The following is a 115,343-nucleotide window of genomic DNA, read 5'->3' as shown; positions in this document are numbered from 1 at the left end:
GGGGGAAAAAGTGGTTTTTACAAGTGGGCCAGTTGCAGATGCGGTGAGGGCTAGCATATCTGTTCCTGGAGTGTTTGTACCAGAAAAAATAGATGGAAGATTATTAGTGGATGGTGGAGTCATTGATCGCATCCCAGTATCGGTTGTGAAAGAGTTAGGGGCCGATATTGTTATCGCTGTTGATGTATCTCCAATTAAGGTAAATGGCGATGTTACGTCCATTTATGACGTAATCATGCAAAGTATTGAAATTATGCAGCATGAGCTTGTAATGAATCGGCAAATTGCATCGGATTTAATGATGCGACCAGCTGTAGAGCAATTTAGTTCACGTGCTTTTACAAACATTGAAGACATTATTCGAGTTGGAGAAGTAGAAGCAGAAAAACATATTTCAAATATTTATTTATTAATTGAGCAGTGGAAGGAGAAACATAATGTTTAAGCGTTTTCGGTTTATATATGCAATCTTAATAGGGGTTATATTGGCGATGTTACTTGTTTACGTACGTTTACCGTATTATATAACAAAACCAGGAATGGCTGCCAAATTAGAGCCTTATGTTCAAGTTGAGGGTGGAACGAAAGAATCTGGTGATTTTATGCTTGTTACGGTTTCAATGGGACCAGCAAATGTGGTGAATTTAATAGCGGCACAGTTTAATAAATATACACATATTTCGAAAGCGGAAGAAATATTGCAAAAAGGTGAGAGTGATGAAGAATATCAATTTCGCCAAAATTATGCGATGAAAGATTCACAAAATGCAGCGATTTATAATGCATATAAACGTGCAAATCGCTCAGTATCTTTTGAAAATAAAGGTGTATTAGTTGCTGGTGTGGCAAAAGGAATGCCGTCAGAAGGAAAGCTTAAGCTTGGTGATGTTATTATAGCTGTTGACGGAAAAACATTTGAAAAGACGGAGCAATTTATTGAATATATGACAGGGAAAAAAGAAAATGATGCTGTAAGTATTGAGTACATGAGGAATGGAAAACAATTGAAAGAGAATTTAAATGTAAAGACGATTCCTAATGGGAATGGACGTGTCGGTATAGGTGTTTCTATCGTTACGGAAAGAGAATTAGTGGTCGATCCGAAAGTGAAAATTAATTCTCATGAAATTGGTGGACCATCCGCAGGTTTAATGTTCACATTAGAAATATATAATCAACTTGTGGAAGAAGACTTAACGAAAGGACATGAAATAGCTGGAACAGGTACAATTAATGAAAAAGGAGAAGTGGGCCCGATTGGTGGTATAAATCAAAAAGTGGTGGCTGCTAGCGATGCTGGGGCTGAAGTGTTCTTTGCGCCAAATGAAAAAGGTGCGGAGAAATCGAACTATAAAGATGCACTTGAGACTGCAAAGGATATTAAAACAAAAATGAAAATTGTACCAGTGGATACGCTGGATGATGCGTTAACATATTTAGAAAAGATGGATAAGGAAAAAACCTCTCTGAAATAGAGAGGTTTTTTATAGGAATTTTGTAGTTGTTTCATCATAGCGAATAGGATGGTGTGTTATATCCTGTTTTAATAGTTGTGTGCGTAACGGTTCGTGCATGATGGAGAAATATACAGAGTTTGCTTTTTTCTCTATATCTAAAGCGGCATGGTCGAATGTTTTTGTATGAGTAAGGATTGGAAGTTCGATTTTTTTCTTATTTTTTGAAAGGTAAGTTTGTCCTTTTTGTGACATGCCTAGCAGGCGAATATATGGTGCGTGTTGTTCTATATTTGCGCTACGTATATCCTCTTTTGTTGTGTTTGTTAAAATGTGTGTACAAGCTCTTTGTAATCTAGTCCATGTATAACGTTTTGTTTTTAATGCTTCCATGAATGAATAGAAGGAGGAACTGTTTTGTATTTTTGATAAAATACGATGCTCTAAACCTTCTTCTATTTCATATATATGTCGTAAGTCCCCTGGAGACATCGTCATGAGTCTATATTTAAAAAATGAAAAGTATTGTTCCCAATTATGTAATATCCCGTAGTTTTGTTTGTAATTTGCTAAAAGCGAAGTGGTTGCCTGTGGGAGAAAAGGTTCAATTGTTGTAAATGATCCTTCTTCGCTAAAGAGTTGTTTTCGGATGCTTGTCGCGCTTGCAATATGTTGGTCATTAAATGTTTCATCATGATAATGAGAGGCAAATCTTTTTATAGTTTGAGCTTGTATAGAGCTATTTTGTGACAGAATTGCTTTCATATATTGGAAGCCTAAAATATTATTTGGTTGTGACATATCTATGTTTTTTTCAGATGTTAAAATGTGTGAGAAAGCATCCGATGTTGCTTTTGCATAACTATTACCAGCGTCCATGAATTGTTTTACAAGGCAGTTAAAAGTCTCTTCTTCGTTTTTTTGTATGGAGATGGTATTATAAAAATTTTCGATTTGTCCATCCTCACTACCGAAACAAATTTCGGAAACACGTAGGGCATTTAAAATGGAAATAGCACCATTTGCGAAGGTTTCAGCCTTTTGTGTTGCAAAGACGTATGGAAGCTCTACAACAAGGTCTACGCCGTTTGCTAAGGCCATTTTAGTGCGATACCATTTGGAAATGAGTGCGGGCTCACCACGCTGTAAAAAAGGACCACTCATAACGGCAATTATTATATCGGATTGTGTTAACTTTTTTGTCTGTTGCACATGATAAAGATGACCGTTATGAAAAGGGTTATATTCAACAACAATACCACCAGCTTTTATGGTAATCTCTCCTTTCGATGTAGCATCTTTTTGAAAAACGTGATACTCTATATATTATTTACTATGATGACTTCATTATAGTGTAAAGAAAAAACATTGACAAATATAAAATGGCTAGCTATAATTTTGTTTGTTGCCTTGAGGTGATATGATATGAAATGGTCCATCCATCAATTGAATAAATTGAGAAATAAAGGATTGACATTGGATGAGATGGTAGATGTAAGTGAGCTAAAAGAGGTCGAGAAAGATATTCGTGAAATTAATCCTGTTCATGTAACGGGAAGAGTTGATTTTGGCTCCGGTAAGTTTACGTTTCATCTACATATAACTGGAAGCATGGTTTTACCATGTTCTCGCTCTTTAGTAGATGTGACATTACCATTTGACATTAAAACAACTGAGGTGTTCCAAACTTCACAAGAAGAATTTGAAACTGAAGCTGAAATTCATTCTTTAGAAGGAGAAGTACTTGACTTACTGCCCGTAATCAAGGAAAATATACTTTTGGAGATTCCAATGCAAATTTTCAGTGATGATGTTTCTGGTGGAGCACCGACGCAAGGTCAAGACTGGCAAGTGATTTCGGAAGAAGACAAAGAAAAGACTGTTGATCCAAGATTGGCAGGACTTGCAAAGTTTTTTGACAAATAATCGGAAGACTGGTTCAGGCCTTCATATGAAAATAACTATTTCTTTTAAGGAGGTGGGAAGAATGGCTGTACCTTTTAGAAGAACTTCTAAAACAGTAAAAAGAAAGCGTCGTACGCATTTCAAATTATCAGTACCTGGTATGGTAGAGTGCCCAAGCTGTGGTGAAGCGAAATTAGCTCACCGTGTATGTAAAGCATGCGGTACTTACAAAGGTAAAGAAGTAATCAGCAAGTAATTGCGGGAAAATAAACGCAGAAGATATCTTCTGCGTTTATTTTTTTTTGTCTTAATCTTTAGTTGTTGTATTCTATCTTTTCTAGTAACTGCATATGCTTAATAAAAAATGCATAGGGAGGACTAGAGAGATGGCGACAACAAGACAAGATGCTTGGACTGATGATGAAGATTTGCTTCTGGCAGAAGTAGTACTCCGGCATATTCGAGAAGGTGGAACACAACTTTCTGCCTTTAAGGAAGTGGGAAAAAATTTATCTCGTACACCAGCAGCATGTGGGTTTAGATGGAATTCTTACGTAAGAAAGCAATATAAAGAACGTATTGAGGAAGCAAAGCAACTTCGTAAAGTAGAACATTATGAAGTGAAAGAGACAAAGGTGTTAGAACCTACGTCAATTACGTTGAATGATGTTATTGATTTCTTGCAAAATTATAAAGATGAAAACTCTTTAACGGTGTTGCAACAACAAGTTGAATCATTACAAACAGAAAGAGAGCGCCTTCTGGAGCGATTATCAGTATATGAAGAAGAGTATAGAACATTACTTGATTATATCGATCAAAAAAGAAGTGTAATGGTAGCGGAAAGAAACAATGCTCGCTCGAATGAGAAGTTAGAGAAGCTTAAGAAATAAAAAACAGCTGTTATACAGCTGTTTTTTTATTTTTTAAGCCGATTCTTCGTTTGTAACCGCATTCAAATTTGTTTCTGGATGCCAAATATAAAAATCACCATCAGTTACTGATACGGGGTTGAAATTTAATTTATCCCAAAAACCAGCTGAATGAATACGTGCTATTGTTTTAATAGGAAATTGCATTTGTTTCGCATGATTTACAAGCATTTGCCCGAATCCTTGTTTTTGAAAAGTTGGTAATACTTCAAGTTTATAAAGTTCTAGGTAAGGACCTGTAATTTCGAATGGTTCTCCGCCGTTTCTTTTCATATATAGACTCATACGTGCGATTAGTGATCCACCATAATAAATGCCATAAAATGGAGATTCACTGTCGTTTTCAATAATGTTTGCTTGCAATTCTTCCAGCATAGATAGTTCCTGGGCTCCGCACCCTTTAAATTTTTTGAATTCATCTAACGTTTTATAATTGATGAGCAAGCGCTCAACTTTTGGGAATCCCATTACATCACATCCTTTTGTTATCTTGTTGAATGCAGAAAAGTAAAAATATTTACAATAATATTATAACTCATTTTTTTATTTTTATGAAGAAGATAGTATATTTCTTTTATTATTTTTTTGAGGATTTGCTAAACTAAGAGTATAAGTGTATTAATAGGCAGTATTATACATAGCGAAAAAAGAGAGTGTATTTGTTTGACAGAGGACAACGAAATTATAGGGCGTGCTCATGTACTTTAAAAAGATATAAAAAGGAGGGGAGGCAAGGGCGCTTAATGTGAATCCCTTGTGTGAAAATGAAAATTGGAATTGTCGGACCAGGTGCTATTGGTCTATTGTATACATTTTATTTACAAAAAAGTAACCAAGATGTTACGTTGTTTACAAGAACGGCTAAGCAGGCTGAAGAGTTGAATGAAACAGGTGTAACTTGTATTAGAGATGGAAGATGTGAAACAGTATATCCATCTGTTTTACCGATAGAAAGTATGGTAGCACAAAATTTAGATTATATATTTATTTCTGTGAAGCAATATCATATAGATGACGTACTACCGTTTGTGGAAGGGGCATCATCATTAATCTTTTTGCAAAACGGAATGTCGCATCTTCAAAAGATGCTGAAAATAGGGAGTGAAAATATAGCTGTTGGTATTGTAGAACATGGTGCGAAAAAAGAGGGAGGGCATATCGTTCATCATACTGGGATAGGGGTAACAAAATTTGGAGTGGTTTGTGGTCAATCTATACATTTCAAGAAAATATTCCGTTATTTTCCTGTTACTTATTTTCCAGTTCAAATAGAAACGGATTGGGAAGAGATTATGCACAAAAAATTAGTAGTAAATGTATGTATCAATCCATTGACAGCACTATTGGGAGTTAAGAATGGTGAATTAATCACGAATCGTTTTTTTTATCAAATGATGGAGCAAGTGTTTCAGGAGGTCGCATTTCTTATTAGAGGAGAAAAAGAAATGGTATGGCAAATGGTACGAAATGTGTGTGAAGGAACGTCTCGTAATACATCCTCTATGTTAGCGGATGTAAGAGCGAATAGACAGACGGAAATTAATGCGATTGTTGGATATGTATTAGAAGAAGCTAAGAAACAGCAACTACCAGTTCCGACACTTCAATTTTTGTTCGATGCAATAAAAGGTTTAGAAACAAGAGTATAAGTGTTATTCTTTGCTTTTACGTGAAACATTGACTACAATGTGGATTGGTGAGAGAACTGGATACGAAAGGAAGAATTATATGGAGATAAAAGAAATCTCTGTTCCGCAACAAGGTGTTGTAGCGGACTATATGAACGGTAAAAAAGAGATACAGTCATGTTTTGATTATATGTTAACAGAAGATGCTTTTAAACAACGTTTACATGATTTGCGTGAAAGGGAGTTTTTCCGCCAAGATTTAGTAGCGCATTTATTAGAATATAATACAAAATTACAAGCGGGAGAATCTACACTTCAAAATGTAAAAGCGCTTGGAGATGAAAATACATATGTTGTTATAGCTGGACAACAAGCAGGGTTATTAACTGGACCGCTTTATACAATTCATAAAGTTATTTCAATTTTACAGCTTGCAAAGGAAAAGGAAGAAAGTTTAGGAGTTAAAGTTGTCCCTGTCTTCTGGATTGCGGGTGAAGACCATGATATGGATGAGATTAACCATACTTTTGTAGCGAAAAATAAAAAGATGAAAAAAACTATTTTTTATGACCGTAATCCGAAAAAGGCGAGTGCTTCTGAGTCTGAACTTTCTGTTGAAGATTGTAGAAATTGGATTGAAGAGATTTTTAAAACATACCCAGAAACAAATTTTACAAAGGATGTATTAAAATTTGTTGATGATGCTTTGAAAAAATCGAATACGTATGTAGATTTCTTTGCTCATCTTATTACGAAAATCTTTGCTAATTCTGGTTTAATCCTTGTTGATTCACATCATCCTGAATTAAGAAAGTTAGAAATTCCATTTTTCAAGCGAATTATAAGTAAGTATAAAGAGGTACAAGAGGGGCTTCGTAATCAGCAAGAAGTAATTAAAGAACTAGGATACAAACCGATTATTGAAACGAAGTCTCATGCAGTGCATATATTCATGGAAATAGATAATGAACGAGTATTGCTTGAAGATCAACAAGGTAAGTTTGTTGGAAAGGATGGGGCGCATTCCTTTTCATACGAAGAGTTGATTGAAGAGATGGAGAGAAATCCGGCACGTTTTAGTAATAATGTTGTAACACGTCCTCTTATGCAAGAGTATGTATTTCCTACGCTCGCATTTATTGGAGGTCCAGGAGAATTAGCTTATTGGAGTGAATTACAACAAGTATTCCATACTGTCGGTTTTCAAATGCCACCTGTCGTTCCTCGTCTTACAATTACTTATGTGGAGAGAGATATAGCGACGGATTTATTTGATTTGCAATTGAGAGAAAGTGATCCGTTTTTAAATGATGTCGATAAATTGCGTGAAAACTGGTTGTCTAATCAAATAGAGGAACCGATTGATGATCATTTTGAAAAGGCGAAAAAAGAAATTGCCGATATTCATACATCTTTACAGCAATTTGTAAAGAAAATAGAGCCAGGGTTAGGTGCGTTTGCAGGGAAAAACGAATTGAAAATTAATGAACAAATTGAACTGCTGGAAAGAATGTTGAAAAGAAATGTTGAGAAAAAGTATGAGGTTCAGCTAAATAAATTCCGCCGTATACAATTCGCACTTCGTCCATTAGGTGCACCGCAAGAACGTGTGTGGAATGTATGTTATTATTTAAATCAGTTTGGTTTGGATTTCGTTGATCGTGTAATGGAAAACCCTTTTTCTTGGGACGGAAAACATCATGTTATAAAACTATAAAATCTTGCTCTTTGGAGCAGGATTTTATTTTTATTCCGTTGAATTTACTGTGAAGTGATTTTTTTCTGAATTATCAATCAAAAAGTGTTAAATATGGCAATTGTGTTGGATACTTAAATATATGACAAAATAGCACAAAATGTAAACGTATTATTCGCTTTTTCGACAGTTTTTTATTTAAATTCCCGCAAAAGATGATAAAATTTAGTATATAATAAAAGAAAATAGCGATTTGTATAGTATGTTGCCTTTGTTGGTAAGTTAAATGAGTCGTTCTTTCGTATTATTTCATTCTCTAAGCGTGAAATATGTGTTTAGAGGAAGGGATACATTCAACATAATTAATTGGAAAAAGAGTAGGTGCAACAATGTTTAAACACGTAACAGTGCTTTTAAAGGAAACAGTAGACGGCTTAGATATAAAGCCAGATGGTACATATGTAGATTGTACACTGGGGGGAGGAGGACATAGTTCTTATTTATTATCCCAATTAACTGAAGGTGGAAAATTAATAGCGTTTGATCAAGATGAGATAGCGATTCAAAACGCGAAAGAAAAGTTCTCTTCATACGGTGAACAGTTTATAACAGTAAAGAGTAACTTCCGTTATTTAGCTGAAAAACTGCAGGAAATAGGTATAACAGAAGTAGACGGTATTTTATTTGATTTAGGTGTTTCATCCCCACAATTAGATACACCAGAACGAGGCTTTAGTTATCATCATGATGCACCGCTAGATATGCGGATGGATCAAGATGCCCCATTAACAGCGTACGATGTTGTAAATAGCTGGTCATATGAACAACTTGTAAGGATTTTCTTCCAATACGGTGAAGAGAAATTTTCAAAACAAATTGCAAGAAAAATTGAAGCTTATCGTGAGAATAAAGCTATTGAAACGACAGGAGAATTAGTAGAGCTAATTAAAGAAGGTATTCCGGCTCCTGCTCGTAGAACGGGTGGGCATCCTGCTAAGCGAGTGTTTCAGGCAATTCGTATAGCTGTAAACGATGAATTAAAAGTATTTGAAGAAGCATTGGAATCTGCTATTGAGATGGTTAAGCCAGGTGGAAGGGTTAGTGTTATAACATTCCATTCATTAGAAGATCGTATTTGTAAAACAACGTTTAAGCGAAATAGTACAACGCCACAATTGCCTCCAGGATTACCGATTATTCCTGATGAATTTAAGCCGAAATTAAAGCTTATTACAAGAAAACCGATTTTACCTTCTGATATAGAGCTAGAAGAAAATAATCGTGCGCGTTCTGCGAAGTTGAGAATCGCTGAAAAACGATAAAAGGGAGAGAGAGGTATGACTAATTTAGCTGTAAAGTACAAACAACAAGCGCAAGAAGAGGTGCAAATTCAAACGCCCCCACAGCAGATGGCTAAGCCGAAGGTTAAAGCGAAAATTACAAGAATCGAAAAACTGTTGTATGTAGCGTTTATTGGCTTTTTATTGTATGCCTGTGTCGCGTTTATTGGAAATAAAGCAGGCCTTTATCAAGTTAATGTAGAAGCAGCGACGATAGAAGAAAAAATTGTACAGCAGCAAAAAGAAAATCAAGAATTACAAGCTGAAGTAGAGAAGTTAAGTCGCTATGAACGAATCGCTGAAGTTGCAAAAAAACATGGGCTAGAAATTAATGCGAATAATGTGAAAGGCCTCAAATAAGGCAATAGGTGTGAAGGAACGATGAAGAAGAATATGACTAAATTTCATACCAATAAGGGAGCAGGTTATTTTATGATATTTTTCCTCCTGCTCTTTTTGCTGTTATTAGCCCGATTTTTTTACATACAATCAACAGGAACCGTTCATAATCAGGATTTAGATGCACTTGCTAAACAAAAGCATAGTAAAAAAGGAGTTCTTGAAGCGAACCGAGGAACCATTTATGATCAAAACGGTCATGTGTTAGCGCAAGACGCAAACTCTTACAAAATGGTAGCTGCACTAAAAGGTGCTAACTCAGTTGAGAATAAAGAAGATACTGCAAAGAAAATTGCAGGAGTACTTGGAAAAGGCGAAGAGGATATTTTAGCTTCTTTAAACAAGGAAGGTAGAAGTCAAGTCGAATTTGGAACGTTAGGCAAGGATTTGACGAAAGAAAAGAAGGAACAAATAGAAGCGTTGAAGTTGCCGGGAATATCTTTTATTACAGAAAATGCAAGGGTGTATCCAAACGGTGATTTTGCATCTTACGTTATAGGTCATGCAAAACCAAATGAGAATGGAACCTCGGTAGGTCAATTTGGCATAGAGAAAAGCTTGGATAAATACTTAAGTGCTTCGAACGGAGAAGTAGCATATACAGGTGATCGTAAAGGTGTGTCCCTTGATGGGGGAAAAGTTAATGTAAAGGCACCTAAAAATGGAGATAATGCTTATTTAACAATTGATCAACGTGTCCAAAGTTATTTAGAAGACGCGATGAAAGCAGCAAGTAAGCAATATGAGCCAGAAAGTTTAATAGGGATTGTTGCAGATCCGAAAACTGGGAAAATATTAGCGATGTCTACTAAACCTAGTTATGACCCTAATGATCGCCAAATTAAATATTTCTTCAATGACGCGATTGCCAATGCATTTGAACCTGGATCAACAATGAAAATTTTTACGTTAGCGGCAGCTATTAATGAAGGTGTGTACAAAGGACAAGATTATTATCAATCCGGGACATATCAAGTCGGAAATAGGAAAATAAAAGATCATAATGGCGGTGCTGGTTGGGGCTCTATCACGTTTGATGAAGGGGTAGAGCGTTCTTCAAACGTAGCGTTTGCAATTTTAGGAGATCAAAAACTTGGTCCAGAACGTTTCCGAAAATATATTCATAGTTTTGGATTAGATGAAAAAACGAACATTGATTTATCAGGTGAAGGATCGAATACAATTTTATTTGATCAGCAAATACAACAAGTGACAACAGCTTTTGGACAAGGTTCCACTGTAACACCAATTCAGCTTGTACAAGCTGCAACGGCCATTGCAAATGATGGGAAAATGATGAAACCTTATGCAATTGATAAAATTGTAGATCCGATAACAGACAAAGTAAAATTAGAACATAAGCCAGAAGAAGTAGGAAAACCTGTTACAAAGGAAACAGCAGCGCAAGTAAGACAGTTATTAGAACGTGTTGTTACATCTCCGAAAGGTACAGGGACAGCTTATAAAATTGATGGATATTCAGTTGGTGGTAAAACAGGTACAGCGCAAATTCCGGATGGAAAAGGCGGCTATATGACAGGAAGACAGAATTATATATTCTCATTCTTAGGTATGGCACCAATGGACGATCCACAACTTGTCGTGTATGTAGCTGTTAAACAGCCGAAATTAAAAGATGATGAGAACGGCGCACAACCTTTAGCTGATATTTTTAAATATGTAACAAAAAATAGTTTAGAGTATTTAAAGATTAAGCCAAATGAAGTGAAAGATCCGAAAAAACATCTGAAAGAACAACAAACTACTGTTCCAGATGTAACTGGTAAAACGATGGCTGAAGCGGGGAAAGCGATTGATAAAGCAAAACTTCGTCCAATCGTACTAGGTGAAGGGAAAGTACAGCAACAAGTACCAAAAGCGACTGAACAAACATTAAAAGGCGACCGAGTCTTCTTGGTAGGAGATAAGCCTACAATGCCAAATATACAAGGATGGGCACTGCGTGATGTTATGAATTTAGCGAAGACATTACAGCTTAACTTGAAACCTTCTGGTACAGGATACGTAACAGAACAAAGTGTGGCGGAAGGAACATTATTACAACCTGGTACAGAATTAGGTGTCACACTCGTACCGCCACTCGAACCACAGCAAGAAGCAGAAAAGCCGTAATGGTAAAAGAGAATAAGTTCTAATTAAATAAGTACAAGCATATATTGGAACAAGCTAGGCGTAAGGGAGGCTTGTTCCGATATGCGTGTATCAAATGTAACAGTTAGAAAACGACTTATTTTTATACTTATATCAGGTATACTTATTTTCACTATTATCGATATTCGTCTTGGATATGTGCAATTTTTTCTTGGGAATATGTTAACGGATCGTGCGAAAGATTCATGGAGTCGTAATATTACTTTTGAACCCGAACGTGGGAAAATTTTAGACCGAAATGGTGTGGAACTTGCCACGAATAAAAGTGCTCCAACTGTCTTTGTTGTACCGAGGCAAATTGAAAAACCAGCAGAGACTGCAGAGAAGTTAGCTGCAGTATTAGGTGTGGAAAAAGATGAGATTTATAAAAGGATTACAAAAAAAGAATCGATTGTAAGGTTAGATAAAGGCGGAAGGAAAATATCACATGACAAAGCGAAAGAAGTACGAGGATTAAGTTTGAAGGGCGTGTATATCGCAGAGGATTCTATCCGGTACTATCCATTTGGAAACTTTTTATCACATGTATTAGGTTTTGCAGGTAGCGATAACCAAGGTCTTATGGGACTAGAAAAATATTATGATAAAGAGCTAAATGGGGACAAAGGTCATGTGCGTTTTTTTGCAGATGCGAAAGGACAAAGGATGCCTAATGTTGGTGATGATTTCAAAAAGCCAGAAGCTGGTTTAAATTTAGGATTAACAATCGATGCGCGTATTACAAGGATTATGGAAAGAGAAATGAATATTGCGGAGTCAACTTATAATCCTGACGGTATGATTGCGATTGCAATGAATCCTAAAAATGGTGAAATTTTAGGTATGTCTAGTCGACCGAGTTTTGACCCAGCGGATTTTCAAAGTGTCTCTCCAGAAGTGTATAACAGAAATCTACCTGTATGGAGTACGTATGAGCCTGGTTCAACATTTAAGATCATTACATTAGCTGCAGCATTGAATGAAAATTTAGTAGACTTAGAGAAGGATACGTTTTATGATGATGGAGCAGCTGAAGTAGGTGGAGCTAGATTGAAATGCTGGAAAGCAGGAGGTCATGGCAGTCAAACGTTTTTAGAAGTCGTTCAAAACTCATGTAACCCGGGATTTATTGAACTTGGTGATCGCCTTGGTAAAGACCGATTATTTAAATACATTCGTAATTTTGGTTTTGGGCAGAAGACTGGAATTGACTTGCAAGGTGAAGGCAGTGGGATTTTATTTAATTTAGATAAAGTTGGTCCAGTAGAGCAAGCAACAACTTCATTCGGCCAAGGGGTTTCTGTTACACCGATTCAACAAGTAGCAGCTGTAGCGGCGGCTGTAAATGGTGGAACATTGTATCAGCCGTATATAGCTAAGGAGTTTATTGATCCGAAAAATAATCAAGTTGTTAGTAAAAAGACACCTGTTGAGAAAAGAAAAGTTATTTCCAAGGAAACTTCAGAAAAAGTTCGTTATGCATTAGAGAATGTTGTAGCGAAAGGTTCTGGTAAAGGTGCTTATATTGATGGATATCGTGTAGGTGGAAAAACGGGTACTGCTCAAAAGGTGAAAGATGGTAAATATTTAGAGAATAATTATATAGTATCTTTTATCGGATTTGCTCCAGCGGATGATCCAGAGATTGTTGTGTATGTTGCTGTTGATAATCCAAAAGGGGTTACACAGTTTGGTGGAGTGGTAGCAGCTCCGATTGTCGGGAATATCCTTCGAGATGCGCTTCCTGTTATGGGAGTGAAACCGAGAAAAGAACAAGTTGAGAAAGAATATAAATGGGGCGATACACCAACTGTGGAAGTTCCGAATTTAATTGGAATGAAAAAGAAAGACTTACAAACACAACTCGTCGATTTGAAGCTTGATATAAGTGGAGATGGAGAGAAAGTAATTAAACAATCACCAGAAGCGGGAGCTAAAGTAAAAGAAGGCTCAAAAATTAGAATTTACTTCGGGAATTAAAGGTAACATAGTACGTTTTATGGTACAATTGGTGGAAGTGAGTTCTTTATAGAACAGTTACTTAATTTGAGACAGTAAGTGTCTCATTCATAAATAGGTCAGTAGCACTTACCTCCTTATATAGGAGGTAATGTGTTGCTTACTGAAAAAAGATAAATAAACAATGTAGAGAGGGTTTAGTGAAATGAAGTTGCATACACTTGTATCATGTTTGCATGATTTTCCAGTTGTTCCAAAAGAAAATCCAGAAATCACATCTATAGAAGCTGATTCACGTAAAGTGAAAGAAGGAAGCTTATTTGTATGTATGAAAGGATATACGGTTGATAGCCATGATTTTGCTAAGCAAGCAGCGGCACAAGGAGCGGCTGCTATTGTTGCGGAAAGACCAATTGATGTTGACGTTCCAGTTGTACTTGTGAAAAATACTTTTCGTTCGTTAGCGGTTTTAGCTGATTATTTTTATGGTCAACCGACACACAAGTTACATTTAATCGGAATTACAGGTACAAATGGAAAGACAACAACATCGCATATTATGGATGAGATTATGCGAGCACATGGTCATAAAACAGGGCTAATTGGAACGATTAATATGAAAATCGGTGATGAAACATTTGAGGTGAAAAATACAACACCAGATGCACTAACACTTCAACAGACGTTTTCAAAAATGGTTGAACAAGGTGTGGACAGCACGGTAATGGAAGTTTCGTCACATGCGTTAAATCTTGGTCGTGTACACGGATGTGATTACGATGTAGCGGTGTTTACGAATTTAACACAAGATCATTTAGACTATCATAAAACGATGGAAGAATATAAACATGCAAAAGGGTTACTATTTGCACAGCTTGGCAATAGTTATAATCATAATCGTGAAAAGTACGCTGTGCTGAATAGCGATGATAATGTAACAGAAGAGTATATGAGAAGTACTGCAGCAACAGTTGTAACATATGGTATTGATACAACAAGTGATATTATGGCAAAAAATATCGTTATGACGAGTGGCGGGACTACATTTACGCTTGTCACACCATATGAAAGTGTAAATGTTACGATGAAATTAATAGGTAAATTTAATGTATATAACGTACTTGCAGCAACAGCAGCAGGACTTGTTTCGGGTGTGAAATTAGAAACAATCATTGCTGTTATAAAGGATTTAGCTGGGGTTCCAGGACGTTTTGAAGTTGTTGATGGAGGGCAAAATTATACAGTTATTGTTGATTACGCACATACGCCAGATAGTTTAGAAAATGTATTAAAAACTGCAAAACAATTTGCAAAAGGTGATGTGTATTGTATCGTTGGTTGTGGTGGCGATAGGGACCGAACGAAGAGACCGATAATGGCAAGTGTTGCAACAAAATATGCAACTCATGCAATTTATACATCAGATAATCCAAGAAGTGAAGATCCAGCGGCTATTTTAGATGATATGGTACATGGTGCAAGCGGGAAAAATTATGAAATGATCATTGATAGAAAAGAAGCAATACACCATGCAATCGCTAAAGCGAAAGCAGATGATATCATTATTATTGCTGGTAAGGGGCATGAAACGTATCAAATTATTGGTAAAGAAGTTCATCATTTCGATGATCGTGAAGTTGCTAAAGAAGCAATTACAGGGCGTTTAAACAACGAAGAGTAACAACGTGAGAGGAGGACTACATGTGCTTGAGCAAGGTTTATTAGTAACGGCTGGGGTAGCATTCTTAATTTCTGTTGCCCTTTCGCCATTGTTTATTCCATTTTTAAGAAAATTAAAGTTCGGACAGAGTATTCGTGATGAGGGACCAAAGTCACATCAAAAAAAATCAGGGACACCGACAATGGGTGGTATCGTCATATACGTATCTATGATGGTAACTTCACTTATTATGGCGATTAAGTTTAATTATTTAGGTGCAGAGGTTTCGTTATTACTATTAGTGACGTTTGGTTACGGATTGATTGGATTTTTAGATGACTACATAAAGGTAGTTAAGAAGAGAAATCTTGGTTTAACATCAAAGCAAAAATTAGTAGGTCAGCTTGTTATTGCTATTGCATTCTTTTTAATTGGAAAAGGGCAAGCGTTCCACACATACATCATGATTCCGGGAACGGATGTTAAGTTTGAATTAGGTTGGGCGTATTTCGTACTTGTACTATTTATGCTTATTGGTGGATCAAATGCAGTTAACTTAACTGACGGTTTAGATGGTTTATTATCAGGAACAGCTGCTATTGCATTTGGAGCATTTAGTATTATTGCTGTGGCACAAGAGCAATTTGGAGTAGCGATATTCTGTATGGCAGTTGTAGGAGCTGTACTTGGATTTTTAGTATTCAATGCGAATCCAGCAAAAGTGTTTATGGGAGATACAGGTTCATTAGCTTTAGGTGGAGCCATTGCAGCTGTAGCGATTTTATTAAAACAAGAATTGCTACTTGTAATTATTGGCGGAGTATTCGTAATGGAAACTTTATCGGTTATCATTCAGGTCATTTCATTTAAAACAACAGGAAAACGTGTCTTTAAAATGAGTCCATTACACCATCACTATGAATTATGTGGTTGGTCAGAGTGGCGTGTTGTTGTGACGTTTTGGTCTGCAGGATTTTTATTAGCTGTGTTAGGAATTTATATCGGGGTGTGGATGTAATTGAAAACTGTAACTGAATTTCAAAATAAGAATATTCTTGTATTGGGCATTGCAAAAAGTGGTTATGCAGCAGCTACATTGTTACAAAAGTTAGGGGCAAATGTTATTGTAAATGACGGAAAGCCTTTAGCAGAGAATGTACTTGCTGCAGAATTACAAGCAAAAGGAATGGACGTTGTATGCGGTGGTCATCCTTTAGAATTATTAGAGAGAAATATTTCTCTTGTAGTAAAAAATCCAGGAATCCCGTATTCTAATCCAATATTAGTTGCTGCGAAAGAAAAGCAAATTCCGATTGTTACGGAAGTTGAATTAGCATATCGTATTTCAGAAGCACCATTTGTTGGGATTACGGGGTCTAACGGTAAAACGACGACGACAATGCTGACATTTGAAATGCTAAAAGAAGGACAAAAGCATCCTGTAATTGCAGGGAACATTGGAACTGTAGCGTGTGAAGTAGCACAGGATGCAAAAGAAAATGAAGTTGTAGTTACAGAACTTTCATCGTTTCAATTGATGGGAGTAGAATTGTTCCAACCTAAAATTGCTGCGTTTTTAAATTTATTTGAGGCCCACTTAGATTATCATGGGACGAAGAAAGAATATGGTTTAGCAAAAGCAAATATTTTTAAAAACCAAACAGAAAATGATTATAGTGTAATAAATGCGGATGATGCAGATGTGATGGCTTTGTCTGCGTATTCTAAAGGTCAAAAAATCCTGTTTTCGACAACGAAAGAAATTGAAGATGGTGCGTGTATAAAAGATAACGCTCTTTATTTCAAAGGTGAAAAAGTTATTGAAGTAAGCGATATCGTTTTACCTGGTCAACATAATCTAGAAAATATTTTAGCTGCGATGAGTATTGCGAAATTATTAGGTACTTCTAATGAAGCAATTACGGTCGTGTTAAAACGTTTTACGGGTGTAAAACATCGTTTAGAATATGTAACAACGATTAACAACCGTAAGTTTTATAATGATTCAAAAGCAACGAATATGTTAGCGACTGAGAAAGCACTATCTGCGTTTACACAACCGATTGTGTTACTAGCAGGTGGGCTTGATCGCGGAAATGAATTCGATGATTTAATTCCGTATTTCAAAAATGTAAAAGCGATTGTAACATTTGGACAAACAGCTCCTAAACTAGTAAGAGCGGCAGAAAAAGCGGGATTAGATATAATTGAAAGTGTCGATACTTTAGATGAAGCAGTGGTGAAAGCTTATGCTCATTCTAAAGATGGTGATGTCGTTCTTCTTTCTCCAGCGTGTGCAAGCTGGGATCAATTTAAAACATTTGAAGAAAGAGGAGACATTTTTATACAAGCTGTGCATAAACTTATATAAAGTAAATCAAAACATCAGTAGGCTAACACCTACTGATGTTTTGTTACATAGGGCAAAAGGTTCTGCCTAAAGAGGTGGTGTTTGTGGGTAATGAAGAAAACGCCTGATTTTATTCTCATCATCGTAACACTTTCATTGTTGACAATCGGAATGATTATGGTTTATAGTGCGAGTGCAGTTTGGGCCTCTTATAAAATGGGGGACTCATTCTTTTTTGCAAAAAGACAATTACTGTTTGCGGGTCTTGGTGTAGTAGCTATGTTTTTTATTATGAAAATTGATTATTGGGTGTGGCGTACGTATTCAAAAGTGATTTTGCTAGTTTGCTTCATTCTTCTTATTCTCGTTCTTATTCCTGGAGTAGGTCTTGTTCGAGGAGGAGCACGAAGTTGGATTGGAATCGGAGCATTTTCGATTCAGCCGTCAGAATTTATGAAGTTTGCGATGATTATTTTCTTGGCAAAGTTTTTAGCAGAACGGCAAAAATTGATTACATCTTTTAAACGTGGTTTATTACCGGCTCTTAGTTTTGTGTTTCTTGCTTTTGGGATGATTATGTTACAGCCAGACCTTGGGACAGGAACGGTAATGGTTGGGACATGTATCATTATGATATTCATTTCGGGAGCGAGAGTTTTTCACTTTGCAATGTTTGGTTTGATTGGTGTAGCAGGATTTGTAGGGTTAATTGCATCAGCACCGTATCGAATGAAACGCATTACATCATATTTAGATCCGTGGTCAGATCCGCTCGGGAGTGGATTTCAAATTATCCAATCATTACTTGCAATTGGACCTGGTGGATTATTTGGGCTTGGACTTGGACAAAGTAGACAAAAATTTCTTTATTTACCTGAACCACAAACTGACTTTATATTTGCGATCTTATCCGAGGAATTAGGTTTTATTGGTGGTTCATTTGTGTTATTATTATTTAGTCTATTATTATGGCGCGGGATTCGTATCGCATTAGGAGCGCCAGATTTATATGGTACGTTTTTAGCAGTAGGTATTGTGGCGATGATTGCGATTCAAGTAATGATTAATGTTGGTGTTGTAACAGGACTAATGCCTGTTACGGGTATTACCTTGCCGTTTTTAAGTTATGGTGGATCAAGTTTGACATTAATGTTAATGGCGGTAGGTGTATTATTAAATATAAGTCGCCATTCTCGCTACTAAACCCTGTTTATAAGACAGGGTTTTTCGTATGTGTGTAAAAATGCAATATGTATATAGAAATAAATATAATGGAAATAAGAAAAGAGAAGCGGAGGAGTTAGTAGTGCGTGTATTAGTGAGTGGTGGGGGTACTGGTGGTCATATTTATCCAGCTCTTGCTTTAATTAGAGAAATAAAAAAGTTAAATCCAGAAGCAAGATTTTTATATATTGGTACGGAAAATGGACTAGAGAGTACAATCGTTCCAAAAGCAGGTATACCATTTCAATCTATTGTTATAAGTGGATTTAAACGAAAAATATCATTAGATAATGTGAAAACAGTAATGCGTTTTCTAAAAGGTGTACAGGATAGTAAACGATATATTCGTCGTTTTAATCCGGATATCGTAATTGGAACGGGTGGATATGTATGTGGACCAGTTGTATACGCTGCAGCCAAATTAGGTATTCCAACTATTGTACATGAACAAAATAGTGTACCAGGTGTAACGAACAAGTTTTTAAGCCGTTATGTTGATAAAGTTGCTGTTTGTTTTGAAGCAGCTATAGAGCATTTTCCGGAGTCAAAAGTGGTAATGACAGGTAATCCACGAGCATCAGAGGTAATGGAACAAAATGGAATGAAGGGGAAACGTTCAGTTGGGCTTTCTCTTCCTAAAAAGTCTGTACTTATATTTGGTGGAAGTCGTGGGGCTAGACCGATTAACGATGCCTTCGTTGAAGCAATTGAACAGTTTGGGAACAAAAGCTACGAAATACTATATGTAACAGGTGAAGTACATTATGACAAAGTGATGGAAGCCGTGAAGCAAAAAGGGAACCCAAGCAATGTTATTATTAAGCCGTTCATTCATAATATGCCAGAGGTACTAACTGGTGTAGACCTTGTTGTTTCAAGGGCTGGGGCAACAACACTTGCAGAATTAACAGCGTTAGGAAAACCAAGTGTGTTAATACCGAGTCCGTATGTAACAAATAATCATCAGGAAAAGAATGCACGTTCAGTTGTTGATAAAGGAGCGGCAAAAATGTTACTTGAAAAAGATTTAACAGCTGAAACGCTTATTCGTGATATTGATGAGATTTTATTAGATGCACAAACATTACAAAATATGAAGCTAGCTGCTAAGCAACTAGGTATTCCAGATGCAGCAAATAAGCTGTATGAAGTAATGAATAAACTTGTAAAAAAATAAAGTGAGGCTTTAATCAGTGGGGAGTGATTCTCTCTCTCTTTGATTATTACCTTTCACTAATCGGATGTTTACTGGTATCCTCATTCCGCCTAATTTCTTTGTTATCACCTAATTTTGATTTAGGAGCTGTACTGCCCGTAAATAGAGGGATAACGTTAGGTGAACGCCCTGCATATTATTGTCATAAGGAGACTTAATATGGGGGAGATTGTCTATGGAACAATTAGTAAATGAGCTTATAGAAGCAGACGTTGGTCGTGTTTTGGCTAACGAGCCGTTAGCACGTTATACAACTATGAAAATAGGTGGCCCAGCGGATATTTTAATTGTGCCAAAGCATGTAGCCGGTATTGAAAAAACATTACAGTTAGTAAAGCAATACAAAACGAAGTGGACTGTAATTGGTCGCGGTTCAAACCTTCTTGTATCTGATCAAGGCATAGAAGGTGTTGTTATTCGTTTAGGAGAAGGATTAGATCACTTAGAGGTCGAAAAACATAAGGTAAGAGTTGGTAGTGGATATCCTCTTATTAAATTGTCAACTTTACTTAGTCGTCAAGGGTTAGCTGGATTGGAGTTTGCAAGCGGTATTCCAGGAAGTGTCGGTGGTGCAGTATATATGAATGCAGGTGCACATAAATCGGATATATCGAGTGTATTATCGAAGGCTCTCATTCTGTTTGAAGACGGTGCAATTGACTGGTTAACGAATAAAGAACTGGAGTTTTCTTATCGGGCATCTGTATTGCAAACGAAACGTCCTGGTATTGTTTTAGAGGCGGTGTTTCAATTACAGGCGGGGAAACGTGAAGAAATTGTACGTAGCATGCAAAATAATAAAGATTACCGCCGTGAAACGCAACCATGGAATCACCCGTGTGCAGGAAGTGTATTTCGGAATCCAATCCCACATTTTGCAGGAGATTTAGTAGAAAAAGCAGGGCTTCGTGGCTATAGGATTGGTGGAGCTCAAATTTCTGAAATGCATGGCAATTTTATTGTTAATACTGGGGGAGCTTCAGCGCAAGATGTATTGTCTTTAATTGAATTAATAAAACATACAATTAAGGATAAATTTGATGTAGATATGCACACAGAAGTAGAAATCATTGGAAGATAACGGTTATTCGTTCCGCTCATTATCATTTATGTTATAATAAGAAGATAAGAACGGCATGAGGAACATGCCGTTCTTTATGTTACATAGGGGGATCGTACATGAATAATAGTAAAGTGATTAAACTACAAGATCGTGTACCAAAATTGAAAAATCAAAAGAAAAAAAACAAAAAAAATGTTAATCATCGATTGATTTTATACATATCAATTTTATTTTTATTAGTGCTCTTTTTAATTTATTTTCGGTCTCCGCTTAGTAATATAAAAAAGATTAGTGTGTTTGGAAATCACTATATGACGGATGAACAAGTAATGAAGGATTCAGGCGTGACATATGATACAAGTTATTTCCGAGTGACAGCACATAAAGCTGAAGAAAACTTAACGAAGCGAAAAGAAATTAAAGCAGTAAATGTAAAAAAACGTTTTCCAAACAATATTGATATTCATATCGAAGAATATTTAACGATTGGTTATATAAATAAAGAGGGAAAATTACAACCGTTATTAGAGAATGGAAAAACGCTTGATGTACTACCTAATGGAAAACTTCCTGTTGCAGCACCGATTTTCGAACCTTTTAAAGAAGAGAAAATGAAGGAGTTAATCGCTGAACTAGAAAAATTAACACCAGCTATTTTAAAATCTATTTCGGAGATTCGCTATTCACCAACGAATGCGAATGAAGATCATCTTACTTTATATATGAATGAAGGTTATGAAGTGAGCACTACAATTCAAAATTTCGCAAAACGTATGGAAGCCTATCCGCTTATTTTAAAAACAATTGAGCCAGGTAAGAAGGTATTAATTGACTTAGAAGTAGGTGCATATACGAAAGAATTAGGTGCGGAAGAAAAAAAAGAATAGAATGGTAGTTTTCGTTACTTATAGCAGAAAAAACGAAACGAATGTTCTATTATGTGTATACGAATTTAGAAGAATGGTTCATTTGATGAAAAATATGTAAAAATTCTTAGATTCATACTAGTATTGGTACAAGTTTCACTTTTCTATGAGTACATCTTAGTGTAGACTTATACTTGGCGGTAAACTTTACACTCGAAATAGAATTATTTCAAGATAAGCAGTTATTCATAGTTTACTGCGATATTCTTAATTGAATGCTAAATAAAAATAAGAAAAATATAGGGTTAAAAAAGGGAAACGTATAAAGACGTTGAATATTTTTCTTATAAATAGTAAAGTTGCGATTGTTGTTCCATATATTGAGTTGTATGGTATAAATAAAGAAGGAGGTGCCAAAGAATGAACAGCAATGAAATATATGTTAGTCTTGACATCGGTACATCCAATGTTAAAGTCATCATTGGTGAAATGGTTAATGACAGCTTAAACATTATTGGTGTTGGAAATGTAAAATCAAATGGTTTAAAGAAGGGATCGATAGTTGATATAGACGAGACTGTTCGATCAATTAAAAAAGCAATTGAACAAGCTGAGCGCATGGTGGGAATCCACATTGAGCAAGTTGTAGTAGGTGTCAATGCAAACCAGGTACAGCTACTTCCTTGTCACGGAGTAGTCGCTGTTTCAAATGAAGATCGTGAAATCGGGAATGAAGATGTCTTACGCGTTCTAGATGCAGCACAAGTTGTGTCAATTGCTCCAGAACGTGAGTTTATTGATGTGGTACCTCGACAGTTCATCGTAGACGGTCTTGACGAGATTAACGATCCACGCGGGATGATCGGTGTAAGATTAGAAATGGAAGGTACACTTATTACAGGCTCGAGAACTTTACTACATAACCTACTTCGTTGTGTAGAAAAAGCAGGTCTTGAAATTGTTGATATTTGTCTTCAACCTTTAGCGGCTGCAACAGTTGCAATATCTTCAGATGAAAAAAATAGAGGAGTAGCCCTTGTTGATATGGGGGGAGGATCTACAACTTTATCTATTTTTAAAGATGGAGAGTTACAAGCGACAAGCGTATTACCATTAGGTGGAGACCATATAACGAAAGATATTGCGATTGGGTTGAAAACTTCAACAGAAAATGCAGATCAAATTAAGTTGAAATATGGACATGCTTTTTATGATACAGCATCTGAAGAAGAGATGTTTACGGTTCCTATTATGGGAAGTGATCAAACAGAACAATATTCTCAGTTGGAATTATCGGATATAATAGAGGCTCGTGTAGAGGAAATTTTAATGTTTGTTCAAGATGAAGTGCGTAAGTTAGGAGTAAAGCAAGTGGCTTCTGGTTATGTACTAACTGGCGGAATTGCTTCTATGCCAGGTGTTCTTGATCTTGCATATGATATTTTACATGAAAATGTTCGTGTAGCAACTCCTGATTATATTGGTGTGCGTGAGCCCCAATATACAAGTGGAGTTGGATTAATTAAACATTCTTATCAAAAAGCTAAATTACGTGGGAAAAATGTGCAGGAAAAGCAAGAGCATTTTGAACCAGTACCAGCACCAGCACCAACGCCGGTACAACAGCAACCCACGAAACAAAAAACTCGTAATCAAAACAATAATAATCAAAATGATGACCGCATGATGTCAAAAGTAAAACGTGTATTCCGTTATTTATGGGATTAAAATTGGACACGAAAAATGAGGTTCTAGGGGGATTTCGACATGTTAGAGTTTGATACTACTCAAGATCAATTAGCGAATATAAAAGTTATCGGTGTCGGCGGTGGCGGAAACAATGCTGTAAACCGTATGATTGAACACGGTGTACAAGGTGTAGACTTTATCGCTGTGAACACTGATGCACAAGCATTAAATCTATCAAAAGCTGAAACAAAAATGCAAATTGGTGGAAAATTAACGCGTGGACTTGGTGCAGGCGCAAACCCTGAAGTAGGGAAAAAAGCTGCAGAAGAAAGTAAAGAACAGATCCAAGAAGCACTTCGTGGTGCGGATATGGTCTTCGTAACTGCCGGTATGGGCGGTGGAACTGGAACTGGTGCAGCTCCAGTTGTTGCTCAAGTTGCAAAAGAATTAGGTGCTTTAACAGTAGGTGTTGTAACACGTCCATTTACTTTTGAAGGACGTAAGCGTGCGACGCAAGCAGCATCTGGTATTGCAGCATTTAAAGAAAATGTAGATACTCTTATTGTAATTCCAAACGATCGCTTATTAGAGATTGTTGATAAAAATACGCCAATGTTAGAAGCATTCCGTGAAGCTGATAACGTATTACGTCAAGGTGTTCAAGGTATTTCGGATTTAATTGCAACGCCAGGTTTAATTAACTTAGACTTTGCAGACGTAAAGACAATTATGTCTAATAGAGGTTCTGCTTTAATGGGTATTGGTTCTGGTAATGGGGAAAATCGTGCTGCAGAAGCTGCGAAAAAAGCGATTTCTAGCCCATTACTAGAAACATCTATTGATGGAGCTCAAGGTGTTATCATGAACATTACGGGTGGCGCTAACTTAAGCTTATATGAAGTACAAGAAGCGGCAGACATCGTAGCTTCAGCTTCAGATCCAGAAGTAAATATGATCTTCGGTTCTGTTATTAACGAAGGATTAAAAGATGATATCGTTGTAACTGTAATTGCAACTGGTTTTGATGATAGCATTGCAACTCAACCACCAAAACCAATTATTCGTCCGAATGCGAACCACACGCAACAACAGCAACAACCAGTAGCTCAACCTTCAAAACAGCGTGAAGTAAAACGTGAAATGAAGCGTGAAGAGCCAGTTGTACATGAGCGTCATTCAGATTCAGATGATATCGATATTCCAGCATTTTTACGTAACCGTCGTAGACGATAAAAAAAGGAGCTTTCATGCTCCTTTTTATTTTTTATGGAAAAGAGACCTGCTAAGCAGGTCTTTTTTTATTTCGTATATTTCAATATATTTTGTTTGTGAAAATAAGAGTATATCATTCTATGAATTTGTACTTTTATTTTTTACCGACAGATTATGTCTAGAAATCACAAAATAACAAAAAAACACCTCCGCAAATTGACACACTTTCCTATTGGATATGCATTATACTAGTCTCAACTTGAAAAAAGAGGTGAATTGTTTGGTTGTTTACGCCGACGTTGTTTGGTTGTTAAACGCCTGCATTGATTTTCTTTTGCTTTTATTAACAGCTACCGTGTTAAAAAAGAAAATCAAAAGATGGAGGCTTGTGTTAGGGGCATTTATAGGTTCAACTATTGTTATTTTTGCCTTTACTCCTTTTGCTTCTATGATGACACATCCAATTATGAAACTACTGTACTCGTTACTTATTGTGTATACAGCATTTGGGTTTACGACATTTAGAAATTATGCACAAACTGTTTTTACTTTTTACTTTGTAACCTTTATGGTTGGCGGAGGATTAATTGGAACTCATTTCTTTTTGCAAACGAATGAAATGGTAAATGGATTGGTTCAATCTCAGTCAATTTCTTACGGTGATCCAATTAGTTGGTTATTTGTTATTTTTGGTTTTCCAGTAATTTATTATTTTTCTAAAAAGCGTATTGAAAGCGTAGAGGTCACGAAAATACACTATGATCAAATTGTGAAAGTAAAAATTCAATTAGCCGAAGAAGAACTAGAACTCGCAGGTCTTATTGACAGTGGGAACCAACTTTATGACCCATTAACAAAAACACCTGTTATGATTATGCATGTTTCATCATTAGAACATTGCTTACCATCTTGGTTAACAGAACAAATTTATTCCAAAACAGAAATTCCTCAAATACCAGAAAATGATTCTGGTTGGGCGACCAAATTACGCTTAATTCCTTTCCGTGCAGTAGGAGTAGAGAGTCAATTTTTGTGGGCAATTAAGCCTGACAGTGTGCAAGTTGACCATGAAGGTAGTTCTATTGTTGTAAACAAAGTATTAATTGGATTAAATACACAACAGCTGTCTACTAATGGGGAGTATCAATGTATTGTGCATCCAAAAATGTTGATTTCGCAAAAAATGGTGATCGCTTAATAAATGAGAGGCGGGATAATATGATGAAATTAAAATTTTATTTAGTATACCTTTGGTATAAAGTATTGCTGAAATTAGGAATTAAGACCGATGAAATTTATTATATTGGTGGAAGTGAAGCGTTGCCACCACCGTTAACAAAAGAAGAAGAGGAAGTTCTTTTGAATAAATTGCCAAAAGGAGATCAGGCAGCAAGGTCATTACTTATTGAACGTAACTTAAGGCTCGTTGTATATATAGCAAGAAAGTTTGAAAATACAGGGATAAATATTGAAGATTTGATTAGTATAGGAACAATCGGCCTTATTAAAGCGGTGAATACATTTAATCCAGAAAAGAAAATAAAATTAGCAACATATGCATCGCGTTGTATAGAAAATGAAATTTTAATGCATTTACGTCGAAATAACAAAAATCGTTCGGAAGTTTCTTTTGATGAACCACTAAACATTGATTGGGATGGGAATGAACTGTTATTGTCTGACGTGTTAGGTACAGATGATGATATTATTACAAAAGATTTAGAAGCTACTGTAGATCGTCACCTTTTAATGAAAGCATTACACCAATTAAATGATCGTGAAAAACAAATTATGGAACTTCGGTTTGGGCTTGCTGGAGGAGAGGAAAAGACGCAAAAAGATGTGGCTGATATGCTTGGGATTTCACAGTCATACATTTCGCGTTTAGAAAAAAGAATTATAAAAAGATTACGAAAAGAATTTAATAAAATGGTGTAAAGAATAAGACCAGCCGTTATGTAGGCTGGTCTTATTCTATTTAGTTGTATTAGGAAAGATAATTTAAATAATAAATCGTGAAAAAACCACATGCATAAAATCCCCTTCAAAGGAAATACTTTACACTGTACAGCAACTCCCGATAGGAGGGAACACTTTGACGAGAAACAAAGTAGAAATTTGCGGTGTTGATACAGCTAAACTTCCAGTATTAAAAAATGAAGAGATGCGTAAATTATTTCGTGAAATGCAAAGTGGAGAGATAAGCGCAAGAGAAAAATTAGTGAATGGAAACTTACGTCTTGTACTGAGCGTCATCCAAAGATTTAATAACAGAGGAGAATATGTTGACGATTTATTTCAAGTTGGTTGCATCGGACTTATGAAATCAATTGATAATTTTGATTTAGGCCAAAATGTAAAATTTTCAACGTATGCTGTGCCGATGATTATTGGGGAAATACGCAGATATTTGCGTGATAATAATCCGATTCGCGTATCGCGCTCATTGCGAGATATTGCGTATAAAGCTTTGCAAGTAAGAGAAAAATTGATTGCAGAAAATTCAAAAGAACCAACAGCAATGGATATTGCAAAAGTGCTAGAAGTAACTCATGAAGAGATAGTATTTGCTTTAGATGCGATTCAAGATCCAGTTTCATTATTTGAACCGATTTATAATGATGGGGGAGATCCTATCTTTGTTATGGATCAGTTAAGTGATGAAAAACAAAAGGACGAGCAGTGGGTTGAAGAATTAGCATTGAAAGAAGGAATGAAGCGTTTAAATGATAGAGAGAAAATGATTATTAGAAAACGTTTCTTCCAAGGAAAGACACAGATGGAAGTTGCAGAAGAAATTGGGATTTCCCAAGCGCAAGTATCACGTTTAGAGAAGTCAGCCATTAAACAAATGAATAAAACGATTCAAGGATAAGGTCTCACCAATTATGGTGAGACCTTTTTATATGTAATATGGTTTGTGCTCATAGTAGGGGATTAGTGTTCATATAATGAAACTAGCATGGTGTTTCGTATAGGTGGCTTCCTGTAAATATGAGAAACAGTTTCCAATTTGTCATATAAGGGAGAGGATAAAAATGGTGATACGAATTTCAGAGTTACAGATGAAGGATGTTATAAATATTTCAGATGGAAAAAGGATTGGGAATATTGGAGATATTGAAATTGATATGAACACAGGGAAAATTTGTTCTGTTATTATTTCCAAACAGACACGTATGCTAGGTATTTTTGGAAAAGATGTTGAGATTGTAATTCCTTGGAAGGAAATTGTGAAAATTGGGGAAGATGTCATACTTGTAAGAGTAAATCCTGTTAATTCTGTAACAGAATCAATACAAACACCGACAATTTCATAAAGAATATTACAAATTCCTCTTTTTTTTCTGTTAGGATTATGAAAAAATAAAAGTATGGTAAAATAGACAGGAAGTACCATGCTTTTTTCTGTTATTTTAATTAAAAGGAGCCGCTTTATTATGAGAGAACCATTTAAATATGTGGACGGTATACTGTATTTACAAGCGTGGAAAGAACTTGGAAACATTACTGCTGGATTTACGACAAAAGATGGTGGGATAAGTACGGGCTCCTTTCATGCGATGAATTTAGGATTACATGTGAATGATATCGTGGAGAACGTTCATGAAAACAGACGCATTTTAGCAAATAAGTTACAAAAACCATTAGAAAACTGGATTTGCTCTGAACAAGTTCATGCTCATCATGTTGAAAAAGTAGGGCAACAGGAAAAGGGAAGTGGTGTCTATTCATATGAGGACGGCATTTCAAAAACAGATGGCATTTATACGAGTAATGAAGATGTTCTGTTAACGTCTTGTTACGCGGATTGTGTTCCGCTCTATTTTTATGCACCATCACATGGTATGATAGGACTTGCGCATGCTGGATGGAAAGGCACTGTACAAGAGATTGCAAAGGAAATGATTCAAAAGTGGAATGCAGAAGGTATTTCAAGTGATGAAATTCATGTTGCAATTGGGCCGTCGATCGGATCTTGTTGTTATGTTGTGGATGATCGTGTATTAACAGCAGCACAGGAAGTAGTTAGCGGTGCTGTTCCTCATCAAAAAATTTCTGACGGGCAGTACGCAATTAATTTAAAAGAAATTAATCGTATATTATGTGTACAAGCAGGCATAAAAGAAGAGCATATTGTAATGTCATCTCTTTGTACAAGCTGTGAAGAGCAACTATTTTTCTCTCATCGTCGTGATCAAGGTAAGACAGGAAGAATGTTGAGTTTCATAGGTTTTAAGGAGGAAGGAAGCAAGTGACAGTACAAGAAAATTTAGTAATTGTAAATGAAGCTATTAAAGAATCTTGCGCTCGAGCTGGACGTTCGTTGCAAGATATTAAACTTGTTGCAGTTACAAAAACTGTAGGGATTGAAAAAACAAACGAAGTAATTGAAGCTGGAATTATCGATTTAGGTGAAAATAGAAATGAAGGTTTCTTACAGAAATACGAGCATTTCGGTTCAAAAGTTAATTGGCACTTTATTGGCTCATTACAAACGAGAAAAGTAAAAGAAATCATTAATGAAATTGATTATTTACATTCGTTAGATCGTCTTTCGCTGGCGAAAGAAATTCAGAAACGTGCTGATAAGAAAGTGAAATGCTTTATTCAAGTGAAAACCTCATCTGAAGAATCGAAGCAAGGATTGGCAATAGAAGAGGTTGTTTCTTTTATTCAAAGTTTGCAAGAATTCGATAAAATTGAAGTGGTTGGACTAATGACGATGGCTCCATTTACAGAAGAAGAGGAAGAAATCAGACGCTGTTTTAAGGAATTACGTATGCTGCAAACAGAGGTGCAGGAGCTAGAGTTATTACATGCGCCATGTAAAGAATTATCAATGGGAATGTCCAACGATTACACAATTGCAATTGAAGAAGGGGCTACATATATTCGTTTGGGAACGATTTTAGTAGGAAAAGCGTAAAAGGAAGGAGAATCTTATTATGAGTTGGTCAAAAGTAAAATACTTCTTTTTTGATACACCGGAAGAAAAAGAAGCAGCTCAATATGGTTATGAAAAGGAGCAAACAGACATGAAAAAGCAGCAAGATCCACCAGAACAACAAGACGTTACGTTTCCGAAAGCGCAACCGAAGCAAAATGTTGTGAGTATTGAAACAGCAAAACAATCTTCAAAAGTTGTTTTATTAGAACCACGCACATATTCGGAAGCACAAGGGATTGCGGACCACTTAAAAGGTAGACGAGCTGTTGTAATTAATTTGCAGAGAATGTCTACTGATCAAGCGGTACGTATCGTTGACTTTTTAAGTGGTACTGTATACGCTATAGGCGGGGACATTCAAAAAATAGGGCCGAAAACATTTATGTGTACACCTGAAAATGTAGATATTGTTGGTGCGATTTCAGAGTTATTCGGTGAAGAAGAAGAAACAAATATAAAGAGGTGGTAATACGCCATGACAACAGTTTTTATAGTGTTAAGTTATGCTATCGAGATTTACTCGTGGGCACTTATTATTTACATTCTCCTATCATGGTTTCCTGGTGCAAAGGAATCATCTTTTGGAGAGTTCCTGGCACGTATTTGTGAACCGTATTTAGAACCATTCCGCCGCTTTATTCCGCCGCTTGGAATGATTGATATTTCTCCAATCGTTGCGATCTTTGCGTTGAAACTTGCTAAAACTGGTTTGTTCAGTTTATTAAGCTATTTCTTATAGTAAGAAGGTAAATACATGAGCATCTACGAACATTTTAGGCCTGATGAGGAGGTCTTTGTGGATAAAGTGCTAGAGTGGAAGCGAGCGGCGGAATACCATCAAGTGAAGTTAACGGATTTTCTTGATCCTAGGCAACAACAAATTGTTTCTATGGTAATAGGACAAGGTGATGTTGCTGTGCAATTTGGTGGTGCAACGCCTAATGCAGAGCGTAAAAGAGCACTTATTTATCCAGACTATCTAGAATTAAATGAAGAAGAATTTCAAGTAGAAGTATTAGAAATTGACTATCCTTCCAAGTTTTATACGCTAGAACATAGGCAAATATTAGGTACATTTATGTCTCTTGGTTTAAAAAGAGAAAAATGTGGTGATATTTTGCTGCAAGAAAATCGTGCCCAAATTGTAGTTGCGAAAGAAATTGTATCGTATATTGAGATGAACTTACAATCAATAGGGAAAGTAAAAGTCTCTTTAGCGTCAGTGCAAGGAGAACAAATTCTACAGATAGATGAAACGTGGGGAGAGAAATCTGGAACGGTTTCTTCACTTCGTTTAGATGTTATGTTAGCTGAAATGTTACATTTATCTAGACAGAAAGTACAACCTTTCATAAAAAATGGTTTAGTAAAAGTCAATTGGAAAACAGTGGAGCAAACTTCTTATGAATGCTATCCAGGAGATATTTTTTCTGTTAGAGGATATGGCCGAAGTAAATTATTTTCTGTAGAAGGTAGAACAAAACGCGACAAATGGAGAATTTTGTATGGTATACTAAAATGATTGGTTTTTTAGAAGGAAATCCTCCTATTTTGTCGAAGAAAAGATATAATTGAAAGAGGAAATTTAGATAACTACTTGGAGGTGGCGTTGTGCCGTTAACACCATTAGATATTCATAACAAAGAATTTGGTCGCGGATTCCGTGGCTATGATGAAGATCAAGTAAATGAGTTTCTTGATCAAATTATCAAAGATTATGAATTGGTCATTCGTGAAAAAAAAGCTTTAGAAGAAAAAGTTGCGCAGTTAGAAGGGAAGTTAGATCATTTCTCTAATATTGAAGATACGTTAAACAAATCTATCGTCGTTGCACAAGAAGCAGCGGAAGAAGTAAAACGTAATGCGCAAAAAGAAGCGAAATTAATTGTGCGTGAAGCTGAAAAGAATGCTGATCGTATTATTAACGAAGCATTAGTAAAATCAAGAAAAGTTGCTTTTGATATTGAAGAGCTAAAGAAACAAGCGAAAGTATTCCGAACTCGTTTCCGTATGTTATTAGAAACACAGCTTGAGATGTTAAACAACGATGATTGGGATAAACTAATTGAATTAGAAGACGAAGTAGATGAACTGTTGAAAAAAGAAGAAACAGTGTAAGCTTGACGTTTTTCTCATTATTACATATAATTTTAAACAACATATTTATTAAGAAAAACGAAGATAGGGATAAGTACCTTTTCAAACCTTATATAGCGAACTGAGGATGGTGTAAGCTCAGGATAAGGAGATAGTGGGAATATCACCCTGGAGTTCCGCGCTGAACAAATAGAGTAAGCGTAGGCGTGTATTCGCGTTAAGAATATAAAGAGGATTCTATACACATGTATATGATCTACTAGGGTGGTACCGCGGGAGACTTTCTCGTCCCTTTTGGGGATGAGAAGGTCTCTTTTTTATTCCGTTTTTTAAGTGTTTCTTTTATACATGTAAGGAGGAATTGAGCATGGAGTACAAAAATACATTACTGATGCCAAAAACAGAGTTCCCAATGCGTGGGAATTTACCAAAACGTGAGCCTGCAATGCAAGAAAAATGGGCTGAAATGAATATTTACGAAAAAGTACAAGAACATACAAAAGGACGTCCTTTATTTGTATTGCATGATGGACCTCCATATGCGAATGGTGACATTCATATGGGACATGCATTAAATAAAGTATTAAAAGACTTTATTGTTCGTTATAAATCAATGACTGGTTTTAGTGCGCCATATGTTCCAGGATGGGATACGCACGGTTTACCAATTGAACAAGCTTTAACAAATAAAGGTGTAAAACGTAAAGAAATGACAGTTGCTGAGTTCCGTAAGTTATGTGCAGAGTATGCCTATGAACAAGTAGAACGTCAACGTGAACAATTTAAGCGTCTAGGTGTACGTGCAGATTGGGATAATCCATATATTACTTTAGAGCCAGCTTATGAAGCACAACAAATTAAAGTGTTTGGTGACATGGCGAAAAAAGGTTATATCTATAAAGGTCAAAAACCAGTTTACTGGTCTCCAACGAGTGAATCTGCTTTAGCGGAAGCTGAAATTGAATATCAAGATAAAAAATCAGCATCTATTTACGTAGCATTCCCTGTAAAAGATGGAAAGAACGTATTAGAAGGTGATGAAAAGTACATCATTTGGACAACGACACCTTGGACATTACCTGCAAACTTAGGTATTTCTGTTCACCCAGAGCTTGAATATAGCATTGTAAAAGTAAACGATGAGAAATATATCATTGCTTCTGAGCTGTTTGAGACAGTTGCAAAAACGTTAGAGTGGGAAAATGCTGAAGTTGTGAAAACAGTAAAAGGTAGCGAACTTGAGTACACAGTTGCAAAACATCCATTCTACGATCGTGATTCATTAGTTATGCTAGGAGACCACGTAACAACAGATGCAGGTACAGGTTGTGTTCATACAGCACCAGGACACGGGGAAGATGACTTCGTTGTTGGTAAAAAGTATGGATTAGAAGTACTTTGCCCAGTCGATGATAAAGGTGTATTAACAAATGAGGCACCTGGATTTGAAGGCTTATTCTATGATAAAGCTAACAAACCAATTACAGAAAAATTAGAAGAAGTAGGCGCGTTACTGAAACTAACATTCATTACACATTCATACCCACATGATTGGAGAACGAAAAAACCAATTATTTTCCGTGCGACAGCACAGTGGTTTGCATCTATTGAAGCATTCCGTAAAGAATTAATAGAAGCTGTAGCAGAAACAAAATGGGTACCAGCATGGGGAGAAACTCGTCTTCATAATATGGTTCGTGACCGTGGTGACTGGTGTATTTCTCGTCAGCGTGCATGGGGTGTGCCAATTCCAGTATTCTATGCTGAGAATGGTGATCCAATTATTACGGATGAAACAATTAACCATGTAGCAGATTTATTCCGTGAACACGGTTCTAACGTATGGTTCGAGCGTGAAGCGAAAGATCTATTACCAGAAGGATTTACACATCCAGGTAGCCCAAATGGGGAATTCCGTAAAGAAACAGACATCATGGATGTATGGTTCGATTCAGGTTCTTCTCACCAAGCGGTATTAGAAGAGCGCGAAGATTTACAGCGTCCAGCTGATTTATATTTAGAAGGATCTGACCAGTATCGTGGTTGGTTTAACTCTTCATTATCAACAGCAGTTGCTGTAACAGGTAAAGCTCCATATAAAGGCGTACTAAGTCACGGTTTCGTACTAGATGGTGAAGGACGTAAGATGAGTAAGTCGATTGGAAACATCGTCGTACCGAAGAAAATTATGGATCAATTAGGCGGAGACATTTTACGCTTATGGGTATCTTCTGTTGACTATCAATCTGACGTACGTATTTCAGATGATATTTTAAAACAAGTAGCAGAAGTGTATCGTAAAATCCGTAACACATTCCGTTTCTTATTAGGAAACTTAGACGACTTTAAGCCAAGTGAAAATGCAGTAGCTGTAGCTGAACTTCGTGAAGTAGATCGTTACATGTTAGTGAAATTAAATGACTTAATTACAAAAGTTAAAGAAGCATATGAGACATACGACTTCGCTGCTGTGTATCATGCAATTCATAACTTCTGTACAATTGATTTAAGTTCATTCTATTTAGACTTTGCAAAAGACATTTTATATATTGAAGGTGCAAACCACGAAGATCGTCGTGCGATTCAAACTGTATTATATGATGTTCTTGTTGCGTTAACGAAACTTGTAACACCAATCTTACCGCATACAGCTGATGAAGTATGGCCATACATTCCAGGCGTAACAGAAGAAAGTGTACAATTAACTGATATGCCAGAAGCTGTACAATTAGATGACGCGGAAGCGTTAAAAACAAAATGGGATGCATTTATGACATTACGTGATGACGTGTTAAAAGCACTAGAAGTAGCTCGTAATGAAAAAGTAATCGGTAAGTCATTAAATGCAAGCATTACGCTATATCCAACTGCAGAAATGAAAGCTATGTTAGAGTCTATTAGCGAAGACTTAAAGCAATTATTCATCGTTTCTGAGTATAAACTTGGTGGTATGATGGATGAAGCGCCAGCAGATGCACCGAAGTATGAACATACAGCGGTTGTTGTTGCTCAAGCAACTGGTGAAACATGTGAACGTTGTTGGGTAGTTTCAGAAACAATTGGTAAAGATGCTGAACATGAAACATTATGTGAGCGTTGTGCAACAGTTGTTAAAGAAAACTATGTAAAATAATAAAAAAAGCTGACTGCTATTGATGCAGTCAGTTTTTTTGTTGATGGCATATCAAAATCACTTTCAGACTCTTTCCTGTGAAGGAAAAATGTGTGTGAGGTAAGCAAATAAATTTCGGACACACTAACTGTACATTACAGCTAGGAGGAATGTACACGTGAATGAAATTTACATGGAAATAAAAGAAGAATTGCAATTGATGAGAAAAGAGTTGCAAGAGAGACTAGCTAAAGAAGTAATGCACAAATATGATGTCGAGTTCAGCCAAGAGCTTGGATATGAAATTAAGGAAGAGATAAAGAAAAAATTGCTATTACATGATATAAAAGAGGATTTAAAGGATGTAGAACGCGCATTATTTAAAATGGAAATAGACATGTATGGTATTTGTGAAGATACGGGGAGATTAATTTCGACAAAGCAAATGAAGACAATGCCGACTGCCCGTACGATTCATGAATTCTTTTATGAAAAGGTAAATGTATGAATACGCACAACGATATTATATTACCTTTTTTTAATTTATTTTATTCTTCTATAAAGGTTCATTGTGAAAAGGTAGCAGCTATGCTAAAATTTTGAGGTACACTGTCTTTGTGGGGGAAATGAAAATGATATATTATGTAATAGCGTTATTCGTCATTGCTATCGATCAAATATCGAAGTGGTTAATTGTAAAGAACATGGAATTGGGTACGAGTATTCCGATTATCGACAATGTATTATACATAACATCACATCGAAATAGAGGCGCTGCTTGGGGTATTTTAGAAAATAAAATGTGGTTCTTCTACATTATTACAGTTGTTTTTGTAGTGTTTATTGTATTTTATATGAAAAAGTATGCGAAAACAGACAAGCTTCTAGGTATTTCGTTAGGCCTAATTTTGGGCGGGGCAATTGGTAACTTTATTGATCGTGTATTTAGACAAGAAGTAGTGGATTTCATTCACGTGTATATTTTCTCGTACAACTATCCAGTATTCAATATAGCTGATTCAGCATTATGTATTGGTGTTGTATTAATTATTATTCAAACATTATTAGAAGGCAAGAAAGCGAAGGAGTAATTGAATGAGTGAAGTAGTACAAGTAACAGTTGCAGCAGAGCAAAAAAACGAGCGAATTGATAAATTCGTTACAGGGATAAATAACGAATGGTCACGTACGCAAGTGCAGCAATGGATTAAAGATGAAGTTGTGACAGTAAACGGGAAAGCGGTAAAAGGGAATTATAAAGTAAAAGAAGAAGATGAAATTACAGTAACAATTCCTGAACCAGAAGAGTTAGATATTCAACCAGAGGATTTAAATTTAGAAATTTATTATGAAGATGCAGATGTGCTTGTTGTAAATAAGCCACGTGGTATGGTTGTACATCCAGCACCAGGGCATACAAGTGGTACACTTGTAAATGGCCTTATGCATCATTGTACAGACTTATCAGGCATTAACGGTGTAATGCGTCCAGGTATCGTGCATCGTATTGATAAAGATACATCTGGACTATTAATGGTTGCTAAAAATGATATGGCACATGAATCGCTTGTGAATCAGCTTGTAGCAAAAACAGTAACGAGACGTTACAAAGCGATTGTACACGGTGTGATTCCGCATGATAAGGGAACGATTGATGCTCCGATTGCTCGTGATAAGAAAGAGCGTCAAAGTATGACAGTTGATGAAAATGGTAAGAACGCTGTTACGCACTTCCAAGTGTTAGAACGCTTTAAAGACTTTACACTTGTAGAATGTCGCTTAGAAACGGGACGTACGCACCAAATTCGTGTTCATATGAAATATATTGGCTATCCACTTGCAGGAGATCCGAAGTATGGTCCGAAGAAAACGTTAGATATGAATGGACAAGCACTTCATGCAGGTATTTTAGGCTTTGATCATCCTCGTACGGGTGAATATATTCAGTTTGAGGCACCGATTCCAGAAGTGTTTGAAGACGCATTAAATATTTTACGAAAATAGTATTGACAAATCATAAGAAAACTGAGATACTGACAACAGTTAAATAATGATCCTTTAACACAGCCCCGTGAGGTTGAGAAGGTAACGGTTTGAAATACTTAGGGTATGTTGTACCCTTTTTTCAAAAGTCCTCTCGCACACGCTGAGAGGACTTTTTTTATACCATTACTCTCACGCAAGAAAAAAGCTTGGAGGTGTAGAGCATGCAAGAGAAAGCTGTCGTTTTAGATGACCAAATGATTCGCCGCGCTTTAACACGAATTAGTCATGAAATCGTGGAACGCAATAAAGGTGTCGATAATTGTGTTCTTGTCGGAATTAAAACTCGTGGAATTTTTATTGCACAACGTTTGGCAGAACGAATTGGTCAAATTGAAGGAAAAGAAATGGAAGTTGGAGAGTTAGACATTACGTTATATCGTGATGATTTAACACTACAATCGAAAAATAAAGAACCACTTGTAAAAGGTTCTGATATCCCTGTAGATATTACGAAGAAAAAAGTTATCCTTGTGGATGACGTATTATATACAGGAAGAACAGTTCGAGCAGCAATGGATGCTCTTATGGATTTAGGTAGACCATCTCAAATCCAATTGGCGGTTCTTGTTGATAGAGGTCATCGCGAATTACCAATTCGCGCTGATTATGTAGGGAAGAATATTCCAACATCAAGTGAAGAGCGTATCGAAGTTGATTTGCAAGAGACAGATCAACAAGATCGAGTAAGCATATACGATAAGTAAAGCCCTTTTAAATGTAGTCCTGTGAGGCTGCCAAAGGGTCTTGGCTTTCATATGTCAAATTTGGCATACGAAAGTGTAGGACTCTTTGTGCACAGGCACAAAGAGTTTTTTTATTGCAAAGATTTAAACTGAAGGAGGATGTAACAATGGAACAAAAGCCAGTGTTAGACGTTAATGAAGTACCGAAACCGGGAAAATGGTTATTTTTAAGTATACAACATTTGTTCGCGATGTTTGGATCAACAGTGCTTGTTCCGTTTTTAACAGGATTGAATCCATCAGTAGCATTAATATCAAGTGGATTAGGAACGTTAGCGTTCCTTCTTATAACGAAAGGTCAAGTACCTGCTTATCTAGGATCATCATTCGCCTTTATCGCACCGATTATAACAGCGAAAACGGCAGGTGGACCGGGAGCGGCAATGCTTGGTGGTTTGCTAGCAGGACTTGTGTACATCTTAATCTCACTCGGAATTAAGAAATCAGGATCAGAGTGGATTATGAAATTACTACCACCAATCGTAGTTGGTCCAGTAGTAATGGTAATCGGTCTAGCTTTAGCACATACAGCAGTTAACATGGCGGTGAACGGTGCGGATGGCAAATATAGCTTTACACACTTTTCAGTAGCGTTAGTAACATTAGCAATTACAATTATATGCTCGATATTTGGAAGAGGATTTTTCAGTATCATACCAGTGTTACTTGGCATTATCGGCGGATATATCTTCGCTTACTTCCAAGGGCTAGTAGACTTAAAGCCGGTAGCTGAGGCAAAATGGTTTGTTGTACCAGATTTCACAGTACCATTTGTAACATACACACCAGAGTTTTCATGGAAGATTGTACTCTTGATGGTACCAGTTGCACTAGTAACAATATCAGAACATATCGGACATCAAATTGTTCTTGGAAATGTTATTAAAAGAGATTTAATTGAAAAACCAGGTTTACACCGTTCAATCTTCGGTGACGGAGTAGCAACATTAATCGCGTCACTAATCGGTGGGCCACCGAATACAACGTATGGTGAAAACATCGGTGTGCTAGCAATTACGAGAGCATACAGTGTATACTTATTCATCGGTTCAGCAGTATTCGCAATCATGTTCGGATTTATCGGTAAGATTTCTGCACTGATTCATTCGATCCCAACACCAGTTATGGGTGGTGTATCAATCTTACTATTCGGTGTAATCGCATCAAGCGGATTACGCATGATGGTAGATGATAAAACAGATTTAAGTGACAAACGAAACTTAATGATTGCATCAGTAATATTAGTAATCGGTATTGGTGGAGCGGTACTTCACGTAGGAGAATCATTCCAAGTAGAAGGAATGGCACTAGCAGCAATTGTAGGTGTACTGTTAAATCTACTACTACCGGAAACGAAACAAATAAAACAATCTAAGCAGATTGCTTCATAATAATAACCTTTTAATTCAGTCCTGTGAGACCGGAAAGGGTGGCTTCTTTCTTGCACCCTAGTCTCACACGATTAGGGTATTTTTATGCAAAGGTTGTTATAAAAATTCAAAAGTGGTAACATAAAAATCAGAAAGATGAGGGATGACGATGAGCCATTTGTTAACGATGAGTGAATTATCGGAAGTAGAAATTTCAGAAATCCTAAAATATGCAGAAGATTTTGCGAATGGAAAAGAGAGCAAAACGACAGAGCAAACTTTTGTTGCGAACTTGTTCTTTGAGAATAGTACGAGAACGAGATTTAGCTTTGAAGTTGCTGAGAAGAGATTAGGACTTGATGTTTTAAACTTTTCAGCTGATGCATCTAGCGTACAAAAAGGAGAAACTCTATACGATACGATAAGAACACTAGAATCAATCGGAACAAAAGCAGTGGTCATCCGCCACGAGCAAGATCGCTACTTCGATGAACTAAAAGATCAGGTGAATATTCCAATCTTAAATGCTGGAGATGGATGCGGAAACCACCCAACACAGTGCCTACTGGACCTTCTTACAATTAAACAAGAGTTTGGAAGATTTGAAGGTTTGAAGATTGCAATAGTAGGAGATGTTCGTCATAGCCGAGTAGCACGTTCTAATGCAGAAGCATTAACGAAGCTTGGTGCAACAATTTACTTTGCAAGTCCAGAAGAGTGGAAAGATGAAGACAACACATTTGGAACATACAAACCATTAGATGAACTTGTTCCAGAAGTTGATGTAATGATGTTACTCCGTGTACAACATGAGCGTCATGATCATTATGAAACAGACATTATGAAAGAATATCATGAGAAACACGGATTAACAGTAGAAAGAGAAAAGCGTATGAAAGAAGGAAGCATTATTATGCATCCAGCTCCTGTAAACCGTGATGTTGAAATTGCAAGTGAACTTGTTGAGTGTGAGCGTTCACGTATATTTAAACAAATGGAAAATGGAGTTTACGTAAGAATGGCTGTACTAAAACGCGCCTTACCAAATGTATTAGGAGGAATGAAACATGAATTATTTGTTTAAAAATGGTCGTTATATGAATGAAGAAGGAAAAATCGTAGCAACGGATCTTCTCGTACAAGACGGTAAAATCGCTAAGGTAGCAGAAAATATTACGGCAGATAATGCTGAAGTAATCGATGTGAACGGAAAGTTAATCGCACCTGGATTAGTAGATGTACACGTACATCTTCGTGAACCAGGTGGTGAACATAAAGAAACAATTGAAACAGGTACACTAGCAGCGGCAAAAGGTGGATTCACTACAATTTGCGCAATGCCAAATACACGCCCGGTACCAGATTGCAGAGAACATATGGAAGACTTGCAAAAACGTATTGAAGAAAAAGCTCATGTTAACGTACTACCATACGGAGCAATTACAGTACGTCAAGCTGGTTCTGAAATGACAGATTTCGAAACATTAAAAGAACTTGGAGCATTTGCTTTCACAGATGACGGCGTAGGCGTACAAGATGCGAGCATGATGTTAGCGGCTATGAAACGTGCAGCAAAATTAGATATGGCAGTAGTTGCGCACTGTGAAGAGAATACGCTTATTAATAAAGGTTGTGTACATGAAGGGAAGTTTTCTGAGAAACACGGATTAAACGGTATCCCATCAGTATGTGAATCTGTACATATTGCAAGGGATATACTGCTTGCTGAAGCAGCAGATTGCCACTATCACGTATGTCATGTAAGTACGAAAGGTTCTGTACGTGTAATCCGTGATGCGAAACGCGCTGGAATTAAAGTAACAGCAGAAGTAACACCGCATCACCTAGTGTTATGTGAAGATGATATCCCATCAGCTGATCCTAACTTTAAAATGAACCCACCGCTTCGTGGAAAAGAAGACCATGCAGCATTAATTGAAGGTTTATTAGATGGAACGATCGATATGATCGCAACTGACCATGCACCGCATACAGCGGAAGAGAAAGCACAAGGAATTGAAAGAGCACCGTTTGGAATTACTGGTTTTGAAACAGCATTCCCGCTTCTATACACAAACCTTGTGAAAAAGGGAGTTATTACGCTAGAACAGTTAATTCAATTCTTAACAGAAAAGCCAGCTGATACATTCGGCTTAGAAGCAGGTCGCCTAAAAGAAGGTAGAGCAGCTGATATTACAATCATTGATTTAGAACAAGAAGAAGAGATTGACCCAACAACATTCTTATCAAAAGGAAAAAATACACCATTCGCAGGTTGGAAATGCCAAGGATGGCCGGTAATGACAATCGTTGGTGGTAAGATCGCATGGCAAAAGGAGAGTGCATTAGTATGAAAAGACAACTTATCTTAGAAGATGGAACAGTATTAATTGGAACAGGTTTCGGAGGCGAAATCGAAAAGTCAGGTGAGGTTGTATTTACAACAGGAATGACTGGATATCAAGAAACATTATCTGATCCATCATATTGCGGTCAAATCGTAACATTCACGTACCCATTAATCGGAAACTACGGCATTAACCGTGACGATTTTGAATCCATTCACCCATCTGTAAATGGTTTAATCGTAAACGAAATTTGTGATCACCCATCAAACTTCCGTAATGAAATTTCGTTAAATGATTACTTGAAAGAAAGAAATATCCCAGGATTAGCAGGGATTGATACGAGAAAATTAACGAGAAAAATTCGTCAATACGGTACATTACGTGGACGCCTTTGTAACATGGATGCAGATGTAGAGTACATTGTAAGCCAATTAAAAGCGACAGTATTTACAGATCATGTAAAACGCGTATCAACGAAAGATCCATACCCAAGCCCAGGTCGTGGTCACCGAGTTGTACTAGTAGACTTCGGTATGAAACATGGTATTTTACGAGAATTAAATAAGCGTGACTGTGATGTAATTGTAGTTCCTTACAACACAACAGCGGAAGAAATTTTACGCCTTAGCCCAGATGGAATTATGTTAAGTAATGGACCTGGAGATCCGAAAGATGTACCAGAAGCAATTGAAATGTTAAAAGACATTATCGGTAAAGTTCCTTTATTCGGAATTTGCCTAGGACATCAATTGTTCGCTCTAGCATCAGGTGCAAATACAAGTAAGTTGAAATTTGGTCACCGTGGTTTAAACCATCCAGTAAAAAATCTTGCAACTGGAAAAGTAGCAATTACATCTCAAAACCACGGATACGCAGTAGAAGAAGAATCAGTTGAAAATACAGATCTTGAAATTACACATGTTGCTTTAAACGATGGAACGGTAGAAGGTCTTCGTCATAAGAAGTTCCCGGCATTTACAGTACAATACCATCCAGAAGCTTCAGCGGGACCAGAAGATGCAAATGATTTATTCGAAGATTTCTTAACAATGATTGAAAACTTCAAGAAAGAAGGGGAAGAGTTATGCCAAAACGCCTAGACATTAACACAATTTTAGTAATCGGATCAGGACCAATTGTAATTGGGCAAGCAGCGGAGTTTGACTACTCTGGTACACAAGCTTGTCAATCTCTTAAAGAGGAAGGTTACAAAGTAATCCTTGTTAACTCTAACCCAGCAACAATTATGACGGATACTGCAACAGCAGATAAAGTATACATCGAGCCATTAACATTAGAATTCGTAAGCCGTATTATTCGTAAAGAACGTCCTGATGCAATCCTACCAACATTAGGTGGTCAAACAGGTTTAAACATGGCTGTTGAACTTGCAAAATCAGGCGTACTTGACGAGTGCGGAGTTGAAATTTTAGGAACAAAATTATCAGCAATCGAGCAAGCGGAAGATCGTGATTTATTCCGTACATTAATGCAAGATTTAAATGAACCAACACCACCAAGTGAAATTATTCATAACCTTGATGAAGCATATGGATTTGTAAACGAAATTGGTTACCCAGTAATCGTTCGACCAGCATTCACATTAGGAGGAACGGGCGGCGGAATTTGTCATAACGAAGAAGAGCTAATTGAAATCGTAACAAGTGGTTTAAAACATAGCCCAGTAACACAATGTTTATTAGAGAAAAGTATTGCTGGCTGTAAAGAAATTGAATACGAAGTAATGCGTGATTCAAATGATAACGCGATTGTAGTGTGTAACATGGAAAATATCGATCCAGTTGGTGTTCATACAGGTGATTCAATCGTTGTAGCACCGAGCCAAACGCTAAGCGACCGTGAATACCAAATGTTACGTAACACGTCATTACGAATTATTCGTGCACTAGGAATTGAAGGTGGATGTAACGTTCAGCTTGCACTAGATCCATATAGCTTCCAATACTATGTAATCGAAGTAAATCCACGTGTAAGTCGTTCATCTGCACTAGCATCTAAAGCAACTGGATATCCAATTGCGAAATTAGCAGCAAAAATTGCAGTCGGCTTAACGTTAGATGAAATCGTAAACCCAGTAACACAAAAAACTTACGCTTGCTTCGAGCCAGCGTTAGACTATGTTGTTTCAAAAATTCCACGTTGGCCGTTTGATAAGTTTGAATCAGCGAACAGAACGCTTGGAACACAAATGAAAGCAACTGGTGAAGTTATGTCAATCGGACGTAACTTAGAAGAATCATTACTAAAAGCAGTTCGTTCTTTAGAGCTTGGCATTTATCACTTAGAATTAGACCACTTAAAAGAACTTGATAAAGAAACGATGAAAAAACGTATCATTAAAGCGGATGATGAACGACTGTTTATTGTAGCAGAAGCAATTCGCCAAGGTGTAACGAAAGAAGAAATCAATGAATGGTGTGAAATGGACTTCTTCTTCTTACAAAAAGTTGAAAACATCGTAAATATGGAACGTGAAGTAAAAGCGAATGTAGGAAATATGGAAGTACTACAAACTGCAAAAGAAATGGGCTTCAGCGATCACTACATTGCAGCAGCTTGGAACAAAACGGAGCGCGAAATTTACGATATGCGTAAAGAAAATAATATGATGCCAGTATTCAAAATGGTAGATACTTGTGCGGCAGAGTTTGAATCTGCAACGCCATATTACTACAGCACATATGCGGACGAAAATGAATCGATTGTAACAGATCGTAAGAGTGTAGTAGTTCTAGGATCTGGTCCGATCCGTATTGGTCAAGGTGTTGAGTTTGATTACGCAACAGTTCACTCAGTATGGGCAATTAAAGAAGCTGGATATGAAGCAATTATCATTAACAACAACCCAGAAACAGTTTCAACAGACTTCAGTATTTCTGACAAATTATACTTTGAACCATTAACGATTGAAGATGTAATGCATATTATCGATTTAGAAAAACCAGAAGGTGTTATCGTTCAGTTCGGTGGACAAACGGCAATTAACTTAGCAGCGAAACTAGAAGAACACGGTGTGAAAATTTTAGGAACATCACTTGAAGACTTAGACCGTGCAGAAGATCGTGATAAATTTGAAGCTGCTTTAACAAAACTTGGCATCCCGCAACCAGTTGGTAAAACAGCAACGACTGTAGAACAAGCGGTAGCAATCGCAGAAGAAATTGGTTACCCAGTATTAGTAAGACCATCTTACGTACTAGGTGGACGTGCGATGGAAATCGTATATCGTCAAGAAGAACTACTGCACTACATGAAAAATGCAGTTAAAGTTCATGCAGATCACCCAGTATTAATCGACCGTTACATGGTTGGTAAAGAAATTGAAGTAGATGCAATTTCCGATGGTGAGAATGTATTCATTCCAGGTATTATGGAACATATTGAACGCGCTGGAGTTCACTCTGGTGACTCAATTGGAGTATATCCACCACAAAGTTTATCTGAAAAACTAAAAGAACAAATCATTGAACATACAATTGCACTTGGAAAAGGATTAAACATTGTTGGATTACTAAATATCCAGTTTGTAGTATTCAAAGATCAAGTGTACGTAATTGAAGTAAATCCACGTGCAAGCCGTACAGTACCGTTCTTAAGTAAAATTACAGGCGTACCGATGGCGAATGTTGCAACGAAAGTTATTTTAGGGCAAGACCTAGTAGAGCAAGGATACGGAACTGGCTATCACCCAGAAGAGAAAGAAGTATATGTAAAAGCTCCGGTATTCTCATTCGCGAAACTACGCTCAGTTGATACAACATTAGGACCTGAAATGAAATCAACAGGGGAAGTAATGGGTAAAGACTTAACGCTTGAAAAAGCATTATATAAAGGATTAGTTGCTTCTGGAATTAACATCCCAACGCACGGCTCAGTAATCATTACTGTAGCGGATAAAGATAAAGAAGAGGCGATGGAAATTGCAAAACGTTTCCACGAAATCGGCTATAACTTATTAGCAACAGCTGGAACAGCACAATCATTAGAAGAGCAAAATATCCCAGTACAAGTTGTAAACAAAATTGATTCTGAAGACTACAACTTACTAGATATTATCCGTCAAGGAAAAGCACAGTTTGTAATTAACACATTAACAAAAGGTAAACAACCAGCGCGTGATGGTTTCCGCATTCGCCGTGAATCAGTAGAAAATGGTGTGGCTTGCTTAACATCACTTGATACAACAAGAGCAATCTTACGAGTATTAGAATCTATGACATTCTCAGCTCATTCAATGAAAGAAATTACGCAAACAAAGCGTCACGAGGTGGTACATGCATGATGCAAAAGCAAAATATGATCGTCGTTAACCAAAAAGAAATCGCAAAAAATATTTACGAATTAGTGCTTCAAGGAACGTTAGTACAGCAAATGAACGAACCAGGGCAGTTTGTACACATTAAGGTAGCAGAGGGCATTGCGCCCCTTCTGCGCCGCCCAATTAGTATTTGTAATGTAGATCGAGAGAAGAACGAATTTACAATGCTATATCGTGCCGAAGGACAAGGGACAAAAACATTAGCAACTAGAAAACAAGGTGAAATGGTAGATGTACTAGGACCATTAGGACACGGTTTTCCTGTAGAAGAAGCAGAAGCTGGTCAAACAGCTTTACTAGTAGGTGGGGGAATTGGTGTACCACCACTTTATGAATTATCACAGCGCCTCGTTGCAAAAGGTGTACGTGTTATTCACATCTTAGGCTTTCAAACGAAAGATGTAGTTTTCTATGAAGAAAAATTTGCAGAACTTGGTGATACGTACGTTGCGACAGTAGACGGTACACACGGTACAAAAGGATTTGTCACAGATGTAATTGATAATTACGGAATTGACTTTGATATTCTTTATTCATGTGGTCCGCTAGCGATGCTTCGTGCATTAGAAGGACGTTACAAAGAGAAAAAAGCCTATATTTCATTAGAAGAACGTATGGGCTGTGGTATTGGAGCTTGTTTCGCATGTGTATGCCACTTACAAGAAGATCCAAGTGGACATTCTTACAAGAAGGTGTGTAGCGACGGACCAGTATTTCCAATCGGGGAGGTTGTACTATGAACAGATTGCAAGTTGAATTACCAGGATTATCATTAAAAAATCCAATTATACCGGCATCTGGATGCTTTGGGTTTGGTCGTGAATATGCACAGTTTTACGATTTAAGTGTACTAGGATCAATCATGATTAAAGCGACGACAGAACAACCACGTTATGGAAATCCAACGCCTCGTGTTGCTGAAACACCAGGCGGCATGCTAAATGCAATCGGACTTCAAAACCCGGGATTAGACAAAGTAATGAATTCGGAATTACCATGGTTAGAACAATTTGACCTTCCAATTATTGCAAACGTTGCAGGCTCACAAGCTGAGGATTACGTAGCGGTTGCGAAGGAAATTTCTAAAGCGCCTAATGTCCATGCACTAGAATTAAACATTTCTTGTCCGAACGTAAAAACAGGTGGTATCGCCTTTGGTACAAATCCTGAAATTGCTGCTGATTTAACGAAGCGAGTAAAAGAGGTTTCTGAAGTACCTGTATACGTGAAATTGTCACCGAACGTGGCAAACATAGTAGAAATTGCAAAAGCGATTGAAAATGCAGGTGCAGATGGTTTAACGATGATTAATACATTGCTTGGTATGCGTCTAGATTTAAAAACAGCTAAACCAATTTTAGCAAACCGTACAGGCGGATTATCAGGTCCTGCGATTAAGCCAGTAGCAATTCGCATGGTACATGAAGTAAGCCAAGCGGTTAACATTCCAATTATCGGAATGGGTGGTATTGAAACAGCTGAAGATGTAATTGAATTCTTCTATGCTGGCGCAAGCGCAGTTGCAGTAGGTACAGCGAACTTTATCGATCCGTTCGTATGTCCGACAATTATTGAAGAGTTACCAGCATTATTAGATGAATTAGGGTTTGATCACATTTCGGAATGTCAAGGAAGGAGCTGGAAGCAAACATGTCACAGTCGTTAATCGTTGCACTAGATTTTCCAGGGAAACAAGAAGTAGAACAATTCTTACACCACTTTGAAGGGGAAGAGTTATTTGTCAAAGTAGGTATGGAGTTATTTTATAAAGAAGGCCCTGCGATTATTACGTACTTAAAAGAAAAGGGACATAAGATCTTCTTAGATTTAAAACTTCATGATATTCCGAATACAGTAAAAAGCGCTATGCGTAGCCTAGCTAGTCTAGATGTTGATATGGTAAATGTTCATGCTGCTGGGGGAAGCAGCATGATGAAAGCTGCGATTGAGGGATTAGAGGAAGGTAAGCAAGAAGGAAAAGAGAGACCGATTTGTATTGCAGTTACACAACTAACAAGCACTTCGGAAGCTATGATGAAAAAAGAGATCGGCATTGAGAAAACGTTAGAAGAAGCGGTTGCTCATTATGCAAAATTAACGAAAGAAAGTGGACTTGATGGCGTTGTTTGTTCAACACTTGAAGTTCCAAAATTACGTGAAGTATGCGGAAATGAATTTGTAACAGTAACACCGGGGATTCGTCTTGCAAGCGATGATGTAAATGACCAAGTGCGCGTAGCAACACCGAAACGTGCGAGGGAACTTGGCTCAAGCTACATCGTAGTTGGACGTAGTATTACAAAAGCAGAAAATCCGCTTGAAGCGTATAAAACAGTAAAACAACAGTGGGAAGGTGTAACAGTATGAAAAAAGAAATCGCATCGCATTTATTAGAAATTGGAGCAGTATTTTTACAACCGAATGATCCATTCACTTGGTCTTCAGGTATGAAATCACCAATTTATTGTGATAACCGTTTAACTTTATCTTATCCAAAAGTACGTCAAGCGATTGCAGCTGGATTAGAAGAGTTAATTAAAGAGCACTTCCCAACTGTAGAAATTATTGCAGGAACAGCAACTGCTGGTATTGCGCACGCTGCATGGGTAAGCGATCGTATGGATTTACCAATGTGTTACGTACGTAGTAAAGCAAAAGGTCACGGTAAAGGGAACCAAATCGAAGGGAAAGCTGAAAAAGGTCAAAAAGTCGTAGTAGTAGAAGACTTAATTTCAACTGGCGGTAGTGCAATTACATGTGTAGAAGCACTTCGTGAAGCTGGATGTGAAGTATTAGGAATCGTATCAATCTTCACATATGAGTTAGAAGCAGGAAAAGAAAAACTAGAAGCAGCTAACGTAGCATCATACTCTTTAAGCGACTACAGTGCATTAACTGAAGTAGCAGCAGAAAAAGGTATGATTGGACAAGCTGAAACGAAAAAATTACAAGAGTGGCGTAAAAATCCAGCAAACGAAGCTTGGATCACAGCGTAACACGAAAAAAACGACTGCGGGGGAACGCGGTCGTTTTTTTATATCATTGTTATAATTTCATGTAACGAACAGATAGTAGGAATATCGTACTTGAGTTGTGAGTTATCCCGATTCAACCATATCCCTTGCATCCCAGCTGCTGTACTACTAATCGCATCAGTCTCTAATCGATCGCCAATATAATAGCAGTCTTTCATTTCAAGATTCGATTGTAATACACTACTGTGAAAAATTTCAGGATCTGGTTTCGATATCCCAAGTTCACTAGAAGTAAATATATATTTGAAATATTGTAGAATGTTTAGAGTAGTTAACTTTTCGACTTGTTGCTCATATTCACCATTACTAATGATACCTAATGAGTACCCTTTTTCCTGCAAGGTCTGTAATGTATAGTTTACATCTTCAAACGCGGTCCAGTTGTTCTTATATAGTTCTATATATTGATTGAATTTATGCTGAGATTCCTCGGGGGATAAGTTTACTCCATATGCTTTAAATAAATGATACATTCGCATCCTTTGTTGTTCCTGAAAAGATAATTCTTTGGACAAAAATTTGTTGAAATATTCTTCTGATAATTCATGCCAGACTTTCGTGGCCTCTAATTCATTGCCTGAAAAAATAGTATTATATATTTGAAAAAAATCTATAATACCATTTCTTTCAGCAGCCTCATATTCAAGTAAAGTTCCATCAATATCAAAGAAAATCATATTACAATCTCCTTAACTACTTAGTGCTTTCTGCAAGCTTATATCCTTTTACAAACAATAGAGTCACATAAGAAACAATAAATGAGAAAATGCTATACATGCCGACCCAAAAGAAAAATTTTGGAGTAAAGGCGATAACACCTATTATTAAAAAACTAGCAAACGTTACAATCGGCATTACGTAATACGTTTTCGTCTTGCGCGTTCCAATAACAGAAACGATAAAGATAAGTAACGGACAAATTAATAAGACGAAAATCAATTCATTCATAGTTATGTCCCCTTTTCTAATTGCAGTAATCTGTTTCTCGTAAACGTTTTGAAAAAATTACTCTCCTAATATAATTTCGCTAAGGGATAACGAATCCCTGTTGAAAACCAGTAATTCATGATGAATTTTACAAGAAAAAACGTAAGCAAGAGAACACTTGCTTACGTTATAAAATAAACATCGCAAAGATAGTGGTGACAATTAAACCGATAACAACCGGTAAAAAGTTTCGGCGTGCCAGTTCAAATGGATCTACCTTGCAAATTGCAGCAGCAGGAATAAGCGCCCAAGGAATTAACGTCCCGCCCCCGGTCCATATAGCCGCAATTTGTCCGAGTGCTGTTAATGTAGCTGTTCCATGACCTAAAGCTGTTCCGAAAAGGTTTGCAATGGAACCAGCAAGCGATATACCGGAAAAACCAGATCCATCTAAGCCTGTTATGACACCAACGATAGTTAATGTTCCCGCTGATACGTATTGGTTTAAAGGAACAGTTTGAGATAAAGCGATGCCTAAGTCGTTAATGATTCCGTGTGAACCTTTCGGTAAATAGTCTCCGATAATTTTCACAAAGCCACTATCTCCTAAATAAAAGAGTGCAGCGATAGGAATAACTGGTCCGAAAATTTTAAAGCCAAATTGGAGCCCTTCTATGAAATAATCGGTTGTTTTATTCAGTCCATTACCTTTGTAGGCGATGAGAGAAATGATGATAATCATAATAACAGTCGTTCCGCCGATAAGTGCAGTTGCGTCGCTTCCTTGTAGTTTAAATTGAATCATGCAAAGGATATCAATGATATATATGATAGGAATACATATAGCGAGCCATTTTTTTATGCGAGGAGATAATGAAGTGAGCGTTTTAGAAGAATCAGTTGATGGCATAGATTCTTGTATAGATAAGCCTGTATGAAACTCTTTTCGTAAGAAGAAAAAAGCGACGGAAGTTGTCACAATGCCCATAACGATAACGAGTGGAACACTTGCAGATACGACGCTGGAAACAGGGAGACCAGCCGCGTCTGCAGTTAATTTCGGTGCACCTTGAATAACGAAGTCGCCAGATAAGGCGATGCCGTGCCCAAATAAGTTCATAGCAATTGCAACCCCAATTGGAGGAAGGCCGACACGTACAGCAACCGGTAATAAAATAGCTCCCATTAAGGCGACAGCTGGAGAAGGCCAAAAGAAGAAAGAAATGGTCATCATTAAAAGGCCGATAATCCAGTAGGCGAGTGTAGGTGTACGAATCATTTTTGTAAATGGTGAAATCATCGTATCATTTATGCCAGTATGAACGAGTAAATTGCTCATTGATACGATAATGGAGATGATTAATATAGTTGGTAATAGCTCAGTAATGGCGTAAATGAAACTTTGAAAAATCCCGCTAATGGCAAGAGGGATAGAACTTGTTGCAGTTAATGCTAATAAAAAGATAAAAACGATACAAATGATAGTCGTATCTTTCCGGAGAATAAAAAAGGTAATAATAGTGAGTAAACAAATAATGTAGAGAGCGTGTAATAGCGTTAATTCAACTCCCATAACATTCACATCCTTTAGGCATTCGTGTAGTTTATTGTATGAAAGCAGTGAAAGTATGTGAGTATAGGAAAAAGAAAAAAGTAAAATTTCATGTACTGTAATGATGAGAACGATAAATGGATGTTACAATACAGTTAATCCTAAAAAATGAATAAAAGAAAGTGCCACCTTATCTGGTGGCACTTTCTTATTTTACTGCATGAGCTTTTTGCATCTTCCTAATTAAGCGAATTTGTCCGCGATGATTGATTTCATCTTCAAATACGTGAAACCATTTAAAGTAGTTGTTAGCTGGTTTGTCATACCAAAAGTCTGTCGTTTTAAATAGCCATTCATCAGGTAAAGATTGAAATGTTTCAATTGTTTTAGAGCGTACTTCTTGTAATGTATTAATGTAAGATTCTAAAGAGTTTCCTTTTATTTTTTCTCGTCCAAGATTCCCTAACTCAATAGCTGGCAACCAATGTTCTAATTCAGCTTCCGTCGGTTCACGATCCTCAAAGGTATGGATTTGGTAGTAAAATTCAATAGCAGCCATGTGATATAACAGCATGCCAATTGAATTAGCTTCTTTATCATATAAATAATCAAGTTCTTCAATTGTTAAACTTTCCACTGCTTGCATTGTTGTATAACGAGCGTAATTCATCATGGAAACAAGTTTTGAAAACTCAACTTGTAAACCATCTATTTTATCAATTACAAAATTCAATTTAAATTCCCCCTCTTTAAATGAACACTCCAGAGAAGGAATTCTATGTGTAGAAAAAAACTCCTTTTAAAAAGGCCATGATTTTAACAAGGGATTACAATTAGTTCTCTATTTGATTTTGTAATAACTTCATATCCGTCTTTTGTAATGACGATATCATCTTCAATTCTACAACCGCCCCAGTTCGGTATGTAAATGCCCGGCTCAACTGTAACAACCATACCTTCTTGTAAAGTTACCTTACTTTCTTGGGATAGGCGAAGCGGTTCATGTATTTCTAACCCAAGACCGTGCCCAGTAGAGTGGCCAAAGTATTGACCGTATCCATGTTCTGTAATGTAATCCCTCGTTACATCATCGATACTTTTCGCAGTTTCTCCAGGCTTAATCGCTTCAGTCCCACGTTTTAACGCTTCTCGTACAACATTGTATATTTTTTTGAATTCTTCCGATGGTTCCCCTATTGCTACGGTACGTGTTATATCGGAACAATATCCGTCGTAAAGTGCACCAAAGTCTAATGTAACGATGTCGCCTCGTTCAATTATTTTATTTGATGCAACTCCATGTGGAAGAGAAGAACGAACACCAGAAGCTACAATAATTTGAAATGATGAAGATGTAGCACCTTTTTTTCGCATGAAAAATTCTAATTCATCTCGTACAGCATTTTCACTTATTCCTGGTTTTAGAAACGTAAGGATATGATGAAATGCTTCGTCCGCGATATTAGCTGCAATTTTCATTGTTTCTATTTCAGGCGTGTCTTTAATGATACGAATATTTTCGATAATTTCGCACACTTGAATCATTTCCGCCTGTACGTATTTTTGCAAGTTTTTATATTGTTGCAATGTCATGTTGTTTTCTTCAATTCCAAGTTTTTGAATGTTTAATTTCGATACTTGATGTGCAATTTCTTTTTCTAAATTTCCTTTATGCATAATAATTTCAGCATCTTTTATTTGTGATTTCGCTTGATCTACATAGCGGAAATCAGTGATGAAAACAGCTTGATCGGCAGAGATTAAGACGACGCCAGCACTACCTGTAAAGCCTGTTGCATATTGGCGGTTTTCTTTTTTTGTAATAAGTAACCCGTCAATTTCATAGTTTTGTAGTTGATTTTGGATTTTATTAATTTTTAAAGTCATGTTAATTCCTCCTATTCATAGTATTGAATAAAGCAAATAGCGTGCCAAAATGTATATTTGAAGAAAGGATAGTAGGGACAACATATATTTTAGGGGAGATAAAAAAATAGCCCGTAATTTGTGGGAGACGGTTTGTTCATAAAATCTAGATTGCTTCAATGAATAGCAGGGGGATGGGGGGAAAATGATTGGAGTTACACTTGTACTTTATTTACATGCTGTAAAAAAATTTATACAAATGTGAAATGATACTGTCAATTTTTTTGACAATATTGAATGGATATAGCAACGAAATTGAAAACATATAAAAAATGCGCTGCATACAAGCAACGCATTTTTTTATTTACGCTTTTAATTTCATTACAATATCAGCATCTGGTGTTACATATACGGTTTGCTGATTGTCGTACGTAACAAAACCAAGTTTTGCACCACTCGGTTTTTTGACATGGCGTATTTTGGTGAAATCAACAGGTACAGAGCTAGACTCTTTCGCTTTACTGTAATAGGCAGCAATTTTGGCAGCTTCTAGTAAAGTTTCTTCAGCAGGCTCTAAAGAACGAATGACAACGTGAGAGCCAGGTATGTCTTTCGTATGTAACCAAATTTCATCACGGCGGGCAAACTTCGTTGTTAAATAATCATTTTGTTTATTGTTTTTACCAACGAAAATCTCTGTGCCATCACTTGCTACATATTTATCTAATACTGGTTTAGTAGGCTTTTTCTTTGCGTTTTTCGTTTTGCGATTGCGCACATAACCTTCTTCAGCTAATTCCTCACGAATTTCTTCAATATCTTTTGAAGAAGCAGCTTCCATTTGTTGAAGTAAGCTATCAAAATAAAGAATTTCTTCATTTGTTTTTTCGATTTGTTCTTCTACAACAGCAACCGAATTTTTTGCTTTTTGATACTTTTGGAAATAGCGTTGTGCATTTTCAGATGGTGTTTTTAAAGGATCTAATGTGATTTTTACAGTTCCACCATCCTCATCGTAATAATTAACGACCTCAATATCTTTATCGCCCTTTTTTAAAGCGTACATATTGGCTGTAAGTAGCTCTCCAAATAGTTGATATTTATCTGCTTTTCCAGCATCTTGCAGTGTTTTTTCGAGTTTAATGAGTTTTTTCTCGTTTTTATTTTTTTCGTTTTGCATAAAGCGTTCTAAATCATGAGCTTGTTGTTTTACACGATCACGTTCTGCTTTGCCAAAGAAGAAACGATCTAACAATTCGCTCACTGATGAGAATGTTTTTTCTTCTCCTTGCAAGTGTGTAAGAGGGAAAAGATAAAAGAATTCTTTTCCATTTGCAGTAATCATTGTAGGTGTATATGCATGAGATAGTAATGGTGTTTGTATAGAGAAAAATGCTTCTGATAATGCTTTCTCGTTTACCATACCGGCTTTCTTTACTACTTCTTTTGCAAATAATGGGGATATTCCCATGAAAGCACCGACGAGTTGTTTATCCATATTTCCAGATAGAAAGTCTAGCGGTCTAATAAAATCATCTGCGGTTTCAATTTGCAGAGGATTGATTTTATGTTGGGCTGGTGGCGCGACGTACTCAGCACCAGCATATACAGTTCGGTGACGGTTTACGGCTAATGAAACGTGTTTTAAGCTATCTAAAATCACGTTTGCTTTCGTATCTAATAAGATAATGTTACTATGTCGTCCCATTATTTCAATTACTAATGTTTTTAATGATTCGTCTCCGATTTCATTACGACTGCGAACTGTAATTTGAATAATGCGTTCTAAGTCGATTTGTTCAATTTTTTCAATAAATCCACCTTCTAAATGTTTGCGAAGAAGCATACAGAACATCGGCGGTATTGCTGGCGAATCGTAGTTTTGATTCGTTAAGTGCATACGCGCATATGTAGGATGAGATGAAAGAATTAGTTTTTGGTTCTTTCCATTCGCTCGAATATGTAATAAAATCTCGTATTTTGAAGGTTGATATATTTTGGAAATTCTTCCTGTGTAAAGAGAATTTTCAATTTCATGTGTAATCGCTCTTGTAAATAATCCATCGAATGCCATAAATGAACACTCCTTTCTAACTAAATGTTAATTATAGCATTTTTTTGGACGAGGCTGAATAAGCTTTCAATAGAGTATGTCTGGAATCAGGAGGTCGATAGCAGGATGAACTGGTATGGAATGCGAGCACATGAAGTGGAAGAAAGAACGAATACGAATGTAAAGGTTGGACTTACAGAGAAAGAAGCAGAAGGGCGAGTAAAGAAATTTGGTACTAATGAATTAGAAGAAGCAAAAAGGCCTTCTGCACTAATGGTATTTTTAGCACAGTTTAAAGATTTCATGGTACTCGTTTTGTTTGGAGCAACAATTGTTTCTGCGTTTTTAGGTGAATACATTGATTCTATTGCTATTGTTGCCATTGTTATTATCAATGGTATTCTCGGCTTTTTTCAAGAAAGAAAAGCTGAAAAATCATTGGAAGCTTTAAAGGAACTAGCTGCCCCGCAAGTTACTGTAATGCGGAATGGAAAGTGGGTAAAAGCACCATCTAAAGCACTTGTTTTAGGTGATATTATTAAGTTTTCCAGTGGTGATCGTATTGGGGCTGATGTGCGTCTTGTTGAGGCATCAAGTTTATATATTGAAGAGTCTGCTTTGACAGGGGAGTCCGTACCTGTACAAAAGAAGGTAGAAGCACTGCAAGGGCAAGATGTTGCAATTGGGGATCAAAAAAATATGGCTTTTATGGGGACAATGATTACGCGAGGATCTGGTACAGGAGTCGTTGTAGCAACTGGTATGAATACAGCGATGGGGCAAATTGCAAATATGTTGCAAAATGCAGAGCAAATGGAAACGCCACTGCAAAGAAGGTTAGAACAGCTCGGAAAAATATTAATTATTGTAGCTCTTATTTTGACAGCGCTCGTTGTATTGGCTGGTGTGTATCAAGGGAATGAAGTATATCATATGTTTTTAGCTGGCGTATCGCTAGCTGTTGCGGCTATTCCAGAAGGATTGCCAGCAATTGTTACAGTAGCTTTATCACTTGGTGTACAGCGTATGATAAAAAAGAGAGCAATTGTAAGGAAGTTACCGGCCGTAGAAACGTTAGGCTGCGCTTCTGTTATATGCTCTGATAAAACGGGAACAATGACACAAAACAAAATGATGGTAACACATATGTGGTCAGGCGGAGAATTGTGGAAAGTGACAGGGCAAGGATATGAACCTAATGGCTCTTTTATGAAAGGTGAAAAAGAAGTGAATCCAGCTAAGACAAAATCACTTTATCAGCTACTTACATTTGGTTCACTATGTAACAATGCAAATATTATTCAAAAGAAAAAGGCGTACGTATTAGATGGGGATCCAACAGAGGGAGCGCTTGTAGCTGCAGCAATGAAAGCTGGGATAACACGTGAGGCATTGAAAGGGAAATTTGAAATTATTCGTGAATTTCCATTTGATTCAACTCGAAAAATGATGAGTGTTATTATACGAGATCGAGAGGGGAAAAAGTTTATTGTTACGAAAGGAGCACCGGATGTTCTTTTGCAAATGAGTCAAACAATCTTATGGGGGGATAAGCAGCAGCCGTTAAGTGAGCTATATAGAAAAGAAGTACAGGCGGCTATTCATAGCTTAGGTAGTCAAGCGCTTCGAACAATTGCAGTTGCGTTTAAACCTTTAAAAGTCACGGATTCTATTGAACATGAAAGAGACGTTGAAAAAGATTTTATGTTGGTTGGGATACAAGGTATGATTGACCCGCCAAGGCCAGAAGTCGCGCAGGCGGTAAAAGAGTGTAAAGAAGCTGGTATTCGAACAGTAATGATTACAGGTGATCATAAAGTGACAGCAATGGCGATTGCTGAACAATTAGGAGTTTTACCACCAGATGGACGCGTTGTTGAAGGAGTAGAACTCGCGAATATGGATGTGGAGGAATTAGAAAATGTTGTAGAAGATACGTATGTATTCGCTCGTGTATCACCTGAGCATAAATTGAAAATTGTTAAAGCATTGCAAAATCAAGGACATATAGTAGCGATGACAGGTGATGGAGTGAACGATGCTCCAGCGATAAAAACAGCGGATATTGGGATAGCGATGGGGATTACAGGGACAGATGTTGCAAAAGAAGCCTCTTCACTTGTTTTACTAGATGATAATTTTGCTACAATTAAGTCAGCGATTAAAGAAGGAAGAAATATATACGAGAACATACGTAAGTTCATTCGCTACTTATTGGCGTCAAATGTTGGAGAAATTTTAGTTATGTTATTTGCGATGTTACTTGCATTACCACTGCCGATGGTTCCTATTCAAATTTTATGGGTGAACTTAGTTACTGATGGTTTACCAGCGATGGCATTAGGTTTGGATAAGGCTGAAGGAGATGTGATGAAGAGAACACCGCGTCACCCGAAAGAAGGGGTATTCGCTAGAGGGCTTGCGTGGAAAATAATAAGTCGAGGGTTTTTAATTGGAGCAGTGACGTTAGTGGCGTTTATTATTGCGTATAACCAACATCCAAATGAACTGAAATATGCACAAACTGTAGCGTTCGCGACGTTGGTACTTGCACAGCTTATTCATGTATTTGATTGTCGTAGTGAGCATTCTGTCTTTCACCGTAATCCATTTGGGAACGTGTATTTAGTAGGGGCGGTTATTATTTCGTTACTACTTATGCTAGTGGTTATATATTATCCACCGTTACAACCGATCTTTAGCACAATGCCGATACAAGCAAGAGATTGGTTATTAATTGGAGGTTTGTCATCAATTCCGACTTTCTTACTAGTAGGTTCTTTATTAACAGGGAAAAAGGCTAAGAAGAAAAAGCCGATGTTATATAAGAAGGGATTAAACTTGAAATAGTCAATGTTATGAAAATGTGATATAATTTATAGAAGGTAGTAGAGCCTTGTCTCTATTACCTTTTTCATTGAGTTATTTTATGGCTTGGATGTGATAAAAATGATTTCTAGTATGACAGGGTTTGGAAGATCGAAAGTAGAAAGTGATACTTTTCAAATTACAGTAGAAATGAAATCGGTGAACCACCGTTTTTTAGAGATGAGTATTCGACTTCCTAAGCAAATGATGGTATTTGAGGACAAAATTCGTAAAATAATTGCACAGCAAGTTCGACGTGGACGCATCGAAGTGTCTATTAGTATAGCAGGTGAAGGACTTGTTGAAAGAAAATTAAGTGTGAATTGGTCACTTCTTGAGCAGTACCAATCGATGATGGAAGATATAAAAGGGAAATTTCAATTACAAGATTCTATTACACTCGAACAATTAATGGCAATGCCAGAAGTAACAGCAATTGAAGAAATAGAAAATGTAAATGAACATTTTGAGAACAGTTTATATGAGGCTGTTCGTCAAGCTGCTCATATGTTGAAAACGATGAGAGATGGCGAAGGAGAACGATTACATAAAGATATAGCGTATCGTTTACAAGAGATTAGCAATTGTGTAAATGCGATTATTCCACATGCACCAATTGTTACACAAAAATATCGTGAACGATTAGAAAATCGCTTAAAAGAATTACATAATCAAGATCTAGATGAACAAAGATTGCTAACAGAAGTCGCAATCTTTGCAGAGCGTTGTGATATTCATGAAGAGTTAGTTCGTTTGCAAAGTCATTTAGAGCAATTTCGTGAAACATTGCAGATTGAAGAGCCTGTTGGAAGGAAAATGGATTTCATCGTGCAAGAGATGCATAGAGAAATTAATACGATTGGTTCTAAGGCAAATGACTTAACAATTTCAAAATATGTTGTAGAAATGAAAAATAACCTTGAAAAAATTCGTGAACAAGTACAAAATATTGAGTAGCTTTCAAAAAATATATAAAGTTATACGTGGTGGAGAAATCGGATAGACTTACTAGGAGGCGCAAACTATGGCCATGCGGTTTTTAAATATTGGATACGGAAATATTGTATCTGCTCATCGAATTATTGCTATTGTAAGTCCGGAGTCAGCTCCTATTAAACGAACAGTACAAGAAGCACGCGAACATAATGCTTTGCTTGATGCTACGTATGGGAGAAAAACAAGGGCGGTTATTGTTATGGATGATGGGCATGTTGTATTAAGTCCAATTCAACCAGAGACGATTGCACATCGTTTGAATAATAAAGAAGATTTAAGTGAGGAAGGGTAGGTTTTACATATTTATGAGAAGTAGAAGAGGATTGCTCATCGTTCTTTCAGGGCCTTCTGGGGTTGGAAAAGGGACGGTTCGTAAAGAGCTGTTTAGCCATGAGGATACACGTTTTCAGTACTCTATTTCAGTAACGACACGTAAGCCGCGTGAAGGTGAAGTAGATGGTGTGGATTATTTCTTTAAAGAAAGAGAAGAATTCGAGGAAATGATTCGTAATGAAAAATTACTTGAGTGGGCTGAGTTCGTAGGTAATTATTACGGAACACCGATTGACTATGTTGAAAAAACATTACAAGAAGGAAAAGATGTATTCTTAGAAATTGAAGTGCAAGGAGCAATTCAAGTTAAGAAAGCTTTCCCAGAAGGTGTATTTATTTTCTTAGCACCTCCAAGTTTATCTGAACTAAAGAGCCGTATTGTCGGACGTGGTACAGAGACTGAAGATGTTATTGAAAATCGTTTAACTGTAGCGAAAGAAGAAATCGAGATGATGGACGCTTACGACTATGTAGTAGAAAACGATCAAGTTGAATTAGCTTGTGATAGAATTAAAGCAATTGTGGTTGGCGAACATTGCCGCCGCGAAAGGGTAGCAAAATATTATAAAGAAATGACGGAGGGTCTATAATTATGTTAAATCCATCAATTGACTCATTACTACAAAAAATCGATTCTAAGTACACTTTAGTAACAGTGGCTGCAAAACGCGCACGTGAAATGCAACTTGCTAATAACTGTGTTGTAGAAAAACCTGTTTCTCATAAATGTGTAGGTAAAGCATTAGAAGAAATCGATGCAGAAGCATTAAGCTACGTACCAAGTGAAGATAAAGTAGCTGAATAAGCCTTTGCCTTCGACAAAATAAAACATAGACTTTATAATTTTCTATGTAACGGTAACAACCTATTTACAAGTAGGTTGTTATTTTTTTACGAAAGGAATGAAATATTGGTACTGACGAGCTGAGAATTCTATTTCAGTATTATAAGTTTGAAAAAGAAAGAGGACGAGTCATATGCTAAAAGGGAAAAAGATACTTCTATGTGTAACAGGAGGCATTGCGGTTTTTAAAGCAGCTGCGTTAACGAGTAAATTGACACAATCTGGCGCGATTGTCAAAGTAATGATGAGTGAGTCGGCAATGAAGTTTGTTACGCCTCTTACATTCCAAGCGCTTTCTCGCCATGATGTATATACGGATACATTCGATGAGAAAGACTCAGCTGTTATTGCTCATATTGATTTAGCAGATTGGGCGGATGTTGTACTTGTCGCACCTGCTACTGCCAATTGTATTGGAAAGTTAGCTGGTGGTATTGCAGATGATATGATTACAACTACTTTGTTAGCTACTACAGCTCCGGTATGGATTGCGCCTGCTATGAATGTGCATATGTATGAAAATAAAATAGTTCAAAAAAATATGATGACATTGAAAACGCTAGGATATACATTTATTGAGCCTGGGGAAGGCTTTTTAGCATGTGGATATGTAGCGAAGGGACGACTAGAAGAACCTGAAGCAATTATTGCACGGTTAGAGGAAGCTTTCTCAGAACACAAACCATTGCAGGGAAAAAGAATATTAATAACTGCTGGCCCAACACGTGAAAAGGTTGATCCAGTTCGTTTTATGACGAATTTTTCTTCTGGGAAAATGGGGTATGCGATTGCGGAAGTGGCAGCGAATTTAGGCGCTGATGTTATACTCGTTTCAGGACCGACAGCATTAAATCCACCGTTACATGTAACGACAGTGCAAGTGGAATCTGCACAAGATATGTTAGAAGCAGTTCTTCGACATTATCAAAACGTAGACGTTGTCATTAAAACAGCAGCAGTTGCAGATTATCGTCCGAAATATGTGCATGAGAATAAAATGAAAAAGCAAAATGGTGATGCTGTCATTGAACTTGAAAGAACGGTGGATATTTTAAAAACATTAGGTCAGAAAAAGGATAAACAGTTACTTATCGGTTTTGCTGCTGAAACGACAAATGTAGAGGAATATGCAACGAAAAAACTACGTGAGAAAAATGCAGATATGATTGTCGCGAATGATGTAAAAGCGCAAGGAGCTGGATTTGGCACGGATACGAATATTGTAACAATGTATAGAAAAGATGGAAAAGTTATTGAGTTGCCACTTTTAATGAAAAAAGAGGTAGCTCGTGAAATATTGAAGCAAATTGAAATGATGTTAGAAGATGATCGTTTATGAAATTTGCAAGTGTAATTGTTGATGTACCTGCCCGTCAGACAGATCGACCATTTGATTATATTATTCCTAAAAAATGGGAAGATATTGTACAGACAGGAATGCGTGTAGTAGTTCCGTTTGGGCCAAGAAAATTGCAAGGTTTTATTATTGGGATTAAAGATTCGGTGGATGTAGAAAGTAAGAAGTTAAAGACAATCCATGAAATATTAGATGTAACACCGGTTTTAAATGATGAATTATTAAAGCTTGGATATTGGCTTACAAGTGAAACGTTATGCTACATGATTTCAGCTTTTCAAGTGATGCTTCCAACTGCGATAAAAGCAACGTATAAAAAACGTCTACAACTTTGTAAACAGGAAGAAATAGCACCTGAAATACTATATTTATTTCAGGATAAAGAAGCAATTGATTTTGAAGTAATCGAGCAACAGCCACATTTATACCGAACTATTCAACAAGAAATTAAAAATGGTACGGTTGAAGTCGTTTATCAGGTGAAAGATAAAGTACAAAAGAAGAAGCAAAGAGTGGTTCAGCCGGAGTTGCCAGAAGATAAATTGGAATTAGCGGCATTTGAACTGAAAAGTAAAAAACAACAAGATGTACTTTATTATTTTGTGGAAAATTATAAAAGTACACCGTTGAAAGTAATTACAGAAGAGTTACAAATAACAGATGCTCCAATAAAAGCACTTGTTAAAAAGGGATTCATTTCAGAAAAGTATGTGGAAGTATACCGAAATCCGTATGACGATGATGATTTTGAACAAACAAAACCATTTCCACTTACGGAGGAACAAAAACAAGTTATTACACCGATTTTATCATCAATTACAAATGAAACTTATAATCCATTTTTACTATATGGTGTTACAGGAAGTGGAAAGACAGAAGTATATTTACAATCTATAGCAGCAGTGCTCAAGAAAGGAAAAGAAGCTATCGTTCTTGTTCCTGAAATTGCACTAACGCCCCAAATGGTGGATCGTTTTAAAGGTAGGTTTGGCTCGCAAGTTGCAGTTCTTCATAGTGCGTTGTCTGTTGGAGAAAAGTATGACGAGTGGCGTAAGATTTTAAGAAAAGAAGTGAAAGTTGTAGTAGGTGCGCGTTCAGCTGTTTTTGCGCCTTTTGAGAATTTAGGGATTATTATTATTGATGAAGAGCATGAATCAAGTTACAAACAAGAAGATAATCCGAGGTATCATGCAAGAGATGTAGCTGTCTGGAGAGGACAATATCATAAATGTCCTATCGTTCTTGGTAGTGCGACACCAACACTTGAATCGTTTGCAAGGGCGAAAAAAGGTGTTTATGAACTATTAACAATGGAAAAACGTATGAATGAACAAGCTTTACCAACGGTAGAGATTGTTGACATGCGAGAAGAACTTCGTGACGGGAATCGATCAATGTTTTCTAAGGCGCTGCATGAAAAAATAGCAGATCGATTAGAAAAGAAAGAACAAATGGTACTCTTTTTAAATAGAAGAGGTCATTCTACATTTGTTATGTGCCGTGATTGTGGGTATGTTGTCCAATGTCCGCATTGTGATATTTCATTGACATATCATAAAATGAATCATCGTTTAAAATGTCATTATTGTAGTTACGAAGAGAATATGCCAACTGAGTGTCCAGCTTGTCAAAGTACATACATTCGTTTCTTTGGTACAGGTACACAAAAGGTAGAAGAAGAAATTACAAAACTATTTCCAGGGGCACGAGTCATTCGAATGGATGTAGATACGACAAGTCGAAAAGGAATGCATGAAAAATTATTAAAGGCGTTTGGGGAAGAAAAAGCAGATATATTACTTGGAACACAAATGATTGCTAAAGGATTAGATTTTCCGAAAGTAACGCTCGTTGGGGTTTTAACTGCAGATACGATGCTTCACTTACCTGATTTTCGGGCGAGTGAAAAGACATATCAGTTATTGACGCAAGTAAGTGGACGAGCGGGTAGACATGAATTGCCAGGGGAAGTTGTGATTCAAACGTATACGCCAGAACATTACAGTATAGAGTTAGCGAAGAACCAACAATATGATGTGTTTTTTGACCAAGAAATGCAAATGAGACGAACAAGACAATATCCCCCATATTACTATGTTGTACTCGTAACTGTATCTCATCCAGAATTATTAAAAGCGGTACAAGTGACGGAAAAAATTGCCTCGTATTTACGAACGCATTGCTCACAGCAAACAATGGTGCTAGGACCAGTTGCTTCAGCGATTCCAAGGATAAAAGATAGATATCGTTATCAATGCATGATAAAATACAAACGGGAACCAAACTTAAAGAACGTGCTCAAAATGGTAAATGAACATTATCAAGCAGAAATGCAAAAAGAGCTACAAATCTCAATTGATTTTAATCCAACAATGTTAATGTAGCGGAGGGAAATATGGCAGTTTTAGAAATAATAAAGCATCCAAATGAAGTGTTAGAAACACCATGCGAAAGAGTAATTAACTTTGATAAAAAGTTAGTGAAATTGTTGAAAGATATGCATGAAACAATGTTAATTGCGGACGGAGTCGGTTTAGCTGCGCCTCAAGTAGGTGTAAGCTTGCAAGTAGCGGTTGTTGATGTAGATGATGATACTGGGAAAATCGAGTTAATCAATCCATCAATATTAGAAAAACGTGGTGAACAAGTAGGTCCCGAAGGCTGTTTAAGCTTCCCGGGACTTTATGGTGAAGTAGAACGTGCCGATTATATTAAAGTAAGAGCGCAAAATCGCCGTGGGAAAGTATTCTTATTAGAAGCGGAAGGATTTTTAGCGCGTGCAATTCAACATGAAATTGATCATTTACACGGTGTTTTATTTACATCGAAAGTGACAAGATATTATGAAGAAAACGAACTAGAATAGGTGTTAAAAGGAGCGGTTTTTAAATGATAAAAGTAGTGTTTATGGGAACACCGGACTTTTCAGTGCCGGTGCTTCGTCGTCTTATTGAAGATGGCTATGAGGTAGTAGGTGTTGTGACGCAACCTGATCGTCCAGTAGGTAGAAAAAAAGTATTAACACCTACACCTGTTAAAGTTGAAGCGGAAAAACATGGTATCCCTGTGTTACAGCCGTTAAAAATTCGTGAAAAAGATGAATATGAAAAAGTATTGGCATTAGAGCCAGATTTAATTGTAACAGCTGCATTTGGGCAGATTGTACCAAATGAAATTTTAGAAGCACCAAAGTATGGGTGTATTAATGTTCACGCTTCTTTACTTCCTGAACTTCGTGGTGGTGCACCAATTCATTATGCAATTATGGAAGGTAAAGAAAAAACAGGTATTACAATTATGTATATGGTAGAAAAATTGGATGCTGGTGATATCTTAACGCAAGTGGAAGTTGAAATTGAAGAGCGTGAAACGACAGGCTCATTATTTGATAAATTAAGTGAAGCAGGAGCACACCTTCTATCTAAAACAGTGCCTTTATTAATTCAAGGTAAGTTAGAACCGATTAAACAAAACGAAGAAGAAGTAACGTTTGCGTACAATATAAAACGTGAGCAAGAGAAAATTGATTGGACAAAAACAGGTGAAGAAGTATACAATCACATTCGCGGATTGAATCCATGGCCAGTTGCTTATACAACATTAGCAGGACAAGTTGTTAAAGTATGGTGGGGGGAAAAAGTGCCTATAACTGAACCGGCTGAAGCAGGTACGATTGTTGCAATCGAAGAAGATGGTTTTGTTGTAGCAACGAGTAATGAAACAGGTGTTAAAATTACTGAATTGCAACCTTCTGGTAAAAAGCGTATGAGTTGTTCACAATTTTTACGTGGAACAAAACCTGAAATTGGAACGAAGTTAGGAGAAAATGCATGAGACAAAATGTTCGTGAATTAGCTCTTGATGGTTTAATTCAAGTGGAAAAAAGTGGTGCATATAGCAACTTACTTTTAAATAATCTAATTGAAAAAAGTGCAATTGATAGAAAAGATATTGGTTTATTAACTGAAATTGTATATGGAACGATTCAACGTCGTGACACATTAGATTATTATTTACAGCCTTTTTTAAAAAAGAAGGTTGAGGCGTGGGTAAGAGTATTGCTTCGCTTATCTTTATATCAAATGATTTATTTAGACCGAGTGCCAGAAAGAGCGGCTATTCATGAAGCGGTTGAGATTGCAAAGCGTCGCGGGCATAAAGGAATTGCTGGTATGGTGAACGGTGTATTACGTTCGATTCAGAGAGAAGGTGTACCTTCTGTAGATGAAATCAAGGATCCAGTAGAACGTCTTGCAATTACAACAAGTCATCCAGTTTGGCTTGTCCAAGAGTGGACTTCAGAATACGGTTTAGAAACTGCAGAAAAAATGTGCGAAGTAAACATGTTACCCCCTGTACCAACAGCGCGTGTGAATGTTGATAAGGTAACTGTAGAAGAAGCGATTGAGTTGTTGGCAAGTGAAGGTATAGAAGCAAAACGTGGTGACTTATCAGATGATGCTATTCAGATTGAAAGAGGAAATGTAGCGCATACAGAAGCGTTTAAAAAAGGATTTCTTTCTATTCAAGATGAAAGTTCTATGCTTGTAGCACGCGCTTTAGAACCGAATACGGGAGATGCAGTTCTTGATAGTTGTGCTGCTCCAGGCGGAAAAACAACGCATATCGCGGAACGATTAAAGGGAACTGGTAAGGTCATGTCCCTTGATTTACATGCACACAAAGTACGTTTAATTAAACAGCAAGCAGAGCGACTTGGTCTAGAAAATGTCGAAACTAAAGCGCTAGATGCTAGAAAAGTGCAAGAGCACTTTGCAAATGAAACGTTTGATAAAATATTGGTAGATGCACCGTGTTCTGGATTTGGTGTAATTAGACGTAAACCTGATATTAAGTTAGGAAAAGATAAAGGCGATAGTGAAAGATTATCGACGATTCAAATTGCAATACTAGAAAAAATAGCACCATTATTAAAACAAGGCGGTCGTCTTGTTTATAGTACGTGCACAATTGAGAAAATAGAAAATGAACAAGTAATAGAGAAATTTTTACAAGAACATCCTGAATTTGAATGGGATACTACGCTTAAAGAGCGTATGCCAGAAAAATTAACTCCGTATATTGATGAAGGTCAAGTGCAAATTTTACCGCATTATTTTGCGACGGATGGCTTTTATATTGCTTGTTTAAGGAAGAAGGTGTAGCATCATGGAAACGACTGTAAGAAAACAAAAGAAAAATTTAGAAACGAAGAAACCATCAATTTACTCTTTACAACTTCATGAAATGCAAGATTGGTTAAAGGAACAAGGAGAACCGAAGTTCCGTGCTGGACAAATTTTTGATTGGTTATATAAAAAACGTGTAAAAAATTATGAGGATATGTCAAACCTTTCTAAAGGATTGCGTGATAAATTGTCGAATTCCTTTGATATTACTACTTTAAAAACGTTAGTAAAACAAACGTCTTCGGATGGAACAATTAAATTCTTATTCCAATTATATGACGGATATTCTATTGAAACGGTATTAATGCGACACGAATATGGAAATTCCATTTGTGTAACAACGCAAGTTGGTTGTCGTATTGGGTGTACGTTCTGTGCTTCGACACTTGGTGGATTAAAGCGAAACCTAGAAGCTGGAGAAATCGTAGCGCAAGTAGTAGAAGTTCAGCGTGCGCTTGATGAAACAGAAGAACGTGTAAGTTCTCTTGTTGTTATGGGGATTGGAGAACCATTTGATAACTATGATAATTTAATGGGATTCTTACGCATCATTAACCATGAAAAAGGACTTCATATTGGTGCGAGACATATGACTGTTTCGACGAGTGGAATTATCCCGAAAATTTATAAGTTTGCTGAAGAAGATCTACAAATTAATTTTGCGATTTCATTGCATGCTCCAAACTCAGAATTACGTTCAAAATTAATGCCGATTAACCGTGCTTATAAATTACCAGATTTAATGGAAGCTATTAAATACTATGTAAATAGAACAGGGCGTCGTATTACTTTTGAATATGGATTATTTGGAGGAGAAAATGACCAAGTAGAGCATGCTGAAGAGCTTGCTGCGCTCTTAAAAGGTGTAAAATGTCATGTGAACTTGATTCCGGTAAACTACGTACCTGAACGTGATTATGTACGTACGCCACGTGAACAAATTTTCTTGTTCGAGAAAACGTTAAAAGATCGTGGAGTGAATGTAACGATTCGCCGTGAACAAGGTCATGATATTGATGCAGCCTGCGGTCAGTTGCGTGCGAAGGAGCGCAAAGAAGAGACGAGGTGACGAGATGAAAGCCGTATTTCTATCGGATAAAGGAAAAGTTCGTCAACATAATGAAGATAGTGCAGGAGTTTTTCACAATTTAGATGGAAATGTATTAGCGGTAGTAGCAGATGGAATGGGAGGTCATCGAGCTGGTGATGTAGCTAGCTCGATGGCCATTCAATTATTCCATGATTATTGGAAGCAAACACATAATATGAATGAGCCGAAAAAAGTAGAACAATGGTTACATACTAGTGTTGGGATTATTAATGAGCGTATATATGAATATGCTCAGCAAAATGCAGAATGTAATGGTATGGGAACAACGCTTATAATAGCTGTTTGTACACCAAACTTTGTGACAATAGGGCATATAGGAGATAGTCGTTGCTATATGGTATCAGAAGGAGAAATGACGCTAGTAACGGAAGATCATTCACTTGTAAATGAGCTGGTGAAACATGGTGAAATTTCAAAGGAAGACGCAGAGTATCATCCGAAAAAGAATGTGTTATTAAGAGCATTAGGAACAGAAGAAAAAGTTGGGTTAGATGTTAAAACGTTGGTGATTGAGGAAGATGATCAATTACTTCTTTGCTCTGATGGGTTATCAAACAAAGTTTCTATTGATGATATGCGACAAATTTTACAGTTAAATGAACAGCTTGAAGGTAAAGGGCAGTGTCTCATTCAATTGGCAAATGATCGCGGTGGAGAAGATAATATCACACTTGTTCTTATTGATTATGCGGGTTCGACAAACGAAAGTAGGTGAAGTGCAACGTGCTGATTGGAAAACGCTTAAATGACCGTTATAAGCTGCTGAAAATGATTGGTGGTGGCGGAATGGCCAATGTATATTTAGCTCATGATGATATACTTGGCCGAGATGTAGCGGTAAAAATATTAAGACTCGACTACTCAAATAACGAAGAGTTTATTAAACGTTTCCATCGAGAAGCGCAGTCTGTTACAACGTTGTCGCATCCAAATATTGTGAATATGTATGATGTCGGAGAAGAAGATGGTATATACTATCTTGTCATGGAATATGTACCAGGGCAAACATTGAAGCAATACATAATTGAGCGAGGGATGTTACCTATAGGAGAAGCTCTTGATATTATGGAGCAGTTAACATCCGCTATGGCACACGCCCATCATTTTGAAATTGTGCATCGTGATATAAAGCCGCACAATATTTTAATTCGAGCTGATGGAATAATAAAAGTAACAGATTTTGGAATTGCGACAGCTACAAGTGCAACAACAATTACACATACAAATTCAGTGCTCGGTTCAGTCCATTATTTATCACCAGAACAGGCACGTGGCGGGATAGCAAATAAACAATCAGATATCTATTCTCTTGGGATAGTTATGTTTGAATTGTTAACAGGAAGACAACCGTTTTCTGGCGAATCTGCTGTTGCTATAGCTTTAAAACATTTACAAAGTGAAATCCCATCACCAAAAAGATGGAATGAAAATATTCCGCAAAGTGTTGAAAATATTATATTAAAAGCAACTGCAAAAGATCCGTTCCATCGATATCAATCTGCCAATGCGATGAAGCGAGATATTGAAACTGCGCTATATCCAGAGAGGATAAATGAGCAACCGTTTTACATACCAGAAGATATGGAAGCGACGAAAGCGATTCCAATTATTCAACAAGAACAATTATTTGAAAATGTAAGTGATGAAACGATTGTTTTAAAAGGGAGTAAGGTGGAAGAACCGATAAGAGCAGAAGCAGCTGAGTTAGATAAGAAGAAAAAACGGAGTAACAAGTGGCTTAAAGTTTTAATTTCAACATTTTTATTTTTAGCAATAGGAATAACATTAGCGCTTACGGTTATTCCAGGATTATTTATTCCGAAAGATGTGAAAGTTCCTGATGTGGCTGGTATGAAATACACGACAGCTGTAAATACATTAGTAGAAAAGGGCTTTGAGGTGACTGAGCCTAATATTGTATATACAGATGATGTTGAAGTTGGGAATGTAATAAAAACGGACCCTGTAGCAGGAAGAGTCGTAAAAGAAAACGCTAAAATTACTATCTATCAATCAGGTGGGAAAAAGAAAAGTAAGATGGCGAATTTCACAGGGCAAAACTTTGAGAGTGTAAAAGCTGAGTTAGAAGAAAAATATAAACAAGTTACAGTAAATTATATTGAAAATGATAAGCCGAAAGGTGAAATTGTAGAGCAAATTCCGACGCCTGATCAAATGGTTATAGAAGCGGAGCAAGAACTGAAAATCTGGGTAAGTAAAGGTCCTTATCAAATTAGACCAGGTGACTTTTCGGGGTGGACTGAAAATAGTGTAACTGGTTATTTGAATGAGAGAAAACTAACGTCAGATATAAAACGAGAGTATTCAGATACAGTCGAAAAAGGACTTGTAATTTCGCAATTTCCAAAACCAGGTACACCATTAAAAGAGGGAGATAAAGTAACTATTATTATCTCTGATGGTCAAAAGCCTAAAGTGACTAAAACGGTAAAATTGGACAATATCTCTATCCCATATGAGCCTGCTGTAACAGGTGAAAAAAAGCCGCAAACAATAGAAATTTATAAAGAAGACATGCAGCAAAAAATGGATAGACCGGTTGAAACGAGAACAATTACTGAATCAGCGACTATTTCTTTAGAATTTGTAATTCAAGAGGGTTCAAAGGGACACTATAAAATTGTACGAGATGGAGTAACGATTATTGATAAAGAAGTACCATATCCAACTCAATAATAGTGAAAGTCTACTTATTATTATTGCCTGTTATGCTGTCTACAAAGTGGACGGTATAGCAGGCAAAAATATATGATTCAAAAAGCTAGTAAAGTGATGCAGCTGTAAATATTTTTTTGCATTTAATGGGAAATTTAATGTATATTAGCGAAAGTATATATGGTAGGTTTTGAAATCGTTATTTAGAAAAATTTAAATCCATTCATTTTTAAATTCAGCATCACCTTATACAAAAAAGGAGAATTCTATGCCAGAAGGAAAAATTATAAAAGCTTTAAGTGGGTTTTATTACGTGCAGCATGAAGAAGGGGTTACGCAATGTCGTGGACGAGGTGTATTTAGAAAAAATAAAATTACACCACTTGTAGGAGACCAAGTTGTTTTTCAGGCAGATAATCCAACTGAAGGTTATGTGCTTGAAGTGTTTGATCGAAAAAATGAACTTGTTAGACCTCCTATTGCTAATGTCGATCAAGCGATCCTTGTGTTCTCTGCAGTAGAACCAGATTTTAATCCTGGACTGTTAGATCGATTTTTAGTGCTGATTGAATATCATAACATTAAGCCAATTATTTGTATTAGCAAGATGGATTTAGTAGATGAAAAGATGAAAGCAACTGTTGAAGCTTATGCGAATGATTATCGTGAGATGGGTTATGATGTTTTATTTACTTCTATTAATACGTCAGAAAGTATTGATATATTAAAACCATACTTAGAAAATTGTGTTTCTGTCGTTGCGGGTCAATCTGGTGTGGGGAAATCTTCAATGCTTAATGTGCTACGTCCAGAATTAGAGCTGAAAACAAATGATATTTCCTCCCATTTAGGACGCGGGAAGCATACGACAAGACACGTAGAATTAATTGCAATTGGGAGTGGACTAGTAGCAGATACACCGGGGTTTAGTTCACTAGATTTCATTGATATAGAAGTCGAAGATCTTACATATTGTTTTCCAGAGTTGAAAGAAGCGAGCCAATACTGTAAATTTAGAGGGTGTACACATCTTTCTGAACCGAAATGTGCGGTGAAAGCTGCGGTTGAAGAAGGGAAGATTACAGAATATCGCTATAAGAACTATAAACAATTCGTAGAAGAAATTAGAGAGAGAAAGCCGAGGTATTAGTTATGATTAAAATTGCACCATCGATTTTATCAGCAGATTTTTCAAAATTAGGGGAAGAGATTAAAGATGTAGAAAAGGGTGGAGCGGATTACATTCACGTTGACGTAATGGATGGACATTTCGTACCAAATATTACGATTGGACCGTTAATTGTAGAAGCAATCCGTCCGATTACATCATTACCATTAGATGTACATTTAATGATTGAAAATCCTGATAACTATATCCCGACTTTCGCACAAGCGGGAGCGGATATTATTACTGTTCACGTAGAGGCGTGTCCGCATCTACATCGTACAATTCAGTTAATTAAATCTCATGGTATTAAAGCGGGCGTTGTATTAAATCCACATACGCCAGTTTCAGTAATTGAGCATGTATTAGAAGATATAGATATGGTATTACTTATGACAGTAAACCCTGGATTTGGTGGACAGAAGTTTATCCATTCTGTATTACCGAAAATTAAACAAGTTGCAGACATGGTGAAAGAGCGCAATCTAGAAGTAGAAATTGAAGTTGATGGTGGTGTAAATGCTGAAACAGCAAAGCTTTGTGTGGAAGCAGGAGCAAATGTACTTGTAGCTGGGTCAGCAGTATACAATCAAAAAGACCGCGGTGAAGCAATTCGCGTAATTCGTGGGTAGTGATGAACTTTTATCCTAGTAAGGTATTTATAGGATAGGGTAAAAATATGTAAAAAGGCAATCTACCGAATGGCAGATTGCCTTTTTACAATGGAAGGGGAAGAAAAAATGATTATTCATATTTTGGCAGGAGGGCCTTCGGAATATTGCGCAGATTTTGCTCGATATGAGAATGAGGAAGTAGTGTGGGCAGCGGTTGATAGGGGAGTATACCGTCTATTAAAGAAAGGGATTACACCGGCTGTTGCGTTTGGAGATTACGATTCAGTTACTGAAGAAGAATTAGTATGGATGGGACAGCAAACGAACGAATTACATATTGTTCCGCGAGAAAAAGATCAAACGGATTTAGAAATTGCAATTAACTGGGCATTAGGACAGAAGCCGGCACTAATTCGTATTTTTGGTGCTACCGGTGGAAGGCTTGATCACGGTTTGGCAAATATACAGATGCTTTTAAAAGGGTTAGAACTAGAGATAGAAATGTGTATTGTGGACAATAAAAATGAAATAACAGTTAAAAAAGTGGGTACACATATAATTGAAGAAAATAAAAACTTTCCTTATGTATCTTTTGTACCAGTTACTGAAATAGTGGAAGGGATTACATTGTTTGGTTTTAAGTACCCGCTTACTAATAAAACAATAGAGTGGGGATCAACACTTTGTATTAGTAACGAACTCGTTGAGGAAAAAGGTACTTTTTCATTTACTTCTGGCATATTAATGTTGATAAGAAGCACTGATTGAAGAAACAATTTTGCTCCTTACATCATATAGTGACCAAGTGGAGTAATGGGGATTAGGAGGGAAACCATGAGATTTTATACAATTAAGTTACCTAAATTTCTTGGTGGAATTGTTCGTGCAATGTTAAATACCTTCAAAAAAGATTAAAAAAAGCACCTATCACCGGTGCTTTTTCCATTGTTATAGTAAAAAAAGAGCCTATCGGCTCTTTTTTTTATTATTAAACACGTTCGATTTTGCCAGATTTTAATGCTCTAGCAGAAACGTAAACACGTTGAACTTTTCCGTCGATGCGTACGCGAACTTTTTGAAGGTTAGCGCCCCACTTACGTTTTGTAGCGTTCATTGCGTGAGAACGAGAGTTACCAGAACGAGCTTTTCTTCCAGTAATAGCACAAACACGAGCCATTTATATTTCCCTCCCTTGATACCTTACCATACGTAATTTTTCAATGTTAGTCTTTTATGCGATGCTAAAAACACTACTATAATTTAACACAACTAAAAAGAGAATGCAACACCGTAGAAAAAAGAAATCAAGAAAATTTACTTGACACTATATGTCAATGAAGAAAAGTTGAAATCCATAAAAATTGCTTGACATATTATAGTGGTACATGTTGTATAATAACAATGGACTATTTTGCTCATCATAAAAAAGTGTAATTTAAAACATAAAATATGAGAGTGAAAAGAAAGAACGATGGAATTTTCTTTAAAAAGATTATATGATAGTAACTAAAGTAGTCTAGCTCACTTTCACCATTTATGAAGGGGGAAACGAGATGTCAATTGAAATTAAAACGAAGTACGGTCAAATTGATATTAGTACAGATGTAATTGCAACAATTGCTGGAGGTGCCGCGGTAGATTGCTACGGTATCGTAGGTATGGCATCAAAAAATCAGTTAAAAGATGGATTAACAGACATTTTACGAAAAGAAAACTTCACTAGAGGTGTTATTGTTCGTAAAGATGAAGATGAAGTACATATTGATATGTATATTATTGTGAGCTATGGTACGAAAATTTCAGAAGTGGCACATAATGTGCAGACGAAAGTGAAATATACATTAGATCAAACTGTAGGACTAGCAGTAGATTCTGTAAACATCTACGTACAAGGAGTTAAAGTAATAAACTTGTAATGTGCATTAAGGAGGAAAATCTGTGTCAATTCAAAAAATTGATGGAAAACGTTTATCACAAATGATCATGCAAGGAGCGAATAATTTAACAAATAATGTTCAGCTTGTTGATGCATTAAACGTATTTCCAGTTCCAGATGGCGATACCGGTACAAACATGAACTTATCTATGACTTCAGGTGCGCGTGAAGTGAAAGCAAATCCTTCACAGCATGCTGGTAAAGTCGGCGTAAGTTTAGCCAAAGGATTATTAATGGGAGCTCGTGGTAACTCTGGAGTTATTTTATCTCAGTTGTTCCGTGGTTTCTCTAAATCCATTGAACAAAAAGAAGAATTAACAACAGTTGATTTTGCTGCAGCACTAGAAGCTGGAGTAGAGGCGGCTTATAAAGCGGTTATGAAACCGATTGAAGGAACGATTTTAACGGTTGCAAGAGAAACGGGTAAATATGCAGTAACAGTTGCGAAAAAACAGCGCGACTTTGTTTTGTTTATGGAAGACGTTGTGAAAGAAGCAAACGCATCGTTAAATCGTACGCCAGATTTATTACCTGTATTAAAACAAGTTGGCGTTGTAGATAGCGGTGGTAAAGGTCTTGTAGTGGTATACGAAGGATTTTTAGCTGACTTAAAAGGAGAAACGATTTCTTCTGATGCACCGACGCAACCATCTATGAATGAAATGGTACGCGCAGAACATCACCGTAGTGTACAAAGCCAATTGAGTACAGAAGATATTAAGTATGGATATTGTACGGAGTTCATGGTGAAATTAGAGGCTGAAAAGGTGAAAGAGCATAATTTCTCTGAACAAAAATTCCGTGAAGATATTAGTGTATATGGTGATTCTCTACTAGTTGTGTCTGATGATGAAATTGTAAAAGTTCATATCCATGCAGAACATCCTGGAGACGCTATGAACTACGGGCAAAAATACGGTAGTTTAATTAAGATTAAAGTAGAAAATATGCGTGAACAGCATACTGCTTTGTTAGATGAACCTACTATGGTTCCTGAGCAACCAGCTCAATCGAAGGAAAAACAACCATATGGTATCGTAACTGTAGCTATGGGTTCTGGTATTAAAACTTTATTTGAGAGCATCGGCGCAACGAAAGTTATCGAAGGTGGTCAAACGATGAATCCAAGTACGGAGGATATCGTGAAGGCAATTGAAGAAGCAAATGCTGAAAAAATCATTATTTTACCGAATAACGGAAATATTGTAATGGCAGCAGAACAAGCGGCATCAGTTGTAGATCAAGAAGTTATTGTTGTTCGTTCGAAAACAGTTCCTCAAGGTATGGCAGCAATGTTAGCATTTAACCCAGTTGGAACGTTAGAAGAGAATGAAGAAAACATGCAAGAAGCTTTATCTCATGTGAAAACAGGTCAAATTACGTATGCTGTACGTGATACGGAAATTGATGGTGTAGCAATTCAAAAAGATGATTTCATGTGTATTGCAGATGGGAAAATTGTATCTACAAATGCTGAAAAAGTAGGAGCTGCGAAGCAATTACTAGAAGCGCTTATTGATGAAGATTCTGAAATCGTAACGATTCTACAAGGGGAAGATGCAACTGATGAAGAAGTAGCGGAGTTAGTTGAATTTGTAGAAGAGAAATTTGAAGATGCAGAAGTAGAAGTACATGCTGGAAACCAACCAGTGTATTCTTTCATCTTCTCTGTAGAATAAGATAAGATTCGTTTTGAAAATAAATGGATTACTTACTTGCTAATGGATAAGAAGTAGTAATATGAAGTTTATTACTAGTTTTTATTCAAAAGGCTAGCATATTGAAGAGAGAAAAGAGCCTTGCTGCTAATAGTGAGGCTCTTTTTTACTTGTTTTATATAAGGGATTTGAGTAGTTTCTCTTAGAATGCCTATGATAGAATATATAAGGTGAAAGAGAGCGATTACAGATGCTAATTGGTACTCAAATAAAATGCAATAAAGAAAATAATGTGACGGGGTGTGAGAATCTTGAATGATGTTGTACAAGTTCCTGTTACGGATGTAAAGGGGATCGGAGGAGAAACATCTGAGTTACTACATGAGATGGGTATTTATACAGTTTCTCATCTATTAGAACATTTTCCGTACCGTTATGAAGATTATGCGATGAAAGATCTTGCTGAAGTAAAGCATGATGAACGTGTAACGGTTGAAGGGAAGGTTCATAGTGCTCCTTTGCTGCAATATTATGGTAAGAAGAAATCGCGTTTAACAGTTCGTGTTCTCGTCGGTCGTTATTTAATTACGGCGGTATGTTTTAATAGGCCTTACTATAAGCAAAAATTAAAGTTAGATGAAACGATAACGATTACTGGTAAATGGGATCAACATCGTCAAACAATTGCTGTATCAGAACTTCATTTTGGACCGGTTGTACGTCAACAAGAAGTGGAACCTGTTTATTCAGTAAAGGGGAAACTTACAGTAAAACAGATGCGTCGTTTTATTGCTCAAGCGTTAAAGGAATATGGAGATTCTATAGTCGAAGTGTTACCGGATGGTTTGTTAGGGCGATATAAATTATTACCAAGATATGAAGCGCTCAGGGCATTGCATTTTCCGGTAGGACAGGAAGATTTGAAGCAAGCGCGTCGCCGTTTTGTATATGAAGAATTTTTCTTATTTCAGCTGAAAATGCAAACGCTCCGGAAAATGGAGAGGGAAAATTCAAAAGGGACGAAGAAAGAGATTCCGTCAGCAGAATTACAAGAATTTATCGATGCACTGCCGTTTCCATTAACGGGTGCGCAGCGCCGAGTTGTAGATGAAATTTTGAAAGATATGACATCTCCTTATCGGATGAACCGACTATTGCAAGGTGACGTTGGTTCTGGGAAAACAGTTGTTGCTGCGATTGGTCTTTATGCATCGAAATTAGCTCATTATCAAGGTGCTTTAATGGTTCCTACAGAAATTTTAGCTGAGCAACATTATCAGTCGCTTGCTGAAACGTTTTCGCATTTTGGTATGAAGGTGGAACTGTTAACAAGTTCTGTTAAAGGGGCGAGACGTCGAGAAATTTTAGCGGAGTTAGAACAAGGAGAAATAGATATTCTTGTTGGAACGCATGCCTTAATTCAAGATGAAGTTATATTTCATAGGTTGGGTCTCGTTATTACAGATGAACAGCATCGATTTGGTGTAGCGCAGCGCCGAGTTTTACGGGAGAAAGGTGAAAGTCCAGATGTATTATTTATGACAGCGACACCAATTCCGCGTACGCTTGCAATTACTGCATTTGGAGAGATGGATGTTTCGATAATCGATGAGATGCCAGCAGGTAGAAAGGTGATTGAAACATACTGGGCAAAACATGATATGTTAGATCGCGTTCTCGGTTTCGTTGAAAAGGAGATAAAAAAAGGAAGACAGGCATACGTTATTTGTCCTCTAATTGAAGAATCTGAGAAACTTGATGTGCAAAATGCTATCGACTTACATAGTATGCTGACGCATCATTACCAAGGGAAATGCCAAGTTGGATTGATGCATGGGAGATTATCGTCTCAGGAAAAAGAAGAGATAATGGGACAGTTTAGTGAAAATAAAGTACAAATTCTTGTATCGACAACAGTTGTTGAAGTAGGTGTGAACGTACCGAATGCGACTGTAATGGTTATTTATGATGCAGAACGTTTCGGTTTATCGCAGCTTCATCAGCTTAGAGGGCGTGTCGGCCGTGGTAGTGAACAATCATATTGTTTATTAATAGCAGACCCTAAATCAGAAACAGGGAAAGAAAGAATGCGCATAATGACTGAAACAAATGATGGATTTGTATTGTCAGAAAAAGATTTAGAATTACGAGGTCCTGGAGATTTCTTTGGGAGTAAGCAAAGTGGCTTACCAGAATTTAAGGTTGCTGACATGGTACATGATTATCGAGCGTTAGAAACGGCAAGGCAAGATGCGGCGATACTAGTAGATTCAGAAGCGTTTTGGCACAATGATCAGTATGCTGCCTTGCGTACGTATCTTGATGGGACAGGTGTGTTCCAAGGAGAGAAGCTCGATTAAAGGGAGTCAACAAAAGTTTTTGTTGCATTCTACTTTTAATGATTATATACTACTGTTAGTACCTAGTCATAAAAATGGATGGTGCGGTATGAAAAAAAGAAGAAGTAAAAAAGAAAGACAAGAGTTATTACAACAAACAATCGAATCAAATCCTTTTATTACGGATGAAGATTTAGCGGAAAAATTTCAAGTGAGTATACAAACGGTACGACTTGATCGTATGGAATTGTCTATTCCTGAATTAAGAGAGAGAATTAAACATGTAGCTACAAAGCAACATGAAGAAGATGTGAAATCTTTACCGTTAGAAGAGGTTGTTGGAGAAATTATTGATATTGAATTAGATAGACATGCAATCTCTATCTTTGAAGTAAAGATAGAACATGTATTTAAAAGAAATCAAATCGCTCGTGGGCATCATCTGTTTGCGCAAGCAAACTCACTAGCTGTTGCGGTTATTGATGAAGAATTAGCTTTAACTGCAAAGTCTACCATTCGATACATTCGCCCTGTAAAATTAGGAGAGCGTGTTGTTGCAAAAGCGCGCGTTGAAGATGTAGAGAATGATAAAGGACGGACGGTTGTCAAAGTGCGTAGCTTCGTTGGAGAAGAACTTGTTTTTACAGGCACTTTTGAAATGTATCGATCTAGTAATTATAGTGAGGAAGGTAACAACTTATGAAAATCGCAATAGATGCAATGGGCGGAGATCACGCTCCAAAGGCTGTAGTATTAGGGGCAATGAAAGCTATTAAGGAATATTCTGATTTACATATTACGTTAGTAGGGAAAGAAGAGGAAATTCGTCAATACTTAACGAGTGATGAACGAATTACTATTCTTCATACAGACGAAAAAATAGAATCAACGGAGGAACCAGTAAGAGCGGTTCGTCGAAAAAAACAAGCTTCAATGGTGCTTGCGGCACAACAAGTAAAGGATGGAGAAGCAGACGCTTGTATATCCGCAGGTAGTACAGGAGCTTTAATGGCAGCTGGATTATTTGTAGTCGGTCGTATGGAAGGAATTGAGAGACCAGCTTTATCGCCTACAATGCCAACTGTAGATGGAAAAGGTTTTGTTATGTTAGATGTTGGAGCAAATGTTGATGCAAAACCAATTCATTTATATCAATATGCAGTAATGGGATCTGTTTATGCTGAGAAGGTAAGAGGAATTGAAAATCCTCGCGTTGGACTATTAAACGTTGGAACAGAGGATGGAAAAGGAAACGAGCTTTCAAAGCAAGTATTTGCAATGCTTAAAGATGCGCCAATTAATTTCGTGGGGAACGTTGAATCAAGAGATTTATTGCAAGGTGTAGCAGATGTTGTTGTATGTGATGGTTTTACAGGGAATGTAGCGTTGAAATCATTAGAGGGAACAGCACTTGCGCTATTCTCTATGTTGAAAGAACAGTTAATGAGTTCATTTACGAGCAAATTAGCAGCGGCGGTATTAAAGCCAAAACTTATGGTATTAAAAGATAAAATGGATTATTCGGAGTATGGAGGAGCTGCATTATTTGGATTGAAAGCACCTGTCATTAAGGCTCACGGTTCTTCTAATGATCAGTCGATATTTAGTGCGATTCGTCAAACGAGAGAAATGGTAGCGAAAGAAGTAATTCCTACGATTTCAAGCGTAATGGAGAAAGAGTCACTCCAATAAGAGGAGGATTTGAAATGGGAAAAATAGCATTTCTTTTTCCGGGCCAAGGTTCACAGGCAGTTGGAATGGGTAAACAATTAGCAGAGAATAATAAAGAGGTTGCAAAAGTGTTTGCAAAAGCAGATGAGGTGTTGGAAGATTCACTTTCAGAAGTGATTTTTGAAGGACCGCAGGAAAAGCTTACATTAACAACAAATGCGCAGCCTGCATTATTAACAACGAGTTTTGCTATTTTGACAGCTTTGAAAGAGTATGACATTACACCTGACTTTGTCGCTGGTCATAGTTTAGGTGAATATAGTGCTCTTGTAGCAGCTGGTGCATTAACTTTTGAAGATGCTGTATATGCTGTAAGGAAACGTGGCGAATATATGGAAGAAGCTGTTCCGGGCGGGGAAGGCGCAATGGCAGCTATATTAGGTGCTGACCCACATATGCTGAAACAAGTTACAGAAGAAGTAACAAGTGAAGGATATGCAGTGCAAATCGCTAATATGAATAGTACGAAGCAAATTGTGATTTCTGGAACGAAGCAAGGCGTAGAGGTTGCTTCTCAAAGAGCGAAAGAAAATGGTGCAAAGAGAGCGATTCCACTAAAAGTAAGTGGGCCATTCCATTCTTCACTTATGAAGCCGGCAGCTGAGAAGTTCCAAAGTGTTTTAAATGAAATTACAATTCATGACACGAATATTCCTGTTATTGCAAATGTTACGGCGGAAGTTATTACACGTGGTGCAGACATTCAAGAAAAGTTAATCGAACAGCTTTATTCGCCTGTATTATGGTACCCGTCTATTGAATATATGGTGAACCAGGGAGTAGATACATTTATTGAAATTGGACCTGGAAAAGTACTTGCTGGACTTATGAAGTCAATTGATTCATCAGTAAAAGCATATGCGATATACGATGAAGAGACATTAAAAGATACCATTTCAAATTTGAGAGGAGAAAACTGATGTTAAAAGGGAAGGTAGCATTAGTAACTGGCGCTTCACGTGGAATTGGTCGCGCGATTGCGATTGATTTAGCGAAACAAGGGGCAAATGTAGTAGTAAATTATGCTGGTAATGAACAAAAAGCAAATGAAGTAGTAGATGAAATTAAAAAATTAGGTTCTGATGCAATTGCGGTAAGAGCAGATGTTGCAAATGCTGATGATGTTACAAATATGGTGAAACAAACAGTAGATACATTTGGACAAGTTGATATTCTTGTAAATAATGCTGGTGTAACGAAAGATAATTTATTAATGCGTATGAAAGAAGAAGAATGGGATACAGTTATTAATACGAACTTAAAAGGTGTATTCTTATGTACAAAAGCAGTATCTCGTTATATGATGCGTCAACGTCACGGTAGAATTATAAACATCGCTTCGGTTGTTGGTGTTATAGGAAACCCAGGACAAGCTAACTATGTTGCTGCTAAAGCGGGTGTTATTGGATTAACAAAAACATCTGCAAAAGAGTTAGCAAGTCGAAATATTACAGTGAATGCAATTGCGCCGGGCTTTATTGCGACTGATATGACGGATGTACTAGATGAGAATATTAAAGCCGAAATGTTAAAAGTTATTCCAGCTGCTCAATTTGGTGAAGCGAAAGATATCGCGAATGCTGTAACGTTTTTTGCTTCTGATCAAAGCAAATATGTTACAGGTCAAACGTTAAATGTTGATGGCGGTATGGTAATGTAATAAAAGAATCGATTTCACCTAGTTTTTTTGGTCAATATTTAATATAATATTTGAGGGGAGGTGAATGGAATGGCAGATGTTTTAGAGCGCGTAACAAAAATCATCGTTGATCGTTTAGGAGTAGAAGAGACTGAGGTAGTACCAGCTGCAAGCTTCAAGGAAGATTTAGGAGCAGACTCCCTAGATGTAGTAGAACTTGTAATGCAATTAGAAGATGAATTCGAAATGGAAATTTCTGATGAAGATGCTGAAAAGATTGCTACTGTTGGCGATGCTGTGACTTACATAGAGAGTCATCTATAATGCTTAAGTGAAGTCCCGTTTTTTAGCGGGGCTTTCTGGCTTATATCTGGAGGGACCTATGCCGTACCGAAAATATAGAGAAAAAAAATACGAAACAAAATATCGTGAAGCATTTAAAGTGTTTCAAGAAAAGATAGGTATTACGTTTACAGATGAAAAATTATTGATTCAAGCATTTACGCATTCATCGTATGTGAATGAGCATCGAAAAAAACCGCATGAAGATAATGAGCGTCTTGAATTTCTTGGAGATGCAGTATTGGAACTGACTGTATCGCAGTATCTGTTTCAAAAATATCCGACAATGAGCGAAGGAGAGTTAACAAAACTACGTGCAGCTATTGTATGTGAGCCATCTCTTGTTCGTTTTGCGAACGAATTGTCATTTGGTAGCCTTGTTTTATTAGGAAAAGGTGAAGAAATGACAGGTGGACGTGAACGACCAGCTTTATTAGCGGATGTCTTTGAAGCGTTTATTGGTGCCCTTTATCTTGATCAAGGGCTAGAAACAGTTTGGGAATTCTTAAAAGAAATTGTATATCCGAAAATTAATGAGGGTGCTTTTTCTCATGTGATGGATTATAAGAGTCAGTTGCAAGAATTGATTCAGCGTGATGGCAGTGGCAATGTTGAGTATCAAATTTTGCAAGAAAAAGGACCAGCTCACAATCGAGAATTTGTGTCACGTGTTACGTTAAATAACGTAGCTTTAGGTCTTGGTAGTGGTAAGTCGAAAAAAGAAGCAGAGCAACAAGCTGCTGCAGAAGCATTGAAAAAATTAAAAGAACAACTATAAGGAATCCCCCTTTGAATGAGGGGGATTCCTTGTGCATAGAATGAAACTTTCTTTTTGTTTATAATGAAAAAGAAGGTAAATCCGTATAATACTTGTTTTTGTATAGAGAACATTTATAACGACGGAGAATAGGAGGAAGGCCTTTCGTGTTTTTAAAAAGATTAGAAATAGCAGGGTTTAAGTCTTTTGCTGAGCGTGTATCTGTTGATTTTGTCCCAGGTGTAACTTCTGTAGTAGGACCTAATGGAAGCGGGAAAAGTAATATTACTGATGCAATTCGCTGGGTACTTGGTGAACAATCTGCAAAATCATTACGTGGTGCAAAGATGGAGGATATTATTTTTGCAGGCAGTGATACGAGGAGAGCGGTTAATGTTGCTGAAGTAACAATAACTTTAAATAATGAAGATCAACGTTTACCAATTGAATACAACGAGGTGTGTGTAACACGTCGTGTATCTCGTTCAGGTGATAGTGATTTTTATATTAATAAACAATCATGTAGATTGAAAGATATTATCGATTTATTTATGGACTCTGGTATGGGAAGAGAAGCTTTTTCAATTATTAGCCAGGGGAAAGTGGAAGAGATTTTAAGTAGTAAGTCAGAAGAGCGTCGAGGTGTATTTGAAGAAGCGGCAGGCGTACTAAAATACAAACTTCGCAAAAAGAAAGCTGAAGGGAAATTAGCAGAAACACAAGAAAACTTAAATCGTGTACAAGATATAATTCATGAATTAAGTAGTCAAGTAGAACCTTTAGAAAGACAAGCTTCTATTGCGAAAGATTATCTTGAGAATAAAGAAGAATTAGAGAAAGTAGAAGCTGCGCTTATTGTCCATGAAATTGAAGAATTGCACGAGAAATGGGAAGCGCTTCGAAATCAGTTTGGGCATAATAAAAACGAAGAAGCTAAAATGTCAACGAATTTACAAAAAAGTGAAGAAGAGCTTGAGGAATTACGAGGACAATTACAAGCGGTAGATGAGTCTGTAGACTCGTTGCAAGAAGTACTTCTTCTTTCTAGTAAAGAGCTAGAAAAACTTGAAGGGCAGCGCGAGTTGTTAAAAGAGAGAAAGCAAAATGCTACGACGCATTGCGCGCAACTTGAGCAGTTAATTGTTGAATTAACAGAGAAAGCTAAAAGTTACGATGGTGAGATTGAGTCAAGTACAGAAGCTTTAATGCAATTTGTGAATGAAGTAAAAGAGTTGGAGCAAAAATTGCATGATAATGAGCAACTGCTTGCTACTTTTGCTGACAATTTAGAGGAACAGATTGAGAATTTAAAAGGTGACTATATTGAGCTTTTAAATCAACAAGCTAGTCATCGTAATGAATTATCTATGATTGAAGAACAATCTAAACAGCAAACGTCTAAAAACGAGCGTCTAGATGAAGAGAATGCGAAATATGTAGAAATGCGTATGGAAATTACAGCGAAAAAGACGAAACTTGTAGAAAGTTACGAACAAGCGAAAGAAAAAGTAGCTGGCATTCTCTCAAACATACAGAAGACAGAGGCGGCGCTTGGGAAATGTAAGACGCAGTATAGTGAAAATGAAACAAAACTGTATCAAGCATATCAATTTGTGCAACAGGCACGTTCTCGAAAAGAAATGCTTGAAGAGATGCAAGAAGATTATTCTGGATTCTATCAAGGTGTACGTGAAGTATTGAAAGCTAGAGAAAATAGGTTGCAAGGTATCGAGGGTGCTGTTGCGGAACTGTTAACGGTACCGAAAGAATACGAAGTTGCAATGGAAATTGCTCTAGGTGCAGCGATGCAGCATATTGTTGTACAAACAGAGGAGCATGCTCGTAATGCGATAGCATTTTTAAAGCAAAATAAACATGGACGTGCAACGTTTTTACCGCAAGCTGTTATTAAAAGCAGGTCTTTATCATTTGAGCAATTACGCATTGCAAATCAACACCCATCGTTTGTAGGTGTGGCGGCAGAACTTGTGCAGTACAACAATAAATATGAAAATGTAGTTTCAAATTTATTAGGTACGGTTATTGTTGCGAAAGATTTACGCGGAGCAAATGAGTTGGCGAAACAACTGCAATACCGTTATCGCATTGTAACAATCGAAGGTGATGTAGTGAATCCTGGCGGTTCTATGACTGGTGGGGCGGTAAAGCAAGCGAAATCTTCTTTATTAGGACGCCAACGTGAACTGGAAGAGTGGACTCGCAAGTTAACTAATATGGAAGAAAAAACAATGAAGTTAGAAAACTTTGTTAAAGCAGTAAAACAAGAGATTCAAGAAAAAGAAGTGAAAATACGCGAACTAAGGCAAACTGTAGAAGTAGATCGTGTAGATGAGCAGAAATTAAGAGAAGAGATTAATCGTCTAGAATTAGAAGAACATCGTATTAATGATCGATTGTCTATTTATGATTTAGAGATTGAAGGGTTTTTACAAGATCGAGTAAAAATGCAAGGGCGTAAAGAGGAGTTAGAAGGGATTTTAACGAATCTTCAAGCTGATATCACTAAGTTAGATAGTAAAATTGTAGCTTTAACAAAACAAAAAAGTGAGCAACATTCTTCGAAAGAAAAAGTTCAAAAAGAAATGACAGAGTTAAAAGTGCTGGTAGCTGAAAAGCAACAACGCTTATTTAATCAAAAAGAAAAAGTTGAACGATTGACGAAGGAAAAAGAAGAAAGGGATGCGACACTTGTAAAAACGAAAGAGGATTTAGCGTTCTTAAAACAAGAAATGACATCTAATTCAAGTGGTGAAGAGCAAATTACGAATATGATTGAGAAGAAAGCATATGATCGTAATCAAACTTCAGAATTAATTCGCTCTCGTCGTGAACAACGTGTATCGTTGCAAGAGAGGGTAGAACATTTAGAGCGCAATTTGAAAGAAACGACAGGTAAACATAAATATATTCTTGAAATGTTGAAAGATCAAGAAGTGAGAATAAATCGACTTGATGTAGAGTTGGAAAATAGATTACAACATTTACGTGAAACATATACGATTTCATTTGAAGCGGCAAAACTAAAATATACAATGACAATGCCTGCAGAAGATGCGCGTAAGAAAGTAAAATTAATCAAATTATCTATAGAAGAGTTAGGTACAGTGAACCTAGGGGCAATTGATGAATATGAACGTGTAGCGGAGCGTCATACATTCTTACTAGAGCAGAGAGACGACCTAGAAGAAGCGAAAGCGACATTGCACCAGCTTATTACCGAAATGGATGAAGAAATGAAAAAACGCTTTTCTACTACGTTCGAAGGCATTAGAATGGAGTTTCAATCGGTATTCTCTGAATTATTTGGAGGCGGTAGAGCGGATTTAGTAATGACTAATCCAGAGGATTTACTAAATACGGGTATTGATATTGTAGCACAACCGCCAGGGAAGAAACTGCAGAACTTAGGTTTACTTTCAGGTGGAGAGCGTGCTTTAACAGCAATTGCGCTTTTATTTGGTATTTTAAAAGTACGCCCAGTACCATTCTGTGTACTAGATGAGGTAGAGGCAGCCCTTGATGAGGCGAATGTAGCTCGTTTTGCACAGTATTTAAAGAAATTCAGTAATGAGACGCAGTTTATTGTAATTACACATAGAAAAGGTACAATGGAAGAGTCTGATGTGTTGTACGGTGTAACAATGCAAGAATCAGGGGTATCTAAACTTGTTTCGGTTCGTTTAGACGCCGGAGAAGAACTTATTGCAAGTGAATAGGAAGGATGGGAAAGTATGAGTTTTTTTAAAAAACTAAAAGAAAAAATTTCAAAACAAACGGATACAGTTACAGAGAAATTTAAACAAGGATTAGAAAAAACGAGAAATTCATTTGCGGATAAAGTGAATGATTTAGTGTATCGTTACCGTAAAGTGGACGAAGATTTTTTCGAAGAGTTAGAAGAGATCTTAATCGGTGCAGACGTTGGCGTTGCGACGGTAATGGAATTAATTGACCAATTGAAAGAAGAAGTACAACGTCGTAACATTCAAGATCCAAAAGAAGTACAAGCTGTTATTTCAGAAAAACTAGTAGGAATTTACAAAGGCGACAGCGATTTTAGTAACGAAATTAATATGCAAGAGGACCAATTAACGGTTGTTTTATTTGTTGGTGTTAATGGTGTAGGAAAAACGACGACAATTGGTAAACTGGCGCATAAGTTTAAATCAGAAGGTAAGTCAGTCCTATTAGCGGCAGGAGACACATTCCGTGCTGGAGCGATTGAACAATTAGAAGTATGGGGCGATCGCGTTGGTGTAGAAGTGATTAAACAAGGATCTGGATCTGATCCAGCGGCGGTTATGTATGACGCTGTACAAGCTGCGAAAGCACGTAAGGTAGATGTATTACTATGTGACACAGCAGGACGCTTGCAAAATAAAGTAAATTTAATGAAAGAATTAGAGAAGGTGAAGCGTGTAATTGAGCGTGAAGTACCAGGTGCTCCTCATGAAGTATTACTTGTTATTGATGCAACAACAGGACAAAACGGTTTAAGCCAAGCGAAAACATTCCGTGAAGCAACGAATGTAACTGGTATTGTTTTAACGAAGTTAGATGGAACTGCTAAAGGTGGTATTGTATTAGCGATTCGTAACGAAATGGATGTACCAGTGAAGTTTGTTGGATTAGGAGAGCAAATGGATGACTTGCAACAGTTTGATCCAGAACAATATGTGTATGGTTTATTTGCGAACTTAGTAGAAACAGAAGAAGTATAAGTGAAAGGAGCGGTATTTCCGCTTCTTTTTCTATAAAAAATATATGATGTTAAGAAAAAAACTTGACACTCTTTTGGACTACATGTAAACTAATTCATGTAAAGGGAAATCACTTAACAAAGGATGATCCAACATGCTCGAAAAAACAACGAGAATGAACTATTTATTTGATTTTTATCAATCGTTGTTAACGCAAAAACAAAGAAGTTATATGTCGCTTTATTATCTAGATGATTTATCTCTTGGTGAAATTGCGGAAGAATTTGATGTAAGTCGCCAAGCCGTGTATGATAACATTAAACGGACTGAAGCGATGCTTGAAGAATATGAAGAAAAATTAGTATTACTTCAAAAGTTTCAAGAGCGACAGCGACTTGTTGCAAAGCTAAAACAGCTAATCAGCGAAGAAGAGCATGTAAATGAAGAAATGAAACAAGTTGTTGAAGCTATCGAAAAATTAGATTAGGAGGGCGGCAATATGGCATTTGAAGGATTAGCCGACCGACTTCAACAGACAATGCAAAAAATCCGCGGCAAAGGAAAAGTTTCTGAAGCCGATGTGAAAGAAATGATGAGAGAAGTTCGTCTAGCTCTTTTAGAAGCAGATGTTAACTTTAAAGTAGTAAAAGATTTTGTGAAGCGTGTGTCTGAACGTGCTGTCGGACAAGATGTAATGAAAAGTTTGACACCTGGACAACAAGTAATTAAAGTTGTACAGGAAGAACTTACAGAACTTATGGGCGGAGAGCAAAGCAAAATTGCTGTTGCTAATAAGCCACCGACTGTTATTATGATGGTTGGTCTGCAAGGTGCGGGTAAAACAACGACGACAGGTAAGCTTGCGAATTTGCTTCGTAAAAAGCATAACCGTAAACCGATGCTTGTTGCAGCGGATATTTACCGTCCAGCAGCGATTAAACAGCTTGAAACATTAGGGAAGCAATTGGACATGCCTGTATTCTCTTTAGGAGATCAAGTAAGTCCTGTTGAAATTGCGAAACAAGCGATTGCAAAAGCAAAAGAAGATCATCACGATTATGTTTTAATCGATACAGCGGGTCGCCTGCATATTGATGAAGAACTAATGGATGAATTAGCGAAAGTTAAAGAAGTTGCGAAACCGGATGAAATTTTCCTTGTTGTCGATGCGATGACGGGACAAGACGCGGTAAATGTTGCGCAAAGTTTCCATGAACAGTTAGGTTTAACAGGTGTTGTATTAACGAAATTAGATGGTGATACGCGCGGTGGTGCTGCATTATCTATTAAGGCTGTAACAAACACGCCGATTAAATTTGCTGGTATGGGTGAAAAACTAGATGCAATTGAAGCGTTCCATCCAGAGCGTATGGCATCCCGTATTTTAGGGATGGGCGATGTCTTAACATTGATTGAAAAAGCGCAAGCTACAGTTGATGAAGAGAAAGCGAAAGAACTTGAGCAAAAAATGCGTACGCTTTCGTTTACGCTTGACGATTTCCTAGAACAACTTGGACAAGTGCGTCAACTTGGGCCGCTTGATGAATTGTTAGGAATGCTTCCTGGTGCAAATAAAATTAAAGGGCTGAAAAATGCACAAGTTGATGAAAAACAAATTGGGCATATTGAGGCAATTATTCGTTCTATGACTAAATTAGAACGAGAACAACCGGAAATAATCAATGCTAGTCGCAAAAAGCGCATTGCCAAAGGTAGCGGTACAACTGTACAAGAAATCAATCGTCTAATTAAACAATTCGATGACATGAAAAAAATGATGAAGACGATGACGGGAATGCAAAAAGGTAAGAAAAAAGGACTAGGTGGATTGAAGTTTCCATTCATGTAAGGAAAAAAAGATGGCTCTGTTAAGAAAAAATACTTTACAAAGCAATAGTCTTTTTGCTAATATAATTATCTGTGTGAAATAAATTCGGAGGTGCTTTATAAATGGCAGTTAAAATTCGTTTAAAACGTATGGGAGCTAAAAAAACTCCTTTCTATCGTGTAGTTGTTGCAGATTCTCGTTCTCCTCGTGACGGACGTTTCATTGAGGAAATCGGAACTTACAATCCAGTTGCTCAACCAGCTGAAGTTAAGATCAACGAAGAAGCAGCATTAAAATGGTTAGGAAATGGTGCTAAACCATCTGATACAGTTCGTAACTTATTCTCTAACCAAGGTATCATGGAGAAATTCCACTTATCTAAACAAGGTAAGTAATTGAGGCAATGACTATGAAGAAGTTAGTCGAGACGATTGTCAAGCCTCTTGTCGATTATCCTGAAGATGTAAAAGTTACACAGGAACTTTGCAACGGAGAGATAAAGTATCGATTAACTGTACATCCTGAGGATGTTGGAAAAGTCATTGGAAAGCAAGGGAGAGTTGCGAAAGCGATTCGAATGCTCTTGTATTCAGTGGGACATCATAATGATGAAAAAGTAACACTGGAAATTCAATAAACGTAAAAAAGGGCGAGGAGTTATTCCTCTCCCTTTTTTAACATTTAAATAGAGAGTGCATGTTCCATCTGTGAAATGGAGATGCTTAATTTATATAGAAACCAGGGGTGACATACTATTTATGACAAAATGGTTTAACGTAGGGAAAATTGTAAATACTCATGGCGTAAGAGGAGAAATCCGTGTTATTTCTCGTACTGATTTTCCAGAAGAGCGATATAAAGTAGGAAACACGTTATACATATCGAATGAGAAAGGCACAGACTACCTTCCGGTGAAGGTAACTTCTCATCGCCAACATAAGACATTCGATTTATTAACATTTGAAGGATATAACAATGTAGATGAAGTAGAGAAGTTTAAAGGTTCTTTAATAAAAGTACCAGAAGAGCAGTTAGGTGAACTTGCTGAAGGTGAATACTACTATCATGAAATTATTGGTTGCAGTGTTGTAACGGAAGAAGGAGAAGCGCTAGGGACAATCAAAGAGATTCTATCTCCTGGTGCAAATGATGTTTGGGTAATTAAACGCCCGAAGGGTCAAGATCTCTTAATTCCTTATATCGATGACGTTGTACTTCAAGTTAATATTGAAAATAAATTAGTAACCATTCATGTAATGGAAGGGCTGCTATAATGAAAATTGATATTTTAACGTTGTTCCCAGACATGTTTACCGGTGTATTTGGATCTTCTATATTAAAGAAGGCACAAGAAAAAGAAGCGGTAAACCTTCGTGTTGTTAACTTTCGTGATTATACAACAAGTAAGCATAATAGCGTAGACGATTATCCTTACGGCGGAGGAGCTGGTATGGTGCTTACTCCTCAGCCTATTTTTGATGCTGTAGAAGATTTGACGAAAGAGACAGAGCGTAAGCCTAGAGTTGTCTTAATGTGTCCGCAGGGCGAAAGATTTACGCAGAAGAAAGCGGAAGAGCTTGCAGGGGAAGAACATTTGATCTTCGTATGTGGGCATTATGAAGGGTATGACGAACGAATTCGTGAGCATCTCGTAACGGATGAGATTTCTATTGGTGACTATGTATTAACGGGCGGAGAATTAGCCTCTATGGTTATTACTGATAGTGTTGTACGTCTCTTGCCAGGTGTGCTAGGAAATCATGCTTCACAAGTAGAGGATTCGTTTAGTACAGGTTTATTAGAGCATCCTCATTATACACGTCCGGCTGATTTTCGTGGTATGAAGGTACCGGATGTATTAATGTCAGGGAATCATAAAAACATTGATGAATGGCGACATAAGGAATCTTTGCGTCGAACGTATACGCGTAGACCTGATTTGTTAGATGAGAGAGAGTTATCTAAACAAGAGAAAAAATGGCTTGAGGAAATAAAGCGAGAGCAGTAATAACTTCATATATTTGCTATTGCAACAGGCCTAGTAATATGCTATTATAACATTTGTGCTACTGAAATCAGTAGCCGTATTAACGATGTTCCGCTGTAATTTATTAAGACTTTATAAGAGCATCTGTTTAAAGGAGAGAATTTAATATGCAACAATTAATCGCAGAAATTACAAAAGGCCAATTAAAAACTGACCTTCCTTCATTCCGTCCTGGTGACACTTTACGTGTACACGTAAAAGTTGTTGAGGGAACTCGTGAAAGAATTCAGCTTTTCGAAGGTGTTGTAATTAAACGTCGTGGTGGCGGAATCAGTGAAACATTCACAGTTCGTAAGATTTCTTACGGTGTAGGTGTTGAGCGTACATTCCCAGTTCACACGCCAAGAATCGCGAAAATCGAAGTACTTCGCCGTGGTAAAGTACGTCGTGCTAAGTTATACTACTTACGTAACCTTCGCGGTAAAAAAGCACGTATTAAAGAAATTCGATAAGACATGTATGGGAGCTTGTAAATGCACAAGCTCCCTTTTTCCAATCTATATGAAATTTTGGTATAATACGAGCAGTTTACATAACCGTGGAGGGGAAATGCATGAAAAAAGAGAAGAGTTCACTTTGGGAATGGATTAAAGCAATTTTGATTGCTGTTGTATTAGCTGGTGTTATTAGACAGTTTTTCTTTGCGCCAATTCTCGTAGACGGGGTATCGATGGCACCTACTTTACATGATCGTGATCGAATGATTGTGAATAAAATTGGTTATCACATTGGAGATCCAAAACGCTTTGATATTATCGTATTTCGAGCAACAGAAGATAAAGATTACATTAAGCGCATTATAGGCCTGCCAGGCGATGAAATAGAGTATCGTAATGATAAACTGTATGTTAACGGAAAAGCTTATGAGGAGCCGTATTTAGACAAGCAGAAAAAGCAAATTGCTGACGGACCGCTTACATATGATTTTAATCTTGAAGAAATGACAGGCAAGAAAACCGTTCCAAAAGATCAATTATTTGTTTTAGGTGATAATCGTCGTTTTAGTAAAGATAGCCGTTCAATCGGTACGATTTCAATGGATCAAGTAATTGGTAAAGCTAATATGTTATATTGGCCGTTAGAAGACGCACGTATTGTGAAATAAATGAAAAAGAAGGTGGCAACATGGTAATTCAATGGTTTCCAGGGCATATGGCGAAGGCTAGACGCCAAGTAACGGAGAAATTAAAATTAATTGATGTTGTAATTGAACTTGTAGATGCTCGATTACCATTATCATCTCGAAACCCAATGATTGATGAAATCATTACACATAAGCCAAGGCTTGTTGTTTTAAATAAAGCGGATATGGCGGATGATCGTTTAACAAAACAATGGATCGCATATTTTAAAGAAAACGGCCATATGGCAATTTCGATTAACGCGCAAGCTGGACAAGGTATGAAGGAAATTGCAGCAGCTTGTAAAGTGCTTGTTAAAGAAAAATTTGATAAAATGGTTGCAAAAGGTATTAGACCGAGAGCGATTCGTGCATTAATTGTAGGTATACCAAATGTTGGTAAATCTACATTGATTAATAAATTGGCAAAGAAAAATATTGCTAAAACAGGAGATCGTCCAGGTGTGACAACAGCTCAACAATGGATTAAAGTTGGGAAGGAAATGGAATTGTTAGATACACCAGGTATTCTGTGGCCTAAATTTGAAGATCAATTAGTGGGTCTTCGTTTAGCGACAACGGGTGCAATTAAAGATTCAATTTTAAATTTACAAGATGTAGCTGTTTACGCATTACGTTTTATGGAGAAACATTATCCAGAACGCTTGAAAGAACGCTATAATTTAAATGAGATTCCAGAAGATATTGTGGAATTATTCGATGCAATTGGAAAAAATAGAGGTTGCTTAATGGGCGGCGGAATGATTGATTATGATAAGACATCTGAGCTTGTGCTTCGTGAGCTTCGTGGTGGCAAACTTGGAAAAATGACGTTTGAAACACCAGAAGAGTTTGGAGAGCAAGTGGAAGATGTGGAAAAAATAGAAGAAGTATAAGACGTGCGTTTGTGCGTCTTTTCTTTTTGGATATGTTTAAAAAGGAGCTTGTATAAATGCAAACTATGACGATAAAAGAAGCGGAAAATGTATTGAAAGAAATTATGAATGAAGAAGATGATCGCTTTCAACTGTTAATGAAAGATGATCGAAAAGGTGTTCAAAAGCTCGTTTTGAAGTGGTATAAACAAAAAGAGTTAGAACAGAAAGAAAAAGAGAAGTTTTTTGAAATGTCCAAGTATGAAAATGCTTTGCGTGAAAAAGGGGTCACATATATCGCGGGTATTGATGAAGTAGGGCGCGGGCCATTGGCTGGGCCTGTTGTGACGGCAGCTGTCGTTCTTCCTGAGGATTTTTATATTCCAGGGTTAAATGACTCGAAAAAGTTAAGTGAAGCGAAACGTGAGCGTTTTTATGATGAAATAAAAGTACAAGCAATTGCAATTGGAGTAGGAATTGTATCACCGCAAGTTATTGATGACATTAATATTTACCAAGCAACGAAACAAGCGATGTTAGATGCAGTTGCAAATTTATCTTGTACACCTCAACATTTATTAATTGATGCGATGAAGCTTCCTACACCAATTCCGCAAACATCAATTATTAAAGGTGATGCGAAAAGTGTTTCGATTTCAGCAGCATCCATTATAGCAAAAGTAACGAGAGATCGTATGATGAAAGAACTGGGAGAGAAGTATCCTGAATATGGATTTGAGCAACATATGGGATATGGCACAAAGCAACATTTAGAGGCAATTGAAGTGCATGGAGTACTAGATGAACACCGCAAGTCATTCGCACCAATTAAAGATATGATTCAAAAATAAGCTGTAAATATACAGCTTATTTTTTTATTTTGGCATATAAACATTACTATTTTCGAAAAAGAATAAAGCGATTTCAGTTTTCTGACACTTTATTGTAGACAGCGTGCCAATCATCTTATACAATGGCAATGTAATGTTTTTTAAACATTAAAAAACTTTTCGAGTAAAACAGGAAAACAGGGGAGGATGGGACCATGAATATCCATGAGTACCAAGGTAAGGCAGTCCTTAGAAGCTATGGGGTTAGCGTTCCGAACGGGAAGGTTGCATTTACAGTAGAAGAAGCTGTAGAAGCAGCGAAAGAATTAGGAACAGATGTATGTGTAGTGAAAGCACAAATTCACGCTGGTGGACGCGGCAAAGCTGGCGGAGTAAAAGTTGCGAAAAATTTAGATGAAGTTCGTACATATGCAGAAAGCATTTTAGGAACTACACTTGTGACACATCAAACAGGTCCTGAAGGTAAGGAAGTAAAACGCTTACTTATCGAAGAAGGTTGCGATATTAAAAAAGAATATTATGTAGGTCTAGTTTTAGATCGTGCAACTTCTCAAGTTGTTTTAATGGCGTCTGAAGAAGGCGGAACAGAAATTGAAGAAGTAGCAGAAAAAACACCTGAAAAAATCTTTAAAGAATATATTGATCCAGCAGTAGGCTTGCAAGGTTTCCAAGCGCGCCGAATTGCATTTAACATCAATATTCCAAAAGAGCTTGTAGGACAAGCTGTGAAGTTTATGATGGGCTTATATCGTGCGTTTATCGAAAAAGATTGCTCTATCGCTGAGATTAACCCACTTGTTACAACAGGCGAAGGTAAAGTTATGGCATTAGATGCAAAATTAAACTTTGATTCTAATGCGTTATATCGCCATAAAGACATTTTAGAGCTTCGTGATCTTGATGAAGAGGATTCAAAAGAAATTGAAGCTTCAAAATACGACTTAAACTACATTCCTTTAGATGGAAATATCGGTTGTATGGTTAATGGTGCAGGTTTAGCGATGGCTACAATGGATATCATTAAACATTACCACGGTGACCCAGCTAACTTCTTAGATGTTGGTGGCGGTGCAACTGCAGAAAAAGTTACAGAAGCATTCAAAATTATCCTTTCTGACAAAAATGTAAAAGGTATCTTCGTTAACATTTTTGGTGGCATTATGAAGTGTGATGTTATTGCAGAAGGTGTTATTGAAGCAACGAAACAAGTAGGTCTTGAGTTACCTTTAGTTGTACGTCTTGAAGGCACAAACGTAGAACTAGGTAAGAAAATTTTAAATGAGTCTGGCTTAAATATTGTTGCAGCAGAATCTATGGCAGACGGTGCACAAAAAATTGTTTCACTAGTGGGCTAATAGAAAGCGGGGGAGAAAAATGAGCGTATTAGTTAATAAAGATACAAAAGTTATTGTTCAAGGTATTACAGGTTCTCAAGGTTTATTCCATACAAAACAAATGATTGAATACGGTACGAAAATTGTCGGTGGTGTAACACCAGGTAAGGGCGGCACTGATATTGAAGGTGTACCAGTATTTGATACAGTAGAAGATGCAGTGAAAGCAACAGGCGCAAACGCTTCAGTTGTATACGTTCCACCCGCTTTTGCGGCAGATGCAATTATGGAAGCTGTTGATGCAGAAATTGATTTAGTAGTATGTATTACTGAAGGGATTCCTGTATTAGATATGGTAAACGTAAAGAGATATATGGCGGGTAAACATACACGTTTACTTGGACCAAACTGCCCAGGTGTAATCACACCAGATGAATGTAAGATTGGTATTATGCCAGGATATATTCATAAAAAAGGTCATGTTGGTATCGTATCTCGCTCTGGTACATTAACTTATGAAGCTGTACATCAGTTAACACAAGAAGGTATTGGCCAATCTACTGCTGTAGGTATCGGCGGAGACCCTGTTAACGGTACAGACTTTATTGATGCGTTAAAAGCATTTAATGAAGATGAAGAAACACATGCTGTAATTATGATTGGTGAAATCGGCGGTACAGCAGAAGAAGAGGCAGCTGAATGGGTAAAAGCTAATATGACAAAACCTGTTGTAGGCTTCATTGGTGGTCAAACAGCGCCTGCTGGCAAACGTATGGGCCATGCTGGTGCAATCATTTCTGGCGGTAAAGGAACTGCTGCTGAAAAGATTAAAACAATGGAAGCTTGTGGCATTAAAGTAGCTGAAACTCCAGCAGTTATGGGAGAAACGCTAATCTCTGTTTTAAAAGAAAAAGGTTTATTTGAGACTTGTAAAAACTATTAATCTGTTGAAAGACACCTTCTTACTTGAGGGTGTCTTTTTACACTTTTTTCTGTTTACATAATAAAAATTATGGGTAAGGAGAATTAAGATGAAAAGAGAGAGATTATTACATCTTCATTACTTGCTAGCAGATTATTGGAAAGCGATGGAGAGGCTACTATATGTCGATCCAGAATTAAAGAACATATATAATTTTAACGAAAAACAAATGGAACACTACACTGGAATATCCTCGAAAAAATCTTCAGAACTAGTAAAATTTCTTCAAAGTTCAAATCTTCCGCAATATATATCTTATTTAGAGAGAAATCGTATTTTTTATATAACGATATGGGATGAAGATTATCCGCAATTATTACGTGAAATACAAGACCCTCCCTTCGTTTTATATGGAAAAGGAGAGAAAGATTTCCTGAATAAAGTAAATAAATTAGCAGTTGTTGGAACGAGAGAACCATCATTATATGGTCATGAGAGTTTGAAGTTTATTTTACACCCTTTATTAGAAAGAGAGTGGCTTATTGTCAGTGGGTTTGCAAAAGGGATAGATACAATGTCTCATGAGATTACAGTAAGGCATCATCGCCCGACTATTGCGATATTAGGGCATGGATTGTCTTTTATGTATCCGAAAGAAAATAGACATTTATATGAAATGTGGAAGGAATATATATTGTTATTGACAGAGTATCCGCCGCACTATGCACCGAAAAAATGGTATTTTCCAAAAAGGAATCGGATTATTAGTGGTATAAGTAAAGGTGTTTTAGTTGTAGAAGCGAAATCGAGAAGTGGAACACTTATTACTGCAGACCTTGCGTTAGAGCAAAATAGAGAGGTGTTTGCGCTTCCTGGACCTATATTTATAGAGGGGGCATCGGGAACGAATCATCTTATTCAGCAAGGAGCAAAACTAGTAAGAAATGCAGAAGATATCTTGGAAGAGATTTTAAATTAACCTTATATTTTTATGTTTTTATTAAACAATTATTGACAAATGGTAGATTGGCACTGTATGGTATATTCATTCTTGATTGACAAAAACAAGAGAAATCAATAAGATTAATGAAGACTTGAATCCACCTCTTAAGGAGGCACTAGCATGTCAGATTACCTCGTAATCGTGGAGTCGCCTTCTAAGGCGAAGACCATTGAGAAATATTTAGGGAAAAAATACAAAGTTGTCGCGTCTATGGGACATGTTCGCGATTTGCCAAAAAGTCAAATGGGGATAGAAGTAAAGAACAACTTCACCCCGAAGTATATTACCATTCGTGGTAAAGGTCCCGTCTTAAAAGATTTAAAATCAGCGGCGAAAAAAGCAAAGAAAGTCTATCTCGCGGCCGATCCAGACCGTGAAGGGGAAGCGATTGCTTGGCATTTAGCGAATACGTTAAATGTGGACGTTGAATCAGATTGTCGGGTTGTGTTTAATGAGATTACGAAAGATGCAATCAAAGAATCATTTAAACATCCTCGTGCAATTAATATGGATTTAGTGGATGCACAACAAGCAAGACGTATACTTGATCGTCTTGTTGGTTACAATATTAGTCCTTTATTATGGAAGAAAGTAAAAAAAGGATTAAGTGCAGGACGTGTACAATCTGTAGCAGTTCGTTTAATCATCGAGCGTGAAAGGGAAATTCAAAACTTTGAACCTGAAGAATTCTGGACAATTAAAACAGAATTTGTAAAAGGAAAAGACACATTTGAAGCAAGCTTTTACGGTGTAGATGGTGAAAAAGTTCAATTAACAAATGAAACGCAAGTGAATGAAATAATTGAACAGATGAAAGACAATGCGTTTTCAGTTGAAAATGTAACGCGCAAAGAGCGAAAACGTAATCCTGCATTACCGTTTACAACATCTTCCTTGCAACAAGAAGCAGCACGTAAGTTAAACATGCGAGCAAAGAAAACAATGATGCTTGCACAGCAATTGTATGAAGGGATAGATCTTGGAAAACAAGGAACTGTAGGTCTTATTACGTATATGAGAACTGATTCAACACGTATCTCAGAAACAGCTCAAACAGAGGCTCGTACTTACATCACTGAAGCGTATGGTACGGAATACATAGGAACAGAAAAGAAGAAAGAAACGAAAAAGTCAAATGCACAAGATGCGCATGAGGCAATTCGTCCTACTTCAGTAATGAGAAAGCCAGAGGAACTAAAAAGTTTCTTAGGTCGTGATCAACTTCGATTATATAAATTGATTTGGGAGCGATTTGTTGCAAGTCAAATGGCGTCTGCTATAATGGATACTGTGACAGCGAGACTCATTAATAACAATGTTCAGTTCCGTGCAAGTGGATCGGTTGTAAAGTTCCCAGGATTTATGAAAGTGTATGTAGAGTCGAAAGATGATGGTGCTGAAGAAAAGGATAAGATGTTGCCACCTTTAGAAGTAGGGGAAACTGTATTTTCAAAGGATTTAGAACCAAAGCAACATTTTACACAACCTCCTCCGCGCTATACAGAGGCTCGCCTAGTAAGAACACTTGAAGAACTTGGAATTGGAAGACCGTCAACATATGTACCTACACTTGAAACAATTCAAAAGCGTGGGTATGTAGGTTTGGATAATAAACGCTTCGTTCCGACTGAACTTGGTGAAATAGTAATTGAACTTATTTTAGAGTTTTTCCCAGAAATTATTAACATTGAATTTACTGCCAATATGGAGCAAAGCCTTGATGAAGTAGAAGAAGGAAATGCGAATTGGGTAAAAATTGTTGATGATTTCTACGTAGGTTTTGAACCGCGTTTAGAAAAAGCGGAAAAAGAAATGCGTGAAGTGGAAATTAAAGATGAACCAGCTGGGGAAGATTGTGAATTATGTAATCACCCAATGGTCTTTAAAATGGGTAAATACGGGAAATTTATGGCTTGCTCGAATTTCCCAGATTGTCGTAATACAAAGCCGATTGTGAAAGAAATCGGTGTTACTTGTCCAAAGTGTGATAAGGGTCAAATTATTGAACGCCGTAGTAATAAAAAGAAACGTCTTTTCTATGGGTGCGGTACGTATCCGGAATGCGACTTTGTATCTTGGGATAAGCCAATTGGTCGTAAGTGTCCGAAGTGCGAAGGCATGCTTGTAGAGAAAAAGTTGAAAAAAGGCGTGCAAGTACAATGTATTTCGTGCGATTATGAAGAAGAACAACAAATGTGAGCGTAACTGCTCACATTTTTTTCGGGAAGAAAAGGAAAGGTGATATAAATGACAACACAAGTAGTAAACGTCATTGGCGCAGGTCTTGCAGGAAGTGAAGCAGCTTACCAAATTGCAAAACGTGGTGTCCAAGTTAGATTATATGAAATGAGACCGGTAAGGCAAACGCCAGCTCATCACACAGATAAATTCGCTGAATTAGTATGTAGTAACTCACTTCGTGCAAACACTTTAACAAATGCAGTTGGGGTTATTAAAGAGGAAATGCGCTTAATGGATTCTGTAATTATTCGTGCGGCGGATGAGTGCTCTGTACCAGCTGGAGGTGCTTTAGCTGTAGATCGTCATGAGTTCGCAGCTAAAGTAACAGAATATGTAAAGAACCATCCAAATGTAACTGTAATGAATGAAGAAATTACAGATATCCCAGAGGGAACGACAATTATTGCTACAGGTCCATTAACATCTCCTGATCTTTCTGCAAAATTGAAAGAATTAACAGGAGAAGATTATTTCTACTTCTATGATGCTGCAGCCCCAATCGTAGAAAAAGACAGCATTGACATGAATAAAGTGTATTTAAAATCGCGTTATGACAAAGGTGAAGCTGCATATTTAAATTGCCCAATGACAGAAGAAGAGTTTGATCGTTTTTATGAGGCTCTAATTGCTGCTGAGACAGTGCCTTTAAAAGAGTTTGAAAAAGAAATTTTCTTTGAAGGTTGTATGCCAGTAGAAGTTATGGCAAGTAGAGGGAGACAGACGTTAGTATTTGGACCTATGAAACCTGTTGGATTGGAAGATCCAAAAACAGGGAAAACGCCATATGCTGTTGTTCAGTTACGTCAAGATGATGCAGCGGGAACTTTATACAATATCGTAGGTTTCCAAACTCATTTAAAGTGGGGACCGCAAAAAGAAGTGCTACAGTTAATTCCGGGATTGGAAAATGCAGAGATTGTACGTTATGGTGTAATGCATCGTAATACGTTTATTAATTCACCTAATTTGCTTCGTCCAACATATCAATATAAACAACGTGATGATTTATTCTTCGCTGGTCAAATGACTGGAGTAGAGGGATATGTTGAATCAGCAGCATCAGGATTATTAGCAGGAATTAATGCTGCGCGTCTTGTGCAAGGTGAAGAGCCAGTTGTATTACCGCCAGTAACTGCGATGGGTAGCATGGCAAATTATATTACGGCAACGAACGCTAAAAACTTCCAGCCGATGAATGCGAACTTCGGTCTATTTGCACCGTTAGAGAAGAAGATTAAAAAGAAAGCAGAACGAAATGAAGCGTACGCAGCACGCGCTTTAGAAACGATTCAAAATTTTGTAAATATTTAGTTAAATTTCTTGCAAAGGCTACTAAGTTGTGATACGATTTAGTAGCCTTTATTGAGGTGAGTTGTGTGAATGTGAAGAAATTGTTACAATTATTCGTTGGATATTTACAAATTGAAAGAAATTATTCAAAATATACAATTGCAAGTTATCAAAATGATTTAGAACATTTTGTGCAATTTATGGAACGAGAAGGCATATCCTCTTTTTTAGACGTTACATACGCGGATGTTCGTTTGTACTTAACGACGTTGCACGATGAAAAGTTAGCCCGTAAATCTGTCGCAAGAAAAGTATCAAGCTTACGAAGTTTATATCGTTTTTTGATGCGTGAAGGTTATCGAAAGGATAATCCGTTTGCACTTGCGTCACTCCCCAAAAAAGAATTGTCAATCCCAAAGTTTTTATATGCTGAAGAGTTAGAGGAATTATTTGAAGTTTCTGACACGGAAACGCCATTAGGTCAAAGGAATCAAGCTTTATTAGAGTTGATGTATGCGACTGGGATCCGTGTGAGTGAATGTGTCAATTTACAACTTACCGATATTGACTTTGCGGTGGGAACAATTTTAGTAATGGGAAAAGGAAAAAAACAAAGGTATATTCCGTTCGGAAGCTATGCGCAAGATTCTTTAATTACTTATATAGAGAATGGGAGAAAACAGTTAGTTAATAAGACTGACGAAGATTCTCATATGGTATTTTTAAATGCGAAAGGTACACCGCTAACAAGTCGTGGGGTTCGTTATGTTTTAAATGAACTCATTAAAAAGGCTTCGCTGACAATGCGGATAAGTCCCCATATGTTAAGGCATACATTTGCTACACATATGCTAGATGAAGGGGCGGATTTACGTACTGTACAGGAGCTATTAGGCCATGAAAATTTGTCGACGACACAAATTTATACGCATGTCTCTAAAGAAAGATTGCGTTCTGTTTACATGAAGCATCACCCGCGGGCATAAATTGCTTTAAAAGCTATAAAAACAAATAAAGGAGTTTTTTCTATGGGAAATTTCCACGCTACAACGATATTTGCAGTTCATCATAATGGAGAATGTGCAATGGCTGGAGATGGCCAAGTGACAATGGGAAATGCTGTTGTAATGAAACATACAGCTCGTAAAGTTCGTAAACTTTTCCAAGGTAAAGTTTTAGCTGGTTTCGCAGGATCGGTTGCTGACGCATTTACTCTTTTTGAAATGTTTGAAGGGAAATTAGAAGAGTATAATGGCAACTTGCAGCGTGCTGCTGTTGAAATGGCAAAACAATGGCGTGGCGATAAAATGTTACGTCAGCTAGAAGCGATGCTCATTGTCATGGATAAAACAACTATGCTCCTTGTTTCAGGTACAGGAGAAGTGATTGAACCGGATGATGGTATTTTAGCAATTGGATCTGGTGGGAATTATGCACTTTCTGCAGGTCGTGCTTTAAAGCAATATGCAAGTGAACACTTAACAGCGAAGCAAATTGCGAAAGCGAGTTTAGAGATTGCTGGCGATATTTGTGTTTATACGAATCACAACATAATTGTTGAAGAATTGTAGAATCGTAAGGGAGGCATTTTATATGCATTTACATTTTACTCCGCGCCAAATTGTGGAAAAATTAGATCAATACATCATCGGTCAAAAAGACGCAAAGAAAGCGGTTGCTGTAGCGTTGAGAAATCGATATCGCCGCAGTAAATTAGCTGAAAATTTACGTGACGAAATTGCACCTAAAAATATTTTAATGATTGGACCGACAGGTGTTGGGAAAACAGAGGTAGCACGACGAATGGCGAAACTCGTTGGAGCACCTTTTATTAAGGTTGAGGCTACAAAATTCACAGAAGTTGGATATGTGGGTAGAGATGTAGAGTCGATGGTACGTGACTTGGTGGAAACATCGGTTCGTATCGTAAAAGAAGAAATGGTAGTGAAAGTTCAAGATAAAGCAGAAGAGCAAGCGAATCAACGTCTTGTTGAAATTTTAGTGCCGAGTCCGGAGAAGCAATCTGGATTCAAAAATCCATTAGAGATGCTTTTTGGAGGCGCTCAAAATTCGAATCAAACGTCTGATACACAAGAAGATGTTGAAATCGAAAAGAAACGTCAAGATGTGGAGAGAAAGCTTGCTGCAGGGCTTCTTGAAGAAGAAATTGTATCGATTGAAGTGACTGAACAACAGTCTTCCATGTTTGATATGTTACAAGGAACTGGCATGGAACAAATGGGAATGAATTTCCAAGATGCGCTAGGAAGTTTTATGCCGAAAAAAACGAAAAAACGTAAACTTTCTGTAAAAGAAGCAAGAAAACTCTTGACAAATGAAGAGGCACAGCGCTTAATTGATATGGATGAAGTTACACAAGAGGCTGTTTATCGTGCTGAACAGCTCGGGATTATTTTTATCGATGAAATTGACAAAATTGCTGGTAAGCAGTCGAATAGCGTAGATGTATCACGTGAAGGTGTGCAACGTGACATTCTGCCAATTGTAGAAGGGTCGAATGTTGCGACAAAATACGGATCAGTAAAAACGGATTATATTTTATTCGTTGCAGCTGGAGCGTTCCATATGTCTAAACCGTCGGATTTAATTCCGGAATTGCAAGGGAGATTTCCGATTCGAGTAGAATTAACAAAATTATCGACAGACGATTTTGTTAAAATATTAATCGAGCCTGACAATGCGTTAATTAAACAATATATGGCATTATTAGCGACTGAAGGTATAGAAATTGAATTTTCAGACGAAGCTATTCGTAAGATTGCTGAGATTGCTTATCAAGTTAATCAGGATACAGATAATATTGGAGCAAGAAGACTTCATACGATTATGGAGAAGCTCCTTGAAGATTTATCGTTTGAAGCATCTGAAATTACGTTAGAGAAAATAACGATAACACCTCAATACGTTGAGGAGAAATTAGCAACAATTGCTAAAAATAAAGATGTGAGCCAGTTTATTTTGTAATAGTGTCATCAGGTGACTCGCCCTAGTTTCCAAGTGATGAAAAAATATGTGAGTAACATGTAGGAGGAACTTTTGAAATGGAATTATTAGCAAAAACGAGAAAATTAAATGCGTTATTACAGAGCGCAGCAGGGAAGCCTGTAAACTTTAGAGAAATGTCTGACACAATGTGTGAAGTAATCGAAGCAAACGTATTCGTAGTTAGCCGTCGTGGTAAATTACTAGGTTATGCAATTCACCAACAAATCGAAAACGAACGCATGAAGCAAATGCTTGCAGAACGTCAATTCCCAGAAGAATATACACAAAGCTTATTCAACATTACAGAAACATCTTCAAACTTAGATGTGAACAGTGCTTACACAGCATTCCCAGTAGAAAACAGAGAATTATTCGGTCAAGGTTTAACTACAATCGTACCAATCGTTGGTGGCGGTGAGCGTCTAGGTACATTAGTATTAGCTCGTCTTGGTCAAGAGTTCTTAGATGATGATTTAATCCTTGCTGAGTACAGCTCAACTGTTGTAGGTATGGAAATCTTACGTGAAAAAGCAGAAGAAATCGAAGAGGAAGCGCGTAGTAAAGCTGTTGTTCAAATGGCAATCAGCTCATTATCTTACAGTGAGTTAGAAGCAATTGAGCATATCTTCGAAGAATTAAATGGAACAGAAGGTTTACTTGTTGCAAGTAAAATTGCTGATCGCGTAGGAATTACTCGCTCTGTAATCGTAAATGCACTACGTAAATTAGAAAGTGCTGGTGTTATTGAGTCCCGCTCTTTAGGTATGAAAGGAACATACATTAAAGTGCTAAACGACAAGTTTCTACAAGAACTTGCTAAATTAAAAACAAACTAATTTATAAAAAACTCTCCTCAATTGAGGAGAGTTTTTTTGTGCAATGGATAGAAGATGCTTGTGAAAAGTGTCATAAGCGTGTTTTCTGGGAAAACTATTAATTGTATTTACTTTTTTGCTTAAAAGAAAAGAAGGTTGGTAATACTAGAATTCGAGTATGAACAAAGAAAGTTTTACATTGTTCGCATTTTCGACTTGATTGTAATATTTCAGTATGATATAGTAAGCAGTGGTGTCAGTACAAAGTACACACGTTTACTGATTTAAGTGTTGGTGCTACGTTTGTAGTTTCGCTTAGAGATGAAGTAAACGGAGGATATCAAAAACCATTTAGGAGGAACTATATTATGTCAGTAATTTCTATGAAGCAATTGCTTGAAGCTGGTGTTCATTTCGGACATCAAACTCGTCGTTGGAACCCAAAAATGAAGCGTTACATTTTCACAGAGCGTAACGGTATCTACATCATCGACTTACAAAAAACTGTGAAAAAAGTTGAGGAAGCTTACAGAACGATGCGCGACATCGCTGCTGAAGGCGGAGACATCTTATTCGTAGGTACTAAAAAACAAGCACAAGAAGCTATTAAAGAAGAAGCAACTCGTGCTGGTATGTACTTCGTTAACCAACGTTGGTTAGGTGGAACTTTAACAAACTTCCAAACAATCCAAAAGCGTATCAAGCGTCTTAAAGACATCGAAAGAATGCAAGAAGATGGTACTTTCGAAGTACTTCCTAAGAAAGAAGTTGTTCAACTTAAAAAAGAGTTAGAGCGTCTTGAGAAATTCTTAGGCGGTATTAAAGATATGAAAGGTCTTCCAAGTGCATTATTCGTAGTAGACCCTCGTAAAGAGCGTATTGCAGTTGCTGAAGCACGCAAATTACACATTCCAATCATCGGTATCGTTGATACAAACTGTGATCCAGACGAAATCGATCACGTTATCCCAGCAAACGATGATGCAATTCGTGCTGTAAAACTTCTTACATCTAAAATGGCAGACGCGATCCTTGAAGCAAAACAAGGTGAAGAAACTGTTACTGCGTAACAAAGTTGGAAAGGTGATAAGGGGTTCGGCCTTTTATCACCTTTTTTAAGGTATAAACACCTTTATAAAAGGTATAAATACATATTTTAGGAGGATGAAAAGTATGGCAATCACTGCTCAAATGGTAAAAGAATTACGTGAAAAAACTGGCGCAGGTATGATGGACTGCAAAAAAGCTTTAACAGAAACTAATGGCGACATGGAGAAGGCAATTGACTTCTTACGTGAAAAAGGTATTGCGAAAGCTGCTAAAAAAGCAGACCGCATTGCTGCTGAAGGTTTAACTTTCATCGAAACAAACGGTAACGACGCTTTAATCTTAGAATTAAACTCTGAAACTGATTTCGTTGCGAAAAACGAAGGTTTCCAAACACTAATTAAAGAATTAGCTGCTCACTTATTAACTAACAAACCAGCTAACGTTGAAGAAGCTATGGCTCAAACAATGGAAAACGGTAAAAAAGTTGAAGAGCACATCAACGAAGCAATCGCTAAAATTGGTGAAAAACTTACACTTCGTCGTTTCGAAATCGTATCAAAAACTGATGCAGATGCATTCGGCGCTTACCTACACATGGGTGGACGCATTGGTGTATTAACAGTTCTTGAAGGTTCTACTGATGAAGCTGCTGCTAAAGATGTTGCAATGCACATCGCTGCAGTTAACCCTAAATACATCGACCGCGATGCTGTAACAGCTGAAGAAGTTGAGCATGAGCGTCAAGTATTAACACAACAAGCATTAAACGAAGGCAAGCCTGAGAAAATCGTTGCGAAAATGGTTGAAGGCCGTCTAGGCAAATTCTTCGAAGAGATTTGCTTACTTGACCAAGCATTCGTTAAAAACCCTGATATGAAAGTTCGTCAGTTCGTTGAGTCTAAAGGCGGAACATTAAAAGGATTCGTTCGCTACGCTGTTGGTGAAGGTATCGAAAAACGCGAAGACAACTTTGCTGAAGAAGTAATGAACCAAGTAAAAGGTAGTAACTAATACAGATTAGGGAACACATTGTGTTCCCTTTTTTAAAATAAAGATGTAAGCAATTGGAGGTTCATTATGAGTAAACCGAAATATAATCGTGTCGTTTTAAAGCTAAGTGGAGAAGCTTTAGCTGGAGAGCAAGGATTTGGAATTAACCCAACTGTTATTAAGTCAGTTGCGGAACAAGTAAAAGAAATTGCAGAACTTGATGTAGAGGTTGCTGTTGTTGTTGGTGGCGGTAACATTTGGCGTGGAAAAATTGGAAGTGAAATGGGCATGGATCGTGCAGGGGCAGATTACATGGGCATGTTAGCGACAGTTATGAATTCATTAGCTCTTCAAGATAGCTTGGAGAATATCGGAATTCAAACTCGTGTACAAACTTCAATTGAGATGCGTCAAGTTGCAGAACCTTACATTCGTCGTAAAGCAGTTCGTCACTTAGAGAAAAAACGTGTTGTTATCTTTGCAGCAGGTACAGGTAACCCATACTTCTCTACAGATACAACAGCAGCATTACGTGCGGCAGAAATTGAAGCAGATGTAATTTTAATGGCGAAAAACAATGTAGATGGTGTATATAATGCGGATCCATCTATTGATCCAACAGCTACAAAATACGAAACGCTTACTTACTTAGATGTATTAAAAGAAGGTTTAGGTGTAATGGATTCTACAGCTTCTTCTCTATGTATGGATAATGATATTCCACTAATTGTATTCTCAGTTATGGAAAAAGGTAATATTAAACGTGCCGTTTTAGGCGAAAATATCGGAACAGTGGTAAGGGGGAAATAAATATGGGACAACAAGTATTGAAGTCTTCAAATGAAAAAATGGAAAAAGCAGTTGCTGCTTATTCTCGTGAATTAGCAACAGTTCGTGCTGGCCGTGCAAACGCGTCTGTATTAGATAAGGTACAAGTTGATTACTATGGTGCACCAACACCAGTTGTGCAATTAGCGAACATTACAGTTCCAGAAGCGCGTTTACTAGTAATTCAACCTTATGATAAAACTTCTATCGGTGATATTGAAAAAGCAATTTTAAAAGCAGATTTAGGCTTAAACCCTTCTAATGATGGAACTGTAATTCGTATTGCATTCCCTGCACTAACAGAAGAGCGTCGTCGTGATCTTGTAAAAGTTGTGAAAAAATATGCTGAAGAAGCAAAAGTTGCTGTTCGTAACGTACGTCGTGACGGAAATGATGATCTTAAGAAGCTTGAAAAAGCTGGCGAGATTACAGAAGATGATTTAAGAGGATATACTGAAGATATCCAAAAAGAAACAGATAAATATATTGCAAAAGTTGACGAAATCGCAAAAAACAAAGAAAAAGAAATCATGGAAGTGTAATAGCGATAACTTCGCAAATATGACCCTCTTCTTAAGGGGGTCTTTTTACACTTTTAGGCATACGTCTGCTTGCTGGAGGGTATGAATGATGTTTAAAAACTTTCCTTTTTTTAAAGGTAAAAAGGACACATCGTTTGATCATCTCGTTGAAGAAGTGAAAAAAGGATATATCCCAGAACATATTGCCATCATTATGGATGGGAATGGAAGATGGGCAAAGAGGAGAGCAATGCCTCGTATTGCGGGACATCATGAAGGTATGCAAGTTGTAAAGAAAATTACAAAATTTGCAAGTAAACTTAATGTGAAAGTGTTAACTCTCTATGCTTTTTCAACTGAGAACTGGAAAAGACCGAAAAAGGAAGTTGATTATTTAATGAAGCTTCCAGAAGAATTTCTAGGTACATTTTTACCAGAATTGATTGAAGAAAACGTACAAGTCCGAGTAATAGGGCAAAAAGATCGTCTTCCTACGCATACACGCAGAGCGATGGAGAAAGCCATGGAAGATACGAAAGAGAATACGGGATTAATTCTTAATTTCGCGTTAAACTATGGAAGTCGAGATGAAATCGTTTCTGCTGTGCAACATATGATGAAAGATAATGAGGAAGGAAAAATTCGTTCTGAAGAGGTAAGTGAAGAAATGCTTTCCTCCTACTTAATGACGAGTTCTTTACCTGATCCAGAGTTGTTAATCCGAACAAGCGGAGAGCTACGTATTAGTAATTTCATGTTATGGCAAATTGCATATTCGGAGTTTTGGTTTACAGACGTGTATTGGCCAGACTTCAAAGAAGAACATTTGCTAAATGCGATTACTGACTTTCAACATAGAGGGCGCAGATTCGGAGGCGTGTAGAAAGAGAGGGTTTGATAGTGAAACAGAGAATTATTACTGGAGTGGTTGCTGCCGCGCTATTCATTCCCATCGTAATATACGGTGGCGTGCCTTTTACGGTTTTAGTGTATGCACTTGCTTCTATAGGTTTATATGAATTAATTCGTATGAATAAGCTTACGCTTATTTCAGTACCGACAGTTTTAGCTGCAGTATTATTGTGGATTCTTTTAATTCCAAGTAGTGCATCAGAACTGTTTACATGGATTGGATTAGGTAAATTGGAAATCACATTTGTGATTGTTTTATTACTTTTATCATATACAGTCCTTTCTAAGAATACATTTACTTTTGATAATGCTTCATTTTTACTGATGGCAACGACATATGTGGCAATGGGATTCTTATATTTAAATGAAACGAGAATATTAGGAATTAAATATGTATTTTGCGCATTATTTGTTATATGGGCTACTGATTCAGGCGCATATTTCGTAGGAAAAGCATTGGGCAAGAGAAAATTGTGGCCAGAAATTAGTCCGAATAAAACGATTGAAGGTTCATTAGGCGGTATCGTTTGTGGAATTATTGTGGCACTTGTTTACAACGTGTTCTTCCCAGTCGAATCGAATGTAGTAATTTTAATTGTGCTGACAATTATCATTTCTATTTTTGGACAAATTGGTGATTTAGTACAATCTGCTTTTAAACGTCATTATGGCGTAAAGGATTCAGGTACAATTTTACCTGGGCATGGTGGTATATTAGACCGAACAGATAGTTGGTTATTCGTTTTACCAATTCTCTACTTCTTATTACAATACAATTAATAAATGAACGAGGGGTTGGAGTCATGAAAAACATTAGTTTATTAGGTGCAAGCGGATCAATTGGTACACAAACTTTAGATGTATTACGCTCGCACCCAGACCAATTCCGTCTCGTTGCTTTTTCTGTAGGGAAAAATATTGACTACGCAGTAAAGGTAATTCAAGAATTTTCTCCGCAAATCGTCTCTGTGCAAAGAGAGGAAGATGTTTTAAAATTACAATCTGTTTCTGGTAATACAAAAATTGTATATGGTAGTGAAGGACTTTTAGAAGTAGCATTACATCCAGATGCGGAGATTCTAGTAAATGCTGTTGTAGGTAGCGTAGGGTTGTTACCAACACTTCGTGCAATTGAGGCGAAAAAAACAATTGGAATTGCAAATAAAGAAACGTTAGTAACTGCAGGACATCTTGTAATTGAAGCAGCACGAAAACATAATGTTTCGTTACTTCCAGTAGATAGTGAACATTCGGCTATTTTTCAGTGCTTGAATGGTGAAAATGAAAAAAGAATTTCTCGTCTTATTATAACGGCTTCTGGTGGAAGTTTCCGTGATAAAACGAGGGATGAATTGCATCATGTGACCGTAGAAGATGCGCTTCGACATCCAAACTGGTCAATGGGTTCGAAAATTACAATTGATTCTGCTACAATGATGAATAAGGGACTAGAAGTAATTGAAGCACATTGGCTTTTTGGTATCCCTTATGAGCAAATCGATGTTGTTTTACATAAAGAAAGTATTATCCATTCTATGGTTGAATTTGAAGATCGTAGTGTAATGGCGCAGCTTGGTTCACCTGATATGCGAGTACCAATTCAATACGCACTTACATATCCTGATAGATTGCCTCTTTCAGACACAAAACAGTTAAACTTATGGGAAATAGGGACGTTGCATTTTGAGAAAATGGACCAAGAACGATTCCGTTGTTTACGTTTTGCGTATGAAGCTGGAAAAGCAGGTGGAAGTATGCCAGCTGTAATGAACGCAGCGAATGAAGTAGCTGTTGAAGCCTTTTTACAAAAGAGAATTGGTTTCTTAACAGTGGAAGACCTCATTGAAAAAGCAATGAACCATCACAATGTCATTGCACGACCGAGCTTAGAGGAAATTTTGGAAATTGATGCGGCCACAAGACGGTTTGTGATGGAACAAATTTAGCAAAGGTGGTTATGGAATTGAATACAGCGATTGCCTTTATATTAATTTTCGGTGCACTCGTATTTTTCCATGAGCTAGGGCATCTATATTTCGCAAAAAGAGCAGGTATTTTATGCCGCGAGTTTGCGATTGGTTTTGGTCCGAAAATATTCTCATTTGAAAAGAATGAAACGGTGTATACGATTCGATTACTGCCCCTTGGTGGCTATGTAAGAATGGCCGGCGAGGATGCGGACACAGTTGAGTTAAAGCCTGGGAAAAAGGTTGGCCTTGTATTAAATGAAAAAGACGAAGTTGTGAAATTAGTTTTTGATGGATATGAAAAGTATCCAAATGTTCGTGTTATTGAAGTCGAACAAGCTGATTTGGAGCATAATTTAACAATTTCGGGCTATGAAGAGTACGAGGAAGAGCTTCAAACATTCCGAGTGAATGAAAAGGCTCGTATTATTACTGCGGGGGAAGAAATTCAAATTGCTCCGTATAATAGACAATTTGGCTCGAAAAAACTAGGGCAACGCGCTTTAACAATCTTTGCGGGTCCTGCAATGAACTTCATTTTAGCATTTGTTATTTTTGTGATTCTTGGATTTGTACAAGGGGTTCCTATTGACAAACCAATGGTCGGAAAAGTGATGGATAACAGTGCAGCACAGCAAGCTGGATTGAAAGAGAATGATACAATTCAAGCTATTGATGGGAAAAACACAAGTACATGGAAAGATGTTGTTACTATTGTACGTGAAAACCCAAATAAAGAAATTACGTTACAAGTAAAGCGTGATAATGAACAGTTTAATGTGAAAGTAACGCCAACACTCGATAAAGAAGGAAAAGACGAAGTTGGTAGAATCGGTGTGTATTCTCCTGTAGAGAAAACAGTAATGGGTTCTATTAAATCAGGATTTGAACAAACGTACCAATGGACGAAACTAATTTTTGAATCTCTTGTTAAATTAGTAACTGGTCAATTTTCTATTAATGAGTTATCAGGTCCAGTAGGAATTTATAATCTAACAGATCAAGTTGTAGATTATGGGTTTACGCGTGTACTAAGTTTAGCTGCAGTTCTAAGCATTAATCTTGGTTTATTTAATTTATTACCAGTTCCTGCTTTAGATGGTGGCCGTTTATTCTTCTTCTTAATTGAAGCGTTACGAGGGAAACCAATTGATCGCCAAAAAGAAGGAATGGTTCACTTTATTGGTTTTGCATTATTAATGTTACTTATGTTAGTTGTAACTTGGAATGACATTCGTAAGTTTTTCTTGTAAAATAAAGTGAAACTTATAATGAAATAGAGCTCGTAGAATAAAATCCCTCACCTAACTCGAGGTGAGGGGTTTTACTGCGTGTAAGAGTAAAATGAAGAGGTGCAAATAAATGAAACAAAGTATGGTATTCAGTCCTACATTACGTGAAGTTCCAGCTGATGCTGAAATTAAGAGTCATCAGCTATTACTTCGTGCAGGTTTTATGCGTCAAAATGCTTCTGGTATTTATAGCTTTCTACCATTTGGATTAAAAGTATTACACAAAGTAGAACGTATCGTTCGAGAAGAAATGGAGCGCGCAGGAGCTGTAGAATTATTAATGCCAGCTATGCAAGCTGCGGAATTGTGGCAAGAATCAGGTCGTTGGTATTCTTACGGATCTGAATTAATGCGTATGAAAGATCGTAATGCTCGTGAATTCGCATTAGGAGCGACACATGAGGAAGTAATTACGGATCTTGTGCGTGATGAAGTGAAATCATATAAAAAATTACCGTTAACATTATACCAAATTCAAACAAAATTCCGTGATGAGCAAAGACCTCGTTTCGGCTTATTACGTGGAAGAGAGTTTCTAATGAAAGATGCATACTCTTTCCATGCTACACAAGAGAGCTTAGATGAAGTATACGATCGTTTATATAAAGCATACTCTAACATTTTTGCTCGCTGTGGCTTGAATTTCCGTGCAGTTATTGCTGATTCTGGAGCAATGGGCGGAAAAGATACACATGAATTTATGGTATTATCTGATGTTGGTGAAGATACAATTGCATACTCTGACACATCTGATTATGCAGCAAACATCGAAATGGCTCCTGTTGTAGCTACGTATACGAAGAGTGACGAAGCAGAAAAAGCACTTGAAAAAGTAGCAACACCAGACCAAAAAGCGATTGAAGAAGTATCTGCATTCTTAAACATTGCAGCTGACAAGTGCATTAAGTCTATGGTGTTTAAAGTAGATGAGAAATTAGTAGTGGTACTTGTTCGTGGTGATCACGAAGTAAACGATGTGAAAGTGAAAAATGTATACGGCGCTTCAGTTGTTGAGCTTGCTTCTCATGAAGAAGTAAAAGCATTATTAAATTGTGAAGTTGGTTCATTAGGACCGATTAATGTAACAGGTGATATCGAAATTATTGCTGATCATGCTGTAGCATCAATTGTTAACGGATGTTCAGGAGCGAATGAAGAAGGATTCCATTATGTAAATGTAAATCCAGAACGTGACTTTAAAGTAAGTCAATATACAGATTTACGCTTCATCCAAGAAGGAGACCAATCTCCAGATGGAAACGGAACAATTCTTTTTGCACGCGGAATTGAAGTTGGTCATGTATTCAAATTAGGAACTCGTTATAGTGAAGCAATGAACGCAACATTCCTAGATGAAAACGGAAAAACACAACCACTTATTATGGGTTGTTACGGTATCGGTGTATCTCGTACAGTGGCAGCAATTGCAGAGCAGTTTAACGATGAGAACGGCTTAGTTTGGCCAAAAGCTGTAGCACCGTTCCATGTGCATGTAATTCCAGTAAATATGAAATCGGATGCACAACGTGAAATGGGTGAAAATATCTACAACTCATTACAAGAACAAGGCTATGAAGTGTTATTAGACGATCGTGCAGAACGTGCAGGTGTTAAATTTGCAGATGCAGATTTATTCGGTCTTCCAGTTCGTGTTACAGTTGGTAAAAAAGCAGACGAAGGTATTGTAGAAGTGAAAGTACGTGCTACAGGTGAGTCTGAAGAAGTAAAAGTAGAAGAACTTCAAACATATATTGCAAATATTTTAAAATAAGAAGAGGTACCTCGTAATGGGGTACCTTCTCTTTCTTTGTAAACGTATTTTGTAAAAGAAGAGGTGAGAAATCTTTCTTTGTGGTACGTTTCAATTTATAATAGCAAATGGAAGGAGAGTGCTTATGTCTTTAACAAATGAACAACAAGAGCGATTTCAAATTTTGCTCCAGCAGTTGCAAATACCAGACGACCTTATAAATCAATATTTACAAGGCGGTGGTATTGAAAGGCTCGTTATTGATAAAGCGAATAAAAGTTGGCGTTTTGATTTACAAGTGCCACGTATTTTGCCTACAGAATTATATGAATTGCTAGAAACAAAGCTTAAGCAATCATTTTCTCATATTGCAAGAACAACATTTGCATTAGAAACAGAGAATAAACAATTTACAGAAGAAGAAGTGAGGGCGTATTGGCCGCTTTGTACGGAACGAATTACATTTTCACCTATGTTCGCATACTTAAAGAAGCAGCTTCCGCAGGTGAATGGAGTGAAGTTGCTAATAAATGTGAATAACGAGCTGGAGTCTACTGCTTTAAAGAAAAACGTTGCGAAACCAGTAGGGGATCAATACGAAGTTTTTGGATTCCCGCGTTTTCAGTTAGACACACATATACAGCAAAATACAGAAGAAATGCAAAAGTTTCGTGAACAAACGCAGCAAGAAGACCGCGAGCGTGTTATACAAGCTATGGAAGAAATGGCGAAGAAGCAAGCTGAAGAAAGCAGCGTTGTGTATGAAGGACCGATTACACTCGGGTATCTTATTAAGCCAGATGAAGAGATTACACCGATGCGAGAAATTCAAGATGAAGAAAGAAGAAAAACGGTTCAAGGATATGTCTTCCATGTAGAAACAAAAGAGCTTCGTAGTGGACGTACGTTATTAACTTTAAAAATAACGGATTATACGGATTCTATTATGATCAAAATGTTCTCGCGTGACAAAGAAGATATTCCAATGCTGCAATCCTTGAAAAAAGGAATGTGGGTGAAAGCGCGTGGTTCTGTTCAAAACGATACATTCGTTCGAGATTTAGTAATGATTGCAAATGATATTAATGAAATAACAGGACCGTCTCGTAAAGATAAAGCACCAGAAGGCGAAAAACGAGTAGAGCTGCATCTCCATACTCCGATGAGTCAAATGGACGCTGTCACTCCAGTTTCTAAGCTTGTTGCTCAAGCTGGTAAATGGGGACATGAGGCTATTGCGGT

The 115,343-nt window shown here is 37.1% G+C and carries 110 protein-coding genes and 1 other annotated feature (2 of these 111 cut by a window edge); of the genes, 101 read left to right on the top strand and 9 right to left on the bottom strand.

All coding sequences use genetic code 11. The features are described from left to right. On the top strand, positions 1-445 hold the 3' portion of the coding sequence (locus ACTFR3_RS10710; RefSeq protein WP_000662588.1) for a patatin-like phospholipase family protein. The gene continues 347 nt to the left of window position 1, outside the view; 445 of the gene's 792 nt are visible here — the last part of the coding sequence; its start codon lies off the left edge, out of view; it ends in the stop codon at positions 443-445. Continuing rightward, positions 438-1,475, top strand: a complete 1,038-nt coding sequence (locus ACTFR3_RS10705) for a SepM family pheromone-processing serine protease (RefSeq protein WP_000476280.1) — start codon at positions 438-440, stop codon at positions 1,473-1,475. The genes ACTFR3_RS10710 and ACTFR3_RS10705 overlap by 8 nt, the downstream gene beginning before the upstream one ends. 9 nt (positions 1,476-1,484) lie before the next feature. Here ACTFR3_RS10705 and ACTFR3_RS10700 read toward each other — a convergent pair whose 3' ends face one another. Next, positions 1,485-2,666 carry a nucleotidyltransferase gene (locus ACTFR3_RS10700; protein WP_002182932.1) on the bottom strand — a complete coding sequence of 394 codons (1,182 nt, stop codon included), beginning with the start codon at positions 2,664-2,666 and terminating at the stop codon, positions 1,485-1,487. Between the two features lie 213 nt (positions 2,667-2,879). Here ACTFR3_RS10700 and ACTFR3_RS10695 point away from each other — a divergent pair, with 213 nt between their 5' ends. The 3 genes from ACTFR3_RS10695 (at position 2,880) to ACTFR3_RS10685 (ending at position 4,252) form a co-directional block, all read left to right on the top strand. Further along, positions 2,880-3,380: a YceD family protein gene (locus tag ACTFR3_RS10695; protein WP_000872149.1), complete on the top strand. Its 501-nt coding sequence runs from the start codon at positions 2,880-2,882 to the stop codon at positions 3,378-3,380. A gap of 61 nt (positions 3,381-3,441) precedes the next feature. Then, a complete protein-coding gene (rpmF, locus tag ACTFR3_RS10690; protein WP_001984764.1) occupies positions 3,442-3,615 on the top strand; it encodes a 50S ribosomal protein L32 in 174 nt (57 codons plus the stop codon). A gap of 130 nt (positions 3,616-3,745) precedes the next feature. Next, entirely contained in the window at positions 3,746-4,252 is a 507-nt protein-coding gene (locus tag ACTFR3_RS10685) for an RsfA family transcriptional regulator (RefSeq protein ID WP_000246467.1), read from the top strand. A 33-nt stretch (positions 4,253-4,285) separates the two neighbouring features. Here ACTFR3_RS10685 and ACTFR3_RS10680 read toward each other — a convergent pair whose 3' ends face one another. Continuing rightward, positions 4,286-4,759 (bottom strand): N-acetyltransferase, encoded by a 474-nt coding sequence (locus ACTFR3_RS10680; RefSeq protein WP_000506694.1) that lies wholly within the window; start codon positions 4,757-4,759, stop codon positions 4,286-4,288. 296 nt (positions 4,760-5,055) lie between these two features. Here ACTFR3_RS10680 and panE point away from each other — a divergent pair, with 296 nt between their 5' ends. The 39 genes from panE to pyrE all read left to right on the top strand — a co-directional run bounded on the left by panE (position 5,056) and on the right by pyrE (position 48,746). Beyond that, positions 5,056-5,940: a 2-dehydropantoate 2-reductase gene (gene panE / locus ACTFR3_RS10675; RefSeq protein WP_002182931.1), complete on the top strand. Its 885-nt coding sequence runs from the start codon at positions 5,056-5,058 to the stop codon at positions 5,938-5,940. Positions 5,941-6,019: 79 nt separating this feature from the next. Beyond that, complete coding sequence (gene bshC, locus ACTFR3_RS10670; RefSeq protein ID WP_016125157.1) at positions 6,020-7,636, top strand: bacillithiol biosynthesis cysteine-adding enzyme BshC; 1,617 nt, start codon at positions 6,020-6,022, stop codon at positions 7,634-7,636. Between the two features lie 368 nt (positions 7,637-8,004). Then, entirely contained in the window at positions 8,005-8,937 is a 933-nt protein-coding gene (gene rsmH, locus ACTFR3_RS10665; RefSeq protein ID WP_000472508.1) for a 16S rRNA (cytosine(1402)-N(4))-methyltransferase RsmH, read from the top strand. A gap of 15 nt (positions 8,938-8,952) precedes the next feature. After that, the gene (gene ftsL / locus ACTFR3_RS10660) at positions 8,953-9,315 is read left to right on the top strand and encodes a cell division protein FtsL (RefSeq protein WP_000182804.1); all 363 of its coding nucleotides are present in this window, start codon (positions 8,953-8,955) and stop codon (positions 9,313-9,315) included. A 21-nt stretch (positions 9,316-9,336) separates the two neighbouring features. Continuing rightward, complete coding sequence (locus ACTFR3_RS10655) at positions 9,337-11,487, top strand: penicillin-binding protein (protein WP_000739960.1); 2,151 nt, start codon at positions 9,337-9,339, stop codon at positions 11,485-11,487. A gap of 81 nt (positions 11,488-11,568) precedes the next feature. Continuing rightward, positions 11,569-13,485 (top strand): stage V sporulation protein D, encoded by a 1,917-nt coding sequence (locus ACTFR3_RS10650; protein ID WP_001266234.1) that lies wholly within the window; start codon positions 11,569-11,571, stop codon positions 13,483-13,485. Between the two features lie 184 nt (positions 13,486-13,669). After that, positions 13,670-15,145: a UDP-N-acetylmuramoyl-L-alanyl-D-glutamate--2,6-diaminopimelate ligase gene (gene murE, locus ACTFR3_RS10645; protein WP_000766320.1), complete on the top strand. Its 1,476-nt coding sequence runs from the start codon at positions 13,670-13,672 to the stop codon at positions 15,143-15,145. A 22-nt stretch (positions 15,146-15,167) separates the two neighbouring features. After that, positions 15,168-16,142: a phospho-N-acetylmuramoyl-pentapeptide-transferase gene (gene mraY, locus ACTFR3_RS10640; RefSeq protein WP_000893060.1), complete on the top strand. Its 975-nt coding sequence runs from the start codon at positions 15,168-15,170 to the stop codon at positions 16,140-16,142. Beyond that, positions 16,143-17,495, top strand: a complete 1,353-nt coding sequence (gene murD, locus ACTFR3_RS10635; protein WP_000860115.1) for a UDP-N-acetylmuramoyl-L-alanine--D-glutamate ligase — start codon at positions 16,143-16,145, stop codon at positions 17,493-17,495. 90 nt (positions 17,496-17,585) lie between these two features. Then, a complete protein-coding gene (spoVE, locus tag ACTFR3_RS10630) occupies positions 17,586-18,677 on the top strand; it encodes a stage V sporulation protein E (RefSeq protein ID WP_000753520.1) in 1,092 nt (363 codons plus the stop codon). Between the two features lie 103 nt (positions 18,678-18,780). Continuing rightward, a complete protein-coding gene (murG, locus tag ACTFR3_RS10625) occupies positions 18,781-19,875 on the top strand; it encodes an undecaprenyldiphospho-muramoylpentapeptide beta-N-acetylglucosaminyltransferase (protein ID WP_025689214.1) in 1,095 nt (364 codons plus the stop codon). Positions 19,876-20,089: 214 nt separating this feature from the next. After that, positions 20,090-20,995 (top strand): UDP-N-acetylmuramate dehydrogenase, encoded by a 906-nt coding sequence (murB, locus tag ACTFR3_RS10620; RefSeq protein WP_000437018.1) that lies wholly within the window; start codon positions 20,090-20,092, stop codon positions 20,993-20,995. A 98-nt stretch (positions 20,996-21,093) separates the two neighbouring features. Next, positions 21,094-21,864 (top strand): cell division protein DivIB, encoded by a 771-nt coding sequence (gene divIB / locus ACTFR3_RS10615; RefSeq protein ID WP_001065793.1) that lies wholly within the window; start codon positions 21,094-21,096, stop codon positions 21,862-21,864. Between the two features lie 399 nt (positions 21,865-22,263). Beyond that, entirely contained in the window at positions 22,264-23,571 is a 1,308-nt protein-coding gene (gene ftsA / locus ACTFR3_RS10610) for a cell division protein FtsA (protein ID WP_001087558.1), read from the top strand. Between the two features lie 39 nt (positions 23,572-23,610). After that, on the top strand, positions 23,611-24,765 hold the full coding sequence (gene ftsZ, locus ACTFR3_RS10605) for a cell division protein FtsZ (protein WP_000888984.1): 1,155 nt from the start codon (positions 23,611-23,613) through the stop codon (positions 24,763-24,765). A 259-nt stretch (positions 24,766-25,024) separates the two neighbouring features. Next, positions 25,025-25,942 (top strand): sigma-E processing peptidase SpoIIGA, encoded by a 918-nt coding sequence (spoIIGA, locus tag ACTFR3_RS10600; RefSeq protein WP_000261975.1) that lies wholly within the window; start codon positions 25,025-25,027, stop codon positions 25,940-25,942. Positions 25,943-25,962: 20 nt separating this feature from the next. Then, positions 25,963-26,682 carry an RNA polymerase sporulation sigma factor SigE gene (sigE, locus tag ACTFR3_RS10595; RefSeq protein ID WP_000976948.1) on the top strand — a complete coding sequence of 240 codons (720 nt, stop codon included), beginning with the start codon at positions 25,963-25,965 and terminating at the stop codon, positions 26,680-26,682. Positions 26,683-26,839: 157 nt separating this feature from the next. Next, entirely contained in the window at positions 26,840-27,619 is a 780-nt protein-coding gene (sigG, locus tag ACTFR3_RS10590; protein WP_000197755.1) for an RNA polymerase sporulation sigma factor SigG, read from the top strand. Between the two features lie 163 nt (positions 27,620-27,782). Further along, positions 27,783-28,064, top strand: coding sequence for a YlmC/YmxH family sporulation protein (locus tag ACTFR3_RS10585; RefSeq protein ID WP_000236745.1), 282 nt, complete (start codon positions 27,783-27,785; stop codon positions 28,062-28,064). A 120-nt stretch (positions 28,065-28,184) separates the two neighbouring features. Next, the gene (gene pgeF, locus ACTFR3_RS10580; protein ID WP_001209008.1) at positions 28,185-29,003 is read left to right on the top strand and encodes a peptidoglycan editing factor PgeF; all 819 of its coding nucleotides are present in this window, start codon (positions 28,185-28,187) and stop codon (positions 29,001-29,003) included. Beyond that, positions 29,000-29,674, top strand: coding sequence for a YggS family pyridoxal phosphate-dependent enzyme (locus tag ACTFR3_RS10575; RefSeq protein WP_000218005.1), 675 nt, complete (start codon positions 29,000-29,002; stop codon positions 29,672-29,674). Before pgeF ends, ACTFR3_RS10575 begins: the two co-directional genes overlap by 4 nt. Positions 29,675-29,693: 19 nt before the next feature. Then, on the top strand, positions 29,694-30,164 hold the full coding sequence (locus ACTFR3_RS10570; protein ID WP_000119129.1) for a cell division protein SepF: 471 nt from the start codon (positions 29,694-29,696) through the stop codon (positions 30,162-30,164). A gap of 6 nt (positions 30,165-30,170) precedes the next feature. Beyond that, positions 30,171-30,434 carry a YggT family protein gene (locus ACTFR3_RS10565; protein WP_000214233.1) on the top strand — a complete coding sequence of 88 codons (264 nt, stop codon included), beginning with the start codon at positions 30,171-30,173 and terminating at the stop codon, positions 30,432-30,434. Between the two features lie 15 nt (positions 30,435-30,449). Then, positions 30,450-31,217, top strand: coding sequence for an RNA-binding protein (locus ACTFR3_RS10560; RefSeq protein ID WP_440044410.1), 768 nt, complete (start codon positions 30,450-30,452; stop codon positions 31,215-31,217). Between the two features lie 89 nt (positions 31,218-31,306). Then, positions 31,307-31,813: a septum site-determining protein DivIVA gene (divIVA, locus tag ACTFR3_RS10555; RefSeq protein ID WP_001131611.1), complete on the top strand. Its 507-nt coding sequence runs from the start codon at positions 31,307-31,309 to the stop codon at positions 31,811-31,813. Between the two features lie 51 nt (positions 31,814-31,864). Further along, positions 31,865-32,088 (top strand) — a binding site (T-box leader). Between the two features lie 71 nt (positions 32,089-32,159). After that, on the top strand, positions 32,160-34,925 hold the full coding sequence (ileS2, locus tag ACTFR3_RS10550; RefSeq protein WP_000455951.1) for an isoleucine--tRNA ligase: 2,766 nt from the start codon (positions 32,160-32,162) through the stop codon (positions 34,923-34,925). Between the two features lie 157 nt (positions 34,926-35,082). Continuing rightward, entirely contained in the window at positions 35,083-35,412 is a 330-nt protein-coding gene (locus ACTFR3_RS10545) for a molecular chaperone DnaK (RefSeq protein ID WP_001002955.1), read from the top strand. A gap of 124 nt (positions 35,413-35,536) precedes the next feature. Next, positions 35,537-35,995 (top strand): lipoprotein signal peptidase LspA, encoded by a 459-nt coding sequence (gene lspA / locus ACTFR3_RS10540; RefSeq protein WP_000642180.1) that lies wholly within the window; start codon positions 35,537-35,539, stop codon positions 35,993-35,995. A 4-nt stretch (positions 35,996-35,999) separates the two neighbouring features. Beyond that, positions 36,000-36,908 carry an RluA family pseudouridine synthase gene (locus ACTFR3_RS10535; RefSeq protein WP_000005833.1) on the top strand — a complete coding sequence of 303 codons (909 nt, stop codon included), beginning with the start codon at positions 36,000-36,002 and terminating at the stop codon, positions 36,906-36,908. A 203-nt stretch (positions 36,909-37,111) separates the two neighbouring features. After that, on the top strand, positions 37,112-37,654 hold the full coding sequence (gene pyrR, locus ACTFR3_RS10530) for a bifunctional pyrimidine operon transcriptional regulator/uracil phosphoribosyltransferase (RefSeq protein WP_001156491.1): 543 nt from the start codon (positions 37,112-37,114) through the stop codon (positions 37,652-37,654). A 146-nt stretch (positions 37,655-37,800) separates the two neighbouring features. Then, positions 37,801-39,084: a uracil permease gene (gene uraA / locus ACTFR3_RS10525; protein ID WP_440044409.1), complete on the top strand. Its 1,284-nt coding sequence runs from the start codon at positions 37,801-37,803 to the stop codon at positions 39,082-39,084. Between the two features lie 148 nt (positions 39,085-39,232). Beyond that, positions 39,233-40,147 carry an aspartate carbamoyltransferase gene (gene pyrB, locus ACTFR3_RS10520; RefSeq protein ID WP_406903789.1) on the top strand — a complete coding sequence of 305 codons (915 nt, stop codon included), beginning with the start codon at positions 39,233-39,235 and terminating at the stop codon, positions 40,145-40,147. Beyond that, on the top strand, positions 40,131-41,417 hold the full coding sequence (gene pyrC, locus ACTFR3_RS10515; protein WP_001108367.1) for a dihydroorotase: 1,287 nt from the start codon (positions 40,131-40,133) through the stop codon (positions 41,415-41,417). The genes pyrB and pyrC overlap by 17 nt, the downstream gene beginning before the upstream one ends. Beyond that, complete coding sequence (locus ACTFR3_RS10510) at positions 41,414-42,511, top strand: carbamoyl phosphate synthase small subunit (RefSeq protein WP_000828680.1); 1,098 nt, start codon at positions 41,414-41,416, stop codon at positions 42,509-42,511. Before pyrC ends, ACTFR3_RS10510 begins: the two co-directional genes overlap by 4 nt. After that, a complete protein-coding gene (gene carB / locus ACTFR3_RS10505) occupies positions 42,496-45,714 on the top strand; it encodes a carbamoyl-phosphate synthase large subunit (protein WP_001126101.1) in 3,219 nt (1,072 codons plus the stop codon). Before ACTFR3_RS10510 ends, carB begins: the two co-directional genes overlap by 16 nt. Then, positions 45,711-46,490: a dihydroorotate oxidase B electron transfer subunit gene (gene pyrK, locus ACTFR3_RS10500; protein ID WP_197201668.1), complete on the top strand. Its 780-nt coding sequence runs from the start codon at positions 45,711-45,713 to the stop codon at positions 46,488-46,490. Before carB ends, pyrK begins: the two co-directional genes overlap by 4 nt. After that, a complete protein-coding gene (pyrD, locus tag ACTFR3_RS10495) occupies positions 46,487-47,416 on the top strand; it encodes a dihydroorotate oxidase B catalytic subunit (RefSeq protein ID WP_001081049.1) in 930 nt (309 codons plus the stop codon). The genes pyrK and pyrD overlap by 4 nt, the downstream gene beginning before the upstream one ends. Further along, positions 47,401-48,117 carry an orotidine-5'-phosphate decarboxylase gene (pyrF, locus tag ACTFR3_RS10490; RefSeq protein ID WP_000083510.1) on the top strand — a complete coding sequence of 239 codons (717 nt, stop codon included), beginning with the start codon at positions 47,401-47,403 and terminating at the stop codon, positions 48,115-48,117. The genes pyrD and pyrF overlap by 16 nt, the downstream gene beginning before the upstream one ends. Next, positions 48,114-48,746, top strand: a complete 633-nt coding sequence (gene pyrE / locus ACTFR3_RS10485; protein ID WP_000711440.1) for an orotate phosphoribosyltransferase — start codon at positions 48,114-48,116, stop codon at positions 48,744-48,746. Before pyrF ends, pyrE begins: the two co-directional genes overlap by 4 nt. A gap of 38 nt (positions 48,747-48,784) precedes the next feature. Here pyrE and ACTFR3_RS10480 read toward each other — a convergent pair whose 3' ends face one another. The 6 genes from ACTFR3_RS10480 to ACTFR3_RS10455 form a co-directional block, all read right to left on the bottom strand. Further along, entirely contained in the window at positions 48,785-49,462 is a 678-nt protein-coding gene (locus ACTFR3_RS10480) for an HAD family hydrolase (protein ID WP_048538890.1), read from the bottom strand. A gap of 16 nt (positions 49,463-49,478) precedes the next feature. Further along, entirely contained in the window at positions 49,479-49,733 is a 255-nt protein-coding gene (locus ACTFR3_RS10475) for a YbeF family protein (protein WP_001003935.1), read from the bottom strand. Positions 49,734-49,899: 166 nt separating this feature from the next. After that, positions 49,900-51,285, bottom strand: a complete 1,386-nt coding sequence (locus ACTFR3_RS10470) for a hypothetical protein (RefSeq protein ID WP_153580573.1) — start codon at positions 51,283-51,285, stop codon at positions 49,900-49,902. Between the two features lie 187 nt (positions 51,286-51,472). Beyond that, on the bottom strand, positions 51,473-51,997 hold the full coding sequence (locus ACTFR3_RS10465) for a DinB family protein (RefSeq protein ID WP_440044407.1): 525 nt from the start codon (positions 51,995-51,997) through the stop codon (positions 51,473-51,475). A gap of 83 nt (positions 51,998-52,080) precedes the next feature. Further along, complete coding sequence (locus ACTFR3_RS10460) at positions 52,081-53,151, bottom strand: M24 family metallopeptidase (RefSeq protein ID WP_242292228.1); 1,071 nt, start codon at positions 53,149-53,151, stop codon at positions 52,081-52,083. 343 nt (positions 53,152-53,494) lie between these two features. Next, positions 53,495-55,204: an Rqc2 family fibronectin-binding protein gene (locus ACTFR3_RS10455; RefSeq protein WP_440044406.1), complete on the bottom strand. Its 1,710-nt coding sequence runs from the start codon at positions 55,202-55,204 to the stop codon at positions 53,495-53,497. Between the two features lie 105 nt (positions 55,205-55,309). Here ACTFR3_RS10455 and ACTFR3_RS10450 point away from each other — a divergent pair, with 105 nt between their 5' ends. From ACTFR3_RS10450 to spoVM, 17 genes are all read left to right on the top strand, one after another. Continuing rightward, on the top strand, positions 55,310-58,033 hold the full coding sequence (locus ACTFR3_RS10450) for a calcium-translocating P-type ATPase, SERCA-type (protein ID WP_440044405.1): 2,724 nt from the start codon (positions 55,310-55,312) through the stop codon (positions 58,031-58,033). Positions 58,034-58,132: 99 nt separating this feature from the next. Beyond that, positions 58,133-59,008, top strand: a complete 876-nt coding sequence (locus ACTFR3_RS10445; RefSeq protein WP_000625866.1) for a YicC/YloC family endoribonuclease — start codon at positions 58,133-58,135, stop codon at positions 59,006-59,008. A 67-nt stretch (positions 59,009-59,075) separates the two neighbouring features. Then, positions 59,076-59,339: an extracellular matrix/biofilm regulator RemA gene (remA, locus tag ACTFR3_RS10440; protein WP_001251456.1), complete on the top strand. Its 264-nt coding sequence runs from the start codon at positions 59,076-59,078 to the stop codon at positions 59,337-59,339. 13 nt (positions 59,340-59,352) lie between these two features. Further along, positions 59,353-59,970 carry a guanylate kinase gene (gmk, locus tag ACTFR3_RS10435; protein ID WP_001257741.1) on the top strand — a complete coding sequence of 206 codons (618 nt, stop codon included), beginning with the start codon at positions 59,353-59,355 and terminating at the stop codon, positions 59,968-59,970. A gap of 2 nt (positions 59,971-59,972) precedes the next feature. After that, positions 59,973-60,185 (top strand): DNA-directed RNA polymerase subunit omega, encoded by a 213-nt coding sequence (rpoZ, locus tag ACTFR3_RS10430; RefSeq protein WP_000933960.1) that lies wholly within the window; start codon positions 59,973-59,975, stop codon positions 60,183-60,185. Between the two features lie 172 nt (positions 60,186-60,357). Then, on the top strand, positions 60,358-61,563 hold the full coding sequence (gene coaBC, locus ACTFR3_RS10425) for a bifunctional phosphopantothenoylcysteine decarboxylase/phosphopantothenate--cysteine ligase CoaBC (RefSeq protein ID WP_440044404.1): 1,206 nt from the start codon (positions 60,358-60,360) through the stop codon (positions 61,561-61,563). Continuing rightward, positions 61,560-63,965, top strand: coding sequence for a primosomal protein N' (gene priA, locus ACTFR3_RS10420; protein ID WP_440044403.1), 2,406 nt, complete (start codon positions 61,560-61,562; stop codon positions 63,963-63,965). The genes coaBC and priA overlap by 4 nt, the downstream gene beginning before the upstream one ends. Positions 63,966-63,976: 11 nt before the next feature. Continuing rightward, the gene (gene def / locus ACTFR3_RS10415; RefSeq protein WP_000279455.1) at positions 63,977-64,447 is read left to right on the top strand and encodes a peptide deformylase; all 471 of its coding nucleotides are present in this window, start codon (positions 63,977-63,979) and stop codon (positions 64,445-64,447) included. Between the two features lie 23 nt (positions 64,448-64,470). After that, entirely contained in the window at positions 64,471-65,415 is a 945-nt protein-coding gene (fmt, locus tag ACTFR3_RS10410) for a methionyl-tRNA formyltransferase (RefSeq protein WP_000598804.1), read from the top strand. Then, entirely contained in the window at positions 65,412-66,746 is a 1,335-nt protein-coding gene (rsmB, locus tag ACTFR3_RS10405) for a 16S rRNA (cytosine(967)-C(5))-methyltransferase RsmB (protein ID WP_001249666.1), read from the top strand. The genes fmt and rsmB overlap by 4 nt, the downstream gene beginning before the upstream one ends. A 4-nt stretch (positions 66,747-66,750) precedes the next feature. Beyond that, complete coding sequence (rlmN, locus tag ACTFR3_RS10400; protein ID WP_000450540.1) at positions 66,751-67,839, top strand: 23S rRNA (adenine(2503)-C(2))-methyltransferase RlmN; 1,089 nt, start codon at positions 66,751-66,753, stop codon at positions 67,837-67,839. 4 nt (positions 67,840-67,843) lie between these two features. Then, positions 67,844-68,596 (top strand): Stp1/IreP family PP2C-type Ser/Thr phosphatase, encoded by a 753-nt coding sequence (locus tag ACTFR3_RS10395; RefSeq protein ID WP_000648701.1) that lies wholly within the window; start codon positions 67,844-67,846, stop codon positions 68,594-68,596. 8 nt (positions 68,597-68,604) lie between these two features. After that, positions 68,605-70,578, top strand: coding sequence for a Stk1 family PASTA domain-containing Ser/Thr kinase (pknB, locus tag ACTFR3_RS10390; RefSeq protein WP_440044402.1), 1,974 nt, complete (start codon positions 68,605-68,607; stop codon positions 70,576-70,578). A gap of 247 nt (positions 70,579-70,825) precedes the next feature. Further along, complete coding sequence (gene rsgA / locus ACTFR3_RS10385) at positions 70,826-71,707, top strand: ribosome small subunit-dependent GTPase A (protein WP_001113932.1); 882 nt, start codon at positions 70,826-70,828, stop codon at positions 71,705-71,707. A gap of 2 nt (positions 71,708-71,709) precedes the next feature. Continuing rightward, a complete protein-coding gene (rpe, locus tag ACTFR3_RS10380) occupies positions 71,710-72,354 on the top strand; it encodes a ribulose-phosphate 3-epimerase (protein ID WP_000589973.1) in 645 nt (214 codons plus the stop codon). 69 nt (positions 72,355-72,423) lie between these two features. Next, positions 72,424-73,104 carry a thiamine diphosphokinase gene (locus ACTFR3_RS10375; RefSeq protein ID WP_406903792.1) on the top strand — a complete coding sequence of 227 codons (681 nt, stop codon included), beginning with the start codon at positions 72,424-72,426 and terminating at the stop codon, positions 73,102-73,104. A gap of 66 nt (positions 73,105-73,170) precedes the next feature. Then, positions 73,171-73,251 carry a stage V sporulation protein SpoVM gene (gene spoVM, locus ACTFR3_RS10370; RefSeq protein WP_001213599.1) on the top strand — a complete coding sequence of 27 codons (81 nt, stop codon included), beginning with the start codon at positions 73,171-73,173 and terminating at the stop codon, positions 73,249-73,251. A gap of 73 nt (positions 73,252-73,324) precedes the next feature. On the opposite strand, the gene rpmB is transcribed toward spoVM, so the two are convergent. Further along, the gene (gene rpmB, locus ACTFR3_RS10365) at positions 73,325-73,513 is read right to left on the bottom strand and encodes a 50S ribosomal protein L28 (protein ID WP_000124776.1); all 189 of its coding nucleotides are present in this window, start codon (positions 73,511-73,513) and stop codon (positions 73,325-73,327) included. 376 nt (positions 73,514-73,889) lie between these two features. Between rpmB and ACTFR3_RS10360 the strand changes: the two genes are divergently transcribed. The 40 genes from ACTFR3_RS10360 to ACTFR3_RS10165 all read left to right on the top strand — a co-directional run. Then, a complete protein-coding gene (locus ACTFR3_RS10360; RefSeq protein WP_000021109.1) occupies positions 73,890-74,252 on the top strand; it encodes an Asp23/Gls24 family envelope stress response protein in 363 nt (120 codons plus the stop codon). A gap of 22 nt (positions 74,253-74,274) precedes the next feature. Further along, a complete protein-coding gene (locus ACTFR3_RS10355; protein ID WP_000027129.1) occupies positions 74,275-75,951 on the top strand; it encodes a DAK2 domain-containing protein in 1,677 nt (558 codons plus the stop codon). Between the two features lie 290 nt (positions 75,952-76,241). After that, on the top strand, positions 76,242-78,290 hold the full coding sequence (recG, locus tag ACTFR3_RS10350; RefSeq protein ID WP_406903793.1) for an ATP-dependent DNA helicase RecG: 2,049 nt from the start codon (positions 76,242-76,244) through the stop codon (positions 78,288-78,290). 88 nt (positions 78,291-78,378) lie between these two features. Then, positions 78,379-78,972 carry a transcription factor FapR gene (gene fapR, locus ACTFR3_RS10345; RefSeq protein WP_000747348.1) on the top strand — a complete coding sequence of 198 codons (594 nt, stop codon included), beginning with the start codon at positions 78,379-78,381 and terminating at the stop codon, positions 78,970-78,972. Continuing rightward, entirely contained in the window at positions 78,969-79,961 is a 993-nt protein-coding gene (plsX, locus tag ACTFR3_RS10340; RefSeq protein WP_000684100.1) for a phosphate acyltransferase PlsX, read from the top strand. The genes fapR and plsX overlap by 4 nt, the downstream gene beginning before the upstream one ends. Positions 79,962-79,975: 14 nt before the next feature. Further along, on the top strand, positions 79,976-80,920 hold the full coding sequence (fabD, locus tag ACTFR3_RS10335) for an ACP S-malonyltransferase (protein WP_000515899.1): 945 nt from the start codon (positions 79,976-79,978) through the stop codon (positions 80,918-80,920). Further along, positions 80,920-81,660: a 3-oxoacyl-[acyl-carrier-protein] reductase gene (fabG, locus tag ACTFR3_RS10330; protein WP_000911773.1), complete on the top strand. Its 741-nt coding sequence runs from the start codon at positions 80,920-80,922 to the stop codon at positions 81,658-81,660. The genes fabD and fabG overlap by 1 nt, the downstream gene beginning before the upstream one ends. Before the next feature lie 69 nt (positions 81,661-81,729). After that, positions 81,730-81,963, top strand: coding sequence for an acyl carrier protein (gene acpP / locus ACTFR3_RS10325; protein ID WP_000786062.1), 234 nt, complete (start codon positions 81,730-81,732; stop codon positions 81,961-81,963). Between the two features lie 58 nt (positions 81,964-82,021). Next, positions 82,022-82,759, top strand: coding sequence for a ribonuclease III (gene rncS, locus ACTFR3_RS10320; RefSeq protein WP_001146875.1), 738 nt, complete (start codon positions 82,022-82,024; stop codon positions 82,757-82,759). 146 nt (positions 82,760-82,905) lie between these two features. Continuing rightward, positions 82,906-86,475, top strand: coding sequence for a chromosome segregation protein SMC (smc, locus tag ACTFR3_RS10315; RefSeq protein WP_440044401.1), 3,570 nt, complete (start codon positions 82,906-82,908; stop codon positions 86,473-86,475). Positions 86,476-86,490: 15 nt separating this feature from the next. Next, positions 86,491-87,480, top strand: coding sequence for a signal recognition particle-docking protein FtsY (gene ftsY / locus ACTFR3_RS10310; protein ID WP_000007655.1), 990 nt, complete (start codon positions 86,491-86,493; stop codon positions 87,478-87,480). A 133-nt stretch (positions 87,481-87,613) separates the two neighbouring features. Beyond that, the gene (locus ACTFR3_RS10305; RefSeq protein ID WP_000891062.1) at positions 87,614-87,946 is read left to right on the top strand and encodes a putative DNA-binding protein; all 333 of its coding nucleotides are present in this window, start codon (positions 87,614-87,616) and stop codon (positions 87,944-87,946) included. Positions 87,947-87,958: 12 nt separating this feature from the next. Beyond that, positions 87,959-89,308, top strand: coding sequence for a signal recognition particle protein (gene ffh / locus ACTFR3_RS10300; protein WP_000863460.1), 1,350 nt, complete (start codon positions 87,959-87,961; stop codon positions 89,306-89,308). A gap of 101 nt (positions 89,309-89,409) precedes the next feature. Continuing rightward, the gene (gene rpsP, locus ACTFR3_RS10295) at positions 89,410-89,682 is read left to right on the top strand and encodes a 30S ribosomal protein S16 (protein WP_000268750.1); all 273 of its coding nucleotides are present in this window, start codon (positions 89,410-89,412) and stop codon (positions 89,680-89,682) included. Between the two features lie 14 nt (positions 89,683-89,696). Then, positions 89,697-89,924 (top strand): KH domain-containing protein, encoded by a 228-nt coding sequence (locus ACTFR3_RS10290; protein ID WP_000737401.1) that lies wholly within the window; start codon positions 89,697-89,699, stop codon positions 89,922-89,924. Between the two features lie 121 nt (positions 89,925-90,045). Continuing rightward, positions 90,046-90,561, top strand: coding sequence for a ribosome maturation factor RimM (gene rimM, locus ACTFR3_RS10285; RefSeq protein WP_000170278.1), 516 nt, complete (start codon positions 90,046-90,048; stop codon positions 90,559-90,561). After that, positions 90,561-91,295, top strand: coding sequence for a tRNA (guanosine(37)-N1)-methyltransferase TrmD (trmD, locus tag ACTFR3_RS10280; protein WP_000686903.1), 735 nt, complete (start codon positions 90,561-90,563; stop codon positions 91,293-91,295). The genes rimM and trmD overlap by 1 nt, the downstream gene beginning before the upstream one ends. A 146-nt stretch (positions 91,296-91,441) precedes the next feature. Next, entirely contained in the window at positions 91,442-91,786 is a 345-nt protein-coding gene (gene rplS, locus ACTFR3_RS10275; protein WP_001186516.1) for a 50S ribosomal protein L19, read from the top strand. Between the two features lie 101 nt (positions 91,787-91,887). Continuing rightward, positions 91,888-92,439, top strand: a complete 552-nt coding sequence (gene lepB / locus ACTFR3_RS10270) for a signal peptidase I (RefSeq protein ID WP_000711853.1) — start codon at positions 91,888-91,890, stop codon at positions 92,437-92,439. A 20-nt stretch (positions 92,440-92,459) separates the two neighbouring features. Then, entirely contained in the window at positions 92,460-93,350 is an 891-nt protein-coding gene (gene ylqF, locus ACTFR3_RS10265) for a ribosome biogenesis GTPase YlqF (protein ID WP_017672865.1), read from the top strand. 56 nt (positions 93,351-93,406) lie between these two features. Beyond that, positions 93,407-94,180 (top strand): ribonuclease HII, encoded by a 774-nt coding sequence (locus ACTFR3_RS10260; RefSeq protein WP_001194265.1) that lies wholly within the window; start codon positions 93,407-93,409, stop codon positions 94,178-94,180. 194 nt (positions 94,181-94,374) lie between these two features. Continuing rightward, complete coding sequence (gene sucC, locus ACTFR3_RS10255) at positions 94,375-95,535, top strand: ADP-forming succinate--CoA ligase subunit beta (protein ID WP_001020791.1); 1,161 nt, start codon at positions 94,375-94,377, stop codon at positions 95,533-95,535. Between the two features lie 19 nt (positions 95,536-95,554). Then, positions 95,555-96,457 (top strand): succinate--CoA ligase subunit alpha, encoded by a 903-nt coding sequence (gene sucD, locus ACTFR3_RS10250; protein WP_000115178.1) that lies wholly within the window; start codon positions 95,555-95,557, stop codon positions 96,455-96,457. Positions 96,458-96,545: 88 nt separating this feature from the next. Then, complete coding sequence (gene dprA, locus ACTFR3_RS10245; protein WP_440044400.1) at positions 96,546-97,415, top strand: DNA-processing protein DprA; 870 nt, start codon at positions 96,546-96,548, stop codon at positions 97,413-97,415. A 144-nt stretch (positions 97,416-97,559) separates the two neighbouring features. After that, the gene (gene topA / locus ACTFR3_RS10240; RefSeq protein ID WP_001286963.1) at positions 97,560-99,638 is read left to right on the top strand and encodes a type I DNA topoisomerase; all 2,079 of its coding nucleotides are present in this window, start codon (positions 97,560-97,562) and stop codon (positions 99,636-99,638) included. Between the two features lie 48 nt (positions 99,639-99,686). Beyond that, positions 99,687-100,991: an FADH(2)-oxidizing methylenetetrahydrofolate--tRNA-(uracil(54)-C(5))-methyltransferase TrmFO gene (gene trmFO, locus ACTFR3_RS10235; protein WP_440044399.1), complete on the top strand. Its 1,305-nt coding sequence runs from the start codon at positions 99,687-99,689 to the stop codon at positions 100,989-100,991. Between the two features lie 65 nt (positions 100,992-101,056). Further along, entirely contained in the window at positions 101,057-101,956 is a 900-nt protein-coding gene (xerC, locus tag ACTFR3_RS10230) for a tyrosine recombinase XerC (RefSeq protein ID WP_001101243.1), read from the top strand. 42 nt (positions 101,957-101,998) lie between these two features. After that, positions 101,999-102,541 carry an ATP-dependent protease proteolytic subunit HslV gene (hslV, locus tag ACTFR3_RS10225; protein WP_000526272.1) on the top strand — a complete coding sequence of 181 codons (543 nt, stop codon included), beginning with the start codon at positions 101,999-102,001 and terminating at the stop codon, positions 102,539-102,541. A 22-nt stretch (positions 102,542-102,563) separates the two neighbouring features. Beyond that, a complete protein-coding gene (gene hslU, locus ACTFR3_RS10220; protein ID WP_000550078.1) occupies positions 102,564-103,955 on the top strand; it encodes an ATP-dependent protease ATPase subunit HslU in 1,392 nt (463 codons plus the stop codon). 77 nt (positions 103,956-104,032) lie between these two features. Continuing rightward, positions 104,033-104,812: a GTP-sensing pleiotropic transcriptional regulator CodY gene (gene codY, locus ACTFR3_RS10215; RefSeq protein ID WP_000421290.1), complete on the top strand. Its 780-nt coding sequence runs from the start codon at positions 104,033-104,035 to the stop codon at positions 104,810-104,812. Between the two features lie 347 nt (positions 104,813-105,159). Beyond that, positions 105,160-105,861: a 30S ribosomal protein S2 gene (gene rpsB, locus ACTFR3_RS10210; protein WP_000111485.1), complete on the top strand. Its 702-nt coding sequence runs from the start codon at positions 105,160-105,162 to the stop codon at positions 105,859-105,861. A 103-nt stretch (positions 105,862-105,964) separates the two neighbouring features. Next, the gene (gene tsf, locus ACTFR3_RS10205; RefSeq protein WP_001018578.1) at positions 105,965-106,852 is read left to right on the top strand and encodes a translation elongation factor Ts; all 888 of its coding nucleotides are present in this window, start codon (positions 105,965-105,967) and stop codon (positions 106,850-106,852) included. Positions 106,853-106,918: 66 nt separating this feature from the next. Continuing rightward, complete coding sequence (gene pyrH / locus ACTFR3_RS10200; protein ID WP_000042668.1) at positions 106,919-107,641, top strand: UMP kinase; 723 nt, start codon at positions 106,919-106,921, stop codon at positions 107,639-107,641. 2 nt (positions 107,642-107,643) lie between these two features. Further along, positions 107,644-108,201 (top strand): ribosome recycling factor, encoded by a 558-nt coding sequence (gene frr / locus ACTFR3_RS10195; RefSeq protein WP_000531501.1) that lies wholly within the window; start codon positions 107,644-107,646, stop codon positions 108,199-108,201. 85 nt (positions 108,202-108,286) lie between these two features. Further along, positions 108,287-109,063, top strand: coding sequence for an isoprenyl transferase (gene uppS, locus ACTFR3_RS10190; RefSeq protein WP_000971296.1), 777 nt, complete (start codon positions 108,287-108,289; stop codon positions 109,061-109,063). A 17-nt stretch (positions 109,064-109,080) separates the two neighbouring features. Continuing rightward, on the top strand, positions 109,081-109,872 hold the full coding sequence (gene cdsA, locus ACTFR3_RS10185) for a phosphatidate cytidylyltransferase (protein WP_000813592.1): 792 nt from the start codon (positions 109,081-109,083) through the stop codon (positions 109,870-109,872). Between the two features lie 23 nt (positions 109,873-109,895). Then, entirely contained in the window at positions 109,896-111,038 is a 1,143-nt protein-coding gene (dxr, locus tag ACTFR3_RS10180) for a 1-deoxy-D-xylulose-5-phosphate reductoisomerase (protein WP_440044398.1), read from the top strand. Between the two features lie 17 nt (positions 111,039-111,055). Next, positions 111,056-112,312, top strand: a complete 1,257-nt coding sequence (rseP, locus tag ACTFR3_RS10175) for an RIP metalloprotease RseP (protein ID WP_001090243.1) — start codon at positions 111,056-111,058, stop codon at positions 112,310-112,312. Positions 112,313-112,421: 109 nt separating this feature from the next. Continuing rightward, on the top strand, positions 112,422-114,122 hold the full coding sequence (locus tag ACTFR3_RS10170) for a proline--tRNA ligase (protein WP_000814299.1): 1,701 nt from the start codon (positions 112,422-112,424) through the stop codon (positions 114,120-114,122). Between the two features lie 124 nt (positions 114,123-114,246). Continuing rightward, on the top strand, positions 114,247-115,343 hold the start of the coding sequence (locus ACTFR3_RS10165; protein WP_440044397.1) for a PolC-type DNA polymerase III. 3,205 nt of this gene lie beyond the right edge of the window; 1,097 of the gene's 4,302 nt are visible here — the first part of the coding sequence; it begins with the start codon at positions 114,247-114,249; its stop codon lies off the right edge, out of view.

Origin of the sequence: Bacillus cereus group sp. MYBK14-1 (assembly GCF_051916885.1) — a bacterium.
Taxonomy (GTDB): domain Bacteria; phylum Bacillota; class Bacilli; order Bacillales; family Bacillaceae_G; genus Bacillus_A; species Bacillus_A cereus.
Note: the sequence above shows the minus strand (reverse complement) of the source record. Positions and strands in the feature narration are given on the sequence as shown.

Bases quoted from the DNA above. Each gene is read 5' to 3' on its own strand.
- uraA (WP_440044409.1), top strand. From the start codon at position 37,801: ATGGAACAAAAGCCAGTGTTAGACGTTAATGAAGTACCGAAACCGGGA.
- bshC (WP_016125157.1), top strand. From the start codon at position 6,020: ATGGAGATAAAAGAAATCTCTGTTCCGCAACAAGGTGTTGTAGCGGAC.
- trmD (WP_000686903.1), top strand. From the start codon at position 90,561: ATGAAAATTGATATTTTAACGTTGTTCCCAGACATGTTTACCGGTGTA.
- ACTFR3_RS10560 (WP_440044410.1), top strand. From the start codon at position 30,450: ATGAGCATCTACGAACATTTTAGGCCTGATGAGGAGGTCTTTGTGGAT.
- priA (WP_440044403.1), top strand. From the start codon at position 61,560: ATGAAATTTGCAAGTGTAATTGTTGATGTACCTGCCCGTCAGACAGAT.
- ACTFR3_RS10375 (WP_406903792.1), top strand. From the start codon at position 72,424: ATGGCAGATTGCCTTTTTACAATGGAAGGGGAAGAAAAAATGATTATT.
- rpoZ (WP_000933960.1), top strand. From the start codon at position 59,973: ATGTTAAATCCATCAATTGACTCATTACTACAAAAAATCGATTCTAAG.
- topA (WP_001286963.1), top strand. From the start codon at position 97,560: ATGTCAGATTACCTCGTAATCGTGGAGTCGCCTTCTAAGGCGAAGACC.
- ACTFR3_RS10290 (WP_000737401.1), top strand. From the start codon at position 89,697: ATGAAGAAGTTAGTCGAGACGATTGTCAAGCCTCTTGTCGATTATCCT.
- rpsB (WP_000111485.1), top strand. From the start codon at position 105,160: ATGTCAGTAATTTCTATGAAGCAATTGCTTGAAGCTGGTGTTCATTTC.
- trmFO (WP_440044399.1), top strand. From the start codon at position 99,687: ATGACAACACAAGTAGTAAACGTCATTGGCGCAGGTCTTGCAGGAAGT.
- ffh (WP_000863460.1), top strand. From the start codon at position 87,959: ATGGCATTTGAAGGATTAGCCGACCGACTTCAACAGACAATGCAAAAA.
- ACTFR3_RS10305 (WP_000891062.1), top strand. From the start codon at position 87,614: ATGCTCGAAAAAACAACGAGAATGAACTATTTATTTGATTTTTATCAA.
- sucD (WP_000115178.1), top strand. From the start codon at position 95,555: ATGAGCGTATTAGTTAATAAAGATACAAAAGTTATTGTTCAAGGTATT.
- ACTFR3_RS10510 (WP_000828680.1), top strand. From the start codon at position 41,414: ATGAAAAGACAACTTATCTTAGAAGATGGAACAGTATTAATTGGAACA.
- ACTFR3_RS10360 (WP_000021109.1), top strand. From the start codon at position 73,890: ATGTCAATTGAAATTAAAACGAAGTACGGTCAAATTGATATTAGTACA.
- sigE (WP_000976948.1), top strand. From the start codon at position 25,963: ATGATGAAATTAAAATTTTATTTAGTATACCTTTGGTATAAAGTATTG.
- codY (WP_000421290.1), top strand. From the start codon at position 104,033: ATGGAATTATTAGCAAAAACGAGAAAATTAAATGCGTTATTACAGAGC.
- ACTFR3_RS10695 (WP_000872149.1), top strand. From the start codon at position 2,880: ATGAAATGGTCCATCCATCAATTGAATAAATTGAGAAATAAAGGATTG.
- rlmN (WP_000450540.1), top strand. From the start codon at position 66,751: ATGGAAACGACTGTAAGAAAACAAAAGAAAAATTTAGAAACGAAGAAA.
- plsX (WP_000684100.1), top strand. From the start codon at position 78,969: ATGAAAATCGCAATAGATGCAATGGGCGGAGATCACGCTCCAAAGGCT.
- lepB (WP_000711853.1), top strand. From the start codon at position 91,888: ATGAAAAAAGAGAAGAGTTCACTTTGGGAATGGATTAAAGCAATTTTG.
- acpP (WP_000786062.1), top strand. From the start codon at position 81,730: ATGGCAGATGTTTTAGAGCGCGTAACAAAAATCATCGTTGATCGTTTA.
- dxr (WP_440044398.1), top strand. From the start codon at position 109,896: ATGAAAAACATTAGTTTATTAGGTGCAAGCGGATCAATTGGTACACAA.
- ylqF (WP_017672865.1), top strand. From the start codon at position 92,460: ATGGTAATTCAATGGTTTCCAGGGCATATGGCGAAGGCTAGACGCCAA.
- ACTFR3_RS10480 (WP_048538890.1), bottom strand. From the start codon at position 49,462: ATGATTTTCTTTGATATTGATGGAACTTTACTTGAATATGAGGCTGCT.
- ACTFR3_RS10455 (WP_440044406.1), bottom strand. From the start codon at position 55,204: ATGGCATTCGATGGATTATTTACAAGAGCGATTACACATGAAATTGAA.
- pyrE (WP_000711440.1), top strand. From the start codon at position 48,114: ATGAAAAAAGAAATCGCATCGCATTTATTAGAAATTGGAGCAGTATTT.
- ACTFR3_RS10585 (WP_000236745.1), top strand. From the start codon at position 27,783: ATGGTGATACGAATTTCAGAGTTACAGATGAAGGATGTTATAAATATT.
- dprA (WP_440044400.1), top strand. From the start codon at position 96,546: ATGAAAAGAGAGAGATTATTACATCTTCATTACTTGCTAGCAGATTAT.
- pyrR (WP_001156491.1), top strand. From the start codon at position 37,112: ATGCAAGAGAAAGCTGTCGTTTTAGATGACCAAATGATTCGCCGCGCT.
- ACTFR3_RS10170 (WP_000814299.1), top strand. From the start codon at position 112,422: ATGAAACAAAGTATGGTATTCAGTCCTACATTACGTGAAGTTCCAGCT.
- ACTFR3_RS10535 (WP_000005833.1), top strand. From the start codon at position 36,000: ATGAGTGAAGTAGTACAAGTAACAGTTGCAGCAGAGCAAAAAAACGAG.
- ACTFR3_RS10445 (WP_000625866.1), top strand. From the start codon at position 58,133: ATGATTTCTAGTATGACAGGGTTTGGAAGATCGAAAGTAGAAAGTGAT.
- ACTFR3_RS10705 (WP_000476280.1), top strand. From the start codon at position 438: ATGTTTAAGCGTTTTCGGTTTATATATGCAATCTTAATAGGGGTTATA.
- rimM (WP_000170278.1), top strand. From the start codon at position 90,046: ATGACAAAATGGTTTAACGTAGGGAAAATTGTAAATACTCATGGCGTA.
- rsmB (WP_001249666.1), top strand. From the start codon at position 65,412: ATGAGACAAAATGTTCGTGAATTAGCTCTTGATGGTTTAATTCAAGTG.
- fapR (WP_000747348.1), top strand. From the start codon at position 78,379: ATGAAAAAAAGAAGAAGTAAAAAAGAAAGACAAGAGTTATTACAACAA.
- pyrH (WP_000042668.1), top strand. From the start codon at position 106,919: ATGAGTAAACCGAAATATAATCGTGTCGTTTTAAAGCTAAGTGGAGAA.
- fabD (WP_000515899.1), top strand. From the start codon at position 79,976: ATGGGAAAAATAGCATTTCTTTTTCCGGGCCAAGGTTCACAGGCAGTT.
- divIB (WP_001065793.1), top strand. From the start codon at position 21,094: ATGAATAATAGTAAAGTGATTAAACTACAAGATCGTGTACCAAAATTG.
- hslU (WP_000550078.1), top strand. From the start codon at position 102,564: ATGCATTTACATTTTACTCCGCGCCAAATTGTGGAAAAATTAGATCAA.
- ACTFR3_RS10475 (WP_001003935.1), bottom strand. From the start codon at position 49,733: ATGAATGAATTGATTTTCGTCTTATTAATTTGTCCGTTACTTATCTTT.
- pyrC (WP_001108367.1), top strand. From the start codon at position 40,131: ATGAATTATTTGTTTAAAAATGGTCGTTATATGAATGAAGAAGGAAAA.
- sucC (WP_001020791.1), top strand. From the start codon at position 94,375: ATGAATATCCATGAGTACCAAGGTAAGGCAGTCCTTAGAAGCTATGGG.
- pyrK (WP_197201668.1), top strand. From the start codon at position 45,711: ATGATGCAAAAGCAAAATATGATCGTCGTTAACCAAAAAGAAATCGCA.
- spoVM (WP_001213599.1), top strand. From the start codon at position 73,171: ATGAGATTTTATACAATTAAGTTACCTAAATTTCTTGGTGGAATTGTT.
- rpsP (WP_000268750.1), top strand. From the start codon at position 89,410: ATGGCAGTTAAAATTCGTTTAAAACGTATGGGAGCTAAAAAAACTCCT.
- ACTFR3_RS10655 (WP_000739960.1), top strand. From the start codon at position 9,337: ATGAAGAAGAATATGACTAAATTTCATACCAATAAGGGAGCAGGTTAT.
- ACTFR3_RS10450 (WP_440044405.1), top strand. From the start codon at position 55,310: ATGAACTGGTATGGAATGCGAGCACATGAAGTGGAAGAAAGAACGAAT.
- ACTFR3_RS10260 (WP_001194265.1), top strand. From the start codon at position 93,407: ATGCAAACTATGACGATAAAAGAAGCGGAAAATGTATTGAAAGAAATT.
- rpe (WP_000589973.1), top strand. From the start codon at position 71,710: ATGATTAAAATTGCACCATCGATTTTATCAGCAGATTTTTCAAAATTA.
- ACTFR3_RS10460 (WP_242292228.1), bottom strand. From the start codon at position 53,151: ATGACTTTAAAAATTAATAAAATCCAAAATCAACTACAAAACTATGAA.
- spoVE (WP_000753520.1), top strand. From the start codon at position 17,586: ATGAAGAAAACGCCTGATTTTATTCTCATCATCGTAACACTTTCATTG.
- ACTFR3_RS10470 (WP_153580573.1), bottom strand. From the start codon at position 51,285: ATGGGAGTTGAATTAACGCTATTACACGCTCTCTACATTATTTGTTTA.
- ACTFR3_RS10395 (WP_000648701.1), top strand. From the start codon at position 67,844: ATGAAAGCCGTATTTCTATCGGATAAAGGAAAAGTTCGTCAACATAAT.
- ACTFR3_RS10650 (WP_001266234.1), top strand. From the start codon at position 11,569: ATGCGTGTATCAAATGTAACAGTTAGAAAACGACTTATTTTTATACTT.
- def (WP_000279455.1), top strand. From the start codon at position 63,977: ATGGCAGTTTTAGAAATAATAAAGCATCCAAATGAAGTGTTAGAAACA.
- ftsL (WP_000182804.1), top strand. From the start codon at position 8,953: ATGACTAATTTAGCTGTAAAGTACAAACAACAAGCGCAAGAAGAGGTG.
- pgeF (WP_001209008.1), top strand. From the start codon at position 28,185: ATGAGAGAACCATTTAAATATGTGGACGGTATACTGTATTTACAAGCG.
- ACTFR3_RS10565 (WP_000214233.1), top strand. From the start codon at position 30,171: ATGACAACAGTTTTTATAGTGTTAAGTTATGCTATCGAGATTTACTCG.
- rsgA (WP_001113932.1), top strand. From the start codon at position 70,826: ATGCCAGAAGGAAAAATTATAAAAGCTTTAAGTGGGTTTTATTACGTG.
- uppS (WP_000971296.1), top strand. From the start codon at position 108,287: ATGATGTTTAAAAACTTTCCTTTTTTTAAAGGTAAAAAGGACACATCG.
- murE (WP_000766320.1), top strand. From the start codon at position 13,670: ATGAAGTTGCATACACTTGTATCATGTTTGCATGATTTTCCAGTTGTT.
- ACTFR3_RS10680 (WP_000506694.1), bottom strand. From the start codon at position 4,759: ATGGGATTCCCAAAAGTTGAGCGCTTGCTCATCAATTATAAAACGTTA.
- rncS (WP_001146875.1), top strand. From the start codon at position 82,022: ATGCCGTACCGAAAATATAGAGAAAAAAAATACGAAACAAAATATCGT.
- rpmF (WP_001984764.1), top strand. From the start codon at position 3,442: ATGGCTGTACCTTTTAGAAGAACTTCTAAAACAGTAAAAAGAAAGCGT.
- panE (WP_002182931.1), top strand. From the start codon at position 5,056: ATGAAAATTGGAATTGTCGGACCAGGTGCTATTGGTCTATTGTATACA.
- hslV (WP_000526272.1), top strand. From the start codon at position 101,999: ATGGGAAATTTCCACGCTACAACGATATTTGCAGTTCATCATAATGGA.
- carB (WP_001126101.1), top strand. From the start codon at position 42,496: ATGCCAAAACGCCTAGACATTAACACAATTTTAGTAATCGGATCAGGA.
- ileS2 (WP_000455951.1), top strand. From the start codon at position 32,160: ATGGAGTACAAAAATACATTACTGATGCCAAAAACAGAGTTCCCAATG.
- frr (WP_000531501.1), top strand. From the start codon at position 107,644: ATGGGACAACAAGTATTGAAGTCTTCAAATGAAAAAATGGAAAAAGCA.
- gmk (WP_001257741.1), top strand. From the start codon at position 59,353: ATGAGAAGTAGAAGAGGATTGCTCATCGTTCTTTCAGGGCCTTCTGGG.
- ftsA (WP_001087558.1), top strand. From the start codon at position 22,264: ATGAACAGCAATGAAATATATGTTAGTCTTGACATCGGTACATCCAAT.
- pyrB (WP_406903789.1), top strand. From the start codon at position 39,233: ATGAGCCATTTGTTAACGATGAGTGAATTATCGGAAGTAGAAATTTCA.
- rpmB (WP_000124776.1), bottom strand. From the start codon at position 73,513: ATGGCTCGTGTTTGTGCTATTACTGGAAGAAAAGCTCGTTCTGGTAAC.
- remA (WP_001251456.1), top strand. From the start codon at position 59,076: ATGGCCATGCGGTTTTTAAATATTGGATACGGAAATATTGTATCTGCT.
- ftsZ (WP_000888984.1), top strand. From the start codon at position 23,611: ATGTTAGAGTTTGATACTACTCAAGATCAATTAGCGAATATAAAAGTT.
- coaBC (WP_440044404.1), top strand. From the start codon at position 60,358: ATGCTAAAAGGGAAAAAGATACTTCTATGTGTAACAGGAGGCATTGCG.
- murB (WP_000437018.1), top strand. From the start codon at position 20,090: ATGGAACAATTAGTAAATGAGCTTATAGAAGCAGACGTTGGTCGTGTT.
- ftsY (WP_000007655.1), top strand. From the start codon at position 86,491: ATGAGTTTTTTTAAAAAACTAAAAGAAAAAATTTCAAAACAAACGGAT.
- pyrD (WP_001081049.1), top strand. From the start codon at position 46,487: ATGAACAGATTGCAAGTTGAATTACCAGGATTATCATTAAAAAATCCA.
- rplS (WP_001186516.1), top strand. From the start codon at position 91,442: ATGCAACAATTAATCGCAGAAATTACAAAAGGCCAATTAAAAACTGAC.
- fabG (WP_000911773.1), top strand. From the start codon at position 80,920: ATGTTAAAAGGGAAGGTAGCATTAGTAACTGGCGCTTCACGTGGAATT.
- lspA (WP_000642180.1), top strand. From the start codon at position 35,537: ATGATATATTATGTAATAGCGTTATTCGTCATTGCTATCGATCAAATA.
- pyrF (WP_000083510.1), top strand. From the start codon at position 47,401: ATGTCACAGTCGTTAATCGTTGCACTAGATTTTCCAGGGAAACAAGAA.
- fmt (WP_000598804.1), top strand. From the start codon at position 64,471: ATGATAAAAGTAGTGTTTATGGGAACACCGGACTTTTCAGTGCCGGTG.
- ACTFR3_RS10685 (WP_000246467.1), top strand. From the start codon at position 3,746: ATGGCGACAACAAGACAAGATGCTTGGACTGATGATGAAGATTTGCTT.
- rsmH (WP_000472508.1), top strand. From the start codon at position 8,005: ATGTTTAAACACGTAACAGTGCTTTTAAAGGAAACAGTAGACGGCTTA.
- ACTFR3_RS10570 (WP_000119129.1), top strand. From the start codon at position 29,694: ATGAGTTGGTCAAAAGTAAAATACTTCTTTTTTGATACACCGGAAGAA.
- tsf (WP_001018578.1), top strand. From the start codon at position 105,965: ATGGCAATCACTGCTCAAATGGTAAAAGAATTACGTGAAAAAACTGGC.